Origin of the sequence: Sphingomonas faeni (assembly GCF_040407505.1) — a bacterium.
GTDB classification, from domain to species: domain Bacteria; phylum Pseudomonadota; class Alphaproteobacteria; order Sphingomonadales; family Sphingomonadaceae; genus Sphingomonas; species Sphingomonas faeni_E.
Genome location: NZ_JAPZPQ010000007.1, coordinates 57,672 through 173,014 on the forward strand (window position 1 = coordinate 57,672; position 115,343 = coordinate 173,014).

Sequence of the window (115,343 nt, forward strand, 5' to 3'; positions counted from 1 at the left end):
GTTGTTGTCCAGCGTGACCATCAGGTCGTCGGTCGGATGATATTGGAACGCGACGCGCGCGTCGACGCGCTCGTCCTTCACGCGCTGCTGCTCCGCGCCATATTGCTGCGGGAACCAGCCGGGCAGGTTCTGGCGATTGTTGGGATTGGCGTAGTTTGCCGACTTCGGATCGCTGGTCGGCGCACAGTTTGCTGCCCCGGCATTACCGGTCAGCTGGCACGGCGCGAAATTGCCGCCCGGCCAACCCGACAAATAGACGCGGTTGGTATCAGTATCACGCCGCGTGTAGATCACGTCGGCAAGGACACCGAATGTCTCGTCTTTGTTCGTGCTGCTGATCAACAGGCCGGCGGTCGGCACGATCTTGCCCGAGCGATCCTGGATCGACCCCGAGCCCGTGGCGGCGAGGCGGAACCCGGGATGGTCGAACGGCTTGGGGAACTGGATATCCACAGTCGCGCCGATCGAACTTGATGCGACCGTCACGTCCGGCGTCTTGAAAACGCTCAGCTGGCCGATGAAATCGACGCCGACGGTGCTGAAGTCGATCTGGCGATTGCCGGTTGCGGTCGAGATGCGGCGGCCATCGTACAACGTGGTGTTGAAATCGCCGCCGAAACCGCGAACCGTGATGCCGATCGGCTCGCCGCGCGAACCGGAGCGCTGGATCGATACGCCTGGCAGACGCTGCAGCGACGCCGCCACGTTCGAATCCGGGAACTTGCCGATGTCTTCCGCCGAGATGACGTCGACGACGCCCGACGAGGTGCGCTTCAGGTCGAGGTTGCGCTGGAGCGAACCGCGCAGGCCGGTGACGATGATGTCGTCGCTCTGCGGTGCGCTGCCCTGCACCGTGTTGCCCTGCGACACGTCTGGCGCGGTCGCTGCGTCCTGTGGCTGCCCGGCTTCCGACGCGGTCGTGGTATTCGCGGTCGTCGGTACGGCTGGCTGCGGCGCGGACGGCTGCGTGGTCGTGCTGTTCTGAAGATTGCCCTGATCCTGCGCCATTGCCGGGATCGACCACATCATCGCCAGTACGCTGGTCGCGCAGGCGAGTGCGCTCGATGGGTGGGCCAGTCCTCGAAAGCCGAAAGCGCGCGTAGTGGTGGTCACGGTCAAACATCCCCTCATGCGACGCCGCACCGCCCTTCTTTTGAGAGGCGTACACGACAAAGTTACTTCGACAGTCGAATCGTGCGGGTTCCCGCACCGTCTCCACTATCTACGGTAGCGCTCACAATAATCACGTCGCCGGCCAATGCAAGCAATTGTATGAGTGGTGGCGACGAAGCTTTGCAACCGCCGCGGCATGTGCGATCTCACGAGCAAGAAGACTGTACGGAAGGAGACGCGATGCCGATCTGGGAGATGCTGAGCCATGCACAGCATGCGGCGTTGCGCGTATCGCGCGCGCATGATGGCGAGCGGCAATTTGCACAAATCGTCGCCGATGAATTCCTCCAAGCCGCACCCTATTATGCGATTCTCTTTACGAAACACCCGGAGACCGGCGCCTTTTACGCCGGCGTCGTGATGGGCCTGGAACCGGGCCGCAACCTGATGGCGATACGGGGCACGCTGCCCGACTACCGACCCGCCGACCTCGAACGCCAAGGCTTCTACATCAGCGACGGGCAACTGGTCGTCGACCGCGAACACGGTGTCTTTGCGGAGCCAGACGGCCAGCTCTTGTTCGACATGAACGGTGAGGCAGCGCTACCACTCAAGCGCATCCAGCAGGCGCTGCACGTCCTCCAGTCGGGCATTCCCGAGACCGATGCGCTGATCGAGCGTTTCCTCGCGCATCGCCTGCTCGAGCCGATCGACGTGACGATGAGCTTCGACGACGGCGAGCATCTGACGCTGGAAGGACTCTACACGATCAGCCTCGACGCGCTGCACGCATTGCCCGATACCGCGGTGCTCGACCTGTTTCGCCGCGGCGACCTGCAACTCGCCTATGCGCAGGCCGGATCGATCCGCCATCTGCGGACGCTCGGCCGGATCCGCAACAACCGGCTGGCGGACATCGGCTGATGCTGCACGAGCCGCCCGCCGACGCGTTGCGCGATCCGGAAACTTACCAGGCCGAGGTGATGGCGCGGTGCGAGCCCGCGGTATTGCGCGGCGCGGCGCGGGATTGGCCGATGCTGTCGGGGGCGACGACCCCGGATGCGGCCCTCGACGGCGTGGTGGCGCAGCTTCGCCGCTTCGATAGCGGCAAGCTCGCGGAAGTGTTCGTCGGCAAACCCGAGATCGGCGCGCGGTACACTTACGACGCGACGCTCGCCGGGTTCAATTTCGACCGTAGTTCGGTGCCCTTCGGCGAGGCGCTGACGCGAATCCTCGACAGCGCGGCGGACCCCGGCCGGACCAGCATGTACATGGGATCGATGACCGCGGAGACGTATTTCCCCGGTATCGAGGAAACCACCCGCCTGCCGTTCGTACCGTCCGCGGTGCGCCCGCGGTTCTGGGTCGGCCACGCCTCGACCGTCGCCTGCCATTACGACACGATGGACAACGTCGCGTGCGTCGCGGCGGGGCGGCGGCGCTTCACGCTGTTCCCGCCCGACGCGATCCGCGACCTGTATGTCGGACCGATCGACCACACGCTCGCCGGCCAGCCGATCAGCCTCGCGGTCGGCAGCGAGCCCGGCGACCCGCGCTTCCCCCGCTTCGAAAACGCCCGAGACCGCGCACTGGTGGTCGAGCTGGAGCCCGGCGACGCGCTCTACGTGCCGAAACTCTGGTGGCATCAGGTCGAGGCGGTCGGCGACGTCAACGTCCTGGTCAATTTCTGGTGGGACGGGTTCAGCGCAGGACCGGACCAGCCCTACACCGCGATGCTGCTATCGCTCCTGACGATCGCCGAACGCCCGCCGGCCGAGCGCGCAGCTTGGCGTGCGTGGTTCGATCACTACGTGTTCCGCCCCGACGGCCACCCGCTCGCGTTCCTCCCGCCCGAACGCCACGGCGTGCTCGGCGCGTCGAAGGAGAATCACGGGCGGATCCGGACGCTGGTGATGCGCCTGCTGCGCGGCGGTTGAGCGTGCGTTGGAGTGACGCCTCAGCCTAGTCGAAGTGTTTCCGCTCGATTGTGAGCCGCTTGTCCTTGCAGAACCCGCAATCCTTGCCGGCGAAGCGCGCGGCAGCGGTCCGGTCGTTCTTCAGCCGCCAGTCCAGCCAGGCGGTCACAACCTCTGCCGCGATACCGCCATGCGGTTGCATGTAGGTGCCGCCGTGGCCCACCGGTATGTTGACCAGCGCCGCAGGGATGTGGTCGATCCGCTGGAAATCGTCGGTACCGTTCGCGACCGCGATGTCGGTCGGACCGCCGAGGACGTAGAGGATCGAGCCGTGCAGCGTCTTCAGCAGCGCCTTGTCGGACACCACGCCGCCGATCGGGTTCGCGCCCTCGGGAAAGAAGCCGCTGTTCATGATCACCGCGGTCGTCACGCGCGGGTCCTGCGCCGTCGATAATGCCTGCAAGCCGCCGCAACTCCAGCCGGACGCCGCGATCTCCGTGGTGGCGATCCTGCCCTTGAACGGACTGCCGGCGCGGGCATTCTCACGCTGCGCCCAGTCGATCGCGTCGGTCAGCGCGCGCGTTGACGTTGCCGAGGTCAGCGTCGTGCCGGGGGCGGGGGTCGGTGCGGGCTTGGTCGCGGCGTCGGACTTCGGCTTGGGGATCGTGCCCGACGCGATGACGAGATAGCCGTGCGAGGCGATCTCCAGCAGGTGGTTGCGCGAACTCGTCCCGTCCGCGCTGCAGCCGCCATTGCCGAAGACGTAGATTCCGAGCTTGGCCCGACCCAGCGCACCAAGATCCGCCGGGCCGTAGACGACATGGTCGGGCAGGTCCGGTCGTTCCTCGAAGATCGCGGGGTACGTGCCCGACCCGCGTTCCAGTGGCGCCGGTTGCGCCACCGCGCCGTCAGCGGTGCGCGCGATCCCGGGCGAACCCAGCATGATGCCGGCAATCAGAAGGGCGAGAGCGCGCATGCTGGATCTCCGTATGGGTAGGCGTTGGGTGTCAGAACGAAAAGCGGACGCCGACACGGTAGATACGCCCGACGATGTCGTACAAGGCCGGGTTGGCGCTCTGCGGCGACGCGGCCGGGTCGTGATCGAAGACGTTGTCGACCTTGAAGTACCCGGACACCTGTTTGGTGATGGTATACGTTCCGCCGACGTCGAGATAGAAGGCGCCGGGCATGAAGTTGCGGTCGATCGTCGGCGCGGTCGTGGTCGATTTGGGGCAGGTTCCGGGCGCGCAGACGACGTACTGGTTGCCGTAATTGCCGTCGCTGAACCAGCGTTCCTGTACCGTCAGGCTGAAGCGGTCGTTGCTGAACGCCTGGACCGCAAGCAGCTTCCAGCGTGGGGTGGCGCCGAGGTTCACGCCGGCGCCGTCGGTCGGAATCGTCCCCGGCAGGCCGGTATCCGTGACGAACTTCCGGATGTGCGTCGCCAGGCCGCGGAGCGTGAACGTCCCGTCCACACCGAGCGGGCGCCGCCACCGATAGCTTGCCTCGATATCGAAGCCGTCGGTCTTGATCGAGGCGAGGTTGAACGCCTGCGCATTGATGAAATTGGGACCGGCGGTGTTGTTCAGATTATACGCGCTGCACGTTTCGGGCAGGATGTTGCGGAAGCACAGGTCGACGATCTGCGCCGCGCCGAGGCTGGAGATCACGTCGGTAACCTTGATGTTGTAGTAATCGACCGAGGCGCTGAACCCCGGCAGCCAGGATGGGTTGGCATAGACCGCGCCGACTTCGGTGTTGCGCGCGATCTCAGGCGTGAGTGCCGGGTTGCCGATCGCGTTCTGGATCGCCACGACGTTGACGTTGCGCGCGGGGTCGAGGAAGTTGGGCAGCGTCGTCGTCACCGGTGCGGCGAACAGCTCGGACAGATTGGGTGCGCGAACATCGCGCGAGGTGACGCCGCGCAGGCGAAGTCCGTTAAGCGGCGTGTCCCACGTCCCGCCGATCTTCCACGTCCATACCCGGCCCGACGTGCTGTAGTCGGTGATGCGGGCCGCGCCGTTGATGTTGGCCCTGCCCATCATGTCCGACTTGAAGAGTGGGACGTCGAGCTCGAGGAACGCTTCCTTGACGTCGTAGGCGCCGGTGCCGTTCTTGTAGTTACCGGCATACCAGTTGTTGCCCGCGGTTAGCAGCGTTGGGTCGGCGGGGTATTCACTGGTATAGGGACTGAGCGCAGAGACGCCGGCGCCGTACGCATCGGCGCGGACCTTGTAGAATTCCTTGCGATATTCGCCGCCGAACGCGACCGACAAGGGACCCGCCCACAGCTCGACGGGTGTGCCGGAGAAGGCGAGGCTCGCGACATCCTGCGTCAGGTGAAGGCGCTGGATCGGGCCGTTCTCGGGCTGGACATACCGGCGTGCCGACTCGGAGGGTGTCGCGCCGCCGATGATATTGAGCGGGATACAGCCATTGGCGCGCGCGACCGGATTGGCGCAGACGATCGCGCCGTTGAGCGTGATCGCCTGGATCGCCTGGTTGAAATGCGGCGTGAGCACGATGTCGTCGACGTCGATCGCGGTGTCGGTAATGCCACGCTCGTAATAGGCGTCATAGGTCCAGGGCGAACCACCGAGATCGAACTTGCCCTTCAGGCCGCTGACGACACGGTATTGGCGGCGATCGGTATGGACGATCGTGTTCGGCAAAATCGCGACGCTGGCGCCGAACTGGAAATCCGTGATCCCCGCGGTCGCACATGCCGCCTGGATTGACGCCGGGACGAACGGGTTCGCGCACTGGAGCCTCAGGCCGGGTCGGTTGGCCCCGTTGGTCGGCTGGTTGTGGGTCTTCACCTGGCCGACATTGACGCTGACATAGACCTCGTTGTCGGTCGCGAAATCATAGCCGATCCGCCCATAGCTATCGAGGCGCTGGATCGCCGACTGCAGGGTGCGGCCGGTATCGATGTTCCCCGACAGGTCGCCGCCGACGCAGAAGCCGGGCAGGCAGCCTCGAACCGCGCCGGAACTGTCACGTGCGGGCACGCCATTCGAGCCATATTGGAACTGGAAGGGGCGGCCGCTCTGGTCGAACGCGGTGCCCTGCAGCGGACCGGCGGTGATGAGGCCGTATTTCGTGAAGTTATACGGCTGGGCGAAATCGCGCAGGACGTATTGCGGTGATCCGTCGTCGACGACGTTGCGGTTGATCATCGTCGTCTGCGTGAACCAGTCGCGACCACCGGCGAGGTCGGTGCCGAAATCACCGGGGCCGACGCCTGCTTCCTTGGCATATTCGCCGCTGACGACGAGGTGGAGTCGGTCGTTCAGATAGCTCCGCCCCGCGGCAAGTTGGATGAGCCCCTGGCCGTCGTCGCCGTAATTGGTGATGCCGCCCTGGATGTTGCCTTTGAAGCCCTGGAAATGGGTGTCGGTGATGAAGTTGACGACGCCGCCGACCGCGTCCGATCCGTAGGATGCGGACGCGCCGCCGTTGACGATGTCGACTCGCTTGATCAGCAATTGCGGGAGCAGGCTGACGTCGGTGACGCCGGTATAATAGGCGCCGACGACGCGCTGGCCGTCGACCAGGGTGAGTGTACGGATCGTCCCCAGACCCCGGAGCGAGAACGAGCTCAGGCCCTGCTGGCCGCTCGACGTGCTGAACGTGTTGGTCGTCGAGCTGCTCGATCCCTGCAACGATGGCAGCTGCGCGATCGTCGTGAAGACGTTGGGCTGCGCGTTGTTCTGGATATCGGCTTCGCTGATGACCGTGGTCGGCGTCGGGGCGGTAAAGCCGCTCGACTGGATCCGGGAGCCGGTGACGATGATGTCGGCGGTTCTGACGGCCTCGGGTTCGGCGGGCTTGGGCGTCTCGGCGACCGGCTCTGCGGGGGCGACGGTGTCGGTGGTTTGCGCTGGGGCGGCCTGCGCGAAAGACGGTGCTGCGTATAGCGAGAGGATAAGCGCGGCGATGCTGCTCGATCCGGCGATGAGGGTGCGCCGTTGCTGTGTAGTCGGACTGGAAATGGTAGACATCGAACGTGGCGCTGTTGCTAAACGCGATGTCTCTTGCGCCCAAACGCTGGCGCGGACGTGAGCCGACAGAGTCGTGATTCTGGAAACCATTGCATCCTACCCCCTTTTACGGCGCGCCGGTTTACCGGCGTTCCTGCAACGTCATCCCGCAACTCGATGTTGCTGTTTGATAACGTTACCACGCAACAATGCGTCGACATCGCGGAGGAGTCAATACTCATACTATCGGTGGCATAGTATGGAGGTCGTCGACGTCCGCAGAAACGGCGAATGGCGTTAAAGCGTGGCGTCGTCCTGCGGGGGCGACGTCGACTGTCGCTTGACGATTTCGTGGTCCAGCACCCGGTCGGCGCGCTTGGCGGGGGTTCTCGGCGACGTGGCGATCTCCGCGACCAGCAGGCCGAGTGCTTCTGCGGCGAGGCGGCGGACCGGCTGGTGCACCGTGGTCAGCGGCGGCCAGAGCATCACCGCTGCGGTGGTATCGTCGAACCCGACGACCGTCAGTTCGCGCGGTACGTCCAGTTGTCGCCGATGCGCGACCGACACGACGGCGGCGGCCATGTCGTCGTTGCTGGCGAAAATCGCGGTGGGGGGCGGATCGGCCTGGAGCAACTGGTCGCCGGCGGCGAGTCCCGAGGCAAAGCTGAAATCGCCCTGCGCGATCGTCGCACGAACGCCCGGATGTTCGCGCACCGCGGCGTAGAAGCCGTCGAGCCGCTTCAGGCTGGCGACCTGGTCGGGGTTGCCGACGACGAACCCGAGCCTTCGGTGACCCATCGCGATCAGCTCGCGCGTCATCTCGTACGCGGCGAGGCGATCGTCGATACGGACGCAGATCACGTCGTCGACATCGTGCGCGCCGACCGCCGCTACCGGCACGCGCGCCTTGCGCAACACGTCGAGGACCGCCGCGGACTCGCTCAACGGCGGCGCGCAGATCATGCCGGAGATGCCCGTTGCGACCAGGTTCTCCAGCGCGGCGGGGCTGGGCGGACGGCCGTCTTCGCCCTTCAGCAGGATCAGCCGTGCGCCACGGATCGAGGCCTCCTCGAATACGCCGGTGAGGAAGTCGCTCATGAACGCGGCGCTCGGGTTGGCGTATATCACGCCGATCTTGAGTTCGGTGGACGTGACCAGGCTGCGCGCGGCGAGGTTCGGCGTATAGCCGAGTGCGTCGATCGCATCCTGGACGCTGGCGCGGGTGGTCGGATCGACGCTGGCGCGGCCGTTGATGACGCGCGACACGGTCATCGGGGATACCCCGGCCTGCGCGGCGACATCGATGATCGTCGGGCTGCGCGAGCGCCGAGCGCGTTCCTTCACACCGATCCCTTCAACCCCGCCCGACGATCGTCACGTCGAGCCCCTCAATACGAACCATACACGACGTTGCGACCTAGACCTTTGGCCCCGCGATGCAAGTTGGTCGGATCTCGACCAGAGTATGCCGACCCACAGAGCACACATGTTGACGTTATCATTAGTCTGCGTAATCTATTGGGACATGCGCTGCGACATCGGATCGAACCGGCGCGTCGCGATCATCGCCGCAATGGCGAGCAAGCACCAAGGGAGAGGTCGATGAAACCGGTCGTCGCAGCGTTCGTCCTGTTCGCGGGTCAAGCCACGGTATTCGTCTCGGCCGAGGCGCAACGGGCTCAGCCTATCGCCGTCCGGATCGACGCAACGGCGCGGTCTGCGGCGGTCACACCCTATGAATACGGCATGTTCATCGAACCGATCGGCGGACTGGTCGCGCGGACGCTGTGGGCGGAGATGCTCGACGACCGCAAATTCTATTATCCGATCGGCCCCGCCGCCAGCGACGCGCCACCACCGGTCAATGCCGAAGGGCGGCCCGGTGTCGTCTACCGCAAATGGCGCCCGATCGGCGGCGACGCTGCCGTGACGATGGACACGCAGCATCCGTACGTCGGCACGCAGAGCGCGCGTATCGCAGTGTCCCCCGACCATGTCACCGGCATCGGCCAAGGCGGGATCGAGGTCGTCCGCGACCGGCGGTATGTCGGCAAGCTCAAACTGAGTGGCGAGCCGGGCGTGGCGGTGTCGGTGGCGTTGGTCTGGGGCGATCGGCCGCAGGACCGGCAGGTCGTGTTGTTGCCGACGCCGGGCGCGGACTGGAGCGAGGCCAGCTTTGCGTTCACGCCGACCGCGGCGGCGACCGATGCATGGCTGGAGATCACTGGCACTGGCCCCTCCACCGGTACGGCCGTTTTTCGCGTCGGCGTGGTGTCGCTGATGCCGGCGGACAACATCAACGGCTGGCGTGCGGATACGACTGCGATCGCGAAGTCGCTGAACTCGGGCTTCTGGCGCCTGCCAGGCGGAAACTTCCTGTCCGACTGGGACTGGCACGAGGCGATAGGGCCGCGCGATGCGCGCGCGCCGATGTTCGATCACGCTTGGAGCGCGATGCAGCCGAACGATCTCGGCATGGACGAATGGATGGACCTGACGCGTATCCTGGGCGTCGAACCCTATGTCACGGTCAATGCGGGGCTGGGCGATGCGAACTCGGCGGCCGAGGAGGTTGAATATCTCAACGGCGCGGCGACCTCCGAATGGGGCGCCAAGCGTGCGGCGAACGGTCATCCAGCACCCTACCGCGTCAAATGGTGGAACATCGGCAACGAACCGTTCGGCTGGTGGCAGATCGGCAAGACTTCGCTCGATTACTTCATGATCAAGCACAATGAATTCGCGAAGGCGATGCGGGCGAAGGATCCGTCGATAACGCTGATCGCATCGGGCGCGATGCCCGAGGAGTTGCATCCGAAGGGCGTGCAACAGAACTCGTCGATCGAGAGCATTCAGGCGAAGTTCGGTACCGAGGAGGACTGGACCGGTGGCTTCTTCGCCAAGGCATGGGGGAATTTTGACGGCATCACCGAGCATTGGTATGATCGCGCGGAAAAGCGGCCCAATGCGCCGGCCGCCGACGAGCTTATCGAATTCGTCCGTTCGCCCTCGAACCATGTTCGCATGGAGGCGGAGGAATGGGCGATCTACGAGACGAAGTTCCCGAAGATCCGCGCCGCCAAGACGTTCCTGTCGATCGACGAATATGCGTACATGGCGGGGCCGCCGACGCTGAAATCCTCGCTGGCCTATGCGATGGTGTTCCAGGAGATGCTTCGCCACACCGATTTCCTGACGATGTCGGCGTTCACGACCGGCGTTTCGACGATGGACATCTCGCCATCCGCCGCGACCCTCAACGCCACTGGCACGGTATTCAAGCTGTACGGCGAGCATTTCGGCGCCGGGACGGTTCCGCTGAAGGTCGATGGCGATGTACCGCAACCAGAGCCGAAATACCCGATCGGCCATGCGCATCCCAAGGTGCGCGCGGGCAGTTCGACTTATCCGCTCGACGTGATCGCGGGGCTGTCGCCGGACGGCACCAAACTGCGCCTCGCAGCGGTGAACGCGACGTTCCAGCCGCAGAGACTGAACCTTGCGCTTTCCGGCATGAGGCTGCGCGGCGGCGGCAGGCGCTGGGTCATGACCGGCAAGACGGTGGAGGTGGCGAACACGATCGCCTCCCCGAACGGCGTGACGATCGCCGAGAGCAAGGTGGCGGGGACGCGCACCGTGATGGTACCGGCGATCTCCGCAGCGATCTACGAAATGCCGATCGCGGCGGCGCACTGAGCCGGACCGCGACCGCGCCGCGCGTGGCTACAGTTGCTCTCGACCGCATTTCGACGCGTTTTTGCAGCAGCAATGCTTGCCTAAGACGAGCGTCGGCGGCTACCACGCGATGATAACGTTACCGAGGGGGTGAGGGTGCGGCGCTTCAGGAATATCCGCTGGACCATCATCGGCCTGTTCGTGGTGGCGATGATCATCAACTATCTCGCGCGCAGCGTGCTCGGCGTCGCGGCGCCGGCGATCATGGCCGAGCAGCATATCAGCGCGGCCGAATATTCCTGGATCACCGGCGCATTCCAGATCGGCATCATGTTCCAGCCGCTCGCCGGCTATGTGCTCGACGTGGTCGGGCTGAAGATCGGCTTCACGCTGTTCGTCGCGATCTGGTCGCTGATCACGATGGCGCACGGACTGGCGACCGGCTGGATGGGGTTCGCCGGCCTGCGCGGTGCACTGGGGCTGGTCGAGGGATCGGCGCAGCCCGCGGGGATGAAGCTGGTCGCCGAATGGTTTCCGGCACGAGAGCGGGGCGTCGCGGGCGGCATCTATCAGATCGGGGCCTCGTTCGGCGCGGTGTTCGCGCCGCCGCTGGTAGCCTGGGCGGTGCTCAACCATAGCTGGCGCGCGGCCTTCTTCATCGCCGGCGCGCTCGGGCTGGTGTGGGTGATCGCGTGGCTGTTCTGGTATGCGCCGCCCGCAAAACATCGACGGCTGTCGCCGGCGGAACGCACGCTGATCGTCGAAGGACAGGAGGCATCGCTCGCCACGCATCGCAAGCGTCCGCCGCTCGGCGAACTGCTGCGGCGGCGTAACCTGTGGGCGATCGCGGCAGCGCGGTTCCTCGCCGATCCGGTGTGGGGCATGCTGTCGTTCTGGATGCCGCTGTACCTGGTGCAGGTGCGGGATTTCGATCTCGGCCAGATCGCGATGTTCGCGTGGCTGCCGTTCCTGGCGGCGGACCTCGGATGCCTGTTCGGGCCGATCGTGGTGGCATGGCTGCAACGGCGCGGCGTCGACCTGATCGATGCGCGGCGTGGCGCCTTCACGGTGGGTGCGGTGCTGATGACGGGGATGATGTTCGTCGGCACGGTGACCAGCCCGATCGCGGCGATCGCGCTGCTGTGCCTCGGCGGTTTCGCGCACCAGACGCTGTCGGTGACCGTCATCACGCTGTCGTCGGACCTGTTCCCGCAGGATCAGGTCGCGACCGCGACGGGAATGTCGGGCACCGCCGCCAATCTCGGCGTCCTGATCTTCACGCTGGTGCTCGGCTCGATGGTCGCGGAGGTCGGCTACCAGCCGTTCTTCATCCTGCTCGGACTGCTCGACCTGGTCGGCGCCGCACTCCTCTGGGTCCTGATACGAAAGCCCGCATGACTATTCGAAATCCGATCCTTTCCGGCTTCAATCCGGACCCGTCGATCGTCCGCGTCGGCGACGATTATTACGTCGCGACCTCGACCTTCGAATGGTATCCCGGCGTCCAGATCCATCATTCGCGCGACCTTGCGAACTGGCGGCTGGTAACGCGGCCGCTCAACCGCGCGAGCCAGCTGGACATGCGCGGGAATCCGGACTCGTGCGGAGTATGGGCGCCCGACCTGAGCCATGCGAACGGCCGCTTCCACCTGATCTACACCGATGTGAAGCGCTATGGTCAGACCACGATCGACGGCGCGCGGGGCGCATCGCTGCGCGATTTCCATAATTACTGGGTCACGGCGGAGCATATCGACGGACCGTGGTCCGATCCCGTCCACCTCAACAGCAGTGGTTTCGACCCGGCGCTGTTCCATGACGATGACGGGCGGAGCTGGCTGCTCAACATGCTGTGGGACCACCGGCCGGGCGGGCGTCGCTTTGCCGGGATCGTGGCGCAGGAGATCGACCTCGCGACGGGCGACATGCTCGGCGACCGTCGCATGATCTTCGAGGGCACTTCGCTTGGCTTCACCGAGGGCCCGCACCTCTACAAGCGCGACGGCTGGTATCACCTGCTGGTCGCCGAGGGCGGCACAGAGCGCAATCATGCCGTCGTGATGGCACGGTCACGGTCGCTGTTCGGCCCGTACGAGGTGCATCCGGATGGCCCGGTACTGACCGCGGCGGGCAAGCAGGGCGTGCAGTTGCAGCGGACCGGGCACGGCGATCTGGTCGAAACGCCGACCGGCGAAACCTGGATGGTGTATCTGTGCGGACGGCCGCTGCCCGTCAGCGACCGGTGCGTGCTGGGCCGCGAGACCGCGATCCAGCCGATGCGCTGGCGCGAGGATGGCTGGCTGCGGACGCTCGACGGCGACGCGAGTCCGGCGCTGATCGTGGAGGATGGCACGGCGTCGGCCGCTCCCGAACCGCGGCGCGAGCGCAGCGTGTTCGATACCGATACGTTGCCCGAAGCCTTCCAGTGGCTGCGCACCCCTGATGCCCACCGGTTGTTCAGCCTGACCGCGCGGCTCGGTTATCTGCGCCTCTACGGCCGCGAGACGATCGGGAGCCACTTCACGCAGTCGCTGGTCGCGCGCCGGCAGCAGGCGTTCGCCTACGCCGCCGAGACGCTCGTCACGTTCGAACCACGTCACTTCCAGCAGGCGGCGGGGCTGGTCTGCTACTATAATTCGACGAAGTTCCATTACCTGCACGTCACCGCCGCCGACGACGGCCGGCGCGTGCTGCAGGTGCTGTCGGCGATACCGACCCCGCTAGGCAGCAGCGTGATTACTCAGCCGATCGCGATCGACGCGGGACCGATCGGATTGCGGGTCGAGGTGGATCACGAAAGCCTTCGCTTCGGATACCGGAGTGCTGGATCGAGCGCGTGGACCTGGCTCGCGGACCGGTTCGACGCGAGCGTCCTGTCCGATGAGGCGACCCTGCCGGGCCTGCCCAACTTCACCGGCGCCTTTGTCGGGATGGCGTGCCAGGATATGTCGGGAGCCGGCGAACCGGCCGATTTCAGCTATTTCGAGTATGTCGAAGCCGGCGGCGACTGAGCGGACTGACCGCGGCGTCGATCCGCGTTCAGTCCGTAACCACTGGCCCAGTGTTACGCCGCGATCTTCAAGTCCTGCATCACGTCGGCGGTGATCGAGAGGCTCCGCTTGCGCGCCTCATGGTCGTAGATCGCGCTGGTCACCATGACCTCGTCGACACCGGTCCGCTCGACGAACGCCGCGATGCCGCGGGCGACCTTGGCCGGGCTGCCGACCGCCGAGCATTGCAAGACGTGATCGAGAATCTGGTTGCCCTGCGCGCCGAGCGACTCGCGGTAGCCGGCGAGGGGCGGCTTCATCTTGCCGGGGTTGCCGGTGCGGAGCGCGACGAACGACTGTTGCTGCGAGGTGGCGAGCAGTTCCGCCTCCGCGTCGGTCTCGGCCGCGAACACGTTGAAGCCGGCCATGACGTGTGGCTTCGACAGGCGCGCAGACGGACGGAAATCGCGGCGGTAGATTGCGAGTGCGGCATCGAGCGCGTCGGGGGCGAAGTGCGAGGCGAACGCGTAGGGCAGGCCGAGTGCTGCCGCCAACTGCGCACCGAACGTGCTCGAGCCGAGGATCCACATCTCGACGTCCGCGCCTGCGCCCGGGGTCGCGACGATGCCGGTCTGGCCGTCATTGGCGAAGTAGCTCTGGAGCTCCATCACGTCCTGTGGGAAGGCGTTCGCGTCTGTCTCCAACGTGCGGCGCATCGCGCGCGCAACGCGCTGGTCGGAGCCGGGTGCGCGGCCGAGGCCGAGATCGATGCGGCCGGGGAACAGCGCGTCGAGCGTGCCGAACTGCTCGGCGATCGTCAGCGGCGCGTGGTTGGGGAGCATGATGCCGCCCGAGCCTACGCGGATCGTCTTCGTGGCGGCGGCGATGTGCCCGATCACGACGGCGGTTGCGGCGGACGCGATGCCGGTCATGCCGTGGTGCTCGGCGACCCAGTAGCGCTGGAACCCGACGCTCTCGGCATGCCGCGCGAGGTCGGCCGCGTTGGCGAGCGATTGGGAGACGGTGCCGCCTTCGATGACGGGGACCAGATCGAGCAGGGAATAGCGTGTCATGCGGCAGAGATAGGTACCGAGCGGTAGCTTATCCAGCCCCGCCCGTCTCTCACGTCTGTCATCCTGACGAAAGTCAGGATCCAGAGCCAAATACGGCAGCGCCCGTTACTCTGGATCCTGACTTTCGTCAGGATGACGGATTGGGGGGGCGGGGGGATCAGAACCCCAGGCTGTAGCGCATCGCCATGCCATAGTCGTTCGGGAGTGCCGCGAAGTTGCCGGGGTCGCGGCGGAAGAACAGGTTGGTGTCCAGGCCGCCCCCGAATGCGGGCAGGCCGTAGCGTAGTTCAACGTCGAGTTCACGGCCTTGTGGGGCGAGGTTGAGGCGTTGGGTGGTCCAGTCGGTGACGGTACCGGACGTGTAATCGAAATAGGTCGGCAGGCCGAGGTCGATCCCGCCGCGGGCTACGCGCAACGGTTGCGCGATGCGGAGTCCGAGCGTGTCGTGGCCGAACACGCCGTCCTTGCCGATGTCGGCCGCGAACGCGTTGGTGCGGACTAGTCCTTCGCCGCTGAGGCCGCCGCGGACGGTGGCCTGGGTCCAGCCCTGGCGCATGGAGCCGCCGATGCTCCAGCCGGCGCCGGCATCGAACCGTGCTTTGGTATCCACGAACCACGTTGCCGCGCGCGTCCCGCCGAGCGCGGCGTCGAACCGCGCGCCGAGGACGGTGTCGCGCTCGTCCATGCGAATGGCGGCGACCATCGTCGACAGCGCGCCGAAGCGTCGGTCGACTGCAAGCGAGACGCGGTTGTAGCCCGAGCGCTGCCAGCGGTCGCGCAGGCGGAGGTCGCTGTCACGCTGCGTCAGGACGTCGCCATTCTCGATGCCCGCAGTGAAGCCGAACCCACCGAAGCTCTGCCGGATTGCGCTCGACGCCCGCGTGGTGCTGTCGAAGCCCAGGTTGCCGGTGTTGGCGATCAGGAAGGCGGGTTCGGACTGGCCGGAAAGCTGTGCACTCAGCGCACCCGATCCTTGCGCGAAGCCGAAGCCGAACGACAGCGTGCTGCCGAGCTTCTGCGTCACCATTCCGGCGATGGCGCGTGCACTGGTAGCGTCGGCGCTCGACAACGAGGTGCGATCGAGCGCGACGTCGCCGTTGGCGCGCGGCGCGAGCGTCATCGATACGGTCATGCCGCCCTGCGCCAGCGCGACGGTGCGAAATCGCGACTGGAGTGCGCCGCCGAGCGAACGTTCGGGGCTGCGGCGCGCGATCGTCTTGGCGAGGTCGATCGCGAACGCGCGGCTGTAGCCGTCGAGGATCACCGCGCCGAGTTCGCCCTGGGTCGCGTCGCCCATCGGCGCGGACAGGGTGGCATTGCCGCTCGTCGAGATGACCGCTTTCGATCCCGCGATCGAGGTTGTGCCGAGCGGCTGGAACGCGCGCGTCAGGTCGAGCACGCCGTTGCCGTACACCGCGTCGACTCCGGGGGCGCCGACATCGCGTGCGCTGCGAAAGAGGATGTCGACGATCTGCGCGCCGGTCAGGTTGGGGAAGGCCTGGGCGAGCAACGCCACCGCGCCGGAAATCTGCGGCGCGGCGAACGACGTGCCCGACCAGAGATAGGCGGTATCGGTCGCGTCGGGCGCACGAACGCTTTCGCCGACCGCGGTTAGGAAGTGCGCGGCGCCGGTCCCCGCGCGGTCGCTGAAGGTCGAGATCCCGTCGCTTGCGCCGACCGAGCCCGCGATGATCACCTGGTTGCGGGCCTGCACTTCGCCGGCGACGTTGGTGAACGGATCGGGATTGACCGAGCCGTCATTGCCCGCCGCGATCACAACGACCAGTCCGGCGGCAGTCGCGCGGCCGATCGCATCCTTAAGGCTCTGTGGCATCTCGGAGCCGCCGAGCGAGATGTTGACGACCTTCGCGCCTGCCGTGCGTGCCGCATCGAGCCCGCGGGTGATCGCGTCGGTGCCGAACTTGCAGCCCGAATCCTCGTCGTCCTTGCTCGCGGTGGCGCAGGTGCCGGGGCGGTCGGCGCGCAGGACGATCAGGGTCGCATCGAACGCCACGCCGTGCGAGCCCGCGCCATTCCTCCGGCCTGCCAGCGTGAAGGCGACCGCGGTGCCGTGGCCGCCTTCGTCGTCGATCGAGCTATTGCCGGCGACGTCCTGCGAGGCGGACGAAACGCGGCTGCCGAACTCCTGGCTTTGCAGGTCGATACCGCTGTCGATCACGCCGACGCCGATCCCCTTGCCGGTCGCGCCGACGTTGTACGCGGCCAGCGCGTTCATCGAGACCGCGCCGACGGTCGCGCGATATTCGCTGGTGTCGTTGCTGGACGGTGTCGGTGTCGGGGTCGGGGTCGGCGCGGGAGTCGGAGCAGGGGTGGGCGCTGGTGTCGGAAGCGGTGTCGGCGTCGGGGTGGAAACCGTGGGAGGGGCGGGCGTGCTGTTGACGCCGCCGCCCCCGCCGCCCCCGCACGCGGCGAGCAGCAGGCCACTTGCCACCGCCGCCGTTCTCAGCAGCCCCGCCTTCGTGCCGCGCATTCATCCCGCCCTTTTGTGATTTTCCGTAACATACTGGAATGCAAAGCCTTACGCGATCGTAAACATCGGTCCTGAAGGTCTGCAGTGTCGCACCCCGCTTGTCGCCGCGCGCGGCGGTCCGTAGAGGTTCCGGCCGATGCTTGCCCGCCTTGACCCCCGCCTCGACCATGTCCGCAACTGGATCTTCGATCTCGACAACACGCTGTACCCGGCGAGCGCGGACCTGTTCGCGCAGGTCGACGCGCGGATGACCGGGTTCATCCAGGATCTGCTCGGGCTCGATCACGACGAGGCGCGGCGCGTGCAGAAGGGGTATTTCCACAATCACGGCACGACGCTGTCGGGGCTGATGGCCGAGCATCATGTCGATCCGCACGCGTTCCTGGCGCATGTCCACGACATCGAGATGGATGTGCTGGAGCATGACGCGCCGCTGGTCGCCGCGATCGCCAAGCTGCCGGGGCGGAAACTCGTCTTCACCAATGGCGACAAGCCGTATGCGCTGAAGATCCTCGACCGGCTCGGGCTCGGCGAGAGCTTCGAGGCGATCCACGACATCCACGCGATGAACCTGATGCCGAAGCCGCATGCATCCGCCTATGCAGGGTTCTGCGCGGCGTTCGACATCGATCCGCGAGAGTCGTTGTTCGCCGACGACATGGCGCGCAACCTGACGCCGGCCAAGGCGATCGGGATGACCACAGTCTGGATCGACAACGGCTCCGAGCAGTCGCCCGACGTTGCCCGCGATCACATCGATTTTACCGTGCCGGTGCTTGCGCCATGGCTCGAAACCATCCTGGAGACATCATGACCTTGCAGACCATCATCGACGCCGCCTGGGACGACCGCGCGAACCTTGGCCTGGATACCAAGGGCGAGGTTCGCGACGCCGTCGAGTCCGCGCTGGCGATGCTGGATGCCGGCACCGCGCGCGTTGCCGAGCCGACCGCTGATGGCTGGCAGGTCAACCAGTGGTTGAAGAAGGCGGTGCTGCTCTCGTTCCGGCTCAACGACAACGTGGTGATCGACGGCGGTTCGGCAGGGTCCCCGGGGTTCGACAAGGTGCCGTCGAAGTTCTCGAGCTGGGGCGAGGCGGAGTTCCGCGCGGCGGGTATCCGTGTCGTGCCGGGCGCGGTCGCGCGGCGCGGGAGCTTCATCGCCAAGGGCGCGATCCTGATGCCGAGCTTCGTCAACATCGGCGCCTATGTCGGCGAGGGCACGATGGTCGACGCGTGGGCGACGGTCGGGTCGTGCGCGCAGATCGGCAGGAACGTGCATCTGTCGGGCGGCGCCGGCATCGGCGGCGTGCTCGAGCCGTTGCAGGCGGATCCCGTCATCATCGGCGATGGCGCCTTCATCGGCGCGCGCGCGGAAGTCGCCGAGGGCGTTCGCGTCGGCGAGGGCGCGGTGCTGTCGATGGGCGTGTATCTGGGCGCCTCGACCAAGATCATCGACCGCGCGACCGGCGAAGTGTTCAAGGGCGAAGTGCCGCCGTACGCGGTGGTCGTACCGGGTTCGATCGGTGGTGGTGACGGTAAGCCAGCACTGTACTGTGCGGTGATCGTCAAGCGGGTCGATGCGCAAACTCGTTCCAAAACCTCGATCAATGACCTGCTGAGGGACTGATCGGGTCGACAACCGGATGGCTGCTGCCTATCCGGGACGAAACATACCGAGGAGATAGACTTTGACCGCTGCTGCCAGCCAGGTTCTCGACCGCGTACTCGTCCTCGAAATGGTCCGCGTGACCGAGGCGGCGGCGATCGCCGCCTCCACGCTCGTCGGTCGTGGCGACGAGAAGGCGGCGGATGCGGCCGCGGTCGAGGCGATGCGCGAGGCGCTCAACTCGCTCTACATGGACGGCACGGTCGTGATCGGCGAGGGCGAGCGCGACGAGGCCCCGATGCTCTTCATCGGCGAGAAGGTCGGCTCGGCGATCGGCAAGGGCCCGAAGATCGACATCGCGCTCGATCCCCTGGAAGGCACGACGATCTGCGCGACCGCGGGGCCGAACAGCCTCGCCGTGCTGGCGATCGCCGAAGAGGGCGGGCTGCTCAACGCGCCCGACGTCTACATGGACAAGATCGCGGTCGGGCCGGGCTATCCCGAGGGCATCATCGATCTCGACAAGACGCCGACCGAGAACATCAACGCCGTCGCCGCCGCCAAGGGCGTACCGGCGCGCGACCTGATCGTGTGCGTGCTCGATCGGCCGCGTCACGAGGCGCTGATCGCCGAACTGCGCCAGGTCGGTTGCGGGATCATGCTGATCGGTGACGGCGATGTCGCGGGCGTGATCGCGACGTCCGATCCCGAGACCACGGTCGACGTGTATATGGGCTCCGGCGGCGCGCCCGAGGGCGTGCTGGCGTGCGCGGCGCTGCGCTGCGTCGGCGGGCAGTTCAAGGGGCGGTTGCTGTTCCGGAACGACGACGAGCGTGGGCGTGCGGCGAAGTGGGGGATCACGGATCTCGACAAGCAGTATGACCTTTCGGAACTGGCGAAGGGTGACTGCATCTTTGCGGCGACCGGGGTTACGGATGGCTCGTTGCTGGCTGGCGTGAAGCGGAAGAAGGGCAAGATGACCACCGAGAGCGTGGTGATGCGCGCGTCTTCGGGGACGGTGCGTTGGGTCAAGGGTGAGCATCGGACTGACTGATTTGATACTGCGCCGGCCGGCAGCTCAGCACCTCCCCGGCGGAGGCCGGGGCCCAGGTGGAAAGGTCGGAGTAACGGAGCGTTGTCCGTCGTCAGCAGCGTCCCCCAACTGGGCCCCGGCCTTCGCCGGGGTGGCGGCTTCGTCGAGGATCGCGCAAGCCAACCATGTGTCCCCGCGAAGGCGGGGACCCAGACTGGGCTCCCGCCTTCGCGGGAGATCAAGGAAGTAGAGCGGTGAAGGGGGGAGGTGGAAGTGTCGGCATGATCCTTCCCAACGTCCTCCTCCTCGTCACGATCATGAGCCTCGTCTGGTTCCTCAAGGGCGACCTGCTCGGCTACCGCCGGATCAAGCGCCTCTCCGACACAGCCTCGCGCCAGAAGACCTACCGCCTGTGGATCGCCAAGGCCGCGATCGGCTTCCTCCTGCCGGCGGTGATCGGACTGGCCCTGCTCGGCCGCCTCGACGCGCTCGTCACCATGCCGCCCGAGTTCGACGCCCTCCGCACGCTCCTTCCCAGTTTCGAAGGCTACAGCCGCGTGGAACTGCTCGGCATGATCGGCGGCAGCGCGCTCGGTGGCCTGATCATCGGCGCGGTGCTCGCGACGCGGGGCAACTGGCGCATCCTCAAGACTGTCGGCAATGTCGGCTCGCTGCTCCCGCGCAACCGGCCTGAGATTGCGCATGCCGCGGCCATGTCGATCGCGGCGGGGGTGTCCGAGGAGCTCGCGTTCCGCCTGTTTCTGCCGCTGCTGGTCGCGATCGTCAGCGGCAATGCGTTCGTGGCATTCGGCGTTGCGGTGGCGGCGTTCGGCGCGATGCATCTGTATCAGGGGCGGGCGGGCGTGATTGCGACCACGCTGGTCGGCGCGCTGATGGCGGCGGTCTATCTGATGACCGGCGAGCTGTGGCTCGCGATGGTCCTGCACGCGCTGATCGATCTCAACTCGCTGGTATTGCGCCCGATACTGACCGGAGCGTGGCGCGCGGCTTGACTTCGCAGGCGCGGGTTCGTCCAATCGCGACACGGTTCATGAAGGGGAATTCCATGTCGCGCCACGCCCTCCTGCTCGCGCTTGCGGTCACCGCCGCTGTCCCGGCCGCCACGCTCGCGCAGACCGCGCCACAAGCCGCGACCCAATCCCCCTTTACCTTCGAAGAGGTGATGGTGCCGATGCGCGACGGGGCGAAGTTGCAGACGGTGATCATGCGGCCGCGCGGGATGACCGGGCCGCTGCCGATCCTGCTCCAGCGAACGCCCTACGGCGTGCCCGATGCGCCGTTTCCCACTGCCGATCGCTTCGCACCGTTGATGAAGGATGGCTATGTCTTCGTCTTCCAGTCGATGCGTGGGCGGTTCAAGTCGGACGGGGTGTTCACGCTGTCGACCGCGGTCCACCCCGGCGATCCCAAAGCGGTCGACGAGGCCACGGACGCGTACGACACCGTCGGCTGGCTGGTGAAGAACGTCCCCGCCAACACTGGCAAGGTCGGCATGTGGGGCGTGTCATACCCCGGTTTCGCAGCCGCCGTCGCGCTGGCGAACCCGCATCCGGCGCTGAAGGCGGTGTCTCCGCAGGCGGCGTGGATCGATTACTGGCAGTCGGACGATCTCCACCGCAACGGCGCGCTACGATGGAGCTATGCGACCGACTGGGTGTCGTCGCTGCAACTCGACAAGACGAAGAATTCCGACTTTGCGTATCCGAGCGATACCTACGATTATTTCCTGAAGGCCGGCTCGGCGGAGGCGATCGACCGGACCGTGTTCAAGGGGCGCGTGCCGATGTTCACGGCGCTGCTCGATCACCCCAATCATGATACGTTCTATACTGCGCAACGCTGGACCGATGCGCTCGGCAAGACGACGGTGCCGACGCTGAATGTCGCCGGGTTCTGGGATCAGGAGGATCCTTGGGGTTCGTGGCAGATCTACGCGCGTCAGAAGCGCAACGATCCGAACCATCTGGCGCAGATGGTGGCGGGGCCGTGGCGGCACGGCGGGTGGCAGGGCGTGGCGGATCATCTCGGGCCGATCCCGCTTGGGACGGCGAGCGGCACGCAATTCCAGGAGCAGATCCAGGCACCGTTCTTCGCATACTGGCTGCACGGCAGCGGCGTGCGGCCGGACTTTGCGGCGAAGATGTTCCAGTCGGGGTCTAACGTGTGGAAGACCTATGCCGCCTGGCCTCCGACGGGCGCGAAGACGACCGAGCTGTATCTGCATGCTGACGGGAGCCTGTCGTTCACCGCGCCTGCGGCTGGCGAGGGGTGTCGTGATTACGTGTCCGATCCGGCGAACCCGGTGCCGTTCCGCCGGCGACCGATGTCGGCGACGTATGCCAGCCCGGATTGGGCGTGGTGGGAGGCGGACGACCAGCGCTTCGTCGATCACCGGCCCGATGTGCTGAGGTATGTGTCGGAGCCGTTGACCACGGACCTGACCGTGACGGGGGCGCTGTCGGCGACGTTGCAGGCGTCGACCAGCGGGACGGACAGCGATTTCGTGGTGAAGCTGATCGATGTGCTGCCCGACGATACCGAGTCGTTCGACAAGTCCCAGGCCCGGCCTGGCGATTACGCGAAGACGTTGAACGGGTATCAGTTGCCGATCGCGATGGATGTGCGACGCGGGCGTTTCCTGGCAAGCGATACGACGCCGCAGCCGTTGGTGCCGGGCAAGGTGGTCGCGTGGGACGTGCCGCTCCGCGACCACGACCATGTCTTCAAGGCGGGGCACCGGATCATGGTGCAGATCCAGTCGAGCTGGTTCCCGATGATCGACCGCAACCCGCAGTCGTTCGTGCCGAATATCGCGCGGGCGAAACCGGGCGATTACGTGAAGGCGACGCAGAAGGTCTGCGCGGGCTCGCGGGTGACGTTGCCAGTTATGCGTTACAAGGCTTGTTCTCCCGCGAAGGCGGGAGCCCAGACTGGGTCCCCGCCTTCGCGGGGAAACATACTTCCTACGTCAGTTCTTCATCCGCCAGCCGGTCTTGAAGATGCACGCGATCACCAACAGGCATACCGCGAGGAAGCCGGCGGTCACCGCGAGGCTTACCCCGACCGCGACGTCGCCTACCCCGAAGAAGCTCCAGCGGAAGCCGCTCACCAGATACACGACCGGGTTGAAGAGGCTGAACGTGCGCCAGGGCTGGGGCAGCATGTCGATCGAATAAAACGCGCCGCCGAGGAAGGTCAGCGGGGTGATCAGCAGCGCGGGGACGAAGTTCAGCTGCTCGAAGCCGTTGGCCCAGACGCCGATGATGAACCCGAACAGGCTGAACGCGACCGCGGTCAGGATCAGGAACGCGATCATCGCGAACGGGTGCTCGATCCGCAGCGGTACGAAGAACGATGCGGTGGCGAGGATGATCAGCCCGAGGATCACCGACTTGGTGGTCGCCGCGCCGACATAGCCGATCACCATCTCCATCGCCGAGACGGGCGCCGACAACAGCTCGTAGATCGTGCCGGTGAATTTGGGGAAGTAGATGCCGATCGACGCGTTCGAGATGCTCTGCGTGAGCAGTGATAGCATGATCAGGCCGGGGACGATGAAGCTGCCATAGCCGACGCCGCCGACCTGCTGCATGCGGCTGCCGATCGCACCGCCGAAGACGATGAAATACAGCGAGGTGGTGAGGACGGGCGTGACGAGGCTCTGCCAAAGGGTGCGCAGAGCGCGCGCCATTTCGAAGCGGTAGATCGCCCATATACCGTGCGTGTTCATGCGCGTTCTCCGACGAGATCGACGAAGATGTCTTCGAGGCTCGATTTGCTGGTTTCGAGATCCTTGAAGCCGATGCCGAGTTCGCTGAGTTTGCGGAGCAGCGACGGGATTCCGGTATGGTCGGCCTGTGCGTCGAATACGTAGCGCAGGCGTTTGCCGTCGTCTTCCAGCGACAGGTCCCAGTCGGCGAGTTCCGGGGGAAGCGCCGTCATCGGGTCCTGGAGCGCGATGTCGAGTTCGCGCTTGCCGAGCTTCTTCATCAGCGACGCCTTGTCGTCGACGAGGAGCAGCTTGCCCTTGTTGATGACCCCGACGCGGTCGGCCATTTCCTCGGCTTCCTCGATGTAATGCGTCGTCAGGATGATCGTCGTGCCGCCTTCGCGCAGGCGGTGGACTAGCTTCCACATGTCGCGGCGCAATGCGACGTCGACGCCTGCGGTGGGCTCGTCGAGGAACAGGATCTCGGGTTCGTGCGCGAGCGCCTTGGCGATGAGGACGCGGCGTTTCATCCCGCCGGAGAGCTCGCGGATCTTCGCGTCGCGCTTGTCCCAGAGCGAGAGGTCGCGGAGCACCTGTTCGATGTACGCGCTGTGGCCCGAGCGGCCGAACAGGCGGCGGCTGAAGGTGACGGTGGCGAGCACCGTCTCGAACATGTCGACGTTGAGTTCCTGCGGGACGAGGCCGATGCGGCTGCGCGCCTGCTTATAGTCGCGGATCGCGTCGTAGCCGGCGACCTTGATCGTGCCGGCGGACGGCGTGACTATGCCGCAGATGATGCTGATGAGCGTCGTCTTGCCGGCGCCGTTGGGGCCGAGGAGCGCGAAGATCTCGCCTTTCTGGATGTCGAGGTCGACGGGGTGGAGGGCTGTGGTGCCGCTCTTGTAGGTCTTGGTGACGCCCGCGATGGACAGGATCGGTTCGGTCATTGGCACCCCTTTTTGTGAGGGGAAGATGGGGGTGGCGGGACGTGAATGATAGGCCTTCCCACGCCTTCTTCTTCTCCCGCGGAGGCGGGAGCCCAGACTGGGTCCCCGCCTTCGCGGGGAAACAAGGAGGGGGGAGGTTAGCCGGCGCGGGCTGCTGCTACCGCTTTCTGGAGGTCTTCGAGCGGCAACGCGCCGGACAGGACTCGGTCGCCGACCACCCAGCTTGGTGTACCGGTCATGCCGAGTTTGGCCGCTGTTTCCATGTTCTTGGCAATTTCCACGTCGGCGGTCTTGGTGAAGCTCGCCTGCGTGGTGTCCACTCCCGCCTTGCTCGCCGCCGCGGCGATCGAGGCGTCGCTGACGGGGCCGCCGGCGTAGAGTGCGTCGTGGAAGGTGGCGAACTTGCCTTGTTGCGCGGCGGCGAGGCTCGCGCGGGCGGCGATGCGGCTTTCGGCGCTGAGGATCGGGAGTTCGCGGAAGACGACGCGGACCTTGGGGTCGGCGGCGATCAGCTTGGCGATCATCGGCAGGCTCGCGCGGCAGTATCCGCAATTATAGTCGAAATACTCGACGAGCGTGACGTCGCCCTTGGGGTTGCCGGCCCAGGCGCTGCCGAACGGCGTGACGATCGCGTCGCGGTTGGCGGTGACGGTCTTGCCGGACTCGCGATCGCGCAGTTTCTCCATCGCCTCGGGGAGAATCTCGGGGTGCGCCAGGACATAGTCGTGGACGATCGATTCGACCTGCGCACGCTCGACTCCGCCGGCCTGGCGGTCAAAGCCCCAGACCGTGAGGCCTCCGATGACGGCGCCCGCGACCGCGATCGCCGGGAATGTAAGTTTGCTCATTTGCGGCGCTTATACTGCTTGGGATTGTCGTCCATCTCGTTCTGCGCGGCCATCGCGATATCCTGCGCGCGGATCCAGTCGGTCGTGTTCGCCGGGATGTTCGCGAGGGCATATTGCGCGCTCGCCGAGGCGGTGCGCATGTCGCCGCCCATGCTCGCGCGCTCGGCGGTGGCGAGCGCGGCGCGCGCGGTATCGCCGGTCAGTTCGTAGACGGTGCCGAGCTGCATCCAGGCGAACGGGTTCTGGTCGTCGCGGCCTACCGCGGTGCGCAGGACCCTGGTGGCCTCGGGGTAGTTCGCCTTGTTTTCGGTCGCGATCAGCGCGTGGCCGAAGGTGGTGGCGATCAGCGGGTTGTTGCGCGAACCCTCCGTGGCTTCGCGCAGGGGCACGAGCGACTCGGTCGGCTTGCCCGCTTCGAGCAAAATCTGCCCCTTGATCTCGAGGAAATACGGATCGGTGGGCTCGGCCTTCACAAGTGCGTTGGCTTCGGCGTCGGCTTTGTCGGGGTAGCCAGCTTTGTGATACGCGTAGGCGCGGGCGTAGTGGGCGTAGATCGACTGGTTGCTGGGCGGGTAGGCCTGCAGCGTCTGGTCGGCGGGCATGACGTAGCCGGCGAGCTTGGCCTTCACGCGGCGGAAGCGTTCCTCCAGCGCGGCGTCGGGCTTGTTGGCCCAGGCGGGCGAGGCTTGGAGGTCGGCGGTCAGTGTCGCGACGCGCTCGCCCGAGAGCGGATGCGACTGCATGAAGGGATCGATGTTGGCGGTGCCGAAGCGGTATTCCTGCTGCTGCAGTTTCTTGAAGAAGCTCAGCATGCCGCGGCCGGAGACGTTCGCCTCGCGGAGGAACTTGGCGCCGGTGGCGTCGGCGGTCGATTCCTGGACGCGGCTGAACGAGAGGTAGCTGCCCATCGCCGCCTGCTGGCCTGCCGCCATGATGCCGGCGCCTGCCTCGCCGCTGCCGGCCGCCATCGCGGCGAGGCCGAGGACCATCGAGAGCAGGTACATGCCCATTGCCGGCTTGGTGCCGCGATCGGCGAGGACGACGTGGCCGTCGGCGATGTGGCCGAGTTCGTGCGCGATGACGCCCTGGACTTCGTTGGCGTTGTCGGCGGCCTGGATGAGCCCTGAGTGGACATAGACGGTCTGCCCGCCGGCGACGAACGCGTTGATCGATTCGTCGTTGATGAGGACGACCTTCACGTCGCGCGTCGAAAGTCCGGCCGCCTTGATCAGCGGGTTCGACATCTCCGCGAACATGGTTTCGGTCTCGGCGTCGCGGAGGATCGACTGGGCCTGGAGGGGCGTCGTCCAGAGGAGGAGGGCGGTGGCTGCGGCGGCTACTAGGCGCTTCATATTACGGGGTATCGTCGATTGGGGGCGGGGGGGCAATGGTCGTGCGGCCGGGCGTGCGGTGGAGTGAAGTATAGGAAGTGCAGACGCTGGGAGCGGTTTTGCGGTTGGTGGGCGTGTGGGTGGCATTGGGGGAGGGGAGCAGGGTTTGGGTGTGTAGGACAGGGGTTTGCGGGGGGGCACGCCTTAAGAGGTTGCTGCGCCGGCTGTCAGCCACTTCCCTGGCGATTGATTTCCTCGCTGGCTATCAGGGCACCGCCCCGGCGGAGGCCGGGGTCCAATTGGGGGGCCGGGCTAACTGAGGGTGGCGCTTCGTTATTGCCACCTTTCCAATTGGGCCCTGGCCTTCGCCGGGGTGGTGTTGAGTGGGGGTAGTTCGGCGTGTCTCACGAAGGCGCTGGAACACAAACTCGCACCGCCCCCGCTTCCTTGTTCTCCCGCGAAGGCGGGAGCCCAGTCTGGGTCCCCGCCTTCGCGGGGAAACATACTTTTGTCGGATGGAGCGTCTCACCGGTAGCTTCCGCGCTTCCCTACAAACGAAAACGGGCGCGGCCTTTCGGTCGCGCCCGTTTCTTTAGTCGCAGCGTCCAGCGTTAGCCGAAGGTGCGCTGCCACCAGCCGCGGCGGGGGGCGCCGTCGGGGTCGTCGTTGGTGTCCGAAGTCGCGACGTCCTGGGGCTGGACTTCGGCCTTGGGCGGCGTGGTCGCGATCGGCTCGGCGAGCGGCTCGCTGGTCGGGGCGGCATCGCCGGCATCGACCACGGCTGCTTTCCGCGGACGACCGCGGGGCTTGGCGACCTTGACGGGGGCTTCCTCGACGACCGCCTCTTCAACCGCTGGAGCTTCGACCACCGCGTCCGACGCCTTGCGGCGCGCACGCTTGGGCTTGGGCGCCGACGCTTCGATGGTCTCGGCGGGCGTTGCGCTCACCTCGTCCATCGTCGCCTCCGCAACCGCCTCGCGACGGCGACGACCGGGCTTCGGTGCAGCGGGCTCGGCCGCGACAGGCTCCGGAGCGATCGGCGCCGGAACCACTGGCTCCGGTGCAACCGTCTCGGCTTCCGCCTCGAGGGCGCGTGGCTTGCGGCCACGAGGCGCCTTGGGGGCTGCATCGGCCACCGCCTCGGCGATGTTCGCCGCTGCGGCTGCCGCACGGGCACGCGGACGACGGCGCATCTTCGGACCCTCGGCGACTTCGGCCACTGGGGCTTCCTCGACGGCGGGCTCGAATGCCGGCTCGTAAGGCGGCTCGGCATAGGTCGACTCGACCGGCTCATACGCTTCCGGCTCAGGCGCCTCGGCGATCAGTTGGGCGTCGTCGACGCTGCTGACGGCGACCGACTGGCCGTTCTCGGCGCCCTGCTCGTTGCGGCGACCGCCACGACGTCCCCGACGACCGCGACGACGACGGCCTTCGCCCTCTGCGCCGTTAGCCTGCTCGGATGGCGTACCAGCCGAGACCATTTCGCCACCGCCGACTTCGACGATGTCGCCCTCGACCTCGTCGATCTCCTCGACGTTGGTGTCGGCGTCCTCGAACGTGCCGTCCTCGTTGACGCCCTCTGCCGCACCTTCCTCACCGGGACGTGCACGACCGCGACGACCGCGACGACGACGACGCTTCTTGCCGCCTTCACCATCCGCATCGCGAGCCTCACGGGGCGCACGCTGCTCGCCGTTACCTTCGCGCGGTTCACGACCCCCCTCACGACGACGCGGCTGCTCGGCTTCGGCTTCCTCGACTTCCTCTTCTTCGATCTCGTCCTCGATCTCCTCGGGGAGGTCGTCCTCGTCTTCCTCGATGATCTGGACGAACTTCGGGGCGTGCGCGGGCGGCGGGCCGCTGGCCTCGACCGTCATGTGCGCGCCTTCCTCGTCCTGGCCGGGGATGATCTCGACGATCACGCCGTAGCGATCCTCGATCTCGGCGATGTCGGCGCGCTTGCGGTTGAGGATGTAGACCGCGGCTTCCTGGCTCGCGCGCAGGGTGAGCAGCGAGCCGCGACCACGTGCCGCTTCGTCCTCGATGAGGCGCAATGCGGAGATGCCCGACGACGATGCGGTGCGAACGAGGCCGGTGCCCTCGCAATGCGGGCAGGCGCGGGTCGACGCTTCGAGCACGCCGGTGCGCAGGCGCTGGCGGCTCATTTCCATGAGGCCGAACGACGAGATGCGACCGATCTGGATGCGCGCGCGATCGTTCTTGAGCGCCTCCTTCATCGCCTTTTCGACCTTACGGACGTTGGAATTGTTATCCATGTCGATGAAGTCGATGACGACGAGCCCGGCCATATCGCGCAGGCGAAGCTGGCGGCCGATTTCCTGTGCGGCCTCGAGATTGGTCGCAGTCGCGGTCTGCTCGATCGAATGTTCGCGCGTCGACCGGCCCGAGTTGATGTCGATCGAGACGAGCGCCTCGGTCGGGTTGATGACCAGGTAGCCGCCCGACTTCAGCTGGACGACGGGGTGGTACATCGCGGCAAGCTGATCCTCGACGCCAGCGCGCTGGAACAGCGGCACGGGGTCGGCGTAATGCTTGATGCGCCGCGCGTGCGTCGGCATCAGCAGGCGCATGAATTCACGCGCCTGGCGATAGCCGTCCTCGCCCTCGACGATGACCTCTTCGATTTCCTTGTTGTAGATGTCGCGGATCGCGCGCTTGATCAGGTCGCTGTCGCCGTACACGAGCGCGGGGGCCGACGCCTTGAGCGTGGCTTCGCGGATGCCGTCCCAGAGGCGGGCGAGGTAATCAAAGTCGCGCTTGATCTCGACCTTCGAGCGCTGGAGGCCCGCGGTGCGGACGATGCAGCCCATCGATGGCGGCAACTGCATGTCGGCCATGATCGTCTTGAGACGCTTGCGATCGCCCGCGTTACTGATCTTCCGCGAGATGCCGCCGCCGTGCGACGTGTTCGGCATCAGCACGCAGTAGCGGCCGGCGAGGCTCAGGTACGTGGTCAGCGCCGCGCCCTTGTTGCCGCGCTCTTCCTTGACGACCTGGACGAGCAGCACCTGGCGGCGATGGATCACGTCCTGGATCTTGTAGCGGCGGCGCAGGTTCATGCGACGCTCGCGCAGGTCCTCGACCGCCGCGTCGTCGGCGCTCGGCTTGCGCTTGCGACGGGGGGCGTCACCCGCTTCGCCGCCTTCGAGTTCCTCGGCAACGTCGGGATCTACCCCGCCATCGTCCTCGAAGCGCTCGATGTCGTCCTCGTCGTCACCCTCGTCTTCGTCCGAATCGTAGTCGGCGCGAAGTGCGGCTTCCTCGGCGGCATGCTCGGCTTCCTCACGGAGCAGCGCGTCGCGATCTTCCTTGGGGATCTGGTAGTAATCGGGGTGGATCTCGCTGAACGCGAGGAAACCGTGGCGATTGCCGCCGTAATCGATGAACGCCGCCTGGAGCGACGGCTCGACCCGCGTGACCTTGGCGAGGTAGATATTGCCCTTGAGCTGCTTGCGTTCGGCACTCTCGAAATCGAATTCCTCGATCCGGTTACCTTTGACGACTGCGATCCGGGTCTCTTCCCGGTGGCGTGCGTCGATCAGCATGCGCGTTGTCATTATAGATTCTCCGCGCGCGCGCCGGGCCTGTCGGCAGCCGTCGCGCGCTTGATGGTGGTGCGGTCGGGCACGGACGCCCGGACTCGCGGAAGGTATGCGAAACTGCCTCTGCGCGAAGTGCATGCCGCGGGAACTCTCCCTGCGGCGCCCGCACGACCGCGAGTCCGTCGGCGAAGGCCGGTCGGAGTGCGGGGCGGGGGGAATGCGTCATTCGAGCGTCAACCTGAAGTGCCGCGCCGGCGAGGATCCGCAGGCGGGCGTGAAGACCGGCGCATCGCTGGTAGAAACTAGGCGACACACGGCTGTACGACAGGACTAGCACTGCATACCCGATCTCGCAACTGGCCCCGGAACCGACGCTTTCGCGGGCGTTTCGGCTCGAATTAGGGGCAGCGAGGCGCAGACTTGCCGGGGCGGCAGAGCCTTGCCGGCAAATACATGGCAAACGGCAAATTAACCGCACTGCGCAACCGCGTCTTGTGATGCGAGGCGCTATCGCTCGCTCACAGAGATCGGATGTATCGATCAAAGGGGTGTAGCATGGGTTTTCGCTGGACCGGCGGCAGGACCGCACGGCAAGGACGCGAGGTGTTGACGGTCATCGCCCTCATCGCCGGCTGGCTGGCGAGCGTCCCCGCCTGGGCGGCGACCGTGCAGAGCGTCGCGATCAGGGACGGGCGGATCGTCATCCGCTTCGACGAGGCAGTCGGCGATGCCGCCAGCCGCGTGCTGACGGGGCCGCGCCAGATCGCGGTCGACGTGTCGGGCGCTACGCCGGGGCGGGATGTCTTGGGGCGCGGTCTGGTGACCGGCGTCACGCAGATGCGCAGTGGTCGGTCGGGGATGCGGATGGTGTTCGATCTGGCCGAGCCGGCGATCGTGACCGACGGCGGGTTCGACTCCGATGGCCGCGAGCTGACGCTGGCGTTGCGCACGGTCGATTACGACCAGTTCGCGGAAGCCGGGATCGCCGGGCCGCTGAACTTCTTCCCGTTCAATTTCGGGGCGGCGTCGCGGCCGAAGTACAAAGTCTCGGTGCCGGTGCCGCCCAAGGCGCGGGGCATGAAACTGCCACGCGTGCAGGGCGACGATACGCGGCCGCTGGTGGTGATCGATGCGGGGCACGGCGGTGTCGATCCCGGCGCGATCGGGCCGAACGGACTGCGCGAGAAAGATGTGACGCTGAAGGTCGCAAAGGCGATCCGCGACGAGTTGCTGGCGTCTGGGCGCGTCCGCGTGGCGCTGACGCGGAACGACGACCGCTATCTGATTCTACGCGAGCGGTATGGGGTCGCGCGGCGGCTGAAGGGTGACCTGTTCATCTCGATCCACTGTGACAGCACGGGTTCCGAGAACGCGACCGGGGCGACGGCGTACACGTTGTCTGAGGTGGCTTCGGACAAGGAAGCGGCGCGGCTGGCGGCGCGCGAGAACAAGGCGGACGTGATCTCGGGGGTGAACCTCGGCGAGGCGCCTGCGGACGTGTCGTCGATCCTGATCGACCTGACGCAGCGCGAGACGATGAACGCCTCGGCGACGTTCGCGCGGCTGCTCGGGCGGGAGGCCCGGCCGTTGATGCCGCTGAAGGCGAACTTCCACCGGATGGCGTCGCTGATGGTGCTGAAGGCGCCGGACATGCCGTCGATCCTGTTCGAGACGGGGTATATTTCGAACCCGCAGGACGCGGCGTTCCTGGATAGCGAAGAGGGGCGGCACCGGATCGCGGAGAGCGTGACGCGCGCGGTCGAGGTGCATTTCGCGCGGCGGATGGCAGTTCGGTAAGTTAGGGGAGGGGTTGCTCGCTCCTCCTTGTTCTCCCGCGAAGGCGGGAGCCCAGACTGGACTCCCGCCTTCGCGGGAGAACATGCTTCTGGCGGTCGATACGGTTTCCTCACGCCGCACATCATGTCACAAGTCGCCCGAATTGCTTTGAGGCTGACCAGATGACCGACGCGACGCGGGGCGTAACCGACACGGGCCCCGAGACCAGCATGCGCGAACTGACGTTTCGCGGGATCGTGCTCGGCGGGATCATCACGCTGCTGTTCACCGCGGCCAACGTGTATCTCGGGCTCAAGATCGGGCTGACGTTCGCGACGTCGATCCCGGCTGCGGTGATCTCGATGGCTGTGCTGCAGCTGTTCAAGGATTCGACGATCCTCGAGAACAACATCGTCCAGACGATCGCGTCCGCCGCCGGCACGCTCGCGGCGATCATCTTCGTGTTGCCGGGCCTGGTGATGATCGGCTGGTGGCAGGGCTTTCCGTTCTTCACCACCGCGGCGATCACGATGTTCGGCGGCGTGCTCGGCGTGCTGTTCTCGGTGCCGCTGCGCCGCGCTCTCGTCGTCGACACCGTGCTGCCGTATCCGGAAGGCCGCGCGGCCGCCGAAGTGCTGAAGGTCGGTGCGGGCAGTCGTGAAGGCGGCGAGGAGAGCGCGCGCGGGCTGAGCATCATCGTCGCCAATGCCGTCGTCTCGGCCGGTTTCGCGATCCTGACTCAGACCAAGCTGGTCGCCGCCGAGGCCGCGACGTGGTTTCGCGTCGGCGCGGGTGCGACCGGGATCTCGGGCGGGCTGTCGTTCGCATTGCTCGGCGCGGGGCATCTGGTCGGGATTTCGGTCGGCATGGCGATGTTCGCGGGGGTGGTGATCGGCTGGTGGATATTGCTGCCGATCCTGACCTCGGGTGGCAGCGTCACCGGGACCGCCGAGGTGATCGCCAACACCGTGTTCCGCTCGGACGTCCGCTTCTTCGGTGCAGGCGTGATCGGTGTCGCGGCGATCTGGACGTTGTTGAAGATCGCCGGGCCGGTGGTGGGCGGCGTGCGTTCGGCGCTGGCGGCGTCGGCGGCCAAGCGTGGTGGCGAAGTGCTGGCTCTCGAAGAGCGCGACATTCCGATCGGGATCGTCGGGATCGGCTCGCTCGCGATGCTGGTGCCGATCGGCATCCTGCTGTGGACCGTGCTTCAGGGCGGGCCGCTGGAAGCGTCGGCGATCGGGCTGATCGCGGGCAGCCTGGTGTTCATCCTCGTCATCGGCCTCGTGATCGCGGCGGTGTGCGGGTACATGGCGGGGCTGATCGGCGCGTCGAACTCGCCGGTGTCGGGGATCGGCATCCTCGCGATCCTCGCGGCGTCGATCCTGCTGGTGTCGTGGTTCGGCCGTGCGGTCGAGCCGGGGACGACGCAGGCGCTGGTCGCCTACGGGTTGATCGTAACGGGGATCGTGTTCGGGATCGCGACGATCTCGAACGACAATTTGCAGGATCTGAAGACGGGCCAGCTGGTCGGCGCGACGCCGTGGAAGCAGCAGGTCGCGTTGCTGATCGGCGTGGTGTTTGGGTCGATCGTGGTGCCGCCGGTGCTGAACCTGCTGGGGAGCACGCTTGGGTTCGCAGGGGCGCCGGGGGCGGGGCCGAATGCGCTGGCGGCGCCTCAGGCCGCGTTGATCTCGGCGCTCGCGAAGGGCGTGCTGGGGGGGAACCTCAATTGGGCTATGATCGGGTACGGGGCGCTGACCGGCGTGGTGGTGATCGCGGTCGATGAGTTGCTTGGCAAGGCGGGGAAGCTGCGGTTGCCGCCGCTTGGGGTCGGGCTCGGCGTGTATCTGCCGATGTCGGTGACGTTGCCGGTTACGATCGGGGCTGTCGTCGGGTTTGCGTATGATCGTTGGGCGGACCGGGCTCGGGATCCTGAGCTGGCCAAGCGGATGGGTGTGTTGACCGCGACAGGGATGATCGTCGGGGAGTCGCTGTGGGGCGTCGGCTTTGCGGGAATCGTTTATCTGACGAACCAAGAGACGCCGTTGGCGCTGGTTGGGGATGGGTTTGCTAGCGTGGCGCTGATTGGCGGAACGCTGCTGTTCGCGGTGCTGACGTGGGTGATGTACCGGCGGACCATGGCGGCTTCGCGCTAGTCGCTTGCCCTCACCCTTCCCACCCGGCAAGCGCCGGGCGGGCCCCTTCCCTCTCCCGAGGGGAGAGGGGGTAAGTGAGCTTGTTTCCCCGCGAAGGCGGGGATCCAGGCTGGGCTCCCGCCTTCGCGGGAGAACAAGATTGGGTCGGGACCTAGCCCACTCTACCACCCCGGCGGAGGCCGGGGCCCAATTAGAAAGGTGGGAGTGACGGAGCGCAGCTCGCCGTTATCTGCGTCTCCCAATTGGGCCCCGGCCTTCGCCGGGGTGGTGCTTAGTGTGGGGAAGGGACGCCCCCGCTCACTTCATCGCAGCAAGCATGTCCTTGATCGGTACGAACGCGAAGCCCACCGAACTGTCCGCAATTCCGTACGGCATGAAGATCGTGTCGCCATGCTTCAACGCCCCGCAGCTGTAGACGACGTTGGGCACATACCCCTCGCGGTCCTGGTCCTTCGCGGCGAGGATCGGCTGGCTCGTCCGGCCGATCACCTTTGACGGATCGTCCTTGTCGAGCAGCACCGCGCCGATCGAGTATTTGCGCATCGCGCCGACCCCGTGGGTCAGCAGCAGCCAGCCCTCGTCGAGCTCGATCGGCGGGCCGCAATTGCCGATCTGCACCAGCTCCCACGGATATTCGGGCGTCAGGATCTTCTCGCCGTCGTCCCAGTCGGTCAGCGTGTCGGACTTGAGCAGGAACAAATTCTCGCCGTCCTGACGGCCGATCATCATGTACTGGCCGTTCACCTTCCGCGGGAACAGGGCCATGCCCTTGTTGCGCGCGGCGGGGCCGGTCATCGGCACGAGGTCGAACGCGCGGAAATCGCGGGTGCGCATCAGTTCGGACTGGATCACCGAGCCATTATACGCGGTATAGGTGCCGATCCACTCGTAATCGCCGTCTTCGTGCTGGAAGCGGACAATGCGGAGATCCTCGAGGCCCTTCGACTGCGCCTGCGTGATCGGGAAGATCACCGTGCCGCTCAGCGTGCTGTCGCGGTGGCGATAGACGGTGACGGGGCCGATCGGCATCTCGTCCTCGCCGCTGCCGACCGCATCCGTGGCCGTCGCGAACGGCGGCTCGGGTGCGAGCTTCATCTGGTTTTCGCAGGTGATGATGCCCTCGCGGAACGCCACCGACGAGATGTGACCCTCGCCGACCGCGCGCAGGCTCATGAGAATGCGCATCGAGCCCGGCGGCATGCCCGACTGATCGAAATGCGGCACCGCACTGGGGTTCATCAGCGCGGCGGCGGCATAGCTGTATTCGTGGCAGAAATAGGCGCCGATCAGCTGACGCTTCTCGTCGCCGATCTCCGCGCCGTTCAGCCCGAGCATGTCCTCGATCTGGTCGTAGCGCGTCATGAACACGCGCCGCGTCTGCCAGTGGCGTGCCTCGAAATCCTTCAGCACGACCTCGAGCTGCGCGCGCGCCTGTGCGGGCGACATCTCCAGCACTTCGCCGACGAGCCGCTCGGTGCGGCTCGGTGCGCCGCCATGACCGCCCCAGGCGATATGGAACGGCCGCACGACGACACGCGAAGGGTCCGCGTGCAGCCGCAGCTGGTGGTTGAACAGATCCATCGTAGCAGTGCCCCGCGTCGTTCCACTCAGCGCACCGTCGCCTGTCAGGCTGTCACTAGCGTGGCTAGGCGACGACGCGCGCCGCTCCTGCCACGCTTTGCGCTGCCTTTGATACCCCTGAAATGGCACAACTTGCGAGTTGGAGCGCCAAAATCGACTCGGCACCCTGGTTTCGGTTGAGCCCGTTGGGCATCAGACCGTCATAGCAACCGCCGTCCGCGACGCTAGCAAGCGGCAGGTCGAGGTCGTTGACGCCGAGGAACCAGCCGTAGGCGCGCAACGCCTCGTCACGCCAGCGCACGTCGCCGGTCGCGTCATACGCTGCGGCGCATGCATCGACGGTTGCCTGCGCCTCGAGCGGCTGCTGGTCGAACTGCAACGGCTCTGCGTAAGGGCGGTTGAAGCTCTCCGACCCGACCGCACGGAAGCGACCCTCGGGCGAGGTCTGCTTGGCGACGATCCAGTCGAGCGTGGCGAGACCACAGTCGATCAGGTCCTGCCGCCCGAGCGCCTGACCTGCACGGATCAGCGCCTGCGGAAGGCGCGTATTGTCGTAGGCGAGGACGATCTCGAACCACTGCCATTCCGGACGGCGCGCCTTGGCGAGCAGGTCGAGATGCACCTTGGGGAAGGCTTCGAGGATCGACAGCGACAGCTGGTGACCGGGCTTGGCCTCCAGCATCGCCGCCGCGCCGAGCATTGCGAAGGCCTGCGCGCGCAAGGAACCAAGTTCGAGGGCCATCGACGCGGTCGAATCGAACATCGCGGTAGCCCAGTCGCGGTGCTTGGCCGCCTGCGCATCGCGCGCGGTGACGCCGAGCGACCAGAGCGTGCGGCCGTTCGAATCTTCCGACCCCGAATCCTCGCACCAGGTGCGATCGAAGTTCATGAAGTTGCGGAAGCGGCGCGTGTCCGGGTTCCAAGCGTATTGCACGAACGACGCGTAGATCGTCATCCACTTGTCGCGCGTCACGTCGTCGAGACCCGGCATCGCGCTCATCAACATCAGCGCGCGGCAGTTGTCGTCGATGCAATAGCCGTGGCGGCGATCGGGGATCGAATAGATCGAATGCTGGAGCATGCCGGTCGAATCGCTCATCCGCTCGACCGCGGCGAAATCAGGCGTGAGTTGCTTCAGCGGGGCTGGCACCTTGGCGAGGCGAAAAGGGCGCGCCGCCACGATCGCACGGATCTCCGTCATCATCGCCTCGGCGAGCTTCGGCCAGATCATCGTGCGGCCGCGCGCATAGGCGCGCTCGGCGAGGCGATTGCGATCGCGGTCGTTCGACATCAGCGCATCGATCTCGCGCGCGAACGCATCGACGTCGCCGAACGGGACGAGCACGCCGTGGCCATCCGCGAGGATTTCGGTCGCATGCACGTACGGCGTCGAGATGACGGGCTTGCCGACGCCGATCGCGTAGCTGAGCGTGCCCGACGTGATCTGCGCGGGGTTGGTGTACGGCGTCACATAGACGTCCGACGCCTGGAGATAATCGAGCAGTTCGCCATGTTCGAGGAAGGCATCGACGAACGACACGTTGTCGGCGACACCCTTCTCGGCGGCGAGCGCCTTCAACTTGTCGCGGTACTTCTCGCCCTCGTACGCGACGAGGTTCGGATGGGTCGCGCCGAGCACGACGTACAATAGGTCTGGATGCTTCGCTATTACCGCGGGCAGCGCGTTGATGACCGTCTCGATCCCCTTGTTGGGCGCGAGCAGGCCGAACGTCAGCATGACCTTCCGCCCTTCCCAGCCGAACTTGTCCTTTAGTACGGCGGGATCGAGCAGGTCGCGATCGGGCACGCCGTGCGGGATCATGACGATCTGGCGCGAATTGGCGCCGTAGACGCGCTGGAGGATGTCGCGGCCACGCTCGGCCATGACGATCACGCGGGCGGCGCGACGCAGCAGCCCTTCGAGCACGCGGCGCTCGTCGGCATTGGGCTTTTCAAGGATCGTGTGCAGCGTGACGATGACGGGCAGCGTGGTGCGATCGAGCAGCGCGAGGATGTGCTCGCCTGCCGGGCCACCGAAGATGCCGTATTCGTGCTGGAGCCAGATCGCCTGTGCGCCGCTGGCCTCGATCTTCCGTGCGGTGTCGATGTATGCCGACAGTTCGGGCTCGGGGATCGTGCCGGTGACTTCGGCCGGATAGTCGTATTTGCCGGGATGATCGTCCATCGCATAGACGTCGACGGCGATCTCGGGGAAGCGCGCGCGCATGGCCGTGAAAACGTCGGTCGTGAAGGTGGCGATGCCACACTGTCTCGGCAGGAAATTACCGATCAGCGCCAGTCGCGCGATATTCCCACCGTCCGCCGGTTTCACCATACCCTGTCCCTCGTTTGAGCGCGCACTTCTGGGAGAACCCGGTCGCGCATCCATTTGAACGGTTCAGGTAGCATAAAGTTTCATCACATACTGCAGTGCAGCACGGGAATAATATCAATCTAAATCAAATCGATATTTCGCGTCGTCGTCCTGGGCCCTCAACCGCGGCCACGATAGGAGGCGACTCCCTGGTCCGGCAGCCACAGATCTTGCGGCGGTGCACTCGATTGCCAGAACACGTCGATTGGGATTCCACCGCGCGGATACCAGTAGCCGCCGATGCGCAGCCACACCGGTTTCATCTCGTCGAACAGGCGCTCGCCGATGCCGACGGTGCAGTCTTCGTGGAACCCGGCATGGTTGCGGAAGCTGCTCAGGAACAGCTTCAGCGACTTCGACTCGACGATCGTCTCGCCGGGGACGTAGTCGATCACGAGGTGCGCGAAGTCAGGCTGGCCGGTGACGGGGCACAGCGACGTGAACTCGGGCGCCGCGAACCGCACCAGATACGTCCGGCCCGGCCGCGGGTTCGGAACATAATCGAGCACGGCCTCTTCTGGAGAGGCGGGGAGGGCACTGTTCTGGCCGAGATGCAATGGGTTCTGGGGAGCGGTCATGTGCCGCCATGTAGGATGCGATGACGCGCAAGAAAACCACACTCGTACCGATCCTCGGTGACCAGCTCACGATCGACATCGCCTCGCTGCGGGACTGTGATCCCGAAACCACCATCGTGCTGATGATGGAGGTCGACGAGGAGACGACCTATGTCCGTCACCACAAGCGCAAGATCGCGTATATCCTGTCGGCGATGCGGCACCACGCCGAGGCGCTGCGCGAGGCGGGGTGGACGGTCGAATACACGCAGCTCGACGACCCCGACAATGCGGGCAGCTTCACCGGCGAGATCGCGCGCGCGGTCGAGCGGCATGACCCCGAGCGGATCGTCGTCACCGAGGGCGGCGAGTGGCGGGTGATGGCGATGCTCGAAAGCTGGGAGACGCTGTTCGGCATCCCCGTCGAGATCCGCAGCGACGATCGGTTCCTCGCCAGCCATGCCGATTTCGAGACCTGGGCGGCGGAGCGAAAAACGCTCACGATGGAGTGGTTCTATCGCCAGATGCGGACGCGCACCGGGTTGTTGATGACCGCCGGCAAGCCCGAGGGCGATCGCTGGAACTTCGACAAGGAGAACCGGAAGCCCGCAAAGAACGACCTGCTGATGCCGCGCCCGCTGGTGTTCAAGCCGGACGCGATCACGCAAGGTGTGCTGGCGCTGGTGGCGGAGCGGTTCGCGGATCATCCCGGGAGCCTCGACGGGTTCGAGTACGCCGTGACCGCGAAAGATGCGGAGCGGCAGGCGGCGAACTTCTTCCGCCACGCGCTGGCGCAATTCGGCGACTACGAGGACGCGATGCTGACGGGCGAGCGGCATCTGTGGCACTCGATCCTGTCGCCGTACATCAATTCGGGGCTGCTCGATCCGCTCGATTTGTGCCGTCGCGCGGAGGCGGAGTATCGCGCCGGTCGCGCACCGCTTAACGCGGTCGAGGGGTATATCCGTCAGATCATCGGCTGGCGCGAATATATGCGCGGGATCTACTGGCGCGAGGGACCGGATTACGTCGAGCGTAACTTCCTCGACCACCACCGCGAGTTGCCCGGCTGGTACTGGACCGGCGAAACCGACATGCACTGCCTGCGCGAGGCGATCGGCCAGACGCTGGAGACCGCGCACGCGCACCATATCCAGCGGCTGATGGTGACGGGCAATTTCGCGCTGCTGATCGGCGCGGACCCGGCCAAGGTGCACCTCTGGTATCTCGAGGTGTATGTCGACGCCTACGAGTGGGTCGAGCTGCCCAATACGCTGGGGATGAGCCAGTTCGGCGATGGCGGCTTGTTGGGGTCTAAGCCGTATATCTCGTCGGGCGCGTATATCGACCGGATGTCCGATTATTGCGGGACGTGCCGGTACAATGTGAAGCAGCGGATCGGGCCGGATGCGTGTCCGTTCAACGCGCTGTACTGGGATTTCCTCGCGCGGCACGAGGACAAGCTGGGACGCAACAACCGGCTGGCGATGCCGTATCGCAACTGGGCGAAACAGTCCGAGGCGGACCGTGAGGCGACGCGCGCGCAGGCGGCCGGGTTCCTCGCGTCCCTCGACGCAAGCGGCCCGGCTGGCTACTGACCGATCGAGCACAAGGAGCTGCATATGGACGCGTTGGTAAGCACCGAATGGCTGGCGAACGAACTGGGCGCGAGTGATCTTCGGATCGTCGACGCGACCTACGCCGAGGGCCGCGATGCGGCGGCGGAGCATGAGGCGGCGCACATCCCCGGCGCGGTGTTCATGAACCTCAGCGAGTTGCGCGATACCGACAGCGACCTGCCGAATACTCTGCCCTCGGCGGAGAAGTTCGCGAGCCGGATGCAGACGCTGGGGCTCGGCGATGGCAGCCGGATCGTGCTGTACGACAGCTCCCCCTGGCACACGGCCGCGCGCGCGTGGTGGTTGCTGCGGCTGTTCGGTGCGCCCAACGTCGCGATCCTCGATGGCGGGTTTGCCAAGTGGCAGGCCGAGGGGCGCGACACCGCATCCGGCAGGGAAACGCCGCGGCATCGCCACTTCACGACCTGGGCGGACCTGAAGGGCGTGCGCGATCTCGACCAGATGAAGGCGAACGTCGCAAGCGGGGCGGAGCAGGTGCTCGACGCGCGGTCCGCGTCGCGCTTCACCGGTGCGGAGGAAGACCCGCGGCCGGGCACCGCGCCGGGGCATATTCCGGGCTCGAAGAATTTGCCGCAGGGCGCCATGTTCAATGCGGACGGCACGTGGAAGACCGGCGACGCGCTGAAGGCCGAGTTCGACAAGGCGGGCATCGACCTGACGAAGCCGATCGTGATGACCTGCGGCTCGGGTATCACCGCGTCGGTGCTGGCGTTCGGCGCGCACCTGCTCGGCAACGACGCGGCGCTGTACGACGGCAGCTGGTCCGAATGGGGCGGCGATCCCGAGACACCCAAGGCGACAGGCACGGCATGAGCGACACGAACAAGCCGGTCGGCGACGCGACCAAGGTCGTCCTCGCCGGTCGTCGCCCGGAATGGACTCAAGGTATCGTCAGCCCGCCGGTCTGGCGCGCCTCGACGATCCTGTACGATTCGGTCGGCCATCTCCGCGAGAGCGCCACGCGCGATACGCATCACCGGCTGTTCTACGGGCGCAAGGGCACGCCGACGCAGTGGAGCCTCGCCGACGCGTTGACCTCGCTCGAGCCCGGTGCGGAGGGGACGTTCCTCTATTGCTCGGGCGTCGCGGCGATCGCGGCGGCGTTGCTGTCGGTGCTGTCGCCGGGCGACGAGCTGCTGCTGGTCGACAGCGCCTATGATCCGACGCGTGGGATGGCGGGCGGGCTGCTCAAGCGGTTCGGTATCACCACGCGCTATTACGACCCGATGATCGGCGCGGGGATCGCCGACCTGATCGGCGAAAATACGCGGGCGATCTTCATGGAAAGCCCCGGATCGCTGAGCTTCGAGGTACAGGACGTCCCCGCGATCGTCGCCGCCGCGAAGGCGAGGGGTGTGACCACCCTGCTCGACAACACCTGGGCCACCCCGCTGTTCTTCCCCGCGATCGAGCGCGGCGTCGACCTGACGATCCTAGCCGGCACGAAATACGTGGTCGGCCATTCGGACGTCATGCTCGGCTCGGTCACCGCCGCGCCCGGTCACTTCAAGAAATTGCGCGAGACGAGTTTCCAGCTCGGCCAGGTCGCCAGCCCCGACGATTGCTGGCTCGGCAGCCGGGGCTTGCGCACGATGGCGGTCCGCCTCGCGCAGCATCAGTCGAGCGCGCTGACCATCGCGAAGTGGCTCCAAGGCCGCCCCGAAGTCGCGCAGGTGCTCCACCCCGCGCTTCCCGATTGCCCCGGCCACGACCTGTTCGTCCGCGACTTCAAGGGCTCCAGCGGGCTCTTCTCGTTCGTCCTCAACGGCGGCAACGAGGCATCGCGCGCCGCCCTGATCGATACCCTGCAACTGTTCGGCATCGGCTATAGCTGGGGCGGCTTCGAAAGCCTCGCCATCCCCGCCGACCCACACCGCTATCGCAGTGTCACCAAGCGCGACGCCGCAGGCCCGATGGTCCGCCTCCAGATCGGCCTCGAAGACCCCGCCGACCTGATCGCCGATCTCGAAGCCGGGCTCGCCGCCTTCTCTGCCGCAAAGGTCTAGACGATTTCCGATCGAGGCGTGTCCGTGCGGGAGGCTGACGCACCCATCTTCGGCCCCGCGTTTCAGGCCGAGCTGGACACGCTGTTCCGCTGGCGCCGCGACGTCCGGCATTTTCGGCGCGACCCGCTGTCAGCGGGATTGCTCGATCGGTTGCTGGAGATCGCCAACGCCTCGCCGTCGGTCGGGCTCAGCCAACCCTGGCGGTTCGTCACCGTCGACGATCCCGCCCGCCGCGCCGCAGTCCGCGCGGACTTCGAGGCGTGCAACGCGGCGGCGTTGACGACGCAGGAGGGGACGAGGGCAGCCACCTACGCACGGCTCAAGCTTGCCGGGCTCGAACGGGCGCCGTGTCATGTCGCGGTGTTCGTCGAACCCGATCCGGATCAAGGCCACGGTCTCGGCCGCCGGACCATGCCCGAAGCCGTCGCGTATTCCGCGGTCATTGCGGTCCACACGCTGTGGCTCGCCGCTCGCGCGCACGGGATCGGCCTCGGCTGGGTCTCGATCCTCGACCCGTCGCGCATCCGTGGGATCCTCGACGTGCCCGAGACCTGGCAGCTCGTCGCATATCTCTGCATCGGCTATGCCGAGACCGACGCCGTCATCCCCGAACTCGAGCGCGAGGGTTGGGAAAACCGACGGTCGATCAACGTCCTAGCACGCTGAACGCTCGTTGGACGCCGCGGCTGTCTTTGAAATGAGTGTGGCGGTTGCGCAACATGCGTGCTGTCAAAGCCCGATTGTACGCAAGATTCGCTTGTGCGGGGCACCATGGGCTGTCATCGCGGTGTCACCGTTGGAAAGACCGCACTGGGGTTCGGCCCCGAAAGATGCGGCGTCCACGGATGCAGGGCGGACATCGACTTCCGGTATCGAAAGGGAAACGATGCGCTTCACCACACTTCTTCTCGGCGGCATTGCTTTGGCTGCCGCAACGCCAGCGTTCGCGCAGGACGACACCGCACCTCCCAAGGAGGTCACGGTCAGCGGCGCGGTCGGGCTCGTCAGCGACTACCGCTTCCGCGGCGTGTCGCAGTCGGACGAGAACCTCGCCGTCCAGGGCGGCATCACGATCACGCATAAGAGCGGGCTGTACATCGGCACCTGGGGTTCCAACCTCGCAGGCTGGGGCACGTTCGGCGGCGCGAACATGGAGCTCGACTTGATCGCGGGCTACAAGGTTCCGGTCGGCGGCGGCGCGCTCGACGTCGGCGCGACCTGGTACATGTACCCGAGCGGCTTCGACAACACCGACTTCATCGAGCCTTATGCCAAGCTGTCGGGCACCGTCGGCCCGGTCGCATTGCTCGCAGGCGTCGCATATGCGCCGAAGCAGCAGGCGCTGGGGCCGTGGTACACCAACGGCGCGTCGGCGGCGGCGGGCGTCTACGACCGCGTCAATGCGAAGGATGACAACCTCTATCTCTGGGGTGACGTCAGCAGCGGGATCCCGAACACCGGCCTGACCGTGAAGGCGCACTTCGGCTATTCGAACGGCAACAAGGGTCTCGGGCCGTTCGCGACCAGCGTGTCGCCAACGGGCGAGTATTTCGACTGGCTGTTCGGGGCGGACTACGTGATCCCGACGACCCCGCTGACGCTGGGCGTGGCGTATGTCGATACCGACATCGGCAAGGGCGAGTCGGCGTATCTCCAGCCGAGCTTCAGCCGCGGGCAGGACGGCAATGGCTCGATCGCCAACGGCAAGGTGCTGGTGTCGTTGACCGCGGCGTTTTGAACGGCTGAGGAGAGGGCGCCCCTGAACCTTGTTTCCCCGCGAAGGCGGGGACCCAGACTGGGTTCCCGCCTTCGCGGGAGAGCAAGGAAGGGAAGCTAAGGCTTCCACTGGCATCTCCTGCTCTTCGAACCACATCGTCAGACACGAAAAAGGGCGGCCCCGCGAGGAGCCGCCCTTTTTTCGTCAGCCGCTGGGACCAGATCAGTTCGCGGTGGTCTTCGCGTCCTGGCCGTCGCCCTCCGGCGCCGCGACGATGTCGCGCGTGGTCGAACCCTTGTCGACCACCGTCGTGCCGGGATCGCCTGCGCTGGAGCGGATGCCGGGATCGTCGTTGTCCGCGCCGGCATCGGCGACGACACCCGACTCGGCCGGGCTGCGCGCAGCGGCCCCACCGAACAGCGCGTCGAGCGTCTGCGCGTTGGCCGCGGTGTCCTGCGGACGGGCGGCACCGGGCTGCGGTGGGACCAGCGCGAAGTCGGGCGGGATCACGAGCGGCGCCTGGCGCGCGACCGCGAACTCGTCCGGACGTGCGCGATCGAGGCTTCGGCCTGCCCCGCAACCACTGAGCAGCGCGACGCAGGCCAAAGCGACGACGGGCCCGGCGGCCAGGGGTACGAACTTACGCATGGGAATTCTCCACAGGGGGCTTCTCGCGCACGAGGAGCGCCCGAACAAGCAGGACGAGCACGCCGACAGTAATCGCTGCATCGGCGACATTGAAGACCAAAAACGGACGCCATTCGCCGATATGCAGGTCGCAGAAATCGACGACGTAGCCGAGACGGATTCGGTCGAGGATATTGCCGATCGCGCCGCCGAGCACGAAGCCCAGCGCGACCTGGTCGGCGGGGTTTTTCTCGCGCGTCATCCACACCGCGACCCCGACCGCGATCGCGCCGGTCAGCAGCACCAGCGCCCAGCGGGTCAGGTGGCCGTCGGCGGGCAGCAGCCCGAGCGAGATGCCGATGTTGGGGACGAAGCGCAGGTCGAAGAACGAGGTGATCGTCTGCGACTCGCCGAGTGAGTCGATCCCGAGCGGCTTGGTCACCGCCCACTTGCTGAGCTGGTCGGCGAGGAACAGCGCGATCGCCGCGCCGAACCCGGCCTTTGGCAGGTTACGCATCGGCCACCACCTCGTCGCACCGGTTGCAGAGGTTGCCATCGACCGTCACCTCGGGGAGGTGGCGCCAGCAGCGGCCGCATTTGTGGAAGTCGGTCTTGGTAACCTTTACCACTGCGATGTCATGCGGGTGGTCGCCTGGAGGATCATAAGCCAGTGTCTCGGTAACGCGGGCGACGATTGCGATCTCCGCCACATCGAGTCTGGATAGCGTCTGGCGCAACTTGGCGTCGCCCTCCGTCAGGCCAATCTCAACATTAGCTTCAAGGCTGGACTTGATGATCTTGTCGCGACGCTGCGGTTCGACTTTTGCCGTGATCAACCCTCGCAGCGTCCGAAGGCGAGACCACTGTTCGAAATCCAGATCCGTATTGTTGATGACTGGGAGCGATGGCCATTCGAGATAGTGAACTGAACCCTCGTCGCTTGGGAAGCGCGACTGCCACACTTCTTCCGCGGTGAAGCAGAGGACGGGCGCAGCGTAGCGGACCAGCGCGTGGAACAGCACGTCGAGGACGGTGCGGTACGACCGGCGCTTGATGTCGCTCGGGGCGTCGCAATAGAGCGAATCCTTGCGGATATCGAAGAAGAACGCGGACAGGTCCTCGTTCGCGAAGTCGGTCAGCAGGCGCGTGTAGCGGTTGAACTCGTACGCCTCGGCGGCCTGGCGCAGTTCGGTGTCGATCATGCCGAGGCGGTGGAGCACGTAGCGTTCCAGCTCGGGCATGTCGGACACGGCGACGCGCTCCGACTCGTCGAAGTCTTCGAGCGCGCCGAGCATGTAGCGGAACGTGTTGCGCAGCTTCCGATACGCGTCGGAGGCGGTGGCGAGCACTTCCTTGCCGATCTTCACGTCGTCGAAATAGTCCGTGGAGGCGACCCACATGCGCAGGATGTCGGCGCCGGACTCGCCGATGATCTTGAGCGGATCGACGACGTTGCCGAGCGACTTCGACATCTTCCGGCCCTGGCCGTCGAGCGCGAAGCCGTGCGTCAGGACCGCGTCGTAAGGCGCGCGACCGCGCGTGCCGCAGCTTTCGAGAAGCGACGACTGGAACCAGCCGCGATGCTGGTCCGAGCCTTCGAGATACAGGTTCGCGCGCGTGCCTTCGCCATACCGCGCTTCGACGGTGAAGACGTGCGTGCAGCCGGAGTCGAACCAGACGTCGAGGATGTCCTTCACGACCTCATAGTCTGCGAGGTCGTAGTCGGGGCCGAGCAGCGCCTGGTGGCCGTCCGCATACCACGCGTCCGCGCCGTTCTCGCGGAAGGCTTCGACGATGCGCGCGTTGACGTTCGCGTCGTTGAGGTACTGGCCGGTGGCGCGGTTGACGAACAGCGCGATCGGCACGCCCCAGGCGCGCTGGCGCGAGATGACCCAGTCGGGGCGGCCCTGCACCATCGACGTGATCCGGTTTTCGGAGCGCGCGGGGATCCAGGTGGTGGCCGCGATCGCGTCGAGCGCGATCTCGCGGAGCGTGGCGCCGTTGCCAGCTTCTGGCTCCCTCTCCCCTGCGGGAAGAGGGCTGGGGTGAGGGGCTGTTCCGGGCGCGGCATTGCTGGGCTGCCCCTCACCCCGACCCTCTCCCCGCAGGGGAGAGGGAGCAGAAGAAGAGTCCATCGGGATGAACCATTGCGGGGTCGCGCGGAAGATCACCTTCGCCTTCGAGCGCCACGAATGCGGATAGCTGTGCTTGAAGTCGTCGCTCGCGGCCAGCAACGCGCCAGCTTCGCGCAGGTCGGTGCAGATCGGGCCGTCGGCGCTCACGAACTTCTTGTTGATGACGCTGCCCTGGCCACCGAGCCATGCCCAGTCGGCGCGGTACATCCCCGCGCCGTCGATCGCGAAGACCGGGTCGATGCCGTATTGCTTGCAGAGTTCGAAATCGTCCTCGCCGTGGTCCGGCGCCATGTGGACGAGCCCGGTGCCGGCGTCGGTCGTGACGAACTCGCCGGGGAGGAACGGGCGCGGCTTCGCGAAGAACCCGCCGAGTGCGTGCATCGGGTGCCGTGCGGTAGCCTCCGCGAGGTCGGAGCCCTTGCCCCGCCAAAGGATGGCAGCGCCACCCTCCTCTCCGTCACCCCGGCGGAGGCCGGGGCCCACCTCACCGCGGTCTCCCCCGTTGGTAAGTGGGTCCCGGCCTCCGCCGGGATGACGGGCGGTACGGGCCAAAAAGCTGTCGATCAGCGCCTCTGCGATCAGGAAGCGGCGATCGCCGTCCGCGACCAGAACATACTCGATCTCAGGACCATAGCTCAGCGCCTGGTTCACCGGGATCGTCCACGGCGTGGTCGTCCAGATCACCGCATAGGCGCCGACCAGTTCGGGCGCGTTCGGCGCAGAGTCGATCTCGAACGCCACGTCGATCTGCGTGGAGACGATGTCTTCATACTCGACCTCCGCCTCGGCGAGCGCGGTCTTCTCGACCGGCGACCACATCACCGGCTTCGCGCCGCGGTACAGCTGGCCGCTCTCGGCGAACTTCAGCAGCTCGCCGACGATGGCGGCTTCCGCCTCGTACTTCATCGTCAGATACGGATCGGCCCAGTCGCCCATCACGCCGAGCCGCTCGAACTCGGCCTTCTGCACCGCCACCCATTTCTCGGCATAGGCGCGGCATTCGGCTCGGAACTGGTCGACGGGGACGTCGTCCTTGTTGAGCTTCTTCGCGCGATACGCTTCCTCGACCTTCCACTCGATCGGCAGGCCGTGGCAATCCCAGCCGGGGACGTAGGGCGCGTCCTTACCCATCAGCGACTGCGAGCGGACGATGATGTCCTTGAGGACCTTGTTCATCGCGTGGCCCATGTGGATGTCGCCGTTCGCATACGGCGGGCCGTCATGCAAAATGAACCGCTCGCGCCCGAGCCGCTGTTCGCGCAACCGGTCATAGATGCCGAGCTTCGCCCAGCGCTCCAGGATCGCCGGCTCCTTCGCGGCAAGGCCCGCCTTCATCGGGAAGTCGGTCTTCGGCAGGAAGACGGTGTCGCGGTAATCGCGGGCGGGCGCAGGAGTATCGGTCATAAGTGGGCCGGGCTGTAGCCGGTAGCGCGCCGCGTTGCCATCCCTGTCCCGCTCTTGCTCCCCTCCCTGGAAGGGAGGGGCTGGGGGTGGGTTGGTTCGGAATTGCCGTCACGTCCGCCAAGCGGCCGACCCACCCCCAACCCCTCCCTTTCAGGGAGGGGAGGAACCCAGGATTGCGCGCGCGCGATCGCAGTCGGAGTCCATCTGCGTCGTCAGCGCGTCGAGACTGTCGAACTTCGCTTCCGGCCGAAGATACTCGACCAGCGAAACCTCGACCCGGCGGCCGTACAGATCCTCCGAGAAGTCGAAGAAATACGGCTCCAGCAATTCCTTCGGCGGATCGAAGCTCGGGCGGATGCCGAGGTTCGCCGCGCCCTTCAGCACGCGGCCGTCCTCCAGCCGCCCGGTCACCGCATAGATCCCGTATGCCGAGCGAAGATAATTACCCATGTCGAGATTGGCGGTCGGATAGCCGATCGTGCGGCCGAGCTTGTCGCCGTGCTGCACCACGCCCTCGATCGCGAACGGTCGCGTGAGCAGGCGCGTCGCGGTCGCCATGTCGCCGCTGCGCAAGGCGTCGCGGATGCGCGTGGACGAGACGGTCTCGCCGTTCAGCGCCACTGCGCCGACTGTTTCCGCACGAAAGCCGTGGGCGGGGCCGCGCGATGCCAGCGTGTGGACGGTGCCGGCCTTGCCCTTGCCGAAGGTGAAGTCCTCGCCGGTGACGACGCCGCCGATGCGGAGATTATCCTCAAGCCGTTGCGCGATGAACTCCTCGGCGGTGAGCGCCGCGAGATCGCCGTCGAAGTGGAACACCACCATCGCGTCGGCGCCCGCCTCCGCGAAGAGCCGCTCGCGCTGGTCGAGCGTGGTGAGGCGGAACGGCGCGGTGTCGGGGCGGAAATGGCGGACCGGATGCGGATCGAACGTCGCCACCAGCGCGGGGCGGCCCTCCGCTTTGGCCCAGGCGATCGCGCGTGCGACCACTGCCTGGTGACCGAGGTGGAATCCATCGAAATTGCCCAGCGCGACGATCCCGTTCGCGAGATGCGAAGGAATGGACACGCCGCCGTCGAGCCGCTGCATGGAGGCGGGCTATAGGGGGGGCGGAAGGGCGGCGCTACACTTCTTGTTCTCGCGCGAAGGCGAGAGTCCAGCCTGGGCTTCCGCCTTCGCTGGAACAACTCAGGGGCGGGTGAGGGTGACGAAGCTAAAAGCGGGCCGTTGCTTTTCGCCTGGGTGGTCCTCGCGGGCGATCTCGCGCCAGCCCTCGAACGCGGGGACGATGGCGTCGCCTTCGGGTTCGTCATGGACTTCGGTCAGTTCGATCTGGTCCGCATGAGAGAGGAATTGCGTATAGATCTGTGCGCCACCGATCACCGCGACGTCGTCGCCCGCCATCGCCAACGCCTCCTCGACCGAATGCGCGACCTCAGCGCCTTGAGCTGTCCAGCTCCCCCGCGTCAGGACGATATGCCGGCGACCGGGGAGGGGGCTCGGGAAGCTATCGAATGTCTTGCGTCCCATCACCATCGGCTTGCCCATCGTCAGCGCCTTGAAGCGCTTGAGGTCGGCGGGGATGCGCCAGGGGAGCTGGCCGTCGCGGCCGATGACGCCGTTGGTGGCGCGGGCGAGGTAGAAGATGATCATCCGGCGGTCATGCCGGATTGGGGGGCGACGGGCTACTCTCCCGTTTACGTCGGCACACCGCCGTTAACTCCACCCCGGCGAAGGCCGGGGCCCAATTGGGGAACGTCGTTGATGAGCGCTGCGCTCCATTACTCTGGCCTTGCCAATTGGGCCCCGGCCTTCGCCGGGGTGGTAGATAAGTGGTGTGGTTCAGCTCGGCGCGTGTTCCTTCACATACGCCTCGGGGTCCTTGTCGACGACCTTCACCCCGTTGAGATGGTTCGCCTCGAACGCCGCGAACCGTACGCCAAGCTCGTGCCGCTCCTCAAGCGTCGCATGCTTGCGGAAGTCGGTGAGGCCCTGGCGTTCTTCCTCCGCCAGATGATCGCTGTTCGCCTTGTTGCATTCGCCGACCGCTTCGAACCACGCGTCCGAGCCGACCGGGTGCTTGTCGACCGCCTCGCCCGTCTCGCGGATGTCGTTGTGATCCTCGATCGCGTCCTCGGTCTCCTCGGCGGCCGAGTCGGCGTCGTTGCCGCCGGTGCCGATCTTCATCAGCCGCGGGTAGAAGAAGCGTTCTTCCGCCTCGGCATGCGCGTCGAGCAGGTTCTTGAGGCGCGTCCAGAGCGCCGACAGCGCCTCGGTGTCCTTGGCGTCGATCGAATCGATCTGCGCGAACAGTGCGCGCTGCTGCGCGTGTTCGTCGAGAATGAGCTGTGTGATATCCATGCGCATCTGAACCGCGTGCGCTGCCCGGGGTTCCTATTGCGATTCGCTCTCTGTTCAGACCGCGACGGGCGCCTTGATATGCGCTTGCGCGACGTAGTCGTGGAGGACGAAATCCTCATACTCGTACGCGTCGATCGAGTCCGGCTTCCGCAAAATCTCAAGCCGCGGCAACGGCCCTGGCGAGCGCGTCAGTTGCAGTTGCGCCTGCTCCAGATGGTTCGAATAGAGGTGGCAATCGCCGCCGGTCCAGATGAATTCGCCGACCTGAAGGCCGCATTGTTGCGCGAGGATGTGCGTGAGCAGCGCGTAGCTGGCGATGTTGAACGGCACGCCGAGGAAGATGTCGCCCGAGCGCTGGTAGAGCTGGAGCGACAGCTTGCCGTTGGCGACGTGAGTCTGGAACAGGCAATGGCACGGCGCCAGCGCCATCGCGTGCAGGTCGCCGGGGTTCCAGGCGCTGACGATCTGGCGGCGCGAGGCGGGGTTGGTCCTGATCTGCGCGATCAGCTCGGCGATCTGGTCGATGTGGCGGCCGTCTGCGGCGACCCAGTCGCGCCATTGCTTGCCGTAGACCGGGCCGAGATCGCCGGCTTCGTCCGCCCAATCATCCCAGATCGCGACTTTCCGGTCCTGCAACCAGCGGACGTTGGTGTCGCCGCGCAGGAACCACAGGAGTTCGACGATAATCGAGCGGAGGTGGAGCTTCTTGGTGGTGAGCACGGGGAAGCCCTGCGCGAGATCGAACCGCATCTGCGCGCCGAACACGCTGAGCGTGCCGGTGCCGGTGCGGTCCATCGTCTCGACGCCGGTCGAGAGCACGCGGTCCATGAGGTCTAGATATTGGCGCATGCTGGGGGCGTAGCGCCGTAGAGACGGCGGCTCAAGCCGATGTGGACGCGGTTGCGCGTGCAGCCGCCTGGGCTCGGACGCAGTCGGGTATGTGCCGTCGTCGCCCGTGCCTTCCCCTAGTATCGCCGACCTCGCCGCGGCGCGCGCGCTGTTCGCGGGGTTGGGCGAGGCCTCCGTCGAGACGGTAGCGGTCGCGTATCTTGATCCGGATCGGAGGCTTCTCGGGATGCGGCATGTCGTCGGGGGGCGGGATCAGGTGGTGATCTCGATCCGGACGGCCGCGGTGGATGCGTTGGCGTTCGGTGCTCACGGGGTGATCATCGCGCATAACCACCCGAGCGGGGATGCGACGCCGAGCGCGCGGGACGTGGCGTTCACGCGGGCGCTGGCGGCTGGGTTGCGGACGTTGGAGGTGGTGTTGCTCGATCACCTGGTGATCGCCGGGGAACAGGTGACGAGCCTGCGCACGATGGGTGTGGTTTAGGAGGCCGCGGCAAATCCCATCGGACCTGTGGTCGACATTTAGCTTAATGGAGCGGAGTTTGCCGATGGAGACAGGGAGTTTGTTTCCCCGCGAAGGCGGGGACCCAGCCTGGGCTCCCGCCTTCGCGAGAGAACAAGGAAGCGTGGGCTACAGTCGGATTGCGGGCGATGGCTTCTCAAGTTTGCGGGATTGGCGTGGTGTGAGGAGCGCCTTCCCCAAACACACCACCCCGGCGAAGGCCGGGGTCCAATTGGGGGGCGTTGCGAACTACGCGCAGTTCGCCGTTAATGCGACCTTTCCAATTGGGCCCCGGCCTTCGCCGGGGTGGTGCATCTGGATCGGTTACAACGGGGAACCCAACTTCACCCCAGCCGACACGCCCGGATCGCTTCCGGCGCTGGCCGTGGCCCACTGGCGCGGAACGTCGCGATGTATCCCCCGGCAGACGGCATGTCGTCGGTATCCACCTGCGTATACCCCACCGCCGCGAACTCGCACTTCAGCAGCGCCGGCGGCGTGCCGTGGTTCTGCGTCGGGCGGTTGGCGTCGACCACCACCACCAGCCCGTCGGGCTTGAGCGACGGCCGCAACCGCCACAGGAACTCATAGGGCTGCTCGATCTCGTGATACATGTGCACCATCAGCACCCGGTCGAAGCTCGCCTCGGGCAGTTTCGGATCGTTCGCCTCGCCCAGCTTCACGCTGACGTTCGCCAGATCCTCGCGCGCGACGCGTTCGGCCAGCTGGTCGCGTACCGCCGGGATGATGTCCTCGGCGAGCACGCGCCCGTCCTTGCCGACGCGCGCCGCGAGGCGGATCGTGTAGTATCCCTCGCCCGCGCCGATATCCGCGACCGTCATGCCCTTGCGGATCTCACCCTTGTTCATGACCTCGCCGGCCTCGTTGAGCCGGTCGCGCGCTTCCTCGTTCGACCAGCGCGTCGAGACGATCGACGCGACCGGACGGTCGGCAGCGGGGAATACCGGCTCCTTGGGCTCGCGCTTGATGAGCGGCTTGCTGCCATCGCACGCGCATAGCGCAAGCATCGGCAGGACCATCAGGGCAAGGACACCCCGCAAGCTCAATCGACGTCCTCCACCTCGACGGCCTCGCCGGTCACGCGCTGCGACAACGCTGCCGCCATGAACATCTCGAGATCGCCGTCGAGCACGTCCGACGGGCTGGTCGACACCACGCCGGTGCGCAGGTCCTTCACCATCTGGTACGGCTGCAACACGTAACTCCGGATCTGGTGACCCCAGCCGATGTCGGTCTTGCCGGCATTCTCGGCATTCGCCGCGGTCTCGCGGATCGCCAGTTCGCGCTCGTACAGTCGCGCGCGGAGCTGGTTGTACGCCTCGGCCTTGTTCTTGTGCTGCGAACGCTGGTTCTGGCACTGCACGACGATGCCGGTCGGAATGTGCGTGATGCGCACCGCCGAGTCGGTCGTGTTGATGTGCTGGCCGCCGGCGCCCGACGCGCGGTAGGTGTCGATGCGCAGGTCGCTCTCGTTATACTCGACCTCGATATTGTCGTCGACGACCGGGTACACCCAGACGCTGGCGAACGACGTGTGTCGTCGCGCCGCCGAGTCGTACGGGCTGATCCGGACGAGCCGGTGCACGCCGCTCTCGGTCTTCGCGTAGCCGTACGCGTTCTCGCCCTTGAGCAGCAGCGTCGCGGACTTGATCCCCGCCTGCTCGCCCGAATGCTGATCGACCAGTTCGACCTTGAGACCGTGACGCTCGCCCCAGCGCGAATACATCCGGCTGAGCATCCCGGCCCAGTCCTGGCTCTCGGTCCCGCCGGCGCCCGCATTGACCTCGATATAGGTGTCGTTGGCGTCGGCTTCGCCCGCCAGCAGCGCCTTGATCTTGTCCTTGTCGGCACGCGCGGCGAGTTCGGCGAGCGACGCAACGCCGTCCGCCTCCATCTCGGTATCGCCCTCGGCCTCGGCCATCTCGATCAGCTCGGCGGTGTCCGACAATTCGCTCTGAATCGCGCGCGTCGCGCTGATCGCCTCATCGAGACGACGACGCTCGCGCATCACCTCCTGCGCGGCCTTGGGATCGGACCAGAGCGCCTGATCCTCGACGCGCGCGTTCAGTTCGTCGAGACGACGCAGCGCGCGGTCCCAGTCGAGGAAGCGGCGCAGCAGTGCCAGCGCGTCGTTGATGGTGTCTACGTGAGCCTGCGCTTCGGCGCGCATGATATTCTCCAAAAATTCCGTCTTCCCGGCGGAGGCCGGGATCGCCGTCCCAAGCGAGCGGGGCGGGTCTCCGGCGGGCGCCGGGATGACGTCTATATAAGCGCGCTAGTAGATTCCGCCTTGTCTTTGCAAGAAATCGCTGTCGCGCGGGGCTTCGGCCTTCTTCACCGCGGTCGTCGTCGTAGCAGCCGTGGGGGCGACATCCGAGCGTCGCGCCGCCCGGCGCGGTTCGCTCTCGGGCTTGAACGCTTCCCAGATGACCGCGGGCTTCGGATCGCTGGTGTCGGGCCATGTGCCATAGACCGGCCGGCCGCTCGCGCGATCGATCCGGACCATGCGGATCCCGGCGGGCGCGCGGAACGGCAGCTTGGGCAGATCCTCATACGCCTTGACCGCGAACTGCTTGAAGATCGGCGCGGCGAGCGTACCGCCCTGTGCTGCGCCACCGAGGTTCTTCGGCGTATCGAAACCGATATACAGCCCCCCGACGAACTGCGGCGTGCCCCCGACGAACCACACGTCGGTCGGGCCATTGTTGGTGCCGGTCTTGCCGAACATCGGCCGGTCGAGATCGCGCAACGTCACCGCGGTGCCGCGTTGGACGACGCCTTCGGTGATGTGGACCATCTGGTAGGCGGTCATCGCGTCGAGCACCTGGCGCTGGCGCGTGATCGGCCGCGGCATCGGCTTGCCGTCCCAGTCGGGCGCGTTGCAGCGATCGCAGGGCCGCCAGTTCTCCGGCCAGATCACCTTGCCGTGGCGATCCTGGACGAAGTCGATCAGCGACGGCGGCCCGCCCTTGCCGTTGTTGGCGAGGATCGAATACGCGTTGACCATTCGCCCGACGGTCGTCTCGCCGGCGCCGAGCGCGTAGGAGAGATACGGCGCGTAATCGCCGACGCCCATCTTCTTGATCGTCGCGACGACCTTCGGCATGCCGGTCTGCGCGGCGGCGCGCACGGTCATCAGGTTGCGCGACTGCTCGATTCCCCAGCGCATCGTGTGCGGGCCGGACCCGCGCGAATTGCCGAAGTTGCGGAAGCATTTCTGCCCCAGCCGCGCGCCCTGATAGACGCAGAACGGCCCGTCGATGATGATCGACGCGGGCGTCATGCCGTTGTCGAGCGCGGCGGAATAGACGATCGGCTTGATCGTCGAGCCGGGCTGGCGCATCGCCTGCGTGGCGCGGTTGAACGCCTGCAACCGGTCGTCGAACCCGCCCTGCATCGCCAGAACGCGGCCCGATGCCGGCTCCTCGACGACGAACGCGCCGGAGACCTTGGGAACCGCGCGCAGCGAGAATTCGCCGCCGTCCGGCGCCACCGCGATGATGTCGCCGACCTCGATCGCACCGAACGCGTTGCCGCCCTTGCCGCGCACCGGCATCTGCGCCGCATAGCGCGGCAGCGTGCCGGTCTTGCCGGTGCGGAAGCCCAGGCTCCAGGCGTTGCCGTCCTTGCCCGTCACGATCGCCGCGACCCAATCGCGGTAATCGAGCGCGATATTGCTGTTGAGCAACGGCTGGAGCCAGTTTTCGTCCTCGATCTCGACATGGCGGATCGGCCCGTTCCAGCCGCGCCCGCTGTCGAACCGGACGAGACCGTCGCGTAAGGCTTGCTGCGCCAGATCCTGCAACTTCGCGTCGAACGAGGTCCGCACCCATAGCCCGCCCGAATAGACGCTGTAGGGTCCGTCCTTTGCATTCTCGCCGAACTTCGCCATCAGCTGGCGACGTACTTCCTCGACGAAATAGCCGCCGACGCTCTCGAACTTCGGCGTGCGCCGCATCACCGCGCCGAGCGGCTCGTCATTCGCCTGGTCATGCTGCGCACGCGTGATGAAGCCGTTGTCGAGCATCCGGTTGAGCACATAGTTGCGCCGCGTCATTGCCTTCTCGGTGTTGCGCACCGGATCGTAGTTCGACGGGCCCTTGGGCAGGATCGCCAGATACGCCATCTGCGCGAGATCGAGCTGGTCGAGCTCCTTGTCGAAATACGCATGGCTCGCCGCCTCGACGCCGAACGCGTTGCGGCCGAGCGCGATCTGGTTGAGGTACAGCTCGAGGATCTGCTCCTTGGTCAGCGTATCCTCGATCTTGTACGCCAGCACCGCCTCGCGCAGCTTGCGCGACGGCGAATAGGCGTTGCCGATCAACAGGTTCTTCGCGACCTGCTGCGTGATCGTCGAGCCACCCTTGGCGCGCTTGCCGGTGCCGAGCTTGGTCGCATAATCGTACACTGCGCCGGCGAGGCCGGGGTAATCGACGCCGTGATGCTCGAAGAACGACTTGTCCTCGGCGGCGAGGAACGCCTTCACGAGCAGCGGCGGATATTCGGCGTAGCTTAGCTCGACGCGCCGTTCGCGCGCGTAGGAATGGATCGGCGCGCCATCGATCCCGCGGACGTTGGTCGGCAGCGGCGGCTCGTACGTTCGCAACGTGTCCACGGAAGGCAGGTCGCGCATGACCGCGAACCAGAACGCGAAGATCGCGACGAACCCGAGTGCGACCAGCACCAGCGCCGCCTTGGTCCATCGACTCGCCCAGGCGCGCGCAACCCTGCCGCGCAGCCGGTCGGAAGTGCGGCCTGTCGCCGTCGTCGAGGTGGGGGAGGGATCGGACGCCATGATTACTGGCGGAGCGTCTAGCAGGTTCGCGGGCGCTTGCCAGCCTTCGGTGGTGGGGTGGGGCGCGCTGGACTATACGGGCGCTGTCTGATCGAGATAGGCAACCGTACTGAAGGCCGGGTAGTGTTCCCTCCGAACACGTCGTCCGCGCGAAGGCGGGGACCCATAACCTCCGGCACATGCGACTTCATCGCGAGGTCAGCCAATATGGGTCCCCGCCTCCGCGGGAATGGCGGCGCAGTGCGGACGGCTTCCAACGACAAAACCTGTCGCCAACCCCGCTACTGTGGCAGCAGGCACGCATGACCCCGCCGCCGCTCCCGATCCTAGCCGTGCTCCCCGACCTCCTCGCCACCCTCCGCGAACGCACCTCCGCGGTCCTCGTCGCCCCCCCAGGCGCCGGCAAAACCACCGCCGTCGCCCCAGCCCTCCTCACCGAACCCTGGTGCACCGGCGAGATCCTCCTCCTCTCCCCCCGCCGCCTAGCCGCGCGCGCTGCCGCCGAACGCATGGCCTCCACCGCCGGCGAGCCCGTCGGCCAGACCTTCGGCTACGCCACCCGCATGGACAGCAAGCGCTCCGCCGCGACCCGCGTGACGGTCATCACCGAGGGCATCTTCGTCGCACGCATCCAGGCCGACCCCGAACTCGCCGGCGTGTCCGCAGTCCTGTTCGACGAAGTCCACGAACGCAGCCTCGACGGCGATTTCGGCCTGGCGCTCGCGCTCGACGTGCAAGCCGGCTTCCGCCCCGACCTCCGCATCGTCGCGATGTCAGCAACGCTTGATGGGGCAAGGTTCGCCGCGCTGATGGACGACGCCCCGGTGATCGAGAGCGAAGGCCGCAGCTATCCCCTGACGCTCCGCCACATCGGCCGCCAAGCCGAACTCCGCATCGAGGACTTGGTCGCCGCCGCCATCCGCCGCGCACTCGGCGAAGCGGAGGGGGGCGTGCTCGCCTTCCTCCCCGGCGTCGCGGAGATCGAACGCACCGCCGACCGCCTCGCCAATCTGCCCGGCGACATCGTCCTCCACGAACTCCACGGCAGCCTCGATCCTGCCGCCCAGCGCGCTGCGATCCTCCCCGAGCCAGACGGCCTGCGGAAGGTCGTGCTCGCCACCAGCATTGCCGAGACCAGCCTGACGCTCGACGGCATCCGCATCGTCGTCGACTCCGGGCTCGCGAGGCGCCCGCGTTACGACCGCGCGGCGGGGATGACGCGCCTGGTCACCGAACGCGCGAGCCAGGCGGCGGTCACGCAACGCGCCGGCCGCGCGGCGCGCCTTGGGCCGGGGATAGCGTATCGCTTGTGGGAGGAAGCGGCGACCGCCGGCCTGCCGCGCTACGACCCGCCAGAAATTCTGGAGGCGGACCTGTCCGCGCTAGTGCTGGCGTGCGCACTTTGGGGCGTCGGTGATCCGCGAGACCTCCGCTGGATCGACCCGCCCCCCGCCGCCGCGATCGACGAGGCGATGGCTCGGCTAACGACGCTGGAAGCGATCGAAGACGGTCGTCCGACGTCTCACGGCCGCGCGATAGCGAAACTGCCGATGCCGCCGAGGTTGGCGCATATGCTCCTGCGAGCGGGAGAGCGCGGCTTGGCGTCGGTCGCGGCCCAGATCGCAGTCCTGCTCGGCGAACGCGGCATCGGCGGACAGGACGTCGATCTGGAAACCCGCCTACGCCGCTGGAAAACCGAACGCGGGGCAAAGGCGCAGGCGGCGAGAGCAATGGCTGAGAGGTGGGCGAAACTTGCCCCCCCTCCCGCACGCGGGAGGGGGCTGGGGGGTGGGCACCCGGCCTCAACGTCAAATAACGCGGATGGCGCGAGCCCACCCCCCAACCCCCTCCCGCTTGCGGGAGGGGGGGCAGAGGTTTGCGTTGCGCTTGGTTTCCCCGATCGCGTCGCACGCCGCCGCGATGCGTCCGGCGAAACCTGGGCCTCGGTGGGCGGCCGCGGGTTCAAGCTCGACCCGACCTCGCCACTCGCCCGCTCCGAATGGCTTGCCGTCGCCGACACGCAGGGCTCGGCAGCCGGCGCGCGCATTCTCTCCGCGGTGGCCATCGACCAGAGCACCGTCGAAACGCTTTTCGCCGACCGCATCGAATCCCGCCGCACCGTCACGTTCGACCGGACGACCGGCGGCATCCAGACGCTGCGCGAACGCCGCCTCGGCGCGATCCGTCTGTCGAGCGGCCCCGACAGCGGCGCGGACCCCGACGCGATCCTCGCCGCGCTTATCGACGGCGTGCGCGAGCACGGCCTCGCGCTGCTACCGTGGAACGACGGCGCGCAAGCGCTGCGCGACCGCGCCGCCTATGCCGGCGTCCCGCTCGACGACGCGACCCTCCTCGACCGCGCCGAAGAATGGTTGGCTCCCCTCCTGACCGGCAAACGCCGACTCGACGCGATCGCCCCCGGCGCCCTCGCCGAAGCGCTGCGCAACCTGCTCGGCTGGGACGCGATGCAGACGATCAACCGGCTCGCCCCGCCCGATTTCACCAGCCCCGCCGGCAGCACGCACGCAATCGACTACGCCGCGGAAGGAGGCCCCCGGGTGGAACTCCGCGTGCAAGCCCTGTTCGGCCTCGCGATCCACCCGGTGATCGGCGAGCGCCGCGTACCGCTGGTGCTGAGCCTCACATCCCCCGCCGGCCGGCCGATCCAAACGACGCGAGATCTCCCCGGTTTCTGGGCCGGCAGCTGGACCGCCGTGGCGAAGGAAATGCGCGGCCGCTATCCCAAGCATCCCTGGCCCGACGACCCCGCCGCGGCGTCCGCCACGCTGCGCACGAAAAAGGCGGATGCAAGGGCCGCCGGTTCGCGATAAGGGGGTCTCATGCCAACCGCCCGTATCTTCCAGCGCCCCAAGAACGCCATGCAGTCCGGCAAGCACCGGACCGACGCCTGGCAGCTCGAATTCGAACCCTCGGAGCCTAAGCGCCCCGACCCGCTTACCGGCTGGGCCGGCAGCGGCGACACCCGCGACCAGCTGCGCCTGCTGTTCCCGACCGCGGAAGCCGCGATCGCGCACTGCGAGCGCGAGGGCTTCGGTTACACGGTCGTGCCGGCGCCTGCGAAGACGTTGAAGCTGCAGAGCTACGCGGATAATTTCAAGTAAGTGGAGGGAGCGGCGCTAGGCCCTCCCGCACCTCCTTGTTCTCCCGCGAAGGCGGGAGTCCAGTCTGGGTCCCCGCCTTCGCGGGGAAACAAGTCTTGGTTAGAGTATCGACCCAGCCAGGATCAGCAGCATCTTGGTATCGATCGCCACGCCCGCAGCGCGCTTCTCCGCCACGAACGCCGGCACATCTGCTAGCGGCACCCGGTGCACGGTGATGTTCTCGTCGCCATCCCCGCCGCCATCGCTCACCTTCGTCAGCCCGGTCGCGCGGACCAGCGTGAAGCATTCCGACGTCATTCCCGGCGACGAATAGAACACCCCAAGGTCCTCGATCGCGTCTGCGCGGTAGCCGGTCTCTTCCTCAAGCTCGCGGCCGGCCGCTACCGCGACGCTCTCGCCCGCGGTTTCGTCACCGACCAGTCCGGCCGGCAGTTCGAGACACGCGCGACCCAGCGGCACGCGGAACTGCTCCACGAGGATCACGTCGCCGTCGTCGATCGCGACGATCACTGCCGCCGCGATCTCGCCCTGGCGCGCGGCGAATTCCCACGTGCCCTCGGTCTGCACGGTCAGGAATTTGCCGGCCCATACGGTCTTGCTCATAGTTCGATCAGCCTGTCCGGAAGTTCGTTCACCGGCGCACCGGTCCGCGGGAAATGTTCCGCCAACACCGCGCCGATCTGCGCGACCGCATCCGCCATGCCGTCGGCCGGGCGATCGTCGCGCACGCCGGCGAGTACCGCCGCCATCGCCGCCCCCCAGGTCTCGTTCGGCACGCGCGAGTGGATCGCATCGTCGGCGATGATCTCCGCGCGATGCTCGGCGAGCGACAGGTACAGCAGCACCCCGGTCGAGCCCTTGGTGCGCTTCTCCGCGCCCGCACGGAACAGGAGCAAAGCCCGCCGCCGCACGCGCCGCGCCTTGGTCGCGCCCGGCGTCAGCGCAAGCCGCGCCGGTGTCCACGCCAGCACCAGCCGCACGGCCAGGAACACCAAAGTCACCAGCACCAGCGCCACCACGTACAGCGCACCCTGCGGTGCCGCCTGCCAGGGATCGACCAACGCATAGATATGGTCCGCCGCGACCGGGTGGTACGCGAGCAGCGCCAGCGTCAGCAGCATCGCCAGCACGCCCCAGTGCATCGATACGTCGTGATAGGCATCCGACTGCCGCGCGACGATCGTCACGATCTCGCCGGTCGTCGCGGTCTCTGCCTGGGTGACCGCCGCGGTGACGTGGTCATGGTCGGTGTCGCTCAAACGCATGTCACCATCCCCCCGATGCGCCGCCGCCGCCGCCGGATCCACCGCCGCCGCCGCCAAAACCACCGCCGCCCCAGCCGCCACCGCTATCGCCGCCGCCGCCACCAAAGCTGCCACCGCCGCTACCACCACCACGGGTCATCGCGTCGGCAATGCTCCACAACACGATCGGCAAGGCCCCACTGCCACCGCCCCGGCTGCCGCCATCGACGTAATGCTTGCCGCCCGCGCGGCGCGAGATCATCGGAATGACGATCGCCGCCAGCACGATGCCGAAAAAGATCAGCCCGATCGGCACGCCGCCGCCACTAGTCTTCCGCGCGCGCGTCTTGTCATACTCCGCCGCTGCCGCCGTAACCTTCGCGCGCGCCTCCGCATCGGGCAGCGCAAGCTGGTCCGCCACGGCGTTCGTGCCCGCGACGATCCCGCCGGGGATGTCGCCCGCCTTGAAGCGCGGCAGGATCTGCTGGTTGATGACGACGCTGGAGAACGCATCGGTCAGCACCGGCTCCAGGCCATAACCGACCTCGATCCGCACCTTCCGGTCGTTCGGCGCGACCAGCAGGATCGCGCCGTTGTTCGCATCCTTCAGCCCGACGCCCCAGCTCCGCAGCAGGCTATTGCCGTAATCCTCGATCGGATAGCCTTCGAGATCGGGCACCGTCGCGACCACCAGCTGGTTGCCGGTCGTCTTCTGAAGATCGTCGAGCCGCTTGGTCAGCGCCGCTTCCTGATCGGGCGGGATGACGTTTGCCGCATCGACGACGAAGCCGGTGAACTTCGGAAAGGTCTGCGCGGTGGCAGCATTGCTTCCCAGCAACACCGCGAACGCGAGCGTCAGGAGGTGGCGGAGCATCGGGCCCCGATCAGCTCGCGTTGCCGAAGTTCACCGTCGGTGCGGTCTCGGCACCCGGCGTTGTCGCCGCGAACGGCACCATCGGCTTGGCGCCGTAGAAGATCTTCGCGCCGACCGCGTCGGGGAAGGTGCGGATCTTGGTGTTATACGCCTGAACCGCGCCGTTGTAATCGCGTCGCGCGATCGTGATGCGGTTCTCGGTGCCCTCGAGCTGGCTCATCAGCGTGGTGTAATTGCCCTGGCTCTTCAGTTCGGGATACGCCTCCTGCAAACGCTGCAGCGACACGCCGACGGCACCCTGGACGCGCTGATACTGCTCCATCTTCGCCGGATCGGAGAGATCGGCGGCCGAGACCTGCACGGAGTTCGCGGCAGAACGCGCCTGCGTCACCTGGACGAGGATGTCCTTCTCCTGCGCGCCCGCGGCCTTCACGGTCGCGACGAGGTTGGGGATCAGGTCGGCGCGGCGTTGATAATTGTTCTGGACGTCGGCCCAGCGTGCCTTCGCGGTCTCTTCCGCGGTCGGGATGCTGTTGATCCCGCACCCGGCCAGCGCCGATGCGAGAAGGATCGCGGCGGTACCGCGGGCGATTGGGGCACGTGACATCGGGGCTCTCCTGGATACCTGTGTCACCCTCATAGGACAGTCGCGAGGGTTGGCGAAACCTAAATCGATGGTTAGCTTTGCCCGGCAACAAAGGGGGCGACATGCTCAAGGAATTCAAGGCGTTCATCATGCGCGGCAACGTGCTCGATCTCGCCATCGCGGTGATCATCGGCGCGGCGTTCGGCAAGATCGTCACGTCGCTGACCGACGACGTGCTGATGCCGGTCATCGGCAAGATCTTCGGCGGGCTCGATTTCTCGAGCTATTTCTGGCGGATGGGGCCGGTGCCGGCGAACTACGCGGGCTCGCTCAGCGATTACGCGGCGCTCAAGAAGGCCGGCGTGCCGCTGCTCGGCTATGGCGCGTTCGCGACGCAGCTGGTCAATTTCGTGATCGTCGCGGGGATCATCTTCATGATCCTGCGCGTGGTGAACCGGACCGCAGCGCTGATCGAGCGCGAGACTGCAAGGTTGAAGCGTGAGGAAGAGGCGGTTGTCGTCGCACCTGCGCCGGAGCCGGTCGAGATCGCGCTGCTCCGCGAGATCCGCGATGAGCTGAAGGCGCGAGGGTGACATGCTTGTCCCTCTCCCCTGCGGGGAGAGAGAGGGAGGAGCCTTAAGCGACGGAAGGGTGAGGGGAGTGTGGCTCGGGAGCGCATCCCAACTCCCCCTCATCCGACGCTGCCGCGCCACCTTCTCCCCGAGGGGAGAAGGAAAAGCCTAAGCCGCTACCAGTTCCTCGGCATTCGCATCCGCCAGGCTGGTCCCGTCCAAAATCCGCGCGGTCTCGTCCCGCACGCGCATCATCGCAAAGCGGATCGCGCAGTCGGCTTCGCTCTTGCAGTCGAGGCACGGCCGGTACGCTGTCCGGCTCACGCACGGCACCAGCGCGAGCGGCCCCTCGATGATCCGGATGATCTCGCCGAGCGAAATCAGGTGGCTCGGCCGCGACAGACGATAGCCCCCCATCTTGCCGCGATGGCTGTGCAAAAGCCCGGACTCGCGGAGGTCGGCGAGGATCAGCTCAAGGAATTTGCGCGGCACGTTCGCCTCGGCGGCGATCCGCGTCATCGGGATGGGAGGGCCACCGGCGGGGGCGCCGCCAAGGAAGATCATCGCGCGGAGCGCGTAGCGGGAGCGCTGCGTCAACATAATGCAGGTTGCTATGCACGCGCTTTGTGGCGAGCGGAAGGCGGTTTGGCACGCTGTGTGCTAACCCGTTGGAGATTTATCCGGGAGAGTGCCGCCACCGCGCCGGTCTTTTCATTTGGCTGGGCTTTTCAGATCGATGCGGCCCCCCTATATCGGGCATGCCGTTGGGGGAATCTTCTCTTGGCGGCTATGGCGATAAACCGTGGCGTGTCATAGACACAGCGGACCCGGGGGCAGTACCCGGCGACTCCACCACCGCCCTCTTCGCAAGAGGGGGACGATGACGGGGTCGAACTAGGATCGACGTGTGTTCAACGACGCTATGTTTCGCTCGGAATGGGACCACCGCAACGGCCCATACACAAGTGCCAACGATAACGAAGCACTCGCAATTGCCGCATAACTGACGGTCTAACGACCTAAGTTATACGGACGAAAGCGCGGTTCGGGCCACACCGGGCAACAGAAGTGGACACCGGCGGTACGGGGGGCACCGAGCAACAGAAGCTCCCCACTAACCTGACATTTGGCTCCAATCACGCGGCAAGGCGCTCGACCAGTCGCAGTACCGGCGGGCTGAATCCGAGCGGACCGACCAGCGCGTTGGTCACGACCAGCACGCCGCCACCCCAGTAGTAGGCCGGATGTATCTTCCCGCGCAGGCGCAGGTCGAAGATCATCCCTACTATGACGTACACCGCCATCGATGCGAAGACCGCGAGCGGCGCGAACTGGCCCAGCAGCGGCATCGGCAGGATCCGCCCGATCGCGGGCGACATGACCAGGATCGTCCCGCATAACATCAGTCGCTTATGCCAAGCAGCCTGTTTCCGCAGCGCGATCGCCCAAGCGGTCAGGATGCCAAACCCGATCACCCCCAGCACGTCGAGCACGAGGAATATCCCAGGCGGAAAGAACGGCGGTACGCGGTGCTGCTGGATCGCTGCGGCGGTGGTGACGATGCCCAGTACGACCATCGATGCTGCGATAACAGCGCCGAGTACGCCGAGTTGTCGATGCCAAGTGATCGATCCCCGAACGACCAGCCAGTTCTGCACGACGTAGAGAATGATCCACGCCAGAAATGCGGCGGCATGCAGATGAACTTGCAAGGGCAGTTCGAGAAACGTCCAATTCGTTCGCGCGGCATTCAGCGTGAAGCCGAAGATCACCGTGACGGCGATCGCTATCGCCATGCCGAGGAAGAAGCGACGCTCGCTCGCGACGACATTCCGTTGCGCAGGCCGTACACTATTTAACGATGCCATTGGACCGCCCCCGCGAGTCGATGCTCAAGCGATGGACGATGGCCCTAATACTGATATCGGGCAATACTCATGACGAATGAGGACTGCCTCGACTAGTAGATGTAAGATCCTGAATACTCTTCCAGTCCGTTAACTGCTCAGAGTTGCAGGAGCTTGCTGAGTTGTGCGCCGGTATAGGGCTTCTGCACGAACCGCGCGGCTTTGGGCAGCGCGTCGGTCGTACCGTTGTCGGCGCCCGACGTGACCAGGATCGCAATATCGGGGCGTTGCGCATGCACCGCATTGGCGAGGTCGATGCCGTTTAGGTCTCCGGGCATGCGGACATCGGTGAAGAGTGCAGCGATATCTGGCCGCTCTTCAAGCTTCGCCAGGGCATCGGCTGCGTTGCTGGCTTCGACGACTTCATAGCCGGCGTCCTCCAGCGCGAGGTTGGAATGGACCCGGACGAGGGCATCGTCATCGACGACGAGAATAACGGACTTCGCAATGGCATTCATACCGGTTCGAACATCCGGCATGCCGCTCCGTTCCAACATAAGTCATCTTATCAAGGGATAACGAGGCGAAGCGAGCCGCAAACGAGAAAGGGGCCCGGTTTCCCGAGCCCCTCCATCCCTCGCCGTGAGGCCGTAAAGGCTTAGTCGCGATCGCCGGTCAGGAACGCCGGCGCGAACTCGGGAGCCTTGTCGCCGTCGGTGCGTGCTGCACGCTCGCCGCCGCCGCCATTGCCACCGTTGCCGCCGCCGTCACGACGCGGGCCACGGCCACCGCCGTTGCCGCCTGCGTCACGGCCGCCATCGCCGTCACGACGCGGGCCGCGCGAGCCGCGGTCACCGCCGCCGCCTTCGCCGCGCGGACCACGACCACCGCCGCCGTTGCCGCCGGCATCACGGCCACCATCGCCATCACGACGCGGGCCGCGCGGACCACGGTCACCACCCTCACGGGGCTCACGTGCAGGACGCGTGTCCTCCAGCTCTTCGCCGGTCGTCTGGTCGACGACGCGCATCGACAGGCGAACCTTGCCGCGCGGATCGATCTCGAGAACCTTGACCTTGACCTCCTGGCCTTCGGTCAGGGCGTCCGAGACCTTCTCGACGCGCTCGTTCTTGATTTCGGACACGTGGACGAGACCGTCCTTGCCACCCATGAAGTTCACGAACGCCCCGAAATCGACCAGGTTGACGACCTTGCCGTCATAGACCTTGCCGACTTCGGCTTCCTCGACGAGGCCCTTGATCCACTTGATCGCGGCTTCGATCTGCGCGGGGTCGGACGACGACACCTTGATCACGCCCTCGTCGTCGATGTCGACCTTGGCGCCGGTCTGCGCGACGATCTCGCGGATCACCTTGCCGCCGGTACCGATGACTTCACGGATCTTCGACTTGTCGATCTGGAAGCTCTCGATGCGCGGTGCGTGCGCCGACAGTTCCTCACGGGTGTGGTCGAGTGCCTTGGCCATCTCGCCCAGGATGTGCGCGCGGCCTTCCTTGGCCTGCGCCAGCGCCTTGCCCATGATCTCCTCGGTGATGCCGGCGATCTTGATGTCCATCTGCATCGTGGTGATGCCCTCGGACGTGCCCGCGACCTTGAAGTCCATGTCGCCGAGGTGATCCTCGTCGCCGAGGATGTCCGACAGAACCGCGAAGTTCTTGCCCTCGAGGATCAGGCCCATCGCGATACCCGACACCGGCCGCTTCAGCGGAACGCCCGCGTCCATCATGCTCAGCGAACCGCCGCAGACCGTCGCCATCGACGACGAGCCGTTGCTCTCGGTGATGTCCGACAGGACGCGGATCGTGTACGGGAACTCTTCCTTGGTCGGCAGCACCGGATGCAGCGCGCGCCATGCGAGCTTGCCGTGACCGACTTCGCGACGACCCGGCGCACCGAAGCGACCGACTTCACCGACCGAATAGGGAGGGAAGTTGTAGTGCAGCATGAAGTTTTCGTACGACAGGCCGTTGAGGCCGTCGATCATCTGCTCTGCGTCACGCGTGCCGAGCGTGGTGGTGCAGATCGACTGAGTCTCGCCGCGCGTGAACAGCGCCGAGCCATGCGTGCGCGGGAGGAAGTGGACCATCGCCTCGATCGGACGGATCTGCGTGGTGGTACGGCCGTCAATGCGGGTGCCGTCCTTGAGGATGGCGCCGCGGACAATCTCCGCCTCCAGCTTCTTCATCAGCTTGCCGGCTGCCATCTGGTCCTGCGGCGACGCGTCCGCAAATGCGGTCTTGCCCTTCGCGCGGGCCGCATTCAGCAGGTCAGACCGCTTGGACTTGTCGGTCACCTTGTAGGCGGCCGCGATGTCCTTGCCGATCAGCTTCTTCAGCTTGTCCTTGGCGGTCGAGAGATCAGCCTGCTCGGCCATTTCCCAAGGATCTTTGGCGGCCATCTCGGCCAGATCGATGATCAGGTTCGCGGCTTCGCGGCAGGCCTTGTGGGCGAACTGCACGGCGCCGAGCATGATCTCTTCCGAAAGCTCCTTGGCTTCCGATTCGACCATCATCACGGCCTGGCCGGTGGCGGCGACGACGAGGTCGAGATCGCCAGCCTTGGCTTCTTCGAGCGTCGGGTTGAGGATGTACGCGCCATCGACGTAACCGACACGCGCTGCACCGATCGGGCCCATGAACGGCACGCCCGAGATCGTCAGGGCTGCCGATGCCGCGACCATCGCGAGGACGTCCGGCTCGTTCTCGCCGTCATACGACAGAACCTGGCAGATCACGTTGATCTCGTTGTAGAAACCCTCTGGGAAGAGGGGACGGATCGGGCGATCGATGAGACGGCTGGTCAGCGTCTCCTTTTCGGTCGCGCCGCGCTCACGCTTGAAGAAGCCGCCGGGGATGCGGCCGCTTGCGGAGAACTTCTCCTGGTAATGGACGGTGAGCGGGAAGAAATCCTGCCCTTCCTTGACGGTCCGTGCAGCCGTCACGGCGCACAGAACGACGGTCTCGCCGAGGGTGGCGAGGACTGCGCCGTTGGCCTGGCGCGCAACGCGGCCGGTCTCGAGCGTCAGCGTCTTGCCGCCCCACTGGGCACTTACGGTCTTGGTATCGAACATTCTTTTTCCTTCACTCCGGTCGCCAGATGCGAACGGGGCCTATGTGCGGGCTTAGCCGGCCCGCGGCGGTGTGGGATGAATTGGCATCCCGGAAGGGGTGGCCGAATTGCCGCCCCTCCAGTTCCTTGTTCCCCCGCGAAGGCGGGGGCCCAGTCTGGACTCCCGCCTTCGCGGGAGAACAACTCTATATACGAAAACGGCCCCCCGAGGGGAGCCGTCTAAGTTACTTGCGGAGACCGAGCTTCGCGATCAGATCCAGATAGCGCTGGCCGTCCTTGTGACGGAGATAGTCCAGCAGCGTCCGGCGCTTGTTGACCATCATGAGAAGACCACGACGCGAGTGGTTGTCCTTCTTGTGGCCCTTGAAATGCTCGGTCAGGTTCTTGATGCGCTCGGTCAGGATCGCGACCTGCACTTCCGGCGAACCGGTGTCACCCTCGGCGCGCGAATGCTCCTTGACGAGCTCGGTCTTGCGTTCAGCGGTAATCGTCATGAATTCATGTCCTCGACATCACAGATTGAAACCGCGAACGACCCGGACGTCTCCGTCCTCGACCTCGACCAGCGCGACCGGGACAGCGTCCAGTTCGGCGAAGTATTGGCCATCGTCTGCGGCGATCCCGGCCAAGATACGCCCCTGTCGGAGCGCCCCTGCCTGGTCGGGGGTGAGGGAGAGAGCCGGGATGTCGTCCAGCGCCACCCTCAAGGGCAGAAGTACATCTTCAAGCGCGGAGGCTCTAGCGAGTTCGTCCAGTTTGTCCAGCGATATCGCGGATGTGAGGTCGAACGGACCGGCCTTGGTCCGGCGCAGCATGGTGACGTGGCCGACGGTGCCGAGGGCGAGGGCGATGTCGCGCGCGAGGGAGCGGATGTAGGTGCCCTTGGACACATGCGCGGTGAGGGTGACCTCCTTCAGGGGGGAGTGGGGGAGGGGAACACACCCACCCACTCCGTCACCCCGGACCTGTTCCGGGGTCCACTGTCCCTCAAGCTCCGGAACTCGCGGTGGAGTGGACCCCGGAACAAGTCCGGGGTGACGGACGAGAGAATGAATCGTCACATCCCGGCTGGCCAGCACCACCTCATGCCCAGCCCGCGCGAGGTCATAAGCCCGCTCCCCATCCACTTTCAGCGCAGAGTACGCCGGCGGCACCTGAGAAATAGGCCCGATAAATTGCGCCAGCACCGCCTCCACCGCCGCCAAGGTTGGCCGAACATCGGACGTAGCGATGCTCACGCCTTCAGCATCCAACGTATCCGTCTGAACCCCGAACATAACCGTGAAATCATAGATCTTGTCGCTATCGAGCATCCGCCCGGCAAGCTTGGTCGCCTCTCCAACGGCGATCGGCAGAACCCCGGTGGCCAGCGGATCGAGCGTCCCCCCATGCCCCACCTTGAACTTCCCATACCCGCCTCTGCGCAAGGCACGCTTCACCGCCGACACCCCCTGCGTCGACCCAAGCCCCAGCGGCTTGTCGAGAATGATCCAGCCATGCATGCGCGTAAGTCCTAGAATTCAGTTTAGGCGGGAGCGGCCACCCATCTACTCCGTCAACCTGACGAAAGTCAGGATCCAGAGCCACAAGCGACGGTGTTTGGTACCCTGGGTCCTGACTTTCGTCAGGATGACGGGGAGGGGTGAAGCCTACCCCAAAGCCTCGCAAAAATGCCGCCGACACAGCGCGACATACCGGTCGTTCCCGCCAATCTCGGTCTGCTGCCCCTCGGCAATCGCCCGCCCGCTCCCATCGACCCGCAGGTTCATCGTAGCTTTCCGCCCACATCCGCAAACCGACTTGATCTCCACCAACGAGTCCGCCAGCGCCAGCAACCGCGCCGACCCCGGAAACAGCGCCCCCTGGAAGTCAGTCCGCAACCCGTACGCCAGCACCGGAATCCCGACCACATCACAGATATGCGCAAGCTGATCGACCTGCGCAGACGTCAGGAACTGCGCCTCATCCACCAGCACGCAGGAAATCGCATCCTCGCCGTGCTGCCGAACTACACAAGCCCCGATATCCGTTCCCGCATCGAACGCGATCGCCGGCGCTTCCAGCCCGATCCGCGACGTAATCGTCCCCGCCGCGAACCGATCGTCGATGGCCGCCGTGAACAGCATCGTCCGCATCCCCCGCTCGCGGTAGTTGAAGTCCGCCTGCAAGAGGTTCGTCGACTTCCCCGCGTTCATGGAGGCGTAGTAGAAATACAGCTTGGCCATGCTAGTCTGGAAGCCGGAAGGAACGACTATGTCCAGCAAAATCCCAAATGCCTTGTATCCCGTTGTCGTCGTTCAGGATCGATACCAAGGCGTTTACTGCGGTGGGCAATGGCTTGCGATCGCAGCCGCGGACACTCCGGAGTGCGGCATGCCGCGCGCATCTTGGGCACTGGAGTTCGGGTCAAGCGCCGGCGATGTTGAGGCGGCCATATTTTGGGTCAGCGCGCCCGACTGGATAGCGCCGGGAAGGACCCCTGACTCCGCGATTGAGTCACTTATCGCGAAAAGCATCGTTCCGGTAGGCAATCCACTTACGTAGCATCGAGCGTGCTTTCCGAACGACCCCTCGAAGCGGTTTTGCGTCTTGAAAAGGGTGCCCGCCCGGCCGCGCCGTAGGCTGGTCGCCGAACACGAGATTTACGAAGCCTTTGGTCGACAATGTGCCGAGGTCGGGGGCGGCATAGCCAGCCGAAAAACTCTGCTGATCGACGTCGTCTATGAATACGGCAATGCGCGATCCGCCTGAGCCCCAAACAGTTAGGACATCATCGACGACTTCGATCAGGGGCCAAGGATCGATGGTGCTTTCGTAGGCCGTACAGGCCAGCGTCAAAATGGCGCGCGATGGTAGTTGGAACTCTAGTGCCCAGGGTTCGAGCCAGACCAATAGTGGCGCGACGTGGGCGTTGCAGAGATAGACCTTCTGTCTGTTATCCCCACCGCTGAGCATTACTCTTCGGTCAGATCCCGCGCGATGTGCGGGTCACGCAGCAGCGTGTCGATGTGCGTGCCTTCGTCGAAGCTTTCGTCCGCGAGAAACTTCAGTTTCGCGGCATACCGCATCTGCACCCGGTTCGCGACTTCGCGCTGGAGGTAGGCGGTGTTGGTACGGAGGGCTTTGAGCACCTTTTCTTCGTCCTTGCCGAGCAACGGCTTCACGAAGACGGTGGCGTGGCGGAGGTCGGGGGACATGCGGACTTCGGTGATCGTCACCAGGTGCTTTTCGAGCACCGGATCGTGGACATCGCCGCGCGCGAGGATGTCGGACAGCGCATGACGCGCTTGCTCGCCGACTCGCAACGAGCGGACGGCTTTTGCTTCTGGGGTATCGGTCTTCATTCTTCTAACTCCCTCGCCCCTCCGGGGAGAGGGTGGGGGTGAGGGGCTGCCACGAACGCTGTCGCGCGGTACTGCCCCTCACCCAACCCTCTCCCCGCAGGGGAGAGGGCTCTAGGCCTCAAAGCGTACGTTCGCGCATCTCGACTTCGAACGTCTCGAGGACGTCGCCGGCCTTGATGTCGACGAAGTTCGACGTGAACGTCACGCCGCACTCGAGACCCGCACGGACCTCGGCGACATCATCCTTGAAGCGACGCAAAGATGCGATTTCGCCCTGGTAGATGATGACGTCGTTGCGCGTGATGCGTGCCTTGAGCGCCTTGCGGATGTTGCCCTCGGTGACGAGCAGACCTGCTGCCTTGCCGTGCTTGCCCGCCGAGAAGACCTCGCGGATATCGGCACGACCTACGACCGTCTCGAACGCTTCCGGCCCAAGCTCGCCAGCCATTCCCGCCCGGATCTCGTCGATCAGGTCGTAGATCACGTCGTAATATTTGAACGCGACCTTCTGGCGCTCGGCGATCTCACGCGCCTTGGCGTTCGGGCGGACGTTGAAGCCGATGATCGGAGCACCCGATGCGGCCGCCAACGTGACGTCCGACTCGGTGATGCCACCGACGCCCGAGCTCAGCACGCGCGCCTTGATCAGGTCGGTGGAGATCTTGTTGATCGCCCCGACGATCGCCTCGACCGTGCCCTGCGTATCCGCCTTCACGACCAGCGGATATTCGATCGCCTGCTTTTCCTTCAGCGCCGAGAACATGCTCTCGAGGCTGGCAGGAACCGACGCAGTCCGCTTGTCGGTCTTCACGCTGCGACGGTATTCCGCGACTTCGCGGGCGCGTGCCTCGTTCTCGACGACCTGGAACGGATCGCCCGCCTGCGGAACACCCGACAGACCGAGGACCTCGACCGGCATCGCCGGACCCGCTTCCTTGATCTGCTTGCCCTTGTCGTCGACCAGCGCACGGACCTTGCCGCTCTCGCCACCGACCACGAAGATGTCACCGACCCGCAACGTACCGCGGTTGACGAGGATCGTCGCGACCGGACCACGGCCCTTGTCGAGCTTGGCCTCGATCACCGTACCCTCGGCGGCGCGATCCGGATTGGCGCGCAGTTCGAGCAGTTCGGCCTGGAGCTGGATCTTCTCGATCAACGCATCGAGACCGATCTTCTTGGTCGCGGAGACTTCGACGTCCTGAACGTCGCCGCCCATGTCCTCGACCACGATCTCCTCGCTCAGCAGGCGCTCGCGCACCTTCTGGGCATTGGCGCCTTCCTTGTCGATCTTGTTGATCGCGACGATCATCGGCACGCCCGCCGCCTTGGTGTGGGCGATCGCCTCCACCGTCTGCGGCATCAGGCCGTCGTCCGCCGCCACCACCAGGATGACGATGTCGGTGACGTCCGCGCCACGCGCACGCATCTGCGTGAACGCCTCATGGCCCGGGGTGTCGAGGAAGGTGATCTTCGACTTGTCCTTCAGCGTGACCTGGTACGCGCCGATATGCTGGGTGATGCCACCCGCCTCGCCGCGCACCACGTCGGTGCCGCGCAGGGCATCGAGCAGCGACGTCTTGCCGTGATCGACGTGACCCATGATCGTGACGACCGGCGCGCGTGGCTTCAGCGTCTCCTCGGCATCGTCGATCGTGTCGTTGGCCAGATCCTGGTCGACATCGCTGACGCGCGTCAGGTTGTGGCCGAACTCGGTGACGAGCAACTCGGCGGTATCCTGGTCGATCGTCTGCGTCATCGTGACGGGCATGCCCATCTTGAACAGCGCCTTGACGAGGTCGGCACCCTTCTCGGCCATGCGGTTCGCGAGTTCCTGCACCGTGATCGCCTCTGGGACGACGACGTCGCGGATCTGCTTGGCCTGCGCCTCGCGCGGACCACCGGTGCCACGACGCTCCTTCTCGCGCGCACGCTTGAGCGCGGCGAGCGAACGGGCGCGTGCACCATCGCCATCGCCGAGCGCGCGGTTGACGGTGAGCTTGCCCGAGGTGCGACGATCGTCACCCTTGCGGTCACGCTGCTGCGGACGCGCTGGCACGGCGTCGCGACGGACGCCACCGGCCGGAGCATTGACTCCGGTCGCGCCGGGGCGAGCCGCGGTCGTGCCGGCATTCGCAGCCGTGGTCGGCGCTGCGGCAGCGGGGGCTGCGACAGGCTTTGGCGGCGGCGGAGGACGTTCGGGACGCGCCACCGGCGAGAACCGGCGCGGTGCCGGGAACGCCGGATCGCGGGTCAGTTCGATAATGGGCGGCGGTGCCGGCGGAGCAACGGGGGCCGGCGCAGGCTTGGGAGCCGGCGCCGGAGCAGCCACTACCGGAGCGGGCTTCGGTGCAGGTGCAGGCGCCGCAGCAACCGGTGCCGAAGCAGGAGTCGCAGCAACGGGCGCTTCGACCGGAGCCGGCGCAGGCGCTGGCGTCGGTGCTGCGACCGGAGCGGGAGCCGCTTCGACAACAGGGGCCGGTGCGGGCGCAGGCGCCTCGACCGGCTTCGGCGCCTTGGCTTCAGCCTCGGCACGTGCACGATCGGCGACGCGATTACGCTCGTCCTCGATCGCCTTGGCCCGCTCGGCCTCCTGGCGACGACGCCCTTCTTCCAGCGTGTTCATGCGCTGCTCTTCAGCCTCGCGGAGCAGCTTGGCCTGGCGCTCCTGCGGCGACAGATTGCTCTGCTGCTGACGCACAGGGGCGGGCGCAGGCTGCGGTGCGCGCGCCTGCGGTGCCGGGGCTGCGGGCGCCGCAGCCGGGGCGGGCGCGGCAACCGGTGCGGCATCCGCGACCTGCACGTCGGGCTCGCCCGGACGGCGCAGGACGCGCGCGCGCTTGGTTTCCACGATCACCGTATTCGATCGGCCGTGGCTGAAGCTCTGCTTCACCTGGCCGGTCTCGACCGTGCGCTTCACACCCAAAGGTGCGCGCATGCCAAGTTTCGGCTTCTCGTTGTCCGTGTCGCTCACTCAAATTCCTCAGTCATGTCCACGGCCGGGCGTGTTCCGGTCGATCCGGACGCCTGTTGTATCGGTGGCGCCCCATTTTGTGGTGACGCCGATGCGCCCTGCGAGGCCGTTTCGCAAGACACGGAAGAAGGTTCGGGGCCGATAAAATGCAGCCAACGGTCGAGCGCTTCGCTCACCCGCTTTGCTGCAGCGCGGTCGGTCAGGCCAATGTGTACCACATTTTCCCGCCCCAGCGCCAACGCCAATATGGTGCGCGATACCGGGAGTGCCAACCCCCGCAAACCCGAGCCCTCGACATCGTTGCCGATGCGCCACGCCTGATCGAGCTTGCGGTTGCCGTCCTCGGCAGCGTCGGACGCGTGATACAGCGCCTTCAGCTTGCCCTGCCGCGCGTTCTGCTCGATCCGGTCGGAGCCGATCAGCACCGTCCCGGAGCGCGATTCGAGCCCGAGCCGGTCGAGCGCGTTACGCTCCAGCGCGGATTCGATCTTGGCCGGAAGCTCGGGATCGATGGTGAACTCGCCGGTCTTGAACGCGCGGGAAAGAGCGCCCTTGAGCTTGCCCTTCTTGATCGCGGCTTCGAGCTCGACTCGCGTGACACCGATCCACGCGCCACGGCCGGGAGCCTTGGCGCGCACGTCGGGAAGGATTTGCCCATCGGGCGACAAGGCGAGTCGCACAAGGTGCGGCCTGACGTCGCGCTCACCCGAGAGAATGCACTTGCGGACGGGCAAGTCGTCATCCCCCTCCCGCAAGCGGGAGGGGCCAGGGGCGGGCTCGCGCTCACCCCCATTGCCGCCCTTGGCCTTAGCCTTGGACCCGTGAGACTTTGCCGAAGCGTCGCCCTTGGCCGAAGCCGGGCGCCCACCCCTCGGTCCCCTCCCGCTTGCGGGAGGGGAGGAAGGCAGGGTGTCGGTAGCGCCTAGCGCCTCATCGGGAGGGTTCCGCATGTGCGTCCTCCTGCGCTGGAGTCGTCTTCGGAGCGTCGCGGTCGACCAGCAACTGGCCGCCCGCGCCGTAATTCTCGGTCGAAACCTCTTCTATCACGATCTGCACCGCAGCCGGGTTCTTTCCCAGCCGCTGCACGAGCGACTGGGTGACGTCGGCGACGATGCCGGACTTCTGGTCCTTGGTGGCGGACCCCGAGATGCGGATGCTGACGAAGGGCATCAGGCCTTGTCGCCCTCGCTCTTCGTGTCGGTCTTGTCCGCAGCGTCTTCGACCGAAGCGTCGTCCGCCGAAGCGTCCTCAGCCACGGCTTCGTCGGCCGTCGTCTCTTCAGTCGCAGCGTCCTCGACCACGGCGTCATCGGCCGAAGCCTCTTCCACCGGAGTCTCGTCCGCCTCGACGTCGTCAGCCGAAGCCTCGGGAGCCTCGTCCTCGAACCAATGCGCGCGCGCCGCCATGATGATCTCGTTGCCCTGCTCGTCGCTGAGACCATATTCCGCGAGAATCCCGCCCTTGGGCTCGGGCCGCTTCGGAGCATCCTCGTTGCGACGACGTGGCTCGACGCGCTTCTTCTCGACCAGCTCGTCGGTCGCGAGATCGGCGAGGTCGTCGAGCGTCTTGATGCCCGCCTTGCCGAGCGTGACCAGCATCGCCTCGTTCAGATACGGCATGCCGGCGAGCGCATCCTCGACGCCGAGCGCGGTACGCTCTTCGCGGCTCGCTGCGTCGCGACGCTCCAGAGCCTCGGTCGCACGGTTCTGCAACTCGCCCGCCAAGTCTTCGTCGAAGCCCTCGATGCCGGCGATCTCCTCGACCTCGACATAGGCGACCTCTTCGAGGTTCGTGAACCCTTCGGCGACCAGCAGCTGTGCCAGCGTCTCGTCGACGTCCAGTTCCTTCTCGAACATCGCCGAACGCTCGACGAAGTCCTTCTGGCGCTTCTCGGACGCGTCGGCCTCGGTGAGGATGTCGATCGCCTTGCCGGTCAGCTGCGACGCGAGCCGCACGTTCTGGCCACGACGACCGATCGCCAGCGAAAGCTGATCGTCGGGAACGACCACCTCGATGCGCTCTTCTTCCTCGTCGATCACGACGCGCGACACCGACGCCGGCTGCAACGCGTTGACGACGAAGGTCGCGATGTCGGGCGACCAGGGGATGATGTCGATCTTCTCGCCCTGCATTTCCTGGACGACGGCCTGGACTCGCGAGCCCTTCATGCCGACGCACGCGCCGACCGGATCGATGCTCGAATCATGCGAGATGACGCCGATCTTCGCGCGCGAACCGGGATCGCGGGCCGCGGCCTTGATCTCGATGATGCCGTCGTAGATCTCGGGCACTTCCTGCGCGAACAGCTTCTTCATGAAGTCTGGATGCGCGCGGCTGAGGAAGATCTGCGGTCCACGGTTCTCGCGGCGGACGTTGAGGATCAGCGAGCGGATACGGTCGTTGACGCGCACCACTTCGCGCGGGATCTGCGCATCGCGGCGGATCACGCCCTCGGCGCGACCCAGGTCGACGACGACATGGCCGAACTCGACGCGCTTGACGACGCCGGTGATGATCTCGCCGGCGCGGTCCTTATACTCTTCGAACTGGCGCTCGCGCTCGGCGTCGCGGACCTTCTGGAAGATGACCTGCTTGGCGGCCTGTGCGGCGATGCGGCCGAACTCGATCGGCGGCAAAGGATCGACGATGAAGTCGCCGAGAGCGGCGTCCTTCTGCAGCTTCTGCGCGCCCTTGACGTCGACCTGCTTGAAATAATCGTCGACCGCCTCGACCACTTCGACGACGCGCCACAAGCGCAGATCGCCGGTGTTCGGATCGAGCTTCGCGCGGATGTCGTTCTCGGCGCCGTAACGCGAGCGGGCGGCGCGCTGGATCGCGTCCTCCATCGCCTCGATCACGATCGCCTTGTCGATCATCTTCTCCGACGCGACCGAATTCGCGATCGCGATCAGTTCCGCGCGGTTTGCGGTGACTGCCGTGGCCATCAATGCTGTCCTTCTTCGGTGTCGGCCTCGTGAGCATCGGGCTCATCGGTGGGCGTATCTTGATAGAAAACCTCGTCCGCGCCTTCGATCGAAAGCGGCGCGGTCGCGGCGATGAGTCGGTCGGTCATGACGAGCTTGGCGTCGGCGACCTGCGAAAAGTCGATCGTCATGAGCTTGTGCTTGTTGACGTCGACGGTGATCTTCGTCCCCTCGACGCCCATCAAATTGCCCGAGATTTGCTTGCGATCCTCGAACGGCTCGACGAGGCGAATACGCGCCTCCTGGCCTTCCCAGTCTGCGAAATCCTGCAATCGCGTCAGCGGACGATCGATGCCGGGGCTCGACACTTCCAGACGATACGCGTCCTCGCCGACCGGGTCCTTGCCCTCGGCTTCGAGCGCGTCGAACTTGTCGGAGATGCGGCGCGACAGCTCGGCGCAATCCTCGATCACCAGCTGGCGGGTGTCGGGGCGCTCGGCCATCACCTGCAACGTCGGATCGGACTTGCCGCCCTGCATGCGCACGCGCACGAGGCTGAGGCCGAGCGCGGTCGCCTCGGGTTCGATCAGGTCGGTCAGCAGGGCGATATTCGCCATCGAAATTCCAAACAGGGCCAAAGCACAGGTGATTGCCGCCGCGGAGCAAGCCCCGCAGCCTCTTCATCTGGCGATGTAGAGAAGTGGTGCCTCTATACGCGGGGTGGCGCCCGTCCGCAAGCGGGAGCAACCTTCGTTTAGTACGCTGCGTTAGCGCAGGGATTTCCGGGAGAAGATCATGATTCGCAAAACGCTGTTCGCTACTGGTCTGCTGACAACCACGCTGCTCGCCTCGACCGCCTGTTCCGCGCAACCGGCCGCGGCGGGCAAGCCCTTCAGGGAAACGGTGGTCGCCGACTTCGATTCGCCCTGGGCAATGACGGTCCTGCCCGACAAGCGCATGCTCGTCACCGAAAAGAAGGGCCAGATGCTGCTCGTCTCCGCCGACGGCAAGTCGCGCCAGACGGTCGCGACGCTCACCGTCGATTCGGCCGGGCAGGGCGGGCTGATGGACGTGGTCCTCGCGCCAGACTTCGCGACCAGCCAGCGCGTCTATTTCAGCTATTCGACCGCAGGCGAGGGCGGCAAGGGCGTCGTCCTCGCACGCGGACGCCTGCGTCCGAACGGCGGTGGCGGCGAGCGTCTCGGCGAGATCGAAGCGCTGTTCAGCGCGCGGCCGTTCGTCGAGGGCAACGGCCACTACTCCGGCCGCATCGCGTTCTCGCCCGACGGCAAATACCTGTTCTTCACCAACGGCGAGCGCCAGAAATTCACCCCCGCCCAGGACCCGAAGATGACGCTCGGCAAGGTCCTGCGCCTCACAGTCGACGGCAAGCCCGCCCCCGGCAACCCGCTCGCGTCCAAGGGTTTCGCGCCCGAGATCTGGAGCTACGGCCACCGCAACCTGCTCGGCATCGCGTTCGACGCGCAGGGCAATCTCTGGGAGCAGGAGATGGGCCCCAAGGGTGGCGACGAGGTCAATCTGATCAAGCCCGGCCTCAACTATGGCTGGCCCAACGCGTCGAACGGCAGCAACTATGACGGCACCGACATCCCCGATCACAAGCCCGGTGACGGTTACGAGCCGCCCAAGGTGTCGTGGAACCCGGTCATCTCCCCCGGCGGCCTGATGATCTATTCGGGCAGCATGTTCCCGCAGTGGAAGGGCGACGCGTTCATCGGTGGGCTGTCCTCGAAGTCCCTCGTCCGCGTCCACCTCACCGGTACCAACGCGGCAAAAGGCGACCAATGGGACATGGGCGCAAGGATCCGCGAAGTAGAACAAGGCCCCGACGGCGCGATCTGGCTGCTGGAAGACGGCGGCGACTCACAAGGCCGCCTGATCAAACTGACCGCGAATTAAGCGAAATTCCCCTCCCGCTTGCGGGAGGGGTCAGGGGAGGGCACGACGTACGTACTGGCGTCCGGTCTGTGAGGCACACCCCTCCCCCGACCCCTCCCGCTAAGCGGAAGGGGAGTAGAAATGCGCTAATCCCGCACAATCAGGTAGTTCATCCGGGCAGCCGCAATCGGCTTGTCCCGCTCGTCCTGCCACGCGGTAGCCTCGACATTCGCCACCCGGTTCCCCAACCGGGTCACCACGCCCGCCGCCCGCGTCGGCTTGTCCCGACCACCCCGCATGAAATCGACCGTAACATTCACCGGCTTGATCCGCCCGCCACCCTCAGCCTCCAACGCATGCTGCAAAGCCGCGATCGCCGCCATTTCCAGCAACCCCGAGATCGCACCCCCATGCAGAAACCCCGGCCGCCCGAGCACGTCATCCGCGAACGGCATCAGCAGTACCGGTGGCGCGCCGTCCTCCGCTTCGACCGACACGCGGAGAATCTCCGCATAGGGTGGCAAGCCGATCGTCACGCCTCGATCCTTCTGTTGAGACCCATGCCGGCGACATCGCCCACCACCATGAACGTCCCCGCGACATGCGCGAGCGGATCGCCGGGGTCGCCGTCATGCGCCTGCCCCCGCACGAACGCGATCGACCGCTTGATCCGGTAGCATTCCCCGCGCCCGATCACCGTCTTCCCCGGCGTCGCCGGGCGCAGATAATCCACCCGCAGGTCGAGCGTCGCATGCGGCACGAACGCATTGCGCTTGATCCAGATCGCCAGGCTCGTCGCCATGTCCATCATCGTGATGATCGGCCCCGACGCGATCACGCCGCTCGCCGGATCGCCGATGAGGCGCTCGTCATAGGGCAGCGCAAGCTCCGCCCAGTCGTCGCCATGCGCATGATAACGCATCCCCAGCGCGGCGCCGTGCCCGCCAAACCCGCGCGTCGCAAACCATTGTGGATCAAAACCAGCCATGCGCGAGCCTCTACACGCCGTGTGAGCGCGCGCAACATTGCGGGCGCCGTTGCAGGTGGGGGCAGGGCCGGTTAGCGTTCGGGCAAAGATCGAGAGGATCGCCAGTATGAACGACCGGGTCACTATCACCGTCACGGACGGCATCGCCGACGTCCGCCTTGCGCGCGCCGACAAGATGAACGCGATCGACCCGGCGATGTTCGAGGGCATCGCCGCCGCGATCGACCAACTAAAGGGCAGGACCGACGTCCGCTGCGTTGTTCTATCCGGCGACGGCAAGGCGTTCTGCGCCGGCCTCGACATGGCCTCGATGGCGAACGGCGGCTCCGGGCTGGCGCTAGGCGACCGGACCGACGAGGGTGCCAACCTCGTCCAGCAGGTCGCGTGGGGGTGGCGCACCTTGCCGATGCCGGTGATCGCCGCCGTCCACGGCGTCGCGTTCGGCGGCGGCTTCCAGATCATGTCGGGCGCCGACATCCGCATCGCGCACCCGAGCGCTCGCTTCGCGATCCGCGAGACGTATTGGGGCCTAGTCCCCGACATGGCCGGCATCGCCCTCTGGCGCACGCTCGCCCGCGACGACGTGCTGCGCGAACTCACCTACACCGCCCGCGAGTTCGACGGCGCTGAGGCACTACGGCACGGCTTCGTCACGCGGCTGTCGGAAGACCCGCTCGGCGAGGCGATGATGCTCGCCCGCGAGATTGCCGCGAGGAACCCCCACGCGATTCAGGGCTCGAAGCACCTCTATAACCTCGCGGCGGATGCGGACGCGGCGGCAGTGCTTCATGCAGAAACCGAAGAGCAGCTCAAGGTCATCCGCACGCCGAACCAGGTCGAACAGGTGCGGGCCAACATGGAAAAGCGGGCGGCGGTGTTCGAGGACTGAGGGCGTCTGCAAGGGTGGATAGAGTTCTGACTTTACCACCGCCACCTACCACTACCCCGGCGAAGGCCGGGGCCCAGTTGGAAAGGTCGCAGTAAAGGAGCGTTGCGCTTAGTTGGCACCGTCCCCCAACTGGGCCCCGGCCTCCGCCGGGGTAGTGCAGTAGGATTGTATGGAGCCAGCCCCGCTATTTCACCTTGTCATACGGGGTGAAGTCCCGAAACCGGCAATAGCCCGACGGAATCGACATACCGACCGACACCGTCCGGAACCGATCGTTCCGGCACAATTGCCCACCATAAACATCGACGATCAGCGTATCGAAGGGCCGCAGCGAAGGACATTCGCCAACCGGCCCGGTCTTCCAGATCCGCTTGCCCGACTGCCGATACAGGATCGTCTGCGAACCGACGATCTCAGGCCCGTCGAGTTGCTGCAGATCAATGCACCGCACCGGCGTCCCAGCAACCCGGCCCTCCAGCGGATCAGACTTGCCCGCGCCGAGCATCCCCACCGTCAACAGCGCCACCGCCGCGAGAACCGCCCCGCGCATCATGGCTTCCGATACGGCACGAAGTCGCCGAAGCTGCAACTCCCGGTCGGGAAGCGCGAGGCCTGGTCGAACGTCTGCGCGATGTCGCCGCGGCACAGCTGCCCGCTTGGCGTCCGCGTTACGAGGATATCGCCCCGGGCGATCCCCTCGCATCCGCCGACGGTATCGCTGCGGTACACGAGCCCGCTATTCACCCGGTACAGGATCGTCGCGCCGTAGCCCGAACTCTGCTTCTGCGGGAACTGGCTGATGCACGACTCGGGCTTGCCCGGCACGAGCCCAGCGAGTTCCTTCGCCAGCTTCTCCTGCACGCCCGCCTCGCGGACCTGCGCACGCTCGACCTCCGCCTGGGTCTGCGTACACGCACCCAGCAAAATCGCCGGCAGCATCAAGAGTGGCAGGGTCCGCATACGCATCGCAACGCTCCTCAAAATCCCATCACCCGTATACGCGCTTCACCCGCGAAACGCATCCTTGGCCGCACGATATCCCGCAAGCTGCTCGACCGACGTCGCCCGCAGGAACGGGTTGGTCGCCCGCTCGCGCCCGATCGTCGTCGGCACGGTAGGTTCGCCCTTCGCGCGCGCCGCATCGACCTCGACCATCCGCGCGACGATGTCCGCATTGTCCGGCTCGGCGACCAGCGCATAGCGCCCGTTGCTCTGCGTATATTCGTGCCCGCAGAACACTTCGGTCTCGTCCGGCAGTGTCGCATAGCGCTGCATGTTCGCGAACATGTCCGCCGGCGTTCCCTCGAACAGCCGGCCACACCCCATCGCGAACAGCGTGTCGCCGGTGAAGATCACCGCGTCGTCGGCAAAGTGGAACGCGATATGCCCCTGCGTATGCCCCGGCACTGTCATCACCGTCGCTTCGTGCTCACCTAGCCGCACGACATCGCCTTCGCCGACCTGCTCGTCGAGCGTCGGGATCTTGTCCGCCTCCGCCGCAGGCCCGACGACGGTCGCGCCATAGGCCTTCATCTCGGCATTGCCGCCGGTATGATCGGGATGCCAGTGCGTCGTCCACACCCGGTCGATCCGCCAGTCGCGCTTCTTCGCGGCGGCGATCACCGGCCCCGCATCGCCCGGATCGACTACCACCGTCTCGCCCGAGACGGTGTCGTGGATCAGCCAGGCATAATTGTCGGAAAGCACCGGAACGCGGACAATATCGAGCATCAGGATCTTACCACTTGCCGGTGTTGGGCATCGACGCCCAGGGCTCGGCCGGATCGAGCGCGCCATCGGCCTGCAACAGCTCGATCGAGATGTTGTCGGGGGTCCGCACGAACGCCATGTGCCCGTCGCGCGGCGGCCGGTTGATCGTCACGCCCGAATCCATCAGCCGCTGGCACGTGTCGTAGATGTTGTCGACGCGGTAGGCGAGGTGACCGAAGTTGCGACCCTCGCCATACTCTTCCGGGTCCCAATTGTGCGTCAGCTCTACTTCCGCACCCTCGTCCCCAGGAACCGACAGGAAGATCAGCGTGAACCGCCCCTTCTCGTTCTCCATCCGGCGGACCTCCTTCAGGCCCAGCGTCTCGAAGAACGCGATCGTCTTCGCCGGGTCGGTCACGCGGATCATCGTGTGGAGGTATTTCATGCTTGCTCCGATGGTTGTTCGGACCAGCAGATAGGGATGGCGGCGAAGTCGTGAAAGGGTGCGATCGACCGCCCGAGCCCTATTCCTCCGACCGGATCAGCACCGCCTCGCCGATGAAGAAGAACAGCAGGAACGGCGCCCAAGCGGCGAGGAACGGCGGGTAGGCGCCCAGATTGCCCATCGCGAGCGCGAAATTGTCTGCGACGAAGAACGCGAAACCGAGCCCCATGCCGATCACCGCGCGGACGAACAGCTTGCCCGATCGCGCGATCCCGAACGCCGCGACCGCGCCCAACAGCGGCATCAGCACGGACGACAGTGGCCCCGACAGCTTGTGCCACAACGACCCTTCGAGCGCCTTGGTCGGCCGCCCCGCGTCGGACAGGTCGGCGATCGCCGACTTCAGGGCGCCGAACGACAGCCCGTCCGCATCGACGCTCGCCAGCGTGAACTGGTCGGGCCGCACCTCCTTCGCGATCACCACCGCGCCCAGGGGGCGGACGGTGCCGCTCTTCACGTCGAACCGGTTTGCAGGGCTCACCTCCCAGCCGTTCGCGACGCGCCTGCCGTGATCCGCGCGCAGGATCGCGACGAGGTTGCCGCCGGTGCGATCGTACAGCGTGATGCCGCCAAGCCGCGTCGCATCCCCGCGCCCGCGGATCTGCGCCACCTCGATCAGGTCGTCGCCGTCGCGCACCCACACGTTCGCGCGGTCGCCGCGATCGATCGGCAGCTTGCCGTAATTCACCTTCTGCCACTGGTTCAGCGTCGCGGTCGCGCGCGCCACCACCCGGTCGTTGAACACGAAGCTGATCACCGCGACGCCGAGGCTCGCCACCAGCAACGGCGCGAGCACCTGGTGCGCGGACAGGCCGGAGCCCTTCAGCGCGACGATCTCGCTGTTCTGGTTCATCGTGATCAGCGTCAGGATGGTGCCGAGCAGGACCGAGAACGGCAGGAACCGCGATATGATCTGCGGTACGCGCAGTCCGACATACTGCCAGATCTGCGCGTCGCCGTTGCCGGGAAACGCGAGGATGTCGCCGGAGTTGCTCAGCAGGTCGAGCGCCTGGAGCACCAGCACGAGCGCGGCGAGCACCGCGAACGTCCGCACCAGGAACATCCGGCCCATGTAGATCGCGACCGTCCGCGACGGGAAGAAGCTGATCAGGTTCATGCGGCTTTGCTCTTACGGAAGCCCGGGATGCGCTTGGTGATCGCCTTGAACGTCTTCGAGAAGACGCGTTCCAGCGCACCGATCGGTTGTCCGCCGGGGACATAGGCGATCGTGTAGTACATCCATAGGATCAGTCCGGCGAAGATCGTGAACGGCACCCACAGCGCGATGATCGGATCGATCCGCCCGAGTTCGCCAACGTCCGCCGCATACTGGTTCACCTTGTGATAGGTGACGATCATCACGATCGACAGGAACACGCCGAGCGCGGACGAGGATCGCTTGGGCGGCACCCCCAGCGCGAGCGCTAGCAGCGGCAACAGGAACATCGTCGCGACCTCGGCAAGGCGGAAGTGGAACTCCGACCTGCTGCCATCGCGTTGCTCCAAAGTCGCGCCGCGCTGGCCCTGCTTGGCGAGTTCGGGCAGCGTGTATTCGAGATTGCGGCCTCCTCGGACGCGGAAGCTCTCGAACTTGGGCAGGTTGATCGGCAGGTCGTGGCTGGTGAAGGTCAGCACGCGCGGCGTCTTGAACTCGGGCCGGTTGTGGACGAGCGTACCGTTGGCGAGGCGGAAGATGATGACGTTGGGATCGTCGGTCGCGAGGAACTTGCCCTTCTCCGCGGTCACGCCCAGCCAGTCGCCGTTCGGGCTCTGCGCGTGGACGAAGATGCCCGACAGTTCGCGGCCCTTGTCCTTGCTCTCCTCGATCCGCAGCGTCATCTTGCTGCCGAGATTGGTAAACTCGCCGACCTTGATCGACGCGCCGAGCGCGCCGGTGCGCAGCTCGAACCGCAGGCCCTCGTAATAATAGCGCGCGATCGGTTGGACATAGCCGACGATCGCGAGGTTCAGCAGCGCCAGTGCGATCGTGTACATATACGGCACGCGCAGCAGCCGGTTGTAGCTCATCCCGACGCCGCGCAGCACGTCCAGCTCGGACGAGGTCGACAGCCGCCGGAACGCGAGCAGGATGCCAAGCATCAGGCCGATCGGGATACCGAGCCCCAGATATTCGGGCAGCAGATTGGCGAGCATCCGCCACACGACGCTGATCGGCCCGCCTTGCGTCGCGACGAAATTGAACAGCCCGAGCATGCGATCAAGCACGAACAGCATGACGGCGATCAGCAGCGTCGAAAAGAGCGGCACCGCGATCAGCCGGGCCATGTAGCGGTCGATGGATTTCATGCGCGGGTTGGGCTCGGTATGCTGGGTCGCGCGGGTATAGGGGCGCACGCGCTAGGCGTCATCCTCAATCGCAACGCATCAATGAACGATCATTCCGCGGCGATCGGGTGGTTCGTCTCGCGGCGCTCCGTGGCCATCGCCGTCATGACCGCGCGCTCCAGCCCGTTGAGCGTGAAGGGTTTACGCAACACCTCGTGCCCGCCGAACTGCGCGACGTTCACCTCGCCAGCAAACCCGGTGACGAACAGCACCGCGACGTTCGGATAGAGCGGGCTTAGCGCCGCGATCATCTCCGGCCCGGTCTGGCGCGGCATCAGCACGTCGGAAATGATCAGCCCGATCCCGGGGTTCGCCACCAGTATCGCAGGGGCGGCAAGCGGATCGTCGCAGGCGATCGGGTGATGCCCGATCTCCTCCAGCGCGCCGGTCGTCGCGGCCAGCACGCGCGGATCGTCCTCTACCACCAGGATCTGCAACGTTTGCGGCACCGTCGGTGCGATCGGCTCGACCATCGCGATCGGGACGGTCGGCAGGGGGAAGGCGACCAGCTCGGCAGCGCTCGGGAGATAGAGTGTGACGGTCGTCCCTTCGCCCAGCGCGGAGACGATGTCGACTTCGCCGTTCAGTTGCTGGACGAGCGCAAAGATCTGGCTGAGCCCAAGCCCGGTGCCCTTGCCGACCTCCTTGGTGGTGAAGAACGGCTCGAACACGCGCTCGGCGACATCGGGCGCCATCCCGCAGCCATCGTCGCCGACCATGATCGTGACGTAGTCGCCCGCCGCGCACCGCCCGACCTGCTCCGCGGCCAAGGTCGTCGTGCCGGTCGCGACGGTCAGCGTGCCGCGTCCGTTCATCGCGTCGCGCGCGTTGACCGCCAGGTTCAGCACCGCGTTCTCCAGCTGAACACGGTCGGCACGAACGCACCCGCCGGCCGCATCGTCGCGCACGATGACGGTGATCGCGTCCCCCAGCGTGCGGTCGAGCAGGTCCGACATCCCGGCGACCAGCGCGGCGGCGTCGATCGTCTCCGCCTTCAGCGAATCCTCGCGACTGAAGGCGAGCAGCCGGCGGGTCAGCGCCGCCGCCCGGTTCGCGCCCTCGGTCGCGCTGTCGATATGGCGACGGACGCTGGTCGGATCATCGCTCGCGAGATTGCGCCGCGCGAGTTCGAGACCGCCCAGCACCACCGCCAGCATGTTGTTGAAGTCGTGCGCGATCCCACCGGTGAGTTGTCCGACCGCCTCCATCTTCTGGATCTGCCGCAGCTTGGCCTCCTGCACGCGCAGTTCGGCGGTGGCGGCGGCGACCGCGGTGGTCAGCTCGTCGGCACGCTCGCGTTCCAGCTCGGCATCGGCCAGCGCGGTTGCGCGATCGCCGACCGCGCGGATCGTGAACCAGCCAAGCACGATCGCGCCCAGCACGATCAGCACGCCGAAGATGGCCAGCACGCCCGCGACCCAGCTCGACCGCTCAACCGATCCCAAGGCCGCCGCCGTCCGGTCGTCCAACAATGCGCGCTCGCGTGCGATCAGCGTGTCGAGCGTCGTATTGATCTCGATGAGCGTCGGCGCCTTTCGCCCCTGGTAATAGCGTGCGAGCGCCTGGCCGTTCTTGCCGTAGCGCGTGTTGAGCGCCGTCAGCGACAACTCCCGCCCGCGCGCGTCATAGGCAGCCCTAAGGCGGTCGACTCGCGGCTGCTGCTCGGGATTGTCGTTGGTGATCTGGTCGAGCCGGTCGATCTGCGTCCCCGCAAGCAGCCATTCGTCAAAATACAGCTGTCCCAACTGCTTGTCGCCGCTGATCACATAGCGCCCCAGCGACGCCTCCGATCGCGCGATCGTCCCCGACAACGTCCGCGCGAGGATCATCACGTCATAGCTGTGCGCCTGGAGTTCGAGTGCCCGATCGCGCTGGCGATTGGCGTGGCCGAGAGTCACGATCAGCGCAATGAGCACTGCAGCACCAAGCAGGCCCATCACGACCAGCATGGCTATGCGCCATCTCGCCCCGCCCCCCTGGGCCGCAGTCTCGACCTCGTCTTGCGTCACGGCCGGCATCCTAACGCGTCGTTGCTCACACGCAATGACCTGGAATGCCGGTACCGATCGAACATTTCACGGATGTTTCCTCCTCCCCGTGGGAGGAGGAAACCGTCAGCCGATCACGCCGACGGCGCGGCCAGCGGTCTCGAACATGCTCAGGATCGTCGTGATCTGCTCGCCGGTATGTTCAGCGCACAGCGAGCACCGCAGCAGGAACGTCCCCGCCGGCGTCGCGGGCGGGCGCGCCATGTTGACATAGAGACCACCCTCGAGCAGCGACTGCCAGATCGCAATCGCCTGTTCCTGGTCGGTGAGGATCACCGCGATGATCGCCGAGTCGGACGTCTCGGTGCCGAGCTTGAACCCCATCGCCTTCAGCCCGCCGTGCAGCCGGCGTGCGTTCTTCCAGAGCTGCGCGCGCTTGTCGTGCGCGGTCATCAGCTTGCGGATCGACGTCGCGGCGGTCGCCACCACCGACGGCGGCAGCGAGGCGGTGAAGATGTACGGGCGGCAGGCGAACCGCACCATCTCGAACTTCGGGTGGTTCGACACGACGAACCCGCCGACCGTACCGACCGACTTCGAGAACGTCCCCACGACGAAATCGACCTCGTCGGTGAGCCCCATCTCCTCGTACACGCCGCGCCCGTTGGGGCCGAAAAAGCCCATCGAATGCGCCTCGTCGACCAGCACCATGCAGCCATGCTTCTTGGCGACCGCGACCATTTCCTTCAGCGGCGCGATGTCGCCGAGCATCGAATAGACGCCTTCGAGCACCACCAGCTTGCCCGCTTCCTTGGGCAGGCGGCCGAGGCGCTTGTCGAGATCGTTCACGTCGTTGTGACGGAAGCGGACGATCTCGGCATTGCCCTGCTTGCAGCCGTCGTAAATCGACGCGTGGCTGTCGGCGTCGAGGATGACGTATTCGCCCTTGCCGGCGAGCGTCGAGATGATCCCGAGATTGGCCATGTACCCCGTCGAGAACACGATCGCGCCGGTCATGTCGTAGAATTCGCGGAGTGCCTGTTCGACGTCGATATGGTCGTGGAACGTGCCGTTGAGCATCCGGCTGCCGTTGGTGCCCGACCCGAATGCGTCGAGCGCGTCCTTGCCCGCCTGGATGACGTCGGGGTCGAACGTCATGCCCATGTAATTGTACGTGCCGAGCAGGATCGTGTCCTTGCCGCGGATCACCGCCTGCGTTGGGCCCTTCACCTCGTCCATCACGATCGCGAACGGATTGCGCACGCCACTAGCGATCAGCGCCTCGCGTTCGGCGATCAGGCCGTCGAATTTGCTCATCAGGTCGCGTTCCGGTGCGACCTCGGGGGCATCGACGGGGAGGGCATGGGCAGTGGTGGCGGCTTCGGTCATTCTAAGGATTCCATGAAGTTGGAATGTGTATCCCAACCGTTCGTCCCGAGTAGCCGTCGAGCTTGTCGAGATGGCGTATCGAAGGACATGTACCTCGATACGGTCTCTCGGCTACGCTCGATTCCTACTCGGCACGAACGGCAAGGGGGGTCAGGCCTTCAACTTCGCGACCGCGTCGACCAGCTGGCCGACCGTCTCGATCTCGGCCTGCATGTTCATCGTGATGATGATGTCGAATTCGTCCTCGATCGCGGCGACGAAATCCATGACGGTCAGGCTGTCCCACTCCAGGTCGCCCTGGAACGTCGTCGCATCGCTCAGCGCGACGCCCTTCTTGTTGAACGGCTCGATCTGCGCGGTGACGGTGTCGTAGATCTGCTGGCGGTCGCTCATGATAATCCCTTCGGTGTCGCGGCACTCCTGACAGGGAATTGCGGCGGCTTTTCGGCGCTATAGCAGCCCGGCGGCGCGATACCACGCTGCGGTTTGCGCCAGCGCCTGCGGGGTCGGGACGGACGGCGTCCACAGCGAGACCAGCGGCGGCTTGTGCGAGACCCAGTCGGGGTGGCAGAAATAGCTGACCCGGTCGCGCGTCAGCTTGGCCTTGCGACGGCGGACGAGCCGGTCGGCAGCGGACGCGAGCTTCAGGAGCACGCGGGGTGTCGAGAACACCTTGACCGGCTTCCCGACTGCCACGCCGATCGCGCGCGCGAAATCGCGGTTGTCCCAGCCGTTAGGCACGCCGTCGTCGGGCTCCATGATCGACGGCGCATCGGCACTCTCGGCAAGCGCGAGCAGTAGCGCGGTCAGGTCCTCGACGTACAGCAGCGAGACACGCGTGCCGGCCGGCGGCATCGGCAGATAGCCAGACCGCGCCGCCTTGAAGAGATCGAGGATATCAAGATCGCGCGGGCCGAAGATTGCGGGCGGGCGGACGATCGTCCAGTCCAGCCCAGACGTCTGCACGCGCGTTTCCGCCTCGGCCTTCGACCAGCCATAGTTCGACAACGTCGGCTCGCGTGCGGCGAGCGAGGAGACGTGGACGAATCGGCGGATGCCCGCCGCCCGCGTCGCCTGGAGGATGCCCTCTGTACCGGCGACGTTGCCCTTGCCGAAGCCTGCGCGGTCGGGCGCGTTGACGACACCGGCGACGTGGATCACCACGTCCGCGCCTTCGACCAGCGTTGCGAGGCTCTTGGGCCGATCGAGCGCGCCTTCGACCCATGTGACCCTGATACGCTTGGCCTGGGGCTTCCGCGCGAGCGCATGGACAGTGTGCCCGGTCTCCAGCGCATGGTCGATCAGATGACTGCCGACGAACCCGGTGCCGCCAGTGATGGCCAGGATCATGCCGACGCTCCCGAGGTAGCAGTTGAAGTATGTTCACCCGCGAAGGCGGGTGCCCAGACTGGGCACCCGCCTTCGCGCGTTAACATCGCGCGGCAGGTCATACGAGCGCCAAGTGATTGCGATGCACGAGTGCGGATCTTGGCGCATAGCCGAGGATCGCAGCATGATCGTCGCTATGGCGGCCGAGCAGCCGCGCGGTATCCGCCGCATCATACTCCGCAAGACCCCGCGCGACAGTCCCGGCAGGCCCTTCGATCGTAACCAGATCGCCCCGCGCGAAACCCCCGTCGATCCGGGTCGCGCCAGTCGCCAGCAAGCTCCGCCCCTGTCCAAGAGCCGCCGCGGCTCCCGCATCGACATGGATCGCCCCCTTCGCGGTCAGCCCCCCCGCCAGCCAAGCCTTCCGCGCAGACGCCGTCCGCTCGGCCGTAAAGATCGTATGGCGGGCAGGGGTGGACAGCGGATGCTCGATCCGCCCCGAAGCGATCGCCAGCGGAATGCCCGCACCCGTCGCGATCCGCGCGGCCGCGATCTTCGACGCCATCCCGCCCGAACCCATTCCCGAACCCGAGCCGTCGTCCGCCATCCCCGCAACCGCATCGATCCGGCCCACGCTAGCAATATGCGTCGCGGACGGATCGACATGCGGATTGGCGGTGTAGAGCCCATCGACGTCGGACAGCAGGATCACGCCCTGCGCACCGGCGGCCTGCGCGACACGGGCGGCCAAGCGGTCATTGTCGCCGAACCGGATTTCCTCGGTCGCGACGCTGTCGTTCTCGTTGATGACCGGCACGACCTTGAGCGACAGCAGCCGGTTGAGCGTCGCGGCGGCGTTGAGATACCGCCGCCGGTCTTCGAGATCATCCAGCGTGACAAGGATCTGCGCCGCGTTGAGATTTTGCGCGGCGAGCAGTTCTGCCCAAACCTGGCTGAGCGCGATCTGGCCGGTGGCTGCGGCTGCCTGCGCGTCTTCGAGACTCGCCCGCCCACCCTTGGCGAGACCAAGTCGGCGCGCGCCCAAGGCAATCGCGCCGGACGACACGATCGCAACCTGCTGGCCTTCACCAGTCCGATCCGCAATGTCGGCAACAAGCCCGGTCAGCCACTCCCGCCGAACGCTCCCATCAGGATCGACCAGCAACGCCGACCCGATTTTCACGATCAGCCGCGCGCACGAGGACGGCGGAAACATCACGCATTCCCCTCCCGCTTGCGGGAGGGGTTAGGGGAGGGGCGGGCGTGACCTGTCGGCAAGAAAGCCCTCCCCCGACCCCTCCCGCAAGCGGGAGGGGAGAAATCGAAAGCCAACCCTCTCCCCGCAGGGGAGAGGGCTAAGACGGCGCCTACAGCGGCGACCATGCGACCGGCACTTCGCCTTCTTCCAGTTCCTTCGCTGCGCCCGGCGCCGGCCCGATCGCCTCGATCAGCTGGTCCAGCACCGCCTCGATACCAGCGCCGCTCGCCCCGGAAATCGCCATCACCTCGGCACCGCTGGCTTCCGCCAGTTCCGCCGACAACGCCGCAATCAGCTCAGGATCGAGCATGTCGATCTTGTTCAGCGCGACGATCACCTTCTTGTCGGTGAGCCCCTCGCCGTAATTCTCCAGCTCGTCGCGCACGATCCGGTACGATTCGGCCACGTCACGGTCGTTCGCATCGACCAGATGCAGCAGCACCCGGCACCGCTCGATATGCCCGAGGAACCGGTCGCCGATCCCCGCACCCTCGGCCGCACCCTGGATCAGCCCCGGAATATCCGCGACCACGAACTCGCGCTGCTTGTGGCGGACCACGCCCAGCTGCGGCCGCGTCGTCGTGAAGGCGTATTCGCCGACCTTGGCCTGCGCGTTCGTCACCTGGTTGATGAAGGTCGACTTGCCCGCGTTCGGCAGCCCGACAAGGCCCGCATCGGCGAGCAGCTTCAGTCGCAGCCAGACCCACGCCTCGCCGAACGGCCAGCCGGTGCCGTGCTGGCGCGGAGTGCGGTTGGTCGAGGTCTTGTAGCTCGCATTGCCGCGCCCGCCGTCGCCGCCGCGGAACAGCACTTCGCGCTGGCCGACTTCGGTGAAGTCGATCAGCACCTCTTCCTTGTCCTCCGACAGCACCTGCGTGCCGAGCGGAACGCGAATGACGAGGTCCTTGCCGCCCGCCCCGGTGCGGTTCGAGCCCGACCCGCCCGAGCCGCGTGGCGCGCGGAAATGCTGCGTGTAGCGGAAGTCGATCAGCGTGTTCAGGCCGGCGATGCATTCGAACACGATGTCGCCGCCCTTGCCGCCATTGCCGCCGTCGGGGCCGCCATATTCGATATATTTCTCGCGGCGGAAGCTGACGGCACCGGGGCCGCCCTCACCCGAACGTACGTAGATCTTGGCTTGGTCTAGAAAATGCATCGCCGCCCCATAGCGAAATTGGCGAAAATCTCCACCCTCTGCGATTCGCCTCGCTATTCGAGCCCCGAACCGATGCGCTCAGCAGCGGGCAGGGGCGGCGGCGTCCTTGCTGGCGAGCAGCGCATCGAGCGCGAGTTCGCGTGCCTTGCCGACCGGCAGCCCCAGCGCGCGCGCCATCGGTGCCCCCATCAGCGCATCGCCGAGTGCCATCAGCACCAGCGTCAACGTCTGCTCCTGGATCGGCTGGTCGCCGGGCATGTCGCCCTCCGCCAGCTCGTCGACGAGGTCGTGGATCGCGGTCAGGATCGGATCGAGCGCATTGGTATTGCCCGACAGGATCATCCAACTCGCCAGCGCCCCCGCGCCGCCCTTGCCGAACGCGTCGAAGGTCATCTCCACCACCTCGCGCGGGTCGAGTTCGCCTGCCCGCACGCGCAGCACCGCGGCGCCGATCGTACCGACGATGTCCGCCGCCATCCGCGTGATCAGCGCGGTATGCAACGCCTCCGCCGAGCCGAAATGGTGGAGCAGATTGGCGTGCGTCCGCCCGACGCGGCCTGCCACGGCCTTTAGCGTGACGGCGCTGGGACCGCTCTCGACGAGCAGGGCTCGCGCGGCTTCGACGGCGGCTTCACGCGATTCGGTGGGGGAGAGGCGCTTGCGCGGTGTTGACGTCACGGACCGGAAAACCTATTTACATCAATGTAAGTAATGAGTGTTCATTCCTGTTTGGAGGTTTCCGTGGCGAAAGCAACCACGCCTGCCGATCTGACGATCACCCCACGCGACCGCCGCTTCGGCCGCGGTGCCGCGATTCGCCGCTGGTGGCTGAACGACGATGCCGTCGCGACGGCGTTCTACAACGCGCTGTCGGTGACGTTTCCGAAGGGCGAGGGCTATTTCGTCGACAGCGTCCGGAAGTTCCGCGAGGGCACGCCGCGGAAACTCCACGCCGAGATCAACGCCTTCATCAAGCAGGAGGTGATCCACACCCGCGAGCACGTCGCGTTCAACCGCCACGTCACCGACCAGGGGTACGACGTCGCGCCGCTGATCGTCGATGTCGACGCGGCGCTGGCGCTGACCAAGGGGCGGCCGGAGATCGCGAGCCTCGCCGCCACCACCGCGCTCGAGCATTTCACCGCGATGCTCGCGCATGAACTGATCGCCAACCCGAAGCACCTCGCGGGTGGCGATCAGCAGGCGGCGGCGCTCTGGTTGTGGCATGCCGCCGAGGAGATCGAGCACAAGGGTGTCGCGTACGACACGTGGCTGCACGCAACGCGGGACTGGCCGCGCTTCACGCGCTGGCGGGTGAAGTCGCTGGTGATGCTGATCACGACGTGGCGGTTCTTCACCGGGCGCGCGCGGGGGATGGCGGAATTGTTGCGACAGGACGGGCTGACCGGGCCTCGCGTGTGGGCGCGGATGGCGTGGTACGCGTTTGGCAACCCAGGGATGGCGCGCAAGATCGCCGGCGTCTGGGCCGCGTATTTCCTGCCGGGGTTCCATCCATGGAAGCACGACGATCGCGCGCTGATCGGACTTGCGGAGAGCGAGTATGAGGCGGCGGTGCTGCCGGTTGCGAAGCGGGCGGTGGCCGTCGCGGTGGCTTAGTCGTCGCCGAATGACCGCGACCGCTCCCCCTTTTTAGTTCTCCCGCGAAGGCGGGAGCCCAGGATACCAAACGCCACCACCCGGGATTCCTGGACCCCCGCCTTCGCGGGGGAACGGGTATGAGGTGGATGCCCCCCGTTACCAAGTGTACCACCCCGGCGAAGGCCGGGGCCCAATTGGGGGACGTTGCTAACGGAGTACATCGCTCCGTTACTGCGACCTTTCCAATTGGGCCCCGGCCTTCGCCGGGGTGGTGTGCGATCGTACGGCGACGGTGCTGCGACTCACGCCGCCAGCGGCATCGGCGCACATCGATCGTCATCCAGATCCAGCTCGAACATCACCGCAGGCGCTTCCCCGCCCCGCCCCCGCGAGGTCCGAGCCTCAACCCGCCCAGTCGGCCGAAACCCGAGCTTAGCCAGCACGCGCCCCGACGCCGGGTTGTCCACGAAATGAAACGCATCCAGCCGGTGCAAACCAAGCGCATGCCGCGCCATTGCCACCACCGCCTCGCCAGCTTCGGTCGCATAGCCGCGGCCCCACGCGTCAGGCGCCAGCCAATAGCCGAGCTCATGCCCCGCATCCGCCGCGCGGATACCGATCCCGCCGACGAGTCGCGGCGTCCCCGCTTCCATCGTCTCGATCACGAAATCTGGATCATGCGGCCCACGCGGCTGCGCCAGGAACGCCTCGGCATCCCCCAGCGCATACGGCCAGGGCGCCCGCGCCAGCTTGGCGACCACCGACTCATGGCCGATCGCCCGCGCCAATGCAGGGGCATCTTCGGGCCAACCCGGCCGCAATGTCAGTCTCTTGGTGCGCGCGAACACGGCTCTCTCCTATCGCGTCATTGGCTGCGCGCATGCCACGTCGGGATGACGGGACCGCGACAGCCGCGTGGAGGGAGCAATAAAAAAGGGAGCCGGGGTGACCCGTCTCCCTTGTTCAGGTTCGCTTTCGCGACCCGGGTCACCCTGGTGGGCAACCCGGATGGTTACCCGATGTTATTCGGCTGCTGCTGCCATGTCGCCAGCGTCTTGGCCGACGTCGTTCGCTGCCAGCTCGACCGAGCAGAACTTGCGACCAAGTTTGCCCTGGCTGAACACGACGCGACCATCGACCAGCGCGAACAGCGTATGGTCGGTACCGATGCCGACGTTCGTGCCCGGGTAGAACTTCGTCCCGCGCTGACGCACGAGAATGTTGCCGGCGACGCACGCCTGGCCACCGAACTTCTTGACGCCGAGGCGACGACCGGCCGAATCGCGACCGTTGCGCGAAGAGCCGCCTGCTTTCTTATGTGCCATCTGAAGCTACTCCTTATGCCTGAGCGGCCGGGGCGGTGTCGCCCTCGTTGCTCTTTGCAGTCTGGCCGCCGACCGACACGATCTTCAGGATCGTGTGCTGCTGGCGATGGCCGTTCTTACGACGATAGTTATGACGACGACGCTTCTTGAAGACGATGACCTTGTCCGCCTTCGCCTGCACGATGATCTCTGCAGCGACGACGAAGCCCTCGACGGACCGCAGTTCGGAGCCTTCGCCCGCCAGCAGAACGTCACCCAGCGTCACCGACGCACCTGCATCGCCCTCGATCTTCTCGATGACGATCTTATCTCCGGCGGCGACGCGATACTGCTTGCCGCCCGTGCGCACGACTGCGAACATGGCCCTTGTCACTTTCCAAATACGTGTATCCCACGAACGCAGGGTCCGCCGGAAGAAGCCGGGCAGCTAAGCGAGGGGGGGAGAGTTGTCAACCGCGAAGGGGCGGGAAGGGTGGTTTACCGCGAGGTGCTGCCTACAGGCGAGGCAGAGAATAGTTTCCCCGCGAAGGCGGGGACCCAGTCTGAGCTTCCGCCTTCGCGGGAGAACAAGCTTTTTACAAGCTAAGCGATTCGCTCTTAGTGCCGATGAACCTGCCGCAGCGCGTACCGGCCATCCGCATATTCACTGAACAGCCCATCGATCGCCGGATGGTCGACCGGCTCGTCGCTGTCGTCCGGCACCAGATTCTGCTGGCTCACATAGGCGACGTAGCTCGACTCCATGTTCTCCGCGAGCAGATGGTAGAACGGCTGGTCCTTGCGCGGACGGATGTCCTCGGGGATCGCCGCATACCATTCGTCGCTGTTCGCAAACACCGGGTCGACGTCGAAGATCACGCCGCGGAAATCGAACAGCCGGTGCCGCACGACGTCGCCGATCGAGAAATTCGCGTGCGAAACCGGCGGTGCGACCACCTCGGCGGGCACGATCGGGCGGGTGATGTCGTGAGCGATACTGTCGTGTCGGGGCATATCCGCCAATTTAGGGTCTGTTTTGCGCCGCACAAGGAAAACGCGTCGAGCGGCGCCGGGAGCGCTCAAAACCCTCTTGCATCGCTGGGGCCCTTTCATTAGAGGCCGCGCTTCGACCGATCGGAGGCGCTGTTCGCAGAGCTTCGGATGACCTGCGGAGAGGTGGCAGAGTGGTCGAACGTACCGCACTCGAAATGCGGCGTACCCGCGAGGGTACCGTGGGTTCGAATCCCACCCTCTCCGCCATTTATTCCCTATACCACCTGACATTCGCCGCCTGGCGCACCGCTCATTGCGCGGTCGCGCGCGCATACGGCGATGGCAAAACCCTCCGTCGCGGCCTAGACGATAGCGGGTACGACCGCCGCCGCGTCGTCGAGAAGGATGCTGCACCAAGCCTATGATATCGACCGACCAGGCACTGGCAGACCTTGGCTGGACTGCGCATTTCGCGGACCAGCTTGCCGAAGACGAGCAGCAATATTGCCACCCTGTCCGCGTGATGGCGGTGCACCGCGGCAAGATCGCGGTGTCCGGCGCCAAATCGGACGGTTTCGTCTCGCCCTATATCGCAGGCGCGCAGCCCGAGGACGATCACCCGACGGTCGGCGACTGGCTGCTGATCGACGATCGCACGCAGGAGGCGACGCGGGTCCTTCGGCGCATGAACCTGTTCAAGCGACGCTCGCCGGCCGATCCGCGGAAGGATCAGATGATCGCGGCCAATGTCGACACCGTCTTCATCGTCGCATCGTGCAACCAGGATTTCAGCATCGCCCGGCTCGAGCGCTATCTCGTGCTGGCGCGCGAGGTGGGGGTGCCCCCGGTCGTCGTCCTCACCAAGGCTGACTTGACCGACACGCCCGAGGAGTTTGCCGCCGCCGCGCGCGCGATCGAGCCGGGATTGCTTGTCGAAACGGTGGACGGGCGCGACCGGGCCGACGTCAAGCGGTTGGCGGCGTGGTGTCGGCCCGGCAAGACCGTCGCGTTCCTCGGCTCGTCCGGCGTCGGCAAATCCACGCTCGTCAACGCTTTGCGGGGATCGGACAGCATCGGAACGCAGGCGGTGCGGGTCAAGGACGGTACCGGCCGTCACACGACGACGGTGCGCGAGATGCACCGGCTCGACCAGGGCGGCTGGCTGCTCGACCTGCCCGGTATGCGCGAACTGCAATTGTCGGAGGCCGCGACCGGGCTGGCCGAGGTGTTCGACGATATCGCGCTGCTCGCGCAGGAGTGTCGGTTCGCCGATTGTTCGCACGGGGTGGAGCCGGGGTGCGCGATTCAGGCGGCGATCGCTGCGGGGACGCTGGCGCCGGACCGTTTCGAACGCTGGCGCAAGCTCAACGCCGAGGAAAATGGTGCGGCGTCACGGCTGACGAAGCGTCGGACCCGGTAACGCGCGCACCGCGCCTCGACGTTTCCAAGCGATCGGGCGCGGCAGAGCATCAGGGCGCAGCGTCTCGACTGTATTGCCGAAGCGGCCGCGACAGCAGTTCAAGATCTGCTAGAGTATAGATCGCTGCGGTGAACTATGTCGGACAAGCAAACGCCCGGACCGTTGCCGATCCGGGCGCCTGCGTGACGATCGCTCGTCAGCCCCCATTTTTTTGCTCTCGCATCTCGTCTTGCGACGGAGCGGAAAAGCAGTCCCCGAACCACGGCCGTTGCCTGTGTCTCAGCGAGTTTGTTGCTAGTTATGTCCGTGGATTTTGTCACGGTCTTTGCGCGGGGCGGCTCACGATTGAACTGGGCCTGTGGCGATTACGCAACAGACCAATCTAGACACTTCCGGATCGGGACTGGCCCGGCCCTGCACGAGGGGGTGCCGCACGCCGAGCACATCGCCACGCACCGGCCTCAGAACCAGCCCGACAGTTGCCTCGCAACGGGCCGCGTCCTAGAGCCGCTGCACTCTATCCCTAACGATCGAACCTGGCCGCCCATGATCCTGTCCCGCTACGAACGGATGATAGCCCGCCGCTATCTGTTGCCGGGCAAGGGCGAGGCGTTCATCTTCCTCGTCGCCTCGATCAGCCTGGTCGCGGTCATGCTCGGCGTCGCCGCGCTGGTGATCGTGATGAGCGTGATGAACGGCTTCCGCGCCGAGCTGTTCGACAAGATCGTCGGGCTCAACGGCCATGCGGTGGTGCAGGGCGTCGGCAACCGGCTCCCCGACTGGCGCGAGATCGTCGCGCAGGCGCAGAAGACGCCCGGCGTTACCAGCGCGCTGCCGCTGATCGAGCAGCCGCTCGCCGCCACCTATAACGGTCGCGCCGAGGCGGTGCTGGTCCGCGGGATGCGCGTCGACGACATCCGCCGCAATTCGACGATCAGCAACAAGGTCGTGATGGGCTCGCTCCAGTCGATTACGCAGGGCAGCGGCCGGATCGCGATCGGCTCGCGGCTCGCCGAATCGCTCGGTGCGCAGGTCGGTTCGGAGATTTCGCTGTTCAGCCCGCAAGGCCAGACCACGCCGTTCGGCACCGTCCCGCGGATCGTCAGCTATACGGTCGGCGCGATCTTCGAGATCGGCGTCTATGATTACGACAAGGCGTACATCATCATGCCGATCGAGGATGCGCAGACGCTCCTCCTGATGGGCGACGCCGCCGGCATGGTCGAGCTGAAGACGGTGGACGCGGACCGCGTCGGCGAGATCCTGAAGCCCCTCGCGGACAAGATCGGCGGCAACGCGGTGATCGCCGACTGGCGGACGATGAACGCGCAGCTGTTCGAGGCACTCGCGGTCGAACGCGTCGCTATGTTCACCGTGCTGTCGATCATCATCCTGGTCGCGGTGTTCAACATCCTGTCGTCGCTGATCATGCTGGTCCGCGCCAAGACCCGCGACATCGCGATCCTGCGGACGATGGGCGCGACGCGCGGCTCGATGATGCGGATCTTCATCGTCGTCGGCACCACCATCGGTGCGCTCGGCACGGTCGCGGGCCTCGTGCTCGGCTTCATCTTCCTGTTCTACCGACAGGGCGTCGTGAACTTCGTCCAGCTCCTAACCGGCCAGAATTTGTGGGATCCGTCGATCCGCTACCTCACCGAACTCCCGTCGAAGACCGACCCTGTCGAGATCGTCGTGATCGCGCTGATGGCGCTCGTTTTCAGCTTCCTCGCAACGCTCTATCCGGCCTGGAAAGCGGCGAGTACCGACCCCGTGCAGGTGCTGCGTTATGAATGAAGGCCTTCGTATCGACCGCAAGATCGAGAAGTTCGACGATTACGTCCTCCAGACCAGCGGGCTGACCAAGAGCTTCACGCAGGGTGGCGCGACGATCGACGTGCTGCGCGGCGTCGACCTCGCGATCGCGCCGGGCGAGATCGTCGCGCTGCTCGGGCCGTCGGGGTCGGGCAAGTCGACGCTGTTGCAAGCGGTCGGCCTGCTAGAGGGTGGCTTCCAGGGATCGATCAGGATCGCGGGCACCGAGGCGGCCAAGCTCAACGCGCATGAGCGGACCGTGGTGCGCCGTGACAGCCTCGGCTTCGTCTACCAGTTCCACCACCTGCTGCCGGACTTCAACGCGACCGAGAACGTCGTCCTCCCGCAACTCGTCCACGGCTCGACGCGGGTCGAGGCGGACAGGCGGGCAGCGGAATTGCTGACCCAGCTCGGTCTCGGCCACCGCCTGACGCACCGCCCGAGCCAGCTCTCCGGCGGTGAGCAACAGCGCGTCGCCGTCGCTCGCGCGCTCGCCAACAAGCCCGCGCTGGTGCTGGCGGACGAGCCGACCGGCAACCTCGACGAGCACACCGCCGACATCGTCTTCGCCGAGTTCATCCGCCTGGTCCGCGAACAGGGCACGGCGGCGGTGGTCGCGACGCACAACGAGCGGCTCGCGGCCCGCATGGACCGCGTGCTGCGGCTGCATGAGGGACGGCTGGCGTGACCTGGGGCGAGACGCCGACGCTGACCGGGCGTCACGTCACGCTCCGGCCTTTGGTTGCCGAAGACAAGGACGCGCTGGTCGCGGCGGCGTCGGCGGGCGATCTGTGGAACCTGTTCTACGCCAACGTCTCGATGATGAAGACGCCGGATCGCTGGTTCGCGGCGGCATTCCAGCAGCAGGATCAGGGACGTGCACGGCTGTTCGCGGTAGAGGCCGGCGGGATCGTTGTCGGCACCACGCGATTGATGCGGCTGAACGAAGCGCATCGCCGGCTCGAGATCGGCGGCACCTTCTATGCGAAGGCGGTCCAGCGCACCGGCGTCAACACCGAGGCCAAGCTCATGCTGCTCACCCACGCGTTCGACGCCCTAGGCTGCGAATGCGTCCAGATCCGCACCGACGCGCTCAACAAGCGGTCGCAAGCCGCGATCGAACGACTCGGTGCGAAACGCGATGGCGTGTTGCGCGGGCACCAGGTGATGGCCGACGGCCGCTTGCGCGATACGGTGGTCTACAGCATCCTCAAGCACGAATGGCCCAGCGTGCGCCAGAACCTGACGTATCTGCTCGCCCGACACCCCGCCTGACTGGAGGACCGTCCATGACCGCGATCACCGACTTCACCGTTAAGAGCGCCGACGGCAGCGCCGCGTTGCTCGAACCCTATCGTGGCAAGGTGCTGCTGATCGTCAACACCGCGTCGAAATGCGGCTTCACCCCCCAATATGACGGCCTCGAAGCACTGCATCGCGATTATGAAGATCGGAATTTCGAAGTGCTCGCGTTTCCCTGCAACCAGTTCGGCGGGCAGGAGCCGGGTGATGCGGCTGAGATCGCGAATTTCTGCACACTGACGTACGACGTGACGTTCCCAGTGTTCGCGAAGATCGACGTCAACGGGGCAGGGGCGGACCCGTTGTTCGAGCGGCTGAAGTCGGACGCGCCTGGCGTGCTAGGCTCGAAGGCGATCAAGTGGAACTTCACCAAATTCCTGGTCGGTCGCGATGGGGAGGTGGTGGATCGCTACGCCCCAACGACCAAGCCCGAGGGCATCCGCAAGGATATCGAGAAGCTGCTCTAGAAGCAGCCACCTATACCTGGCCCCACCCCGGCGAAGGCCGGGGCCCAGTTGGCAAGGTCGCAGTAACAAAGCGCTGACCGTAGTTAGCAACGTCCCCCAACTGGGCCCCGGCCTTCGCCGGGGTGGGGTTAAGAAGATATGGTGGCTTATCCCAACAGAAGCTTGTTCCCCCGCGAAGGCGGGGGCCCAGACTGGACTCCCGCCTTCGCGGGAGAACAAGCAGTTCGCGGGGAAAATCAGGCGGTCACCGAAAACGCCGGCGCACCTTTCTTATGCGCCAGCGCGGAAGCAACCGATGTCACCCCCCCAAACAGGAAACTGATCCCCAACACATACCCCGGCAACGTCAACGCCGACCAAGGCAGGGTCGCCAACACGATCACCGCCAGCACGATGTTCACAACCCCCAGCGCAACCATCAGCCCCTTACCCCGCCGAAACCGCGCCCCAAGCCCGATCTCCAACGCGCCACGCACGCCAAGCCAAACCGCAATCAGCAACGTCAACGATATAGCCCCCGTCGCAGGCTCGAACGCCATGATCAGCCCGATCACCAGCGACACCAGCCCGAACCCGATCGCATAGCCGCGCCCCTCATGCCCCTTGCCGGCAAACCCCGACACGATCGACACGATCCCGGCCGCAATCAGGAACGCCCCGATCACCAGAGTCGCGGCATAGGTGGCGGAAAACGGCGACGCGAACGCCATCACCCCCAGCACCACCGACAACACGCCATAGGCCAGGATCCACCCCCAGCCAGCACCCGCACGAGGCGTTCCTGCTGCCGTGGTTTCGGTATCGGCAAAGTGCCCGCGTGGATCCGTCATAAGAAATGCTCCCAGAAGTCCCCGCCGCAACGGCTCGTCGTGTCCGCGGTTCCGATCCGACCCATCGCGGCTGGTCGAATCACGCCGCAGCGCCTACCTTCCACAGATGCATTCCGGTTACGTCCCTCTCCGCGTTTTCTCCTGCTACACCATGCTCGACGGCGCCATCGATCCGAAGGCGATCGCCAAGCAGGCACGCGCGCTGGGCTTTCCCGCCGCCGCGCTGACCGATCGCAACGGGCTCTACGCGGCGATGGCCTATTCGGACGCTGCCAAGAAGGACGGCGTCCAGCCGATCATCGGCGTCATGCTCGGCGTCGGCCGCCCCGACATGCCCGACGGCGTCGCGACGCAGTTCGACTGGCTCGCGCTCTATGCGCAGAATATGACCGGTTACGACAATCTCTGCGCGCTCGTCTCGATGGCGCATCTCGACCGCCCGATCGAGATGCCCGCGCACGTCGATTTTGCCGCGCTCGAACGCCACACCGACGGCCTGATCGCGCTGACCGCAGGCGGCGAGGGCGGTCTTGCCCGGCTGTTCGCGGAAGGCCAGCCCGCACGCGCGCGCGCCTATCTCGATCGCCTCCAAGGCCTGTTCGGCGACCGCCTCTACATTGAGCTCTCGCGCCGCAACGACGCGATCGAGACGGCGGCCGAAGCCGACCTCATCGACATCGCCTACGAGCGCAACCTGCCGCTGGTCGCGACCAACCCGTGCTGCTTCACCGAGAGCGCGTTCGGCGACGCGCACGACGCCATGCTCTGCATCGCGCACTCGACCTATGTCGAGACCGAGGACCGCATCCGCAGCTGCCCCGAAGCCTGGATGAAGCCGGCCAAGGTGATGCACGAGATGTTCGCCGACCTGCCCGAGGCGATCGCCAACACGCTCGTCGTCGCGCAGCGCTGCGCGGTAATGGCGCCGTACCGCAAACCGATCCTCCCCAGCCTCGCCGGTGATATCGAGGGCGAGGCGAAACTCCTCCGCGACGACGCCGAAGCGGGCCTCGAAGCACGCCTCGCCCGCATCACCGAACTTCACGGTGAGGGCGAGGACGGCTGGCGCGACGTGTACCGCAAGCGCCTCGCGTTCGAGGTCGACGTGATCGTCCAGATGGGCTTCCCCGGCTATTTCCTGATCGTCGCCGATTTCATCAAATGGGCGAAGGATCACGACATCCCGGTCGGCCCGGGCCGTGGTTCGGGCGCCGGCTCGGTCGTCGCCTGGTCGCTGACGATCACGGACTTGGATCCGATCAAACTGGGCCTGCTGTTCGAGCGGTTCCTGAATCCAGAACGCGTGTCGATGCCCGATTTCGACATCGATTTCTGCGAAACTAGGCGCGTTGAAGTGATTCGATACGTCCAGGAGAAATACGGCCGCGATCAGGTCGCGCAGATCATCACCTTCGGAAAGCTGAAGGCGCGCGCGGTGCTCAAGGATACCGGCCGCGTGCTGCAGATGAGCTACGGCCAGATCGATCGTCTCGCCAAACTGGTCCCGAACCACCCGACCGATCCCTGGACACTGGAACGCGCGCTCAACGGCGTCGGCGAGCTCGCGAAGGAATACGCCAACGACAACGGCGTGCGGAAACTGCTCGATCTGGCGATGAAGCTGGAAGGCCTGCCGCGCCACTCCTCCACCCACGCCGCCGGCGTGGTGATCGGCGACCGGCCCTTGGCCCAGTTGGTTCCGCTATATCGCGACCCACGCTCCGACATGCCCGTCACGCAGTTCGACATGAAATATGTCGAGGGCGCGGGCCTCGTGAAGTTCGATTTTCTCGGGCTCAAGACGCTGTCGGTGCTCCAGAAGGCGGTGCAGCTGCTCGCCAAGCGCGGTGTGACGGTCGATCTCGAGGCGCTCGAATGGGACGATGCGGGTGTCTACGCGCTCCTGCAAAAGGGCGACACGGTCGGCGTGTTCCAGCTCGAGTCGGAGGGCATGCGCCGCACGCTGTCCGCCGTCCGCCCGTCCAATTTCGGCGACATCATCGCACTCGTGTCGCTCTATCGTCCGGGCCCGATGGACAACATCCCGTCGTTCGGCCGCCGCAAGAACGGCACCGAGGCGATCGACTATCCGCACCCGCTGCTCGAACCTATCCTGTCGGAGACCTACGGGATCTTCGTCTACCAGGAACAGGTCATGCAGGCAGCCCAGGTGCTGGCCGGCTTCTCGCTCGGCGGCGCTGATCTGCTGCGTCGCGCGATGGGCAAGAAGGTGAAGGCCGAGATGGACGCGCAGCGCGCGGGCTTCGTCGAGGGGTGTCTCACGGTCAACGGCATCAAGAAGGCCGAGGCGAACGCGCTGTTCGACTTGATCGACAAGTTCGCCGGCTACGGCTTCAACAAGAGCCACGCCGCCGCCTATGCGCTGCTCGCGTACCAGACCGCGTGGCTGAAGGCGCACCACCCGCACGAATTCTTCGCCGCGTCGATGTGCTACGACCTGCACCAGACCGACAAGCTCGCGATCTTCACCGATGACATGCGCCGTCTCGGCATTACCGCGCTGCCGCCCTGCATCAACGCGAGCCAGGCCGAGTTCGACGTCGAGGTTCTGCCCGACGTCGAGGAGAACAATCTCGCCGTCCGCTACGCACTCGGCGCCCTGAAAAGCGTAGGCGAAGGCGCGATGGAGAAGCTCATCGTCGAGCGCGTCCAGAACGGCCCGTTCGCCGGTCTCGACGATCTCGCCAAGCGAGTCGACCCGCGCCTGCTCAACAAGCGCCAGCTCGAAACGCTCGCCGCAGCGGGCGCGTTTGACGGCCTCGACCAGAACCGCGCCGGCATCCACGCCACCGCCGAGACTATCCTGGCGATCGCCGCGCGCACGCACGAACAAAAGACCAGCGGGCAGGGTGGCCTGTTCGGCGACGCGGAACCCGCCGGCGACGCGATCAAGCTGCCGCCCTCGGTCCGCTGGACGCTAAGCCAGCGCATGGACCAGGAGAAGGAGGCGTTCGGCTTCTATTTCTCCGCGCACCCGGTCGACCGCCACCGTCACATCGCGGTCAGCCACGGCGCCCGCGCGTACACGGCACTGTCCGAGCTCAACATCCCCGACGACGGCAGCCGCGCCGGCGCGACGATGGCGGTGCTGGTCGAGGACGCGCGCTATCGCACGTCCGCGCGCGGCAAGCGCTTCATGATGGCGCAATGCTCCGACGCCAGCGGCCAGTTCATGGCGACCTGCTTCGACGACCAAGTCTCGCGCGATCTCGAAGAAGCGGCCAAGGCCGGCGGCTGCGGCCTCATCACCGTCGAGCTCGACCGCAAGCCCGGCGAGGACACGCCGCGCGTCAGCATCAAGCGCATCCAGCCGTTCGAAGGACTCGCCAACCTCGCGCGCTTCCAGGTGGTCGTGACGATCTCCGAGATGACCGCGTTCGCCGGCCTCGCCTCGCTGCTCGCCGAGCATCGCGGTGCCCGCGGCGAGGTTCGCGTGCGTGCGCAACTCCCGGACGGCGAGGTCTGCATCCTGCTCGGCCGCGACTTCCTGCTCGACGGAGAGCTTGTCGAGCACATCGAGTCGTTGCACGGTGTCGCCAAGGTGGAGATGAAGACCTCGGAAACGAGGCTCGCTCTGGTCGGATAACAGCTTGGGAGAGCGCAAAATGCTGGGTGGAATGCAGGATTTCGAGCTTCGTGTTCCCCGCCTGATAGACCACGCGGCGCGGGAGCATGGCGCGAGGGAACTCGTCAGCTACTGGGCCGACGGCCGCGAGACGCGCACGAACTGGGCCGGCATCGCGCGCGACGCCCGCAAACTGGCTCAAGCGCTCGAAAAGCTCGGCGTAGCGCCCGGTGACCGGGTTGCGACGCTGGCGATGAACCACGCACACCACCTCGTCGCCTGGTACGGCACGATCGGCATGGGCGGCGTGATCCACACGATCAACCCCCGGCTGTTCGACGAACAGCTCGTCTACATCGCCAACCACGCCGAAGACCGCGTGATGCTCTACGACAAGGCGTTCCAACCGATCGTCGATCGCCTCCGCGGCCAATGGCCCAGCGTCCGCCACTACATCTGCTTCGACGATCTCGGCCCGGACGGTTTCCAGGCGCTGCTCGACGCGGAAGATGCCGATTATGACTGGGTCGAAGGCCCCGAGCGCGAGCCGTGCATGCTCTGCTACACCAGCGGCACCACCGGCAATCCGAAGGGCGTGCTCTACACGCACCGCTCGACGCTGATCCACGCGATGGCCGAGGTCGCTCCGTGGGTGTTCGATCTCTCGCCGAACGCCGTGGTGCTCCCGGTCGTGCCAATGTTCCACGCCGCGGCGTGGGGCCTGCCGTTCGCCTGCGCGCTCTCGGGGGCGAAGGTCGTCTATTCCGCGGTCAACGATCCCGCCGTGCTGTGCCGCTTGATGAACGACGAGAAGGTGACGCACTCCGCCGGCGTGCCGACCGTCTGGCTGGCGATGTTCGGCCACATGGACGCGTCGGGCGATGCCCCGCGCCACCTCAAACAGGTAACGATCGGCGGGTCGGCAGCGCCCCGCTCGATGATCGAGCGGATCATGGGCATGGGCGCGACGGTGAAACACCTATGGGGCATGACCGAGACCTCGCCGATCGGCACCGCCGGCTTCGCGCCCCCGCACTGGGACGACATGAGTCATGACGAAAAGCTGGACCTCGTCGGCAAGCAGGGCAGCGTCCCCTTCGGCATAGAACTCCGCATCATCGACGACGAGGGCACGGTGCTAGCCCGCGACGGCAAGGTCGCCGGCCGTTTGCAGGTGAGGGGCCCCTGGGTGGTCCAACGCTATTTCGGCGCCGACGAGGACGCGGTTGACGGTGAATCCTGGTTCGACACCGGCGACGTCGCGATGCTGCATTCGGATGGCACGATGCAGATCACCGATCGTTCGAAAGACGTCATCAAATCCGGCGGCGAATGGATCAGCTCGGTCGACCTGGAGAACGCGGCGGTCGGCTGTCCGGGCGTGGCGGAGGCGGCGGCGATCGGCGTCCACCACCCCAAGTGGGACGAGCGCCCGTTGCTGCTGGTCGTCCGCAAACCCGGCAGCGACGTCGGACAAGCCGAGATTCGCGACCATCTGGCCAAGCACGTTGCGAAATGGTGGCTCCCCGACGCGATCGTCTTCGTCGAGGACCTGCCGCACACCGCGACGGGCAAGCTGCTGAAGACCGCCCTACGCGAACGCTTCAGGGACTTCGTGTTGGCGACGACTTAGCCTGCCTCGTCATGCCGGATTCGTTCCGGCATCCACGGGCTACGAACTTGCGAACATAGGAGACGCTGCGCGGTCAGTTCGCCGTTCCTTGTTCTCCCGCGAAGGCGGGAGCCCAGTCTGGGGCCCCGCCTTCGCGGGGAAACAAGCTCTCTGTCCCCCGCACAAATGCTCCCCAACCGCCCAATTCATTTCGCACTTGCACAATTCCGACGATGCAGCGAGCTTGTCACAATGACCGAGGCCACCCCGACCATCCGTACCGGCGCGAACGAGGCGAACGCCGTCACGTTGCCCGCACGGCCGGAAGCGCTCCGCCTCGATCCCGCGGAAACCGCGGTCGTCGTGATCGACATGCAGAACGCCTACGCCTCCCCCGGCGGCTACGTCGACACGGCCGGTTTCGACATCGCAGGCTCGGCCGGAACCATCGCCCAGATCGCCAAGGTCCTGGACACCGCCCGCGCGGCTAAAATGCCGGTCGTGTTTCTCCAGAACGGCTGGGACCCCGACTATGTCGAGGCCGGCGGCCCCGGCTCGCCCAACTGGCACAAGTCCAACGCGCTCAAGACCATGCGCGCCCGCCCCGAACTCCACGGCCAGTTCCTCGCGCGCGGGGGCTGGGACTACGAGATCGTCGACGCGCTCGCTCCCCAACCCAGCGACATCCGCGTCCACAAAACCCGCTACAGCGCATTCTTCAATTCGCAGCTCGACAGCATCCTGCGCAGTCGCGGTATTCGCAACATCGTCTTCGTCGGCATCGCCACCAACGTCTGCGTCGAGAGCACGCTGCGCGACGGCTTCCACCTCGAATATTTCGGCGTGATGCTGGAGGACGCGACGCACCATCTCGGCCCGCCCGAGATGCAGGCGGCGACCGTTTACAACGTCGAGAAGTTCTTCGGCTGGGTCAGCACCGTCGGCGATTTCTGCGGTTCGTTTGGGCAGTTGCCGAAGTGACCCTTCCTTGTTCCATCGCGAACGCGGGGGTCCAGGAATCACGAACGCGACCGCCCGCAACCCTGGACCCCCGCCTCCGCGGGGGAACGGCGATGACTTGAAAGGAAAGCAGATGCCGTTCGAAGCCATCAACCCACCCCAGTTCCCGACCCCCATCGCCCCCTATTCGGCCGCCGCGAAGGCCGGCAACACGGTCTACGTCTCGGGCGTGCTGGCGCTCGGCAAAGGCGGCATCGTTCTCCACATCGGCGACGCCGCAGCCCAAACCCGCGCCATCCTCGACACCATCAAGACCACGCTCGAAGCCGCCGGCGCGACGCTGGCCGACGTAGCCTTCAACCACATCTTCCTGAAAGACCTTGCCGACTACGCCACCTTCAACACGGTCTATGCCGAGTATTTCCCCGGCCCCAAGCCCGCGCGCTACTGCATCAAGACAGACCTCGTGAAGCCCGACTGCCTCGTCGAGATCGCCAGCATCGCTCATCTCGCCTGATGGGGATCGCAGGCGGCATCCACTGGGCGGAACACGGCCAGCCCGACGGCCCCGCGATTCTCTTGTCGAGCGGCCTCGGCGGCTCGGGCAGCTATTGGCAGCCCAATCTCTCAGCGCTCGGCGCCGGTCACCGCGTCATCACCTACGACCACCGCGGCACCGGGCGCTCCGACGCCCACGTCCCCGGCGACCTGACCGTCGAGGCAATGGCCGCCGACGTCGTCGCGCTCATGGATGCGATCGGGCTCGAGAGCTGCACCTTCATCGGCCACGCGCTCGGCGGCCATATCGGCCTCGCGCTCGCGCTGTCCGCACCCGAACGGCTCGAACGTCTCGTCGTCATCAACGGCTGGGCCAAGCTCGACCCGCATACCGCGCGCTGCTTCGATACCCGGCTCGCGCTGCTGAAAGACAGCGGCCCGCGCGCGTATCTCCACGCGCAACCGCTGTTCCTCTACCCGCCGCAATGGATTTCGGACCATCACGACCGGATCCAGGACGAGGAGGAGGCGATGCTCGCGCATTTCCCCGGCGCGGAAATGATTCAGCGACGCGTCGCGGCAGTGCGCCGGTTCAACATCGCCGGCCGGCTCGACGAGATCCGCGTCCCGACGTTGCTGGTAGCCTCGGACGACGACATGCTCGTCCCCCCGTCCGCCTCCGAAAAGCTTGCCGCGGGCATCCTCGGCGCGCAGCTTGCCCGGATGGCGGCAGGCGCGCACGCGTGCAACGTTACCCGCGCGGAGCATTTCAACATGTGGCTGCTCGACTGGCTCGACGGCGAATAGGAGCGGCATATGCAGGTCGGCGTCTTCGTGCCCATCAACAACAATGGCTGGCTGATCAGCGAGAACGCGCCGCAGTACAAACCAAGCTTCGACCTCAACAAGGCGATCGCGCAGGCCGCCGAGAAGCACGGGCTCGATTTCCTGCTGTCGATGATCAAGCTGCGCGGGTTCGGTGGCAAGACCGAGTTCTGGGACTACGGGCTGGAGAGCTTTACGCTGATGGCGGGCCTCGCCGCCGTCACCGAAAAGATTAAGATCTACGCGACCTGCGCCACGCTGCTCGTGCCCCCCGCCTATGCCGCGCGGATGTGCAACACGATCGATTCGATCAGCCACGGGCGGTTCGGCCTCAACCTCATCACCGGCTGGCAGCCCCCCGAATACACGCAGATGGGAATGTGGCCCGGCGACGAGCATTTCCGCAATCGCTACAAGATGCTCGACGAATACGCGCACATCCTCCGCGAACTGTGGGAAGAGGGGACGTCCGACTTCAAGGGCGACTATTACCAGATGACCGACTGCCGCGTCTGGCCCAAGCCGACCGGCGACATGAAGATCATCTGCGCCGGTTCCTCCGACGACGGCTTGGCGTTCTCGGCGAAATGGGCCGACTACGCGTTCTGTCTGGGCAAGGGCGTCAACACCCCGACCGCCTTCGCGTTCAACAACGAGCGGCTGGCCGTCGCGACCGCGAAAACCGGCCGCGACGTGCAGATCTTCGTCCTGATCATGATCATCGCCGCCGAAACCGACGACGAGGCGATGGGGAAATGGAAACATTACAACGCGGGCGTAGACGTGGATGCGATCGCTTGGCTGATCGATCAGGGTGCCAAGGACACGCACAACACGGACACCAACGTCCGCCAGCTCGCCGCCCCTAAAGGCGCGGTCAACATCAACATGGGCACATTGGTCGGCTCGTACGAAAGCGTCGCGCGGATGCTCGACGAGATGGCCGCCGTGCCCAACACCGGCGGGGTCCTGCTGACGTTCGATGATTTCCTGGAGGGGGTGGAAGCATTTGGGACGCGTATCCAGCCGCTGATGAAGAGTCGCGTGGGTGTCGTCGCAGGTTGAAGTGGCCGCTTGCTGGCCTAACCCGCCCCAACCTTCTTTTGCCTCGCCCTCTCCCGTCGGGAGAGGGAAGTGCCCCGCGGCATCTTCGCCGTGGAAAGGGTGAGGGCAAGAGGAGGGCGCGCGTGACGAAGCGATCACCGCGCAACCACCACCCCGGCGAAGGCCGGGGCCCAATTGGGGAACGAAGATAATGGAGGGCAGCGCTCCGTTACGACCACCTTTCCACTTGGACCCCGGCCTCCGCCGGGGAGGTTACGAAGCCCTGCCTCCATCTGAGGAGGATGCCACCTCTCAAGGAACCTACCAAAGCTTGTTCCCCCGCGAAGGCGGGGGCCCAGACTGGACTCCCGCCTTCGCGGGAGAACAACCTGCTCACGGAGCAGTGGAGGTCAAACCGCCCGAGGAGTCCGCTTCGCCTTCCTGATCCGCGGCTCCGCAATCATGTCCGCCGCCTTCTTGATCTCCTGCCGAAGCTCATCCCGCTTCTCGTGGATCGAAGCGATCACCGGCCCCATCGCCACCCCAAGATCGACCAGCACCGCCTCTGCCAGTTGCAACGAACTCTCCAGCGTTTCCGGCACCGCATCCGTAACACCAGCCCGGTACAGCTCCGCCGCATGCGCCGTATCCCGAGCCCGCGCCACGATCGGCAAGTCCGGCGCCAGCGCCCGCACCCGCCGCGCCAGCCGCACCGTCAGCACCGGATCGTCCATCGTCAGGATCAGCGCCTTGGCGGTATGCAGCTTCAGCCGATCCACCAGCTCCGGGCGCGCCACGTCCCCGAAAAGCACCGGATGCCCCTGGGCCCGCGCGGCCTCGACGGAATCGATATCCGCCTCCACGGCAACGTACTTCTGTCCGTGGACCGCCAGCATGTCCGCCACCATCCGGCCCACGCGGCCAAAGCCGATCACGACGGTTCCCGGCCCATCGTCGTCGATCTCGATATCCCCGGCATCGGCACCCGACCGGCTTTCGAGTTGACGCGAAACGGTGCGGCCGAGCTTTGCCAGCAGCGGCGTGATCGTCAGACCGATCGCAGTGACGGTCTGCCAGAACGACGCGGTGGAGGGCAGGATCAACTGCGCCTGAGCGGCGGTCGCGAGCACGATCAGCGTCGTCTCGGAGGGGCTGCCCATCAGCAACCCCGTCTCCGCCGCAACGCCACGCCGCGAATTGGCGACGCGCAGGAACAGGAACGTTACGATCGCCTTGGTCGCCACCACGCCCGTCACGGCCAGCAGCAACGACGGCCAGTTCTGCGCGATCAGCCGGAGGTCGAGACTCATGCCGACCGTGATCAGGAACACGCCGAGCGCGAGGCCCTTGAACGGCGCGGTGATGACCTCGACCTCGCTGTGATATTCGGTCTCGGCGATCAGCAACCCGGCCAGCAGTGCGCCGACGATCGGCGACAGCCCGGCGGCCGTTGTCGCGACGCTCGCGACGATCACCACCAGCAGCGACGCGGCAAGGAAGAGTTCGGGGCTCTTGGTCCGTGCAGCCTGCCCGAACAGCCGGGGCAGGACGACCCGCCCGCCGATATACATCGCGACTACGGTAAGCCCGCCGCGGAGCGCGACACCGGCGATGTTCGACCAGCCGTCCGCGCTCGCTGTCGGCGCTAGTGCACCAAGCACGAAGATAATCGGGACGAGCGCCAGATCTTCGAACAACAGCATAGCGAACGCACCACGCCCGACCGCACCCGTCGTGCCGACGAGCGGCAGGACCAAAGCGGTGGACGACAACGCGAGCGCAAACCCCAGCCCGATCGCGCCCGCCCATTCCTGGCCGATGAAGTGCAACGCCACGCCAATGATGAGCGCCGAGCCGATCAGTTCGGCGGCGCCGGTGCCGAACACAAGCTGCTTCATCGACCACAGTCGCTTGAACGAGAGCTCGAGGCCGATCGAGAACAGCAGCAGGATGATGCCGAACTCGGCGAACGGCTCGATCGATTCCGGGTTCGAGATCGTCAGGTAATAGAGCCAAGGCGCGGAGCCGGTGAGCGAACCCAATCCGGCGGGGCCGACCAGCAGGCCGACCAGGATGAAACCGATGACCGGGCTGACCCGGAACCGCGCGAACGCGGGAATGACGAGCCCGGCCGCGCCGAGAATGACGAGCGCGTCGCTGAAACCTTGATTGTCGAGCCGTAATGCCATGCGTGCGACCTTAGGGGACGCATGACGGATTTGTCACCCGTGGTGACATGTGCAGCGGAATACGGCTTTGCGTCCGGTTAACCGCCCTACGTCATCCTGAATTTCGACAGGATGACGGGCGAGAGGAAACCCCGCCCCCGTTTCCGGGAGCGGGGTGCCAGATCAGGCCCAGTTGGCCATTTCCGTCTCGAGGTTCGAGCGGACCTGCTCGAAGAACTGCTCGGTCGTCATCCAGGGCTGGTCTGGGCCGATCAGGATCGCGAGATCCTTGGTCATGTGGCCGTTCTCCACCGTCTGAACGCAGACGCGCTCGAGCGTCTCGGCGAACTTCGTGACGTCGGGCGTGTCGTCGAACTTGCCGCGATACTTGAGGCCGCCGGTCCATGCGAAGATCGACGCGATCGGGTTGGTCGAGGTTGCCTTGCCCTGCTCATGCATGCGGAAGTGGCGCGTGACGGTGCCGTGCGCCGCCTCGGCCTCGACGGTCTTGCCGTCCGGAGTCAGCAGGATCGAGGTCATCAGGCCGAGCGAACCGAAGCCCTGTGCGACCTGATCCGACTGGACGTCGCCGTCATAGTTCTTGCAGGCCCAGACGAACTCGCCGTTCCACTTCAGCGCGCTGGCGACCATGTCGTCGATCAGGCGATGCTCGTAGACGATGCCCGCTTCCTTGAACTTGTCCTTGAACTCGGCCTCGAACACCTCGGCGAACAGATCCTTGAAGCGGCCGTCATAGGCCTTGAGGATCGTGTTCTTGGTCGACAGGTACACCGGCCACTTCAGGTTGAGGCCGTAATGCATCGAGGCGCGCGCGAAATCGCGGATCGAATCGTCGAGGTTGTACATCGCCATCGCGACGCCCGCCGACGGGAACTGGAACACCTCGCGGTCGATGACCGTGCCGTCGTCGCCTTCGAACACGAGACGCAGCTTGCCGGGGCCGGGGACCAGATAGTCGGTCGCGCGGTACTGGTCGCCGAACGCGTGACGTCCGACGACGATCGGGTGCGTCCAGCCCGGGATCAGGCGGGGCACGTTCTTGATCACGATCGGCTCGCGGAAGATGGTGCCGCCGAGGATGTTGCGGATCGTGCCGTTCGGCGACTTCCACATCTTCTTCAGGCCGAACTCGGTGACGCGCTGCTCGTCGGGCGTGATCGTGGCGCACTTCACCGCGACGCCGTGCTTCTGCGTGGCGAGCGCGCTGTCGATCGTGACCTGATCGTCGGTCGCGTCGCGATGCTCGACGCCGAGATCGTAGTAATCGAGTTCGATGTCCAGATAGGGCTTGATCAGGCGCTCGCGGATCCATTCCCAGATGATCCGGGTCATCTCGTCGCCATCGATCTCCACGATCGGATTCTTTACCTTGATCTTCGCCATATCCGGGTCCTTCGGGGGAGGGGTTTGGGGAGCGTCTAGGGGAGCATGCCGCCACGATCAACCATTGGACAACCACTGGTCCTACAAGGAAAAGCCGGTTCATCGTTGTATCGCGCGTCCTGCACGGATAGACCCGCAGGTTATGGCATCGCTCGACAAGCCGCCCGTCACGACCTCCACGGTCAAATGGCGATTTCCCGCAGTCCATCCGGAGGGCCACAAATACGTCGCGATCGCGGCCGGCATCACGCTGTTGCTGACGATCGTCAGCCACGTGCTGTTCTGGCCGATGGTCGGCGTCGTGATCTGGGTCGCGACGTTCTTCCGCGATCCGATCCGCACCACCCCACAGGGCGAAGGCCTGATCGTCGCCCCCGCAGACGGGCTGATCACGATGATCCAGCGCGTGCCGATCCCGCGCGAGCTCGCCGGCGAGAACGGCCTCGGCGATGCGCCGCTGGTGCGCGTGTCGATCTTCATGTCGGTGTTCGACGTGCACATCAATCGCACGCCGATCGCCGGCACGATCCGACAGGTCGTCTACATCTCGGGCAAGTTCCTCAACGCCGATCTCGACAAGGCCAGCGACGAGAACGAGCGCCAGCATTTCGTCGTTGAAGATCGCCATGGCATGCGGATCGGCTTCACGCAGATCGCCGGCCTGGTCGCGCGCCGTATCCTCG

The 115,343-nt window shown here is 66.0% G+C and carries 99 protein-coding genes, 1 tRNA gene, 1 other RNA gene and 1 pseudogene (2 of these 102 cut by a window edge); 38 read left to right on the forward strand and 64 right to left on the reverse strand.

Translation table 11 applies throughout. The features are described 5' to 3' along the window. A protein-coding gene (locus tag O6X71_RS17730; RefSeq protein WP_353467148.1) for a TonB-dependent receptor crosses the window boundary here: on the reverse strand, positions 1-1,029 show its start. 1,965 nt of this gene lie to the left of the window's left edge; 1,029 of the gene's 2,994 nt are visible here — the first part of the coding sequence; the start codon lies at positions 1,027-1,029; its stop codon lies off the left edge, out of view. 324 nt (positions 1,030-1,353) lie between these two features. On the opposite strand from O6X71_RS17730, the gene O6X71_RS17735 reads away from it, so the two are divergent. Next, positions 1,354-2,037 (forward strand): SapC family protein, encoded by a 684-nt coding sequence (locus O6X71_RS17735; RefSeq protein ID WP_353467061.1) that lies wholly within the window; start codon positions 1,354-1,356, stop codon positions 2,035-2,037. After that, positions 2,037-3,050, forward strand: coding sequence for a cupin-like domain-containing protein (locus O6X71_RS17740; protein WP_353467062.1), 1,014 nt, complete (start codon positions 2,037-2,039; stop codon positions 3,048-3,050). The genes O6X71_RS17735 and O6X71_RS17740 overlap by 1 nt, the downstream gene beginning before the upstream one ends. Positions 3,051-3,075: 25 nt before the next feature. On the opposite strand, the gene O6X71_RS17745 is transcribed toward O6X71_RS17740, so the two are convergent. The 3 genes from O6X71_RS17745 to O6X71_RS17755 all read right to left on the reverse strand — a co-directional run bounded on the left by O6X71_RS17745 (position 3,076) and on the right by O6X71_RS17755 (position 8,356). Next, positions 3,076-4,005 (reverse strand): hypothetical protein, encoded by a 930-nt coding sequence (locus tag O6X71_RS17745; RefSeq protein WP_353467064.1) that lies wholly within the window; start codon positions 4,003-4,005, stop codon positions 3,076-3,078. Positions 4,006-4,036: 31 nt separating this feature from the next. After that, complete coding sequence (locus O6X71_RS17750) at positions 4,037-7,033, reverse strand: TonB-dependent receptor plug domain-containing protein (protein WP_353467065.1); 2,997 nt, start codon at positions 7,031-7,033, stop codon at positions 4,037-4,039. 276 nt (positions 7,034-7,309) lie between these two features. Next, positions 7,310-8,356 carry a LacI family DNA-binding transcriptional regulator gene (locus O6X71_RS17755; protein WP_353467066.1) on the reverse strand — a complete coding sequence of 349 codons (1,047 nt, stop codon included), beginning with the start codon at positions 8,354-8,356 and terminating at the stop codon, positions 7,310-7,312. Positions 8,357-8,614: 258 nt separating this feature from the next. Between O6X71_RS17755 and O6X71_RS17760 the strand changes: the two genes are divergently transcribed. From O6X71_RS17760 to O6X71_RS17770, 3 genes are all read left to right on the forward strand, one after another. Continuing rightward, positions 8,615-10,708 (forward strand): alpha-L-arabinofuranosidase C-terminal domain-containing protein, encoded by a 2,094-nt coding sequence (locus O6X71_RS17760; protein WP_353467067.1) that lies wholly within the window; start codon positions 8,615-8,617, stop codon positions 10,706-10,708. A gap of 135 nt (positions 10,709-10,843) precedes the next feature. Beyond that, on the forward strand, positions 10,844-12,085 hold the full coding sequence (locus tag O6X71_RS17765; RefSeq protein WP_353467068.1) for an MFS transporter: 1,242 nt from the start codon (positions 10,844-10,846) through the stop codon (positions 12,083-12,085). Further along, complete coding sequence (locus tag O6X71_RS17770; protein WP_353467069.1) at positions 12,082-13,698, forward strand: glycoside hydrolase family 43 protein; 1,617 nt, start codon at positions 12,082-12,084, stop codon at positions 13,696-13,698. The genes O6X71_RS17765 and O6X71_RS17770 overlap by 4 nt, the downstream gene beginning before the upstream one ends. 53 nt (positions 13,699-13,751) lie before the next feature. Here O6X71_RS17770 and O6X71_RS17775 read toward each other — a convergent pair whose 3' ends face one another. After that, positions 13,752-14,750: an LLM class flavin-dependent oxidoreductase gene (locus O6X71_RS17775; protein ID WP_353467070.1), complete on the reverse strand. Its 999-nt coding sequence runs from the start codon at positions 14,748-14,750 to the stop codon at positions 13,752-13,754. 157 nt (positions 14,751-14,907) lie between these two features. After that, complete coding sequence (locus O6X71_RS17780) at positions 14,908-17,241, reverse strand: S8 family peptidase (RefSeq protein ID WP_353467071.1); 2,334 nt, start codon at positions 17,239-17,241, stop codon at positions 14,908-14,910. A 136-nt stretch (positions 17,242-17,377) separates the two neighbouring features. Here O6X71_RS17780 and O6X71_RS17785 point away from each other — a divergent pair, with 136 nt between their 5' ends. The 5 genes and pseudogenes from O6X71_RS17785 to O6X71_RS17805 form a co-directional block, all read left to right on the forward strand. Beyond that, positions 17,378-18,055: a pyrimidine 5'-nucleotidase gene (locus O6X71_RS17785; RefSeq protein WP_353467072.1), complete on the forward strand. Its 678-nt coding sequence runs from the start codon at positions 17,378-17,380 to the stop codon at positions 18,053-18,055. Then, entirely contained in the window at positions 18,052-18,870 is an 819-nt protein-coding gene (gene dapD, locus O6X71_RS17790; RefSeq protein WP_353467073.1) for a 2,3,4,5-tetrahydropyridine-2,6-dicarboxylate N-succinyltransferase, read from the forward strand. The genes O6X71_RS17785 and dapD overlap by 4 nt, the downstream gene beginning before the upstream one ends. A gap of 61 nt (positions 18,871-18,931) precedes the next feature. Beyond that, positions 18,932-19,903: a class II fructose-bisphosphatase gene (glpX, locus tag O6X71_RS17795; protein ID WP_056065803.1), complete on the forward strand. Its 972-nt coding sequence runs from the start codon at positions 18,932-18,934 to the stop codon at positions 19,901-19,903. 260 nt (positions 19,904-20,163) lie between these two features. Continuing rightward, positions 20,164-20,895: a CPBP family intramembrane glutamic endopeptidase gene (locus O6X71_RS17800; protein WP_353467074.1), complete on the forward strand. Its 732-nt coding sequence runs from the start codon at positions 20,164-20,166 to the stop codon at positions 20,893-20,895. 179 nt (positions 20,896-21,074) lie between these two features. Continuing rightward, positions 21,075-22,778: pseudogene (locus tag O6X71_RS17805) on the forward strand (CocE/NonD family hydrolase); the annotation flags it as partial. Between the two features lie 93 nt (positions 22,779-22,871). Here the strand turns inward: O6X71_RS17805 and O6X71_RS17810 are convergent. From O6X71_RS17810 to O6X71_RS17830, 5 genes are all read right to left on the reverse strand, one after another. Next, positions 22,872-23,633 (reverse strand): ABC transporter permease, encoded by a 762-nt coding sequence (locus O6X71_RS17810; RefSeq protein ID WP_353467075.1) that lies wholly within the window; start codon positions 23,631-23,633, stop codon positions 22,872-22,874. Then, the gene (locus O6X71_RS17815) at positions 23,630-24,559 is read right to left on the reverse strand and encodes an ABC transporter ATP-binding protein (protein WP_353467076.1); all 930 of its coding nucleotides are present in this window, start codon (positions 24,557-24,559) and stop codon (positions 23,630-23,632) included. The genes O6X71_RS17810 and O6X71_RS17815 overlap by 4 nt, the downstream gene beginning before the upstream one ends. A gap of 137 nt (positions 24,560-24,696) precedes the next feature. Next, on the reverse strand, positions 24,697-25,407 hold the full coding sequence (locus O6X71_RS17820; RefSeq protein ID WP_353467077.1) for a DsbA family protein: 711 nt from the start codon (positions 25,405-25,407) through the stop codon (positions 24,697-24,699). Beyond that, a complete protein-coding gene (locus tag O6X71_RS17825; protein ID WP_107963212.1) occupies positions 25,404-26,759 on the reverse strand; it encodes a M48 family metalloprotease in 1,356 nt (451 codons plus the stop codon). The genes O6X71_RS17820 and O6X71_RS17825 overlap by 4 nt, the downstream gene beginning before the upstream one ends. 590 nt (positions 26,760-27,349) lie before the next feature. Next, entirely contained in the window at positions 27,350-30,304 is a 2,955-nt protein-coding gene (locus O6X71_RS17830; RefSeq protein WP_353467150.1) for an Rne/Rng family ribonuclease, read from the reverse strand. Positions 30,305-30,856: 552 nt separating this feature from the next. On the opposite strand from O6X71_RS17830, the gene O6X71_RS17835 reads away from it, so the two are divergent. Then, positions 30,857-32,098, forward strand: a complete 1,242-nt coding sequence (locus O6X71_RS17835; protein WP_353467078.1) for an N-acetylmuramoyl-L-alanine amidase — start codon at positions 30,857-30,859, stop codon at positions 32,096-32,098. A gap of 161 nt (positions 32,099-32,259) precedes the next feature. Next, on the forward strand, positions 32,260-34,233 hold the full coding sequence (locus tag O6X71_RS17840; protein WP_353467079.1) for an OPT family oligopeptide transporter: 1,974 nt from the start codon (positions 32,260-32,262) through the stop codon (positions 34,231-34,233). A 297-nt stretch (positions 34,234-34,530) separates the two neighbouring features. On the opposite strand, the gene O6X71_RS17845 is transcribed toward O6X71_RS17840, so the two are convergent. From O6X71_RS17845 to queF, 3 genes are all read right to left on the reverse strand, one after another. Further along, positions 34,531-35,814: a glycoside hydrolase family 130 protein gene (locus O6X71_RS17845; protein ID WP_056051630.1), complete on the reverse strand. Its 1,284-nt coding sequence runs from the start codon at positions 35,812-35,814 to the stop codon at positions 34,531-34,533. A gap of 64 nt (positions 35,815-35,878) precedes the next feature. Next, positions 35,879-38,149: a glycosyltransferase family 4 protein gene (locus O6X71_RS17850; protein WP_353467080.1), complete on the reverse strand. Its 2,271-nt coding sequence runs from the start codon at positions 38,147-38,149 to the stop codon at positions 35,879-35,881. Positions 38,150-38,307: 158 nt separating this feature from the next. Continuing rightward, positions 38,308-38,766: a preQ(1) synthase gene (queF, locus tag O6X71_RS17855; protein ID WP_056411723.1), complete on the reverse strand. Its 459-nt coding sequence runs from the start codon at positions 38,764-38,766 to the stop codon at positions 38,308-38,310. A gap of 20 nt (positions 38,767-38,786) precedes the next feature. On the opposite strand from queF, the gene O6X71_RS17860 reads away from it, so the two are divergent. The 5 genes from O6X71_RS17860 (at position 38,787) to O6X71_RS17880 (ending at position 44,129) form a co-directional block, all read left to right on the forward strand. Further along, on the forward strand, positions 38,787-40,343 hold the full coding sequence (locus tag O6X71_RS17860; protein WP_353467081.1) for a cryptochrome/photolyase family protein: 1,557 nt from the start codon (positions 38,787-38,789) through the stop codon (positions 40,341-40,343). Positions 40,344-40,367: 24 nt separating this feature from the next. After that, positions 40,368-41,198, forward strand: a complete 831-nt coding sequence (locus O6X71_RS17865; RefSeq protein WP_353467082.1) for a sulfurtransferase — start codon at positions 40,368-40,370, stop codon at positions 41,196-41,198. Continuing rightward, positions 41,195-42,391, forward strand: coding sequence for a cystathionine beta-lyase (gene metC / locus O6X71_RS17870; protein WP_353467083.1), 1,197 nt, complete (start codon positions 41,195-41,197; stop codon positions 42,389-42,391). Before O6X71_RS17865 ends, metC begins: the two co-directional genes overlap by 4 nt. Before the next feature lie 24 nt (positions 42,392-42,415). After that, complete coding sequence (bluB, locus tag O6X71_RS17875; RefSeq protein WP_353467084.1) at positions 42,416-43,057, forward strand: 5,6-dimethylbenzimidazole synthase; 642 nt, start codon at positions 42,416-42,418, stop codon at positions 43,055-43,057. Positions 43,058-43,277: 220 nt separating this feature from the next. Then, a complete protein-coding gene (locus O6X71_RS17880) occupies positions 43,278-44,129 on the forward strand; it encodes a TorF family putative porin (RefSeq protein WP_353467085.1) in 852 nt (283 codons plus the stop codon). A 201-nt stretch (positions 44,130-44,330) separates the two neighbouring features. Here the strand turns inward: O6X71_RS17880 and O6X71_RS17885 are convergent, their stop codons facing one another. The 7 genes from O6X71_RS17885 to O6X71_RS17915 all read right to left on the reverse strand — a co-directional run bounded on the left by O6X71_RS17885 (position 44,331) and on the right by O6X71_RS17915 (position 51,481). After that, complete coding sequence (locus O6X71_RS17885) at positions 44,331-44,756, reverse strand: DUF3035 domain-containing protein (RefSeq protein WP_353467086.1); 426 nt, start codon at positions 44,754-44,756, stop codon at positions 44,331-44,333. Beyond that, positions 44,749-45,252 (reverse strand): signal peptidase II, encoded by a 504-nt coding sequence (lspA, locus tag O6X71_RS17890; RefSeq protein WP_056489618.1) that lies wholly within the window; start codon positions 45,250-45,252, stop codon positions 44,749-44,751. The genes O6X71_RS17885 and lspA overlap by 8 nt, the downstream gene beginning before the upstream one ends. Then, entirely contained in the window at positions 45,245-48,274 is a 3,030-nt protein-coding gene (locus tag O6X71_RS17895) for an isoleucine--tRNA ligase (protein WP_353467087.1), read from the reverse strand. The genes lspA and O6X71_RS17895 overlap by 8 nt, the downstream gene beginning before the upstream one ends. A 150-nt stretch (positions 48,275-48,424) precedes the next feature. Then, entirely contained in the window at positions 48,425-49,360 is a 936-nt protein-coding gene (locus O6X71_RS17900) for a bifunctional riboflavin kinase/FAD synthetase (protein ID WP_353467088.1), read from the reverse strand. 99 nt (positions 49,361-49,459) lie between these two features. Continuing rightward, positions 49,460-49,924 carry a dihydrofolate reductase gene (locus O6X71_RS17905; protein WP_353467089.1) on the reverse strand — a complete coding sequence of 155 codons (465 nt, stop codon included), beginning with the start codon at positions 49,922-49,924 and terminating at the stop codon, positions 49,460-49,462. Between the two features lie 189 nt (positions 49,925-50,113). Beyond that, positions 50,114-50,632 (reverse strand): hemerythrin domain-containing protein, encoded by a 519-nt coding sequence (locus O6X71_RS17910; RefSeq protein ID WP_353467090.1) that lies wholly within the window; start codon positions 50,630-50,632, stop codon positions 50,114-50,116. Between the two features lie 54 nt (positions 50,633-50,686). Then, positions 50,687-51,481, reverse strand: a complete 795-nt coding sequence (locus O6X71_RS17915; RefSeq protein WP_353467091.1) for a thymidylate synthase — start codon at positions 51,479-51,481, stop codon at positions 50,687-50,689. A gap of 106 nt (positions 51,482-51,587) precedes the next feature. Between O6X71_RS17915 and O6X71_RS17920 the strand changes: the two genes are divergently transcribed. Beyond that, positions 51,588-51,965 (forward strand): JAB domain-containing protein, encoded by a 378-nt coding sequence (locus tag O6X71_RS17920; protein WP_353467092.1) that lies wholly within the window; start codon positions 51,588-51,590, stop codon positions 51,963-51,965. 362 nt (positions 51,966-52,327) lie between these two features. On the opposite strand, the gene O6X71_RS17925 is transcribed toward O6X71_RS17920, so the two are convergent. The 3 genes from O6X71_RS17925 to O6X71_RS17935 form a co-directional block, all read right to left on the reverse strand. Then, positions 52,328-53,023 carry a class I SAM-dependent methyltransferase gene (locus tag O6X71_RS17925; protein WP_056065874.1) on the reverse strand — a complete coding sequence of 232 codons (696 nt, stop codon included), beginning with the start codon at positions 53,021-53,023 and terminating at the stop codon, positions 52,328-52,330. A gap of 23 nt (positions 53,024-53,046) precedes the next feature. Continuing rightward, positions 53,047-54,174, reverse strand: coding sequence for a peptide chain release factor 2 (prfB, locus tag O6X71_RS17930; protein ID WP_056051599.1), 1,128 nt, complete (start codon positions 54,172-54,174; stop codon positions 53,047-53,049). Between the two features lie 105 nt (positions 54,175-54,279). Further along, complete coding sequence (locus O6X71_RS17935; RefSeq protein WP_353467093.1) at positions 54,280-56,799, reverse strand: penicillin-binding protein 1A; 2,520 nt, start codon at positions 56,797-56,799, stop codon at positions 54,280-54,282. A gap of 302 nt (positions 56,800-57,101) precedes the next feature. Here O6X71_RS17935 and hrpB point away from each other — a divergent pair, with 302 nt between their 5' ends. Both hrpB and O6X71_RS17945 read left to right on the forward strand, forming a co-directional pair. Continuing rightward, complete coding sequence (gene hrpB, locus O6X71_RS17940; protein ID WP_353467094.1) at positions 57,102-59,630, forward strand: ATP-dependent helicase HrpB; 2,529 nt, start codon at positions 57,102-57,104, stop codon at positions 59,628-59,630. A gap of 9 nt (positions 59,631-59,639) precedes the next feature. After that, a complete protein-coding gene (locus O6X71_RS17945) occupies positions 59,640-59,921 on the forward strand; it encodes an ETC complex I subunit (RefSeq protein WP_353467095.1) in 282 nt (93 codons plus the stop codon). Positions 59,922-60,020: 99 nt separating this feature from the next. On the opposite strand, the gene O6X71_RS17950 is transcribed toward O6X71_RS17945, so the two are convergent. The 4 genes from O6X71_RS17950 to O6X71_RS17965 are packed head-to-tail and all read right to left on the reverse strand — an operon-like array spanning position 60,021 to position 62,646. Then, on the reverse strand, positions 60,021-60,524 hold the full coding sequence (locus tag O6X71_RS17950) for an NUDIX hydrolase (protein WP_353467096.1): 504 nt from the start codon (positions 60,522-60,524) through the stop codon (positions 60,021-60,023). After that, positions 60,521-61,186: a TPM domain-containing protein gene (locus O6X71_RS17955; RefSeq protein WP_353467097.1), complete on the reverse strand. Its 666-nt coding sequence runs from the start codon at positions 61,184-61,186 to the stop codon at positions 60,521-60,523. The genes O6X71_RS17950 and O6X71_RS17955 overlap by 4 nt, the downstream gene beginning before the upstream one ends. Before the next feature lies 1 nt (position 61,187). Next, positions 61,188-62,039: a TPM domain-containing protein gene (locus O6X71_RS17960; RefSeq protein ID WP_353467098.1), complete on the reverse strand. Its 852-nt coding sequence runs from the start codon at positions 62,037-62,039 to the stop codon at positions 61,188-61,190. Between the two features lie 10 nt (positions 62,040-62,049). Then, positions 62,050-62,646: a LemA family protein gene (locus tag O6X71_RS17965; protein ID WP_056065884.1), complete on the reverse strand. Its 597-nt coding sequence runs from the start codon at positions 62,644-62,646 to the stop codon at positions 62,050-62,052. 101 nt (positions 62,647-62,747) lie between these two features. On the opposite strand from O6X71_RS17965, the gene mscL reads away from it, so the two are divergent. Further along, the gene (gene mscL, locus O6X71_RS17970; protein WP_056065888.1) at positions 62,748-63,218 is read left to right on the forward strand and encodes a large conductance mechanosensitive channel protein MscL; all 471 of its coding nucleotides are present in this window, start codon (positions 62,748-62,750) and stop codon (positions 63,216-63,218) included. A 147-nt stretch (positions 63,219-63,365) separates the two neighbouring features. On the opposite strand, the gene O6X71_RS17975 is transcribed toward mscL, so the two are convergent. Further along, positions 63,366-63,797 carry an RrF2 family transcriptional regulator gene (locus O6X71_RS17975; RefSeq protein WP_107954747.1) on the reverse strand — a complete coding sequence of 144 codons (432 nt, stop codon included), beginning with the start codon at positions 63,795-63,797 and terminating at the stop codon, positions 63,366-63,368. A gap of 121 nt (positions 63,798-63,918) precedes the next feature. Between O6X71_RS17975 and ssrA the strand changes: the two genes are divergently transcribed. Then, positions 63,919-64,274, forward strand: a transfer-messenger RNA (tmRNA) gene (gene ssrA / locus O6X71_RS17980). 59 nt (positions 64,275-64,333) lie between these two features. Here the strand turns inward: ssrA and O6X71_RS17985 are convergent. The 13 genes from O6X71_RS17985 to rimP all read right to left on the reverse strand — a co-directional run bounded on the left by O6X71_RS17985 (position 64,334) and on the right by rimP (position 77,993). Further along, positions 64,334-65,065, reverse strand: a complete 732-nt coding sequence (locus O6X71_RS17985; RefSeq protein WP_353467099.1) for a hypothetical protein — start codon at positions 65,063-65,065, stop codon at positions 64,334-64,336. Positions 65,066-65,202: 137 nt separating this feature from the next. Beyond that, positions 65,203-65,562 (reverse strand): response regulator, encoded by a 360-nt coding sequence (locus O6X71_RS17990; RefSeq protein WP_353467100.1) that lies wholly within the window; start codon positions 65,560-65,562, stop codon positions 65,203-65,205. Between the two features lie 140 nt (positions 65,563-65,702). Further along, positions 65,703-68,135 (reverse strand): polyribonucleotide nucleotidyltransferase, encoded by a 2,433-nt coding sequence (gene pnp / locus O6X71_RS17995; protein ID WP_353467101.1) that lies wholly within the window; start codon positions 68,133-68,135, stop codon positions 65,703-65,705. 223 nt (positions 68,136-68,358) lie between these two features. Further along, positions 68,359-68,628, reverse strand: a complete 270-nt coding sequence (gene rpsO / locus O6X71_RS18000) for a 30S ribosomal protein S15 (RefSeq protein WP_055881152.1) — start codon at positions 68,626-68,628, stop codon at positions 68,359-68,361. A gap of 18 nt (positions 68,629-68,646) precedes the next feature. Beyond that, the gene (gene truB / locus O6X71_RS18005) at positions 68,647-69,636 is read right to left on the reverse strand and encodes a tRNA pseudouridine(55) synthase TruB (protein ID WP_353467102.1); all 990 of its coding nucleotides are present in this window, start codon (positions 69,634-69,636) and stop codon (positions 68,647-68,649) included. A 147-nt stretch (positions 69,637-69,783) separates the two neighbouring features. Continuing rightward, the gene (locus O6X71_RS18010) at positions 69,784-70,359 is read right to left on the reverse strand and encodes a thymidine kinase (protein WP_056051578.1); all 576 of its coding nucleotides are present in this window, start codon (positions 70,357-70,359) and stop codon (positions 69,784-69,786) included. Between the two features lie 271 nt (positions 70,360-70,630). After that, a complete protein-coding gene (locus O6X71_RS18015; RefSeq protein WP_353467103.1) occupies positions 70,631-71,089 on the reverse strand; it encodes a hypothetical protein in 459 nt (152 codons plus the stop codon). Next, complete coding sequence (gene rbfA, locus O6X71_RS18020; RefSeq protein ID WP_353467104.1) at positions 71,089-71,478, reverse strand: 30S ribosome-binding factor RbfA; 390 nt, start codon at positions 71,476-71,478, stop codon at positions 71,089-71,091. The genes O6X71_RS18015 and rbfA overlap by 1 nt, the downstream gene beginning before the upstream one ends. Positions 71,479-71,596: 118 nt before the next feature. After that, positions 71,597-74,452 (reverse strand): translation initiation factor IF-2, encoded by a 2,856-nt coding sequence (gene infB / locus O6X71_RS18025; RefSeq protein WP_353467105.1) that lies wholly within the window; start codon positions 74,450-74,452, stop codon positions 71,597-71,599. After that, entirely contained in the window at positions 74,449-75,186 is a 738-nt protein-coding gene (locus tag O6X71_RS18030; RefSeq protein WP_107954755.1) for a DUF448 domain-containing protein, read from the reverse strand. Before O6X71_RS18030 ends, infB begins: the two co-directional genes overlap by 4 nt. A gap of 196 nt (positions 75,187-75,382) precedes the next feature. Further along, positions 75,383-75,622, reverse strand: a complete 240-nt coding sequence (locus tag O6X71_RS18035) for a tautomerase family protein (protein ID WP_055881134.1) — start codon at positions 75,620-75,622, stop codon at positions 75,383-75,385. Next, positions 75,622-77,397 carry a transcription termination factor NusA gene (gene nusA / locus O6X71_RS18040; protein ID WP_353467106.1) on the reverse strand — a complete coding sequence of 592 codons (1,776 nt, stop codon included), beginning with the start codon at positions 77,395-77,397 and terminating at the stop codon, positions 75,622-75,624. Before nusA ends, O6X71_RS18035 begins: the two co-directional genes overlap by 1 nt. Continuing rightward, complete coding sequence (gene rimP / locus O6X71_RS18045; RefSeq protein ID WP_056051561.1) at positions 77,397-77,993, reverse strand: ribosome maturation protein RimP; 597 nt, start codon at positions 77,991-77,993, stop codon at positions 77,397-77,399. The genes nusA and rimP overlap by 1 nt, the downstream gene beginning before the upstream one ends. Positions 77,994-78,171: 178 nt before the next feature. On the opposite strand from rimP, the gene O6X71_RS18050 reads away from it, so the two are divergent. Beyond that, a complete protein-coding gene (locus O6X71_RS18050) occupies positions 78,172-79,296 on the forward strand; it encodes a PQQ-dependent sugar dehydrogenase (protein WP_353467107.1) in 1,125 nt (374 codons plus the stop codon). A gap of 125 nt (positions 79,297-79,421) precedes the next feature. Here the strand turns inward: O6X71_RS18050 and O6X71_RS18055 are convergent, their stop codons facing one another. Together O6X71_RS18055 and O6X71_RS18060 are read right to left on the reverse strand one after the other, a co-directional pair. Next, positions 79,422-79,805 (reverse strand): hotdog fold thioesterase, encoded by a 384-nt coding sequence (locus O6X71_RS18055; protein ID WP_192976893.1) that lies wholly within the window; start codon positions 79,803-79,805, stop codon positions 79,422-79,424. A 2-nt stretch (positions 79,806-79,807) separates the two neighbouring features. Continuing rightward, a complete protein-coding gene (locus O6X71_RS18060; RefSeq protein WP_353467108.1) occupies positions 79,808-80,263 on the reverse strand; it encodes a PaaI family thioesterase in 456 nt (151 codons plus the stop codon). Between the two features lie 106 nt (positions 80,264-80,369). Between O6X71_RS18060 and O6X71_RS18065 the strand changes: the two genes are divergently transcribed. Then, complete coding sequence (locus tag O6X71_RS18065) at positions 80,370-81,152, forward strand: crotonase/enoyl-CoA hydratase family protein (RefSeq protein ID WP_353467109.1); 783 nt, start codon at positions 80,370-80,372, stop codon at positions 81,150-81,152. A 184-nt stretch (positions 81,153-81,336) separates the two neighbouring features. Here O6X71_RS18065 and O6X71_RS18070 read toward each other — a convergent pair whose 3' ends face one another. The 13 genes from O6X71_RS18070 to O6X71_RS18130 all read right to left on the reverse strand — a co-directional run bounded on the left by O6X71_RS18070 (position 81,337) and on the right by O6X71_RS18130 (position 93,511). Continuing rightward, entirely contained in the window at positions 81,337-81,702 is a 366-nt protein-coding gene (locus tag O6X71_RS18070) for a hypothetical protein (RefSeq protein WP_353467110.1), read from the reverse strand. Then, complete coding sequence (locus O6X71_RS18075; protein WP_353467111.1) at positions 81,702-82,118, reverse strand: hypothetical protein; 417 nt, start codon at positions 82,116-82,118, stop codon at positions 81,702-81,704. The genes O6X71_RS18070 and O6X71_RS18075 overlap by 1 nt, the downstream gene beginning before the upstream one ends. A gap of 39 nt (positions 82,119-82,157) precedes the next feature. Next, complete coding sequence (gene gloB, locus O6X71_RS18080; protein WP_353467112.1) at positions 82,158-82,883, reverse strand: hydroxyacylglutathione hydrolase; 726 nt, start codon at positions 82,881-82,883, stop codon at positions 82,158-82,160. 7 nt (positions 82,884-82,890) lie between these two features. Continuing rightward, a complete protein-coding gene (locus O6X71_RS18085) occupies positions 82,891-83,307 on the reverse strand; it encodes a VOC family protein (RefSeq protein WP_093398802.1) in 417 nt (138 codons plus the stop codon). A 79-nt stretch (positions 83,308-83,386) separates the two neighbouring features. Further along, positions 83,387-84,484 carry an LPS export ABC transporter permease LptG gene (gene lptG / locus O6X71_RS18090; RefSeq protein ID WP_107954763.1) on the reverse strand — a complete coding sequence of 366 codons (1,098 nt, stop codon included), beginning with the start codon at positions 84,482-84,484 and terminating at the stop codon, positions 83,387-83,389. Continuing rightward, entirely contained in the window at positions 84,481-85,674 is a 1,194-nt protein-coding gene (gene lptF / locus O6X71_RS18095; protein WP_181321191.1) for an LPS export ABC transporter permease LptF, read from the reverse strand. Before lptF ends, lptG begins: the two co-directional genes overlap by 4 nt. A gap of 89 nt (positions 85,675-85,763) precedes the next feature. Continuing rightward, a complete protein-coding gene (locus O6X71_RS18100; protein ID WP_353467151.1) occupies positions 85,764-87,662 on the reverse strand; it encodes an ATP-binding protein in 1,899 nt (632 codons plus the stop codon). Positions 87,663-87,827: 165 nt separating this feature from the next. Continuing rightward, positions 87,828-89,090 carry a serine palmitoyltransferase gene (gene spt / locus O6X71_RS18105; RefSeq protein ID WP_353467113.1) on the reverse strand — a complete coding sequence of 421 codons (1,263 nt, stop codon included), beginning with the start codon at positions 89,088-89,090 and terminating at the stop codon, positions 87,828-87,830. A 150-nt stretch (positions 89,091-89,240) separates the two neighbouring features. Next, positions 89,241-89,483 (reverse strand): acyl carrier protein, encoded by a 243-nt coding sequence (locus O6X71_RS18110; protein WP_353467114.1) that lies wholly within the window; start codon positions 89,481-89,483, stop codon positions 89,241-89,243. Positions 89,484-89,540: 57 nt separating this feature from the next. After that, positions 89,541-90,440, reverse strand: a complete 900-nt coding sequence (locus O6X71_RS18115; protein WP_353467116.1) for an NAD-dependent epimerase/dehydratase family protein — start codon at positions 90,438-90,440, stop codon at positions 89,541-89,543. Between the two features lie 97 nt (positions 90,441-90,537). Then, entirely contained in the window at positions 90,538-91,635 is a 1,098-nt protein-coding gene (gene proB, locus O6X71_RS18120; protein WP_353467117.1) for a glutamate 5-kinase, read from the reverse strand. Between the two features lie 151 nt (positions 91,636-91,786). Beyond that, entirely contained in the window at positions 91,787-92,833 is a 1,047-nt protein-coding gene (gene obgE / locus O6X71_RS18125; protein WP_056055836.1) for a GTPase ObgE, read from the reverse strand. Between the two features lie 78 nt (positions 92,834-92,911). After that, positions 92,912-93,511 (reverse strand): TetR/AcrR family transcriptional regulator, encoded by a 600-nt coding sequence (locus O6X71_RS18130; RefSeq protein WP_056055838.1) that lies wholly within the window; start codon positions 93,509-93,511, stop codon positions 92,912-92,914. 63 nt (positions 93,512-93,574) lie between these two features. Between O6X71_RS18130 and O6X71_RS18135 the strand changes: the two genes are divergently transcribed. Beyond that, the gene (locus O6X71_RS18135; RefSeq protein WP_353467118.1) at positions 93,575-94,450 is read left to right on the forward strand and encodes a metal-dependent hydrolase; all 876 of its coding nucleotides are present in this window, start codon (positions 93,575-93,577) and stop codon (positions 94,448-94,450) included. Positions 94,451-94,734: 284 nt separating this feature from the next. Here the strand turns inward: O6X71_RS18135 and O6X71_RS18140 are convergent, their stop codons facing one another. From O6X71_RS18140 to hspQ, 4 genes are all read right to left on the reverse strand, one after another. Next, complete coding sequence (locus O6X71_RS18140) at positions 94,735-95,280, reverse strand: GNAT family N-acetyltransferase (RefSeq protein ID WP_353467119.1); 546 nt, start codon at positions 95,278-95,280, stop codon at positions 94,735-94,737. A gap of 174 nt (positions 95,281-95,454) precedes the next feature. Further along, a complete protein-coding gene (gene rpmA, locus O6X71_RS18145; RefSeq protein ID WP_060527420.1) occupies positions 95,455-95,757 on the reverse strand; it encodes a 50S ribosomal protein L27 in 303 nt (100 codons plus the stop codon). A gap of 13 nt (positions 95,758-95,770) precedes the next feature. Beyond that, positions 95,771-96,118, reverse strand: a complete 348-nt coding sequence (gene rplU, locus O6X71_RS18150; protein ID WP_353467120.1) for a 50S ribosomal protein L21 — start codon at positions 96,116-96,118, stop codon at positions 95,771-95,773. A gap of 236 nt (positions 96,119-96,354) precedes the next feature. Further along, positions 96,355-96,750: a heat shock protein HspQ gene (hspQ, locus tag O6X71_RS18155; RefSeq protein ID WP_056065959.1), complete on the reverse strand. Its 396-nt coding sequence runs from the start codon at positions 96,748-96,750 to the stop codon at positions 96,355-96,357. A gap of 156 nt (positions 96,751-96,906) precedes the next feature. On the opposite strand from hspQ, the gene O6X71_RS18160 reads away from it, so the two are divergent. The 6 genes from O6X71_RS18160 to O6X71_RS18185 all read left to right on the forward strand — a co-directional run bounded on the left by O6X71_RS18160 (position 96,907) and on the right by O6X71_RS18185 (position 101,733). Next, positions 96,907-96,996, forward strand: a tRNA-Ser gene (locus O6X71_RS18160). A 154-nt stretch (positions 96,997-97,150) separates the two neighbouring features. Continuing rightward, complete coding sequence (gene rsgA, locus O6X71_RS18165; RefSeq protein ID WP_353467121.1) at positions 97,151-98,149, forward strand: ribosome small subunit-dependent GTPase A; 999 nt, start codon at positions 97,151-97,153, stop codon at positions 98,147-98,149. Positions 98,150-98,695: 546 nt separating this feature from the next. After that, complete coding sequence (locus O6X71_RS18170) at positions 98,696-99,946, forward strand: lipoprotein-releasing ABC transporter permease subunit (RefSeq protein ID WP_056489550.1); 1,251 nt, start codon at positions 98,696-98,698, stop codon at positions 99,944-99,946. Then, positions 99,939-100,652: an ABC transporter ATP-binding protein gene (locus tag O6X71_RS18175; RefSeq protein ID WP_353467122.1), complete on the forward strand. Its 714-nt coding sequence runs from the start codon at positions 99,939-99,941 to the stop codon at positions 100,650-100,652. The genes O6X71_RS18170 and O6X71_RS18175 overlap by 8 nt, the downstream gene beginning before the upstream one ends. Continuing rightward, complete coding sequence (locus O6X71_RS18180; RefSeq protein ID WP_353467124.1) at positions 100,649-101,239, forward strand: GNAT family N-acetyltransferase; 591 nt, start codon at positions 100,649-100,651, stop codon at positions 101,237-101,239. Before O6X71_RS18175 ends, O6X71_RS18180 begins: the two co-directional genes overlap by 4 nt. Positions 101,240-101,253: 14 nt before the next feature. Continuing rightward, positions 101,254-101,733 carry a glutathione peroxidase gene (locus tag O6X71_RS18185; protein ID WP_353467125.1) on the forward strand — a complete coding sequence of 160 codons (480 nt, stop codon included), beginning with the start codon at positions 101,254-101,256 and terminating at the stop codon, positions 101,731-101,733. A gap of 236 nt (positions 101,734-101,969) precedes the next feature. Here O6X71_RS18185 and O6X71_RS18190 read toward each other — a convergent pair whose 3' ends face one another. Continuing rightward, positions 101,970-102,563, reverse strand: coding sequence for an HdeD family acid-resistance protein (locus O6X71_RS18190; RefSeq protein ID WP_353467126.1), 594 nt, complete (start codon positions 102,561-102,563; stop codon positions 101,970-101,972). Positions 102,564-102,714: 151 nt separating this feature from the next. Between O6X71_RS18190 and dnaE the strand changes: the two genes are divergently transcribed. The 6 genes from dnaE (at position 102,715) to rutA (ending at position 111,109) form a co-directional block, all read left to right on the forward strand. Beyond that, complete coding sequence (gene dnaE / locus O6X71_RS18195) at positions 102,715-106,170, forward strand: DNA polymerase III subunit alpha (protein WP_435368510.1); 3,456 nt, start codon at positions 102,715-102,717, stop codon at positions 106,168-106,170. 19 nt (positions 106,171-106,189) lie between these two features. After that, a complete protein-coding gene (locus tag O6X71_RS18200) occupies positions 106,190-107,782 on the forward strand; it encodes a long-chain fatty acid--CoA ligase (RefSeq protein WP_353467128.1) in 1,593 nt (530 codons plus the stop codon). A gap of 231 nt (positions 107,783-108,013) precedes the next feature. Continuing rightward, positions 108,014-108,742 carry a pyrimidine utilization protein B gene (rutB, locus tag O6X71_RS18205; protein WP_353467129.1) on the forward strand — a complete coding sequence of 243 codons (729 nt, stop codon included), beginning with the start codon at positions 108,014-108,016 and terminating at the stop codon, positions 108,740-108,742. Between the two features lie 112 nt (positions 108,743-108,854). Continuing rightward, a complete protein-coding gene (gene rutC / locus O6X71_RS18210; RefSeq protein ID WP_353467131.1) occupies positions 108,855-109,238 on the forward strand; it encodes a pyrimidine utilization protein C in 384 nt (127 codons plus the stop codon). Next, positions 109,238-110,026 (forward strand): pyrimidine utilization protein D, encoded by a 789-nt coding sequence (gene rutD, locus O6X71_RS18215; RefSeq protein WP_353467132.1) that lies wholly within the window; start codon positions 109,238-109,240, stop codon positions 110,024-110,026. The genes rutC and rutD overlap by 1 nt, the downstream gene beginning before the upstream one ends. Before the next feature lie 9 nt (positions 110,027-110,035). Beyond that, positions 110,036-111,109, forward strand: a complete 1,074-nt coding sequence (rutA, locus tag O6X71_RS18220; RefSeq protein ID WP_353467134.1) for a pyrimidine utilization protein A — start codon at positions 110,036-110,038, stop codon at positions 111,107-111,109. A gap of 389 nt (positions 111,110-111,498) precedes the next feature. On the opposite strand, the gene O6X71_RS18225 is transcribed toward rutA, so the two are convergent. Together O6X71_RS18225 and O6X71_RS18230 are read right to left on the reverse strand one after the other, a co-directional pair. Further along, entirely contained in the window at positions 111,499-113,277 is a 1,779-nt protein-coding gene (locus O6X71_RS18225) for a cation:proton antiporter domain-containing protein (protein ID WP_121905414.1), read from the reverse strand. Between the two features lie 162 nt (positions 113,278-113,439). After that, positions 113,440-114,660, reverse strand: a complete 1,221-nt coding sequence (locus tag O6X71_RS18230; RefSeq protein WP_121886639.1) for an NADP-dependent isocitrate dehydrogenase — start codon at positions 114,658-114,660, stop codon at positions 113,440-113,442. A gap of 142 nt (positions 114,661-114,802) precedes the next feature. On the opposite strand from O6X71_RS18230, the gene O6X71_RS18235 reads away from it, so the two are divergent. After that, on the forward strand, positions 114,803-115,343 hold the 5' portion of the coding sequence (locus tag O6X71_RS18235; RefSeq protein ID WP_353467135.1) for a phosphatidylserine decarboxylase. 188 nt of this gene lie beyond the right edge of the window; only the first 541 of its 729 coding nucleotides appear in the window; its start codon is at positions 114,803-114,805; the stop codon falls past the right edge of the window.

Excerpts from the sequence above, each read along its gene's own strand:
- O6X71_RS17735 (WP_353467061.1), top strand. The coding sequence starts at position 1,354 with ATGCCGATCTGGGAGATGCTGAGCCATGCACAGCATGCGGCGTTGCGC.
- O6X71_RS17740 (WP_353467062.1), top strand. The coding sequence starts at position 2,037 with ATGCTGCACGAGCCGCCCGCCGACGCGTTGCGCGATCCGGAAACTTAC.
- O6X71_RS17745 (WP_353467064.1), bottom strand. The coding sequence starts at position 4,005 with ATGCGCGCTCTCGCCCTTCTGATTGCCGGCATCATGCTGGGTTCGCCC.
- O6X71_RS17750 (WP_353467065.1), bottom strand. The coding sequence starts at position 7,033 with ATGTCTACCATTTCCAGTCCGACTACACAGCAACGGCGCACCCTCATC.
- O6X71_RS17760 (WP_353467067.1), top strand. The coding sequence starts at position 8,615 with ATGAAACCGGTCGTCGCAGCGTTCGTCCTGTTCGCGGGTCAAGCCACG.
- O6X71_RS17770 (WP_353467069.1), top strand. The coding sequence starts at position 12,082 with ATGACTATTCGAAATCCGATCCTTTCCGGCTTCAATCCGGACCCGTCG.
- O6X71_RS17775 (WP_353467070.1), bottom strand. The coding sequence starts at position 14,750 with ATGACACGCTATTCCCTGCTCGATCTGGTCCCCGTCATCGAAGGCGGC.
- O6X71_RS17780 (WP_353467071.1), bottom strand. The coding sequence starts at position 17,241 with ATGCGCGGCACGAAGGCGGGGCTGCTGAGAACGGCGGCGGTGGCAAGT.
- O6X71_RS17785 (WP_353467072.1), top strand. The coding sequence starts at position 17,378 with ATGCTTGCCCGCCTTGACCCCCGCCTCGACCATGTCCGCAACTGGATC.
- dapD (WP_353467073.1), top strand. The coding sequence starts at position 18,052 with ATGACCTTGCAGACCATCATCGACGCCGCCTGGGACGACCGCGCGAAC.
- O6X71_RS17800 (WP_353467074.1), top strand. The coding sequence starts at position 20,164 with ATGATCCTTCCCAACGTCCTCCTCCTCGTCACGATCATGAGCCTCGTC.
- O6X71_RS17810 (WP_353467075.1), bottom strand. The coding sequence starts at position 23,633 with ATGAACACGCACGGTATATGGGCGATCTACCGCTTCGAAATGGCGCGC.
- O6X71_RS17815 (WP_353467076.1), bottom strand. The coding sequence starts at position 24,559 with ATGACCGAACCGATCCTGTCCATCGCGGGCGTCACCAAGACCTACAAG.
- O6X71_RS17820 (WP_353467077.1), bottom strand. The coding sequence starts at position 25,407 with ATGAGCAAACTTACATTCCCGGCGATCGCGGTCGCGGGCGCCGTCATC.
- O6X71_RS17825 (WP_107963212.1), bottom strand. The coding sequence starts at position 26,759 with ATGAAGCGCCTAGTAGCCGCCGCAGCCACCGCCCTCCTCCTCTGGACG.
- O6X71_RS17830 (WP_353467150.1), bottom strand. The coding sequence starts at position 30,304 with ATGCTGATCGACGCACGCCACCGGGAAGAGACCCGGATCGCAGTCGTC.
- O6X71_RS17835 (WP_353467078.1), top strand. The coding sequence starts at position 30,857 with ATGGGTTTTCGCTGGACCGGCGGCAGGACCGCACGGCAAGGACGCGAG.
- O6X71_RS17840 (WP_353467079.1), top strand. The coding sequence starts at position 32,260 with ATGACCGACGCGACGCGGGGCGTAACCGACACGGGCCCCGAGACCAGC.
- O6X71_RS17845 (WP_056051630.1), bottom strand. The coding sequence starts at position 35,814 with ATGGATCTGTTCAACCACCAGCTGCGGCTGCACGCGGACCCTTCGCGT.
- O6X71_RS17850 (WP_353467080.1), bottom strand. The coding sequence starts at position 38,149 with ATGGTGAAACCGGCGGACGGTGGGAATATCGCGCGACTGGCGCTGATC.
- queF (WP_056411723.1), bottom strand. The coding sequence starts at position 38,766 with ATGACCGCTCCCCAGAACCCATTGCATCTCGGCCAGAACAGTGCCCTC.
- O6X71_RS17860 (WP_353467081.1), top strand. The coding sequence starts at position 38,787 with ATGACGCGCAAGAAAACCACACTCGTACCGATCCTCGGTGACCAGCTC.
- O6X71_RS17865 (WP_353467082.1), top strand. The coding sequence starts at position 40,368 with ATGGACGCGTTGGTAAGCACCGAATGGCTGGCGAACGAACTGGGCGCG.
- metC (WP_353467083.1), top strand. The coding sequence starts at position 41,195 with ATGAGCGACACGAACAAGCCGGTCGGCGACGCGACCAAGGTCGTCCTC.
- O6X71_RS17880 (WP_353467085.1), top strand. The coding sequence starts at position 43,278 with ATGCGCTTCACCACACTTCTTCTCGGCGGCATTGCTTTGGCTGCCGCA.
- O6X71_RS17885 (WP_353467086.1), bottom strand. The coding sequence starts at position 44,756 with ATGCGTAAGTTCGTACCCCTGGCCGCCGGGCCCGTCGTCGCTTTGGCC.
- lspA (WP_056489618.1), bottom strand. The coding sequence starts at position 45,252 with ATGCGTAACCTGCCAAAGGCCGGGTTCGGCGCGGCGATCGCGCTGTTC.
- O6X71_RS17895 (WP_353467087.1), bottom strand. The coding sequence starts at position 48,274 with ATGACCGATACTCCTGCGCCCGCCCGCGATTACCGCGACACCGTCTTC.
- O6X71_RS17900 (WP_353467088.1), bottom strand. The coding sequence starts at position 49,360 with ATGCAGCGGCTCGACGGCGGCGTGTCCATTCCTTCGCATCTCGCGAAC.
- O6X71_RS17905 (WP_353467089.1), bottom strand. The coding sequence starts at position 49,924 with ATGATCATCTTCTACCTCGCCCGCGCCACCAACGGCGTCATCGGCCGC.
- O6X71_RS17910 (WP_353467090.1), bottom strand. The coding sequence starts at position 50,632 with ATGGATATCACACAGCTCATTCTCGACGAACACGCGCAGCAGCGCGCA.
- O6X71_RS17915 (WP_353467091.1), bottom strand. The coding sequence starts at position 51,481 with ATGCGCCAATATCTAGACCTCATGGACCGCGTGCTCTCGACCGGCGTC.
- O6X71_RS17925 (WP_056065874.1), bottom strand. The coding sequence starts at position 53,023 with ATGGTCCTGCCGATGCTTGCGCTATGCGCGTGCGATGGCAGCAAGCCG.
- prfB (WP_056051599.1), bottom strand. The coding sequence starts at position 54,174 with ATGCGCGCCGAAGCGCAGGCTCACGTAGACACCATCAACGACGCGCTG.
- O6X71_RS17935 (WP_353467093.1), bottom strand. The coding sequence starts at position 56,799 with ATGGCGTCCGATCCCTCCCCCACCTCGACGACGGCGACAGGCCGCACT.
- hrpB (WP_353467094.1), top strand. The coding sequence starts at position 57,102 with ATGACCCCGCCGCCGCTCCCGATCCTAGCCGTGCTCCCCGACCTCCTC.
- O6X71_RS17945 (WP_353467095.1), top strand. The coding sequence starts at position 59,640 with ATGCCAACCGCCCGTATCTTCCAGCGCCCCAAGAACGCCATGCAGTCC.
- O6X71_RS17950 (WP_353467096.1), bottom strand. The coding sequence starts at position 60,524 with ATGAGCAAGACCGTATGGGCCGGCAAATTCCTGACCGTGCAGACCGAG.
- O6X71_RS17955 (WP_353467097.1), bottom strand. The coding sequence starts at position 61,186 with ATGCGTTTGAGCGACACCGACCATGACCACGTCACCGCGGCGGTCACC.
- O6X71_RS17960 (WP_353467098.1), bottom strand. The coding sequence starts at position 62,039 with ATGCTCCGCCACCTCCTGACGCTCGCGTTCGCGGTGTTGCTGGGAAGC.
- O6X71_RS17965 (WP_056065884.1), bottom strand. The coding sequence starts at position 62,646 with ATGTCACGTGCCCCAATCGCCCGCGGTACCGCCGCGATCCTTCTCGCA.
- mscL (WP_056065888.1), top strand. The coding sequence starts at position 62,748 with ATGCTCAAGGAATTCAAGGCGTTCATCATGCGCGGCAACGTGCTCGAT.
- O6X71_RS17975 (WP_107954747.1), bottom strand. The coding sequence starts at position 63,797 with ATGTTGACGCAGCGCTCCCGCTACGCGCTCCGCGCGATGATCTTCCTT.
- O6X71_RS17985 (WP_353467099.1), bottom strand. The coding sequence starts at position 65,065 with ATGGCATCGTTAAATAGTGTACGGCCTGCGCAACGGAATGTCGTCGCG.
- O6X71_RS17990 (WP_353467100.1), bottom strand. The coding sequence starts at position 65,562 with ATGAATGCCATTGCGAAGTCCGTTATTCTCGTCGTCGATGACGATGCC.
- pnp (WP_353467101.1), bottom strand. The coding sequence starts at position 68,135 with ATGTTCGATACCAAGACCGTAAGTGCCCAGTGGGGCGGCAAGACGCTG.
- rpsO (WP_055881152.1), bottom strand. The coding sequence starts at position 68,628 with ATGACGATTACCGCTGAACGCAAGACCGAGCTCGTCAAGGAGCATTCG.
- truB (WP_353467102.1), bottom strand. The coding sequence starts at position 69,636 with ATGCATGGCTGGATCATTCTCGACAAGCCGCTGGGGCTTGGGTCGACG.
- O6X71_RS18010 (WP_056051578.1), bottom strand. The coding sequence starts at position 70,359 with ATGGCCAAGCTGTATTTCTACTACGCCTCCATGAACGCGGGGAAGTCG.
- O6X71_RS18015 (WP_353467103.1), bottom strand. The coding sequence starts at position 71,089 with ATGCTCAGCGGTGGGGATAACAGACAGAAGGTCTATCTCTGCAACGCC.
- rbfA (WP_353467104.1), bottom strand. The coding sequence starts at position 71,478 with ATGAAGACCGATACCCCAGAAGCAAAAGCCGTCCGCTCGTTGCGAGTC.
- O6X71_RS18035 (WP_055881134.1), bottom strand. The coding sequence starts at position 75,622 with ATGCCCTTCGTCAGCATCCGCATCTCGGGGTCCGCCACCAAGGACCAG.
- nusA (WP_353467106.1), bottom strand. The coding sequence starts at position 77,397 with ATGGCCACGGCAGTCACCGCAAACCGCGCGGAACTGATCGCGATCGCG.
- rimP (WP_056051561.1), bottom strand. The coding sequence starts at position 77,993 with ATGGCGAATATCGCCCTGCTGACCGACCTGATCGAACCCGAGGCGACC.
- O6X71_RS18050 (WP_353467107.1), top strand. The coding sequence starts at position 78,172 with ATGATTCGCAAAACGCTGTTCGCTACTGGTCTGCTGACAACCACGCTG.
- O6X71_RS18060 (WP_353467108.1), bottom strand. The coding sequence starts at position 80,263 with ATGGCTGGTTTTGATCCACAATGGTTTGCGACGCGCGGGTTTGGCGGG.
- O6X71_RS18065 (WP_353467109.1), top strand. The coding sequence starts at position 80,370 with ATGAACGACCGGGTCACTATCACCGTCACGGACGGCATCGCCGACGTC.
- O6X71_RS18070 (WP_353467110.1), bottom strand. The coding sequence starts at position 81,702 with ATGCGCGGGGCGGTTCTCGCGGCGGTGGCGCTGTTGACGGTGGGGATG.
- O6X71_RS18075 (WP_353467111.1), bottom strand. The coding sequence starts at position 82,118 with ATGCGTATGCGGACCCTGCCACTCTTGATGCTGCCGGCGATTTTGCTG.
- gloB (WP_353467112.1), bottom strand. The coding sequence starts at position 82,883 with ATGCTCGATATTGTCCGCGTTCCGGTGCTTTCCGACAATTATGCCTGG.
- O6X71_RS18085 (WP_093398802.1), bottom strand. The coding sequence starts at position 83,307 with ATGAAATACCTCCACACGATGATCCGCGTGACCGACCCGGCGAAGACG.
- lptG (WP_107954763.1), bottom strand. The coding sequence starts at position 84,484 with ATGAACCTGATCAGCTTCTTCCCGTCGCGGACGGTCGCGATCTACATG.
- lptF (WP_181321191.1), bottom strand. The coding sequence starts at position 85,674 with ATGAAATCCATCGACCGCTACATGGCCCGGCTGATCGCGGTGCCGCTC.
- O6X71_RS18100 (WP_353467151.1), bottom strand. The coding sequence starts at position 87,662 with ATGCTGGTCGTGATGGGCCTGCTTGGTGCTGCAGTGCTCATTGCGCTG.
- spt (WP_353467113.1), bottom strand. The coding sequence starts at position 89,090 with ATGACCGAAGCCGCCACCACTGCCCATGCCCTCCCCGTCGATGCCCCC.
- O6X71_RS18110 (WP_353467114.1), bottom strand. The coding sequence starts at position 89,483 with ATGAGCGACCGCCAGCAGATCTACGACACCGTCACCGCGCAGATCGAG.
- O6X71_RS18115 (WP_353467116.1), bottom strand. The coding sequence starts at position 90,440 with ATGATCCTGGCCATCACTGGCGGCACCGGGTTCGTCGGCAGTCATCTG.
- proB (WP_353467117.1), bottom strand. The coding sequence starts at position 91,635 with ATGTTTCCGCCGTCCTCGTGCGCGCGGCTGATCGTGAAAATCGGGTCG.
- obgE (WP_056055836.1), bottom strand. The coding sequence starts at position 92,833 with ATGCATTTTCTAGACCAAGCCAAGATCTACGTACGTTCGGGTGAGGGC.
- rpmA (WP_060527420.1), bottom strand. The coding sequence starts at position 95,757 with ATGGCACATAAGAAAGCAGGCGGCTCTTCGCGCAACGGTCGCGATTCG.
- rplU (WP_353467120.1), bottom strand. The coding sequence starts at position 96,118 with ATGTTCGCAGTCGTGCGCACGGGCGGCAAGCAGTATCGCGTCGCCGCC.
- hspQ (WP_056065959.1), bottom strand. The coding sequence starts at position 96,750 with ATGCCCCGACACGACAGTATCGCTCACGACATCACCCGCCCGATCGTG.
- rsgA (WP_353467121.1), top strand. The coding sequence starts at position 97,151 with ATGATATCGACCGACCAGGCACTGGCAGACCTTGGCTGGACTGCGCAT.
- O6X71_RS18170 (WP_056489550.1), top strand. The coding sequence starts at position 98,696 with ATGATCCTGTCCCGCTACGAACGGATGATAGCCCGCCGCTATCTGTTG.
- O6X71_RS18175 (WP_353467122.1), top strand. The coding sequence starts at position 99,939 with ATGAATGAAGGCCTTCGTATCGACCGCAAGATCGAGAAGTTCGACGAT.
- O6X71_RS18185 (WP_353467125.1), top strand. The coding sequence starts at position 101,254 with ATGACCGCGATCACCGACTTCACCGTTAAGAGCGCCGACGGCAGCGCC.
- O6X71_RS18190 (WP_353467126.1), bottom strand. The coding sequence starts at position 102,563 with ATGACGGATCCACGCGGGCACTTTGCCGATACCGAAACCACGGCAGCA.
- dnaE (WP_435368510.1), top strand. The coding sequence starts at position 102,715 with ATGCTCGACGGCGCCATCGATCCGAAGGCGATCGCCAAGCAGGCACGC.
- O6X71_RS18200 (WP_353467128.1), top strand. The coding sequence starts at position 106,190 with ATGCTGGGTGGAATGCAGGATTTCGAGCTTCGTGTTCCCCGCCTGATA.
- rutB (WP_353467129.1), top strand. The coding sequence starts at position 108,014 with ATGACCGAGGCCACCCCGACCATCCGTACCGGCGCGAACGAGGCGAAC.
- rutC (WP_353467131.1), top strand. The coding sequence starts at position 108,855 with ATGCCGTTCGAAGCCATCAACCCACCCCAGTTCCCGACCCCCATCGCC.
- rutD (WP_353467132.1), top strand. The coding sequence starts at position 109,238 with ATGGGGATCGCAGGCGGCATCCACTGGGCGGAACACGGCCAGCCCGAC.
- rutA (WP_353467134.1), top strand. The coding sequence starts at position 110,036 with ATGCAGGTCGGCGTCTTCGTGCCCATCAACAACAATGGCTGGCTGATC.
- O6X71_RS18225 (WP_121905414.1), bottom strand. The coding sequence starts at position 113,277 with ATGGCATTACGGCTCGACAATCAAGGTTTCAGCGACGCGCTCGTCATT.
- O6X71_RS18230 (WP_121886639.1), bottom strand. The coding sequence starts at position 114,660 with ATGGCGAAGATCAAGGTAAAGAATCCGATCGTGGAGATCGATGGCGAC.